At 70.2% G+C, this 113,006-nt stretch carries 106 protein-coding genes, 1 tRNA gene and 1 other RNA gene (1 of these 108 running past the window's edge); 38 read left to right on the plus strand and 70 right to left on the minus strand.

What is annotated here, in order from left to right:
* The 20 genes from ftsZ to AB4112_RS16790 form a co-directional block, all read right to left on the minus strand.
* The coding region (ftsZ, locus tag AB4112_RS16695; RefSeq protein WP_441721153.1) for a cell division protein FtsZ at positions 1-1,352 on the minus strand (1,352 nt) is incomplete at its 3' end.
* A gap of 119 nt (positions 1,353-1,471) precedes the next feature.
* Positions 1,472-2,734 carry a cell division protein FtsA gene (gene ftsA, locus AB4112_RS16700; RefSeq protein ID WP_309791944.1) on the minus strand — a complete coding sequence of 421 codons (1,263 nt, stop codon included), beginning with the start codon at positions 2,732-2,734 and terminating at the stop codon, positions 1,472-1,474.
* A gap of 36 nt (positions 2,735-2,770) precedes the next feature.
* Positions 2,771-3,643: a cell division protein FtsQ/DivIB gene (locus AB4112_RS16705; protein ID WP_309791943.1), complete on the minus strand. Its 873-nt coding sequence runs from the start codon at positions 3,641-3,643 to the stop codon at positions 2,771-2,773.
* On the minus strand, positions 3,631-4,548 hold the full coding sequence (locus AB4112_RS16710; protein WP_441721156.1) for a D-alanine--D-alanine ligase: 918 nt from the start codon (positions 4,546-4,548) through the stop codon (positions 3,631-3,633). The genes AB4112_RS16705 and AB4112_RS16710 overlap by 13 nt, the downstream gene beginning before the upstream one ends.
* The gene (gene murC, locus AB4112_RS16715) at positions 4,545-5,981 is read right to left on the minus strand and encodes a UDP-N-acetylmuramate--L-alanine ligase (RefSeq protein WP_309791940.1); all 1,437 of its coding nucleotides are present in this window, start codon (positions 5,979-5,981) and stop codon (positions 4,545-4,547) included. Before murC ends, AB4112_RS16710 begins: the two co-directional genes overlap by 4 nt.
* A gap of 12 nt (positions 5,982-5,993) precedes the next feature.
* Complete coding sequence (gene murG / locus AB4112_RS16720; RefSeq protein WP_441721159.1) at positions 5,994-7,127, minus strand: undecaprenyldiphospho-muramoylpentapeptide beta-N-acetylglucosaminyltransferase; 1,134 nt, start codon at positions 7,125-7,127, stop codon at positions 5,994-5,996.
* Positions 7,124-8,248 (minus strand): FtsW/RodA/SpoVE family cell cycle protein, encoded by a 1,125-nt coding sequence (locus AB4112_RS16725; protein ID WP_441721162.1) that lies wholly within the window; start codon positions 8,246-8,248, stop codon positions 7,124-7,126. Before AB4112_RS16725 ends, murG begins: the two co-directional genes overlap by 4 nt.
* A 1-nt stretch (position 8,249) precedes the next feature.
* Positions 8,250-9,647, minus strand: a complete 1,398-nt coding sequence (murD, locus tag AB4112_RS16730) for a UDP-N-acetylmuramoyl-L-alanine--D-glutamate ligase (protein WP_441721164.1) — start codon at positions 9,645-9,647, stop codon at positions 8,250-8,252.
* Positions 9,648-9,651: 4 nt separating this feature from the next.
* Complete coding sequence (gene mraY / locus AB4112_RS16735) at positions 9,652-10,737, minus strand: phospho-N-acetylmuramoyl-pentapeptide-transferase (RefSeq protein ID WP_441721167.1); 1,086 nt, start codon at positions 10,735-10,737, stop codon at positions 9,652-9,654.
* 15 nt (positions 10,738-10,752) lie between these two features.
* Positions 10,753-12,219 (minus strand): UDP-N-acetylmuramoylalanyl-D-glutamyl-2,6-diaminopimelate--D-alanyl-D-alanine ligase, encoded by a 1,467-nt coding sequence (locus AB4112_RS16740; RefSeq protein WP_441721169.1) that lies wholly within the window; start codon positions 12,217-12,219, stop codon positions 10,753-10,755.
* Positions 12,216-13,664 (minus strand): UDP-N-acetylmuramoyl-L-alanyl-D-glutamate--2,6-diaminopimelate ligase, encoded by a 1,449-nt coding sequence (locus AB4112_RS16745; protein WP_441721172.1) that lies wholly within the window; start codon positions 13,662-13,664, stop codon positions 12,216-12,218. The genes AB4112_RS16740 and AB4112_RS16745 overlap by 4 nt, the downstream gene beginning before the upstream one ends.
* Positions 13,661-15,406 carry a peptidoglycan D,D-transpeptidase FtsI family protein gene (locus tag AB4112_RS16750; protein ID WP_441721175.1) on the minus strand — a complete coding sequence of 582 codons (1,746 nt, stop codon included), beginning with the start codon at positions 15,404-15,406 and terminating at the stop codon, positions 13,661-13,663. The genes AB4112_RS16745 and AB4112_RS16750 overlap by 4 nt, the downstream gene beginning before the upstream one ends.
* Before the next feature lie 3 nt (positions 15,407-15,409).
* Complete coding sequence (locus AB4112_RS16755) at positions 15,410-17,161, minus strand: peptidoglycan D,D-transpeptidase FtsI family protein (RefSeq protein WP_441721178.1); 1,752 nt, start codon at positions 17,159-17,161, stop codon at positions 15,410-15,412.
* Positions 17,158-17,904: a cell division protein FtsL gene (gene ftsL / locus AB4112_RS16760; protein ID WP_441721180.1), complete on the minus strand. Its 747-nt coding sequence runs from the start codon at positions 17,902-17,904 to the stop codon at positions 17,158-17,160. The genes AB4112_RS16755 and ftsL overlap by 4 nt, the downstream gene beginning before the upstream one ends.
* Complete coding sequence (gene rsmH, locus AB4112_RS16765; RefSeq protein ID WP_441721183.1) at positions 17,901-18,875, minus strand: 16S rRNA (cytosine(1402)-N(4))-methyltransferase RsmH; 975 nt, start codon at positions 18,873-18,875, stop codon at positions 17,901-17,903. The genes ftsL and rsmH overlap by 4 nt, the downstream gene beginning before the upstream one ends.
* A complete protein-coding gene (locus AB4112_RS16770; protein WP_441721185.1) occupies positions 18,872-19,333 on the minus strand; it encodes a division/cell wall cluster transcriptional repressor MraZ in 462 nt (153 codons plus the stop codon). Before AB4112_RS16770 ends, rsmH begins: the two co-directional genes overlap by 4 nt.
* 350 nt (positions 19,334-19,683) lie before the next feature.
* An RNA gene (gene rnpB, locus AB4112_RS16775) (RNase P RNA component class A) lies at positions 19,684-20,109 on the minus strand.
* Between the two features lie 118 nt (positions 20,110-20,227).
* The gene (locus AB4112_RS16780) at positions 20,228-21,172 is read right to left on the minus strand and encodes an IS110 family transposase (RefSeq protein ID WP_441721188.1); all 945 of its coding nucleotides are present in this window, start codon (positions 21,170-21,172) and stop codon (positions 20,228-20,230) included.
* 354 nt (positions 21,173-21,526) lie between these two features.
* Positions 21,527-22,243, minus strand: coding sequence for a GNAT family N-acetyltransferase (locus tag AB4112_RS16785; RefSeq protein ID WP_441721191.1), 717 nt, complete (start codon positions 22,241-22,243; stop codon positions 21,527-21,529).
* 13 nt (positions 22,244-22,256) lie between these two features.
* Entirely contained in the window at positions 22,257-22,976 is a 720-nt protein-coding gene (locus AB4112_RS16790; protein ID WP_441721193.1) for a pyridoxamine 5'-phosphate oxidase family protein, read from the minus strand.
* 158 nt (positions 22,977-23,134) lie between these two features.
* Here AB4112_RS16790 and AB4112_RS16795 point away from each other — a divergent pair, with 158 nt between their 5' ends.
* The 3 genes from AB4112_RS16795 to AB4112_RS16805 are packed head-to-tail and all read left to right on the plus strand — an operon-like array spanning position 23,135 to position 23,939.
* Positions 23,135-23,368: a FitA-like ribbon-helix-helix domain-containing protein gene (locus tag AB4112_RS16795; protein ID WP_441721196.1), complete on the plus strand. Its 234-nt coding sequence runs from the start codon at positions 23,135-23,137 to the stop codon at positions 23,366-23,368.
* Positions 23,365-23,796, plus strand: a complete 432-nt coding sequence (locus AB4112_RS16800; protein WP_441721199.1) for a type II toxin-antitoxin system VapC family toxin — start codon at positions 23,365-23,367, stop codon at positions 23,794-23,796. The genes AB4112_RS16795 and AB4112_RS16800 overlap by 4 nt, the downstream gene beginning before the upstream one ends.
* Positions 23,793-23,939 carry a VOC family protein gene (locus tag AB4112_RS16805; RefSeq protein WP_441721202.1) on the plus strand — a complete coding sequence of 49 codons (147 nt, stop codon included), beginning with the start codon at positions 23,793-23,795 and terminating at the stop codon, positions 23,937-23,939. The genes AB4112_RS16800 and AB4112_RS16805 overlap by 4 nt, the downstream gene beginning before the upstream one ends.
* Here the strand turns inward: AB4112_RS16805 and AB4112_RS16810 are convergent.
* Positions 23,915-24,907 carry a GlxA family transcriptional regulator gene (locus AB4112_RS16810; RefSeq protein ID WP_441721204.1) on the minus strand — a complete coding sequence of 331 codons (993 nt, stop codon included), beginning with the start codon at positions 24,905-24,907 and terminating at the stop codon, positions 23,915-23,917. The two genes, AB4112_RS16805 and AB4112_RS16810, sit on opposite strands and share 25 nt — an antisense overlap.
* A gap of 139 nt (positions 24,908-25,046) precedes the next feature.
* Here AB4112_RS16810 and AB4112_RS16815 point away from each other — a divergent pair, with 139 nt between their 5' ends.
* Positions 25,047-25,436 (plus strand): hypothetical protein, encoded by a 390-nt coding sequence (locus AB4112_RS16815; RefSeq protein ID WP_441721207.1) that lies wholly within the window; start codon positions 25,047-25,049, stop codon positions 25,434-25,436.
* Here the strand turns inward: AB4112_RS16815 and pdxR (AB4112_RS16820) are convergent.
* From pdxR (AB4112_RS16820) to AB4112_RS16875, 12 genes are all read right to left on the minus strand, one after another.
* Positions 25,433-26,905, minus strand: a complete 1,473-nt coding sequence (gene pdxR, locus AB4112_RS16820) for a MocR-like pyridoxine biosynthesis transcription factor PdxR (protein ID WP_441721210.1) — start codon at positions 26,903-26,905, stop codon at positions 25,433-25,435. The two genes, AB4112_RS16815 and pdxR (AB4112_RS16820), sit on opposite strands and share 4 nt — an antisense overlap.
* Positions 26,902-27,198, minus strand: a complete 297-nt coding sequence (locus tag AB4112_RS16825) for a type II toxin-antitoxin system RelE/ParE family toxin (protein ID WP_309791919.1) — start codon at positions 27,196-27,198, stop codon at positions 26,902-26,904. Before AB4112_RS16825 ends, pdxR (AB4112_RS16820) begins: the two co-directional genes overlap by 4 nt.
* Entirely contained in the window at positions 27,195-27,452 is a 258-nt protein-coding gene (locus AB4112_RS16830) for a type II toxin-antitoxin system ParD family antitoxin (protein ID WP_441721213.1), read from the minus strand. Before AB4112_RS16830 ends, AB4112_RS16825 begins: the two co-directional genes overlap by 4 nt.
* Positions 27,453-27,528: 76 nt before the next feature.
* Positions 27,529-27,966 carry a TIGR01244 family sulfur transferase gene (locus AB4112_RS16835; protein WP_309791917.1) on the minus strand — a complete coding sequence of 146 codons (438 nt, stop codon included), beginning with the start codon at positions 27,964-27,966 and terminating at the stop codon, positions 27,529-27,531.
* Between the two features lie 186 nt (positions 27,967-28,152).
* A complete protein-coding gene (locus AB4112_RS16840) occupies positions 28,153-29,031 on the minus strand; it encodes a DMT family transporter (RefSeq protein WP_309791916.1) in 879 nt (292 codons plus the stop codon).
* Positions 29,028-30,824: an ABC-F family ATP-binding cassette domain-containing protein gene (locus tag AB4112_RS16845; RefSeq protein ID WP_441721216.1), complete on the minus strand. Its 1,797-nt coding sequence runs from the start codon at positions 30,822-30,824 to the stop codon at positions 29,028-29,030. The genes AB4112_RS16840 and AB4112_RS16845 overlap by 4 nt, the downstream gene beginning before the upstream one ends.
* A 158-nt stretch (positions 30,825-30,982) precedes the next feature.
* A complete protein-coding gene (tsaA, locus tag AB4112_RS16850) occupies positions 30,983-31,480 on the minus strand; it encodes a tRNA (N6-threonylcarbamoyladenosine(37)-N6)-methyltransferase TrmO (protein WP_309791914.1) in 498 nt (165 codons plus the stop codon).
* Between the two features lie 131 nt (positions 31,481-31,611).
* Complete coding sequence (locus tag AB4112_RS16855; RefSeq protein WP_441721220.1) at positions 31,612-33,432, minus strand: autotransporter outer membrane beta-barrel domain-containing protein; 1,821 nt, start codon at positions 33,430-33,432, stop codon at positions 31,612-31,614.
* A gap of 328 nt (positions 33,433-33,760) precedes the next feature.
* Entirely contained in the window at positions 33,761-34,489 is a 729-nt protein-coding gene (locus AB4112_RS16860; RefSeq protein WP_309791912.1) for a TerB family tellurite resistance protein, read from the minus strand.
* A 102-nt stretch (positions 34,490-34,591) separates the two neighbouring features.
* Positions 34,592-35,548, minus strand: a complete 957-nt coding sequence (locus tag AB4112_RS16865) for a M48 family metallopeptidase (RefSeq protein WP_309791911.1) — start codon at positions 35,546-35,548, stop codon at positions 34,592-34,594.
* Between the two features lie 10 nt (positions 35,549-35,558).
* Positions 35,559-37,637 carry an adenylate/guanylate cyclase domain-containing protein gene (locus AB4112_RS16870; protein WP_441721224.1) on the minus strand — a complete coding sequence of 693 codons (2,079 nt, stop codon included), beginning with the start codon at positions 37,635-37,637 and terminating at the stop codon, positions 35,559-35,561.
* Positions 37,638-37,695: 58 nt separating this feature from the next.
* A complete protein-coding gene (locus AB4112_RS16875; protein ID WP_441721227.1) occupies positions 37,696-38,415 on the minus strand; it encodes a hypothetical protein in 720 nt (239 codons plus the stop codon).
* A gap of 295 nt (positions 38,416-38,710) precedes the next feature.
* On the opposite strand from AB4112_RS16875, the gene AB4112_RS16880 reads away from it, so the two are divergent.
* The gene (locus tag AB4112_RS16880; RefSeq protein WP_309791907.1) at positions 38,711-40,111 is read left to right on the plus strand and encodes an FAD-binding oxidoreductase; all 1,401 of its coding nucleotides are present in this window, start codon (positions 38,711-38,713) and stop codon (positions 40,109-40,111) included.
* Here the strand turns inward: AB4112_RS16880 and AB4112_RS16885 are convergent, their stop codons facing one another.
* A complete protein-coding gene (locus AB4112_RS16885) occupies positions 40,112-40,333 on the minus strand; it encodes a hypothetical protein (RefSeq protein WP_309791906.1) in 222 nt (73 codons plus the stop codon). It lies immediately after the preceding gene.
* 89 nt (positions 40,334-40,422) lie between these two features.
* Here AB4112_RS16885 and AB4112_RS16890 point away from each other — a divergent pair, with 89 nt between their 5' ends.
* Complete coding sequence (locus tag AB4112_RS16890) at positions 40,423-40,806, plus strand: winged helix-turn-helix domain-containing protein (RefSeq protein ID WP_441721231.1); 384 nt, start codon at positions 40,423-40,425, stop codon at positions 40,804-40,806.
* 58 nt (positions 40,807-40,864) lie between these two features.
* Here the strand turns inward: AB4112_RS16890 and AB4112_RS16895 are convergent, their stop codons facing one another.
* The 3 genes from AB4112_RS16895 to AB4112_RS16905 all read right to left on the minus strand — a co-directional run bounded on the left by AB4112_RS16895 (position 40,865) and on the right by AB4112_RS16905 (position 41,614).
* Positions 40,865-41,050 carry a hypothetical protein gene (locus tag AB4112_RS16895; protein ID WP_309791904.1) on the minus strand — a complete coding sequence of 62 codons (186 nt, stop codon included), beginning with the start codon at positions 41,048-41,050 and terminating at the stop codon, positions 40,865-40,867.
* Positions 41,041-41,283 (minus strand): hypothetical protein, encoded by a 243-nt coding sequence (locus tag AB4112_RS16900; RefSeq protein WP_441721233.1) that lies wholly within the window; start codon positions 41,281-41,283, stop codon positions 41,041-41,043. Before AB4112_RS16900 ends, AB4112_RS16895 begins: the two co-directional genes overlap by 10 nt.
* Before the next feature lie 151 nt (positions 41,284-41,434).
* The gene (locus AB4112_RS16905) at positions 41,435-41,614 is read right to left on the minus strand and encodes a hypothetical protein (protein WP_441721236.1); all 180 of its coding nucleotides are present in this window, start codon (positions 41,612-41,614) and stop codon (positions 41,435-41,437) included.
* A gap of 143 nt (positions 41,615-41,757) precedes the next feature.
* Here AB4112_RS16905 and AB4112_RS16910 point away from each other — a divergent pair, with 143 nt between their 5' ends.
* Together AB4112_RS16910 and AB4112_RS16915 are read left to right on the plus strand one after the other, a co-directional pair.
* The gene (locus tag AB4112_RS16910) at positions 41,758-42,624 is read left to right on the plus strand and encodes a DUF6502 family protein (protein ID WP_441721239.1); all 867 of its coding nucleotides are present in this window, start codon (positions 41,758-41,760) and stop codon (positions 42,622-42,624) included.
* Positions 42,624-43,895, plus strand: a complete 1,272-nt coding sequence (locus tag AB4112_RS16915; protein WP_441721242.1) for a DUF5666 domain-containing protein — start codon at positions 42,624-42,626, stop codon at positions 43,893-43,895. Before AB4112_RS16910 ends, AB4112_RS16915 begins: the two co-directional genes overlap by 1 nt.
* Before the next feature lie 26 nt (positions 43,896-43,921).
* Here AB4112_RS16915 and phnE (AB4112_RS16920) read toward each other — a convergent pair whose 3' ends face one another.
* From phnE (AB4112_RS16920) to phnC, 4 genes are all read right to left on the minus strand, one after another.
* Positions 43,922-44,800 carry a phosphonate ABC transporter, permease protein PhnE gene (gene phnE, locus AB4112_RS16920; protein ID WP_441721244.1) on the minus strand — a complete coding sequence of 293 codons (879 nt, stop codon included), beginning with the start codon at positions 44,798-44,800 and terminating at the stop codon, positions 43,922-43,924.
* Complete coding sequence (phnE, locus tag AB4112_RS16925; protein ID WP_441721247.1) at positions 44,800-45,690, minus strand: phosphonate ABC transporter, permease protein PhnE; 891 nt, start codon at positions 45,688-45,690, stop codon at positions 44,800-44,802. The genes phnE (AB4112_RS16920) and phnE (AB4112_RS16925) overlap by 1 nt, the downstream gene beginning before the upstream one ends.
* A 205-nt stretch (positions 45,691-45,895) precedes the next feature.
* A complete protein-coding gene (gene phnD, locus AB4112_RS16930; protein ID WP_441721250.1) occupies positions 45,896-46,834 on the minus strand; it encodes a phosphonate ABC transporter substrate-binding protein in 939 nt (312 codons plus the stop codon).
* A gap of 69 nt (positions 46,835-46,903) precedes the next feature.
* Entirely contained in the window at positions 46,904-47,725 is an 822-nt protein-coding gene (gene phnC, locus AB4112_RS16935) for a phosphonate ABC transporter ATP-binding protein (RefSeq protein ID WP_309791895.1), read from the minus strand.
* Between the two features lie 226 nt (positions 47,726-47,951).
* Between phnC and AB4112_RS16940 the strand changes: the two genes are divergently transcribed.
* Positions 47,952-49,229, plus strand: a complete 1,278-nt coding sequence (locus AB4112_RS16940; RefSeq protein WP_441721254.1) for an MFS transporter — start codon at positions 47,952-47,954, stop codon at positions 49,227-49,229.
* 4 nt (positions 49,230-49,233) lie between these two features.
* On the opposite strand, the gene AB4112_RS16945 is transcribed toward AB4112_RS16940, so the two are convergent.
* On the minus strand, positions 49,234-50,019 hold the full coding sequence (locus tag AB4112_RS16945) for an enoyl-CoA hydratase-related protein (RefSeq protein WP_441721256.1): 786 nt from the start codon (positions 50,017-50,019) through the stop codon (positions 49,234-49,236).
* Positions 50,020-50,288: 269 nt separating this feature from the next.
* On the opposite strand from AB4112_RS16945, the gene AB4112_RS16950 reads away from it, so the two are divergent.
* Positions 50,289-50,897, plus strand: coding sequence for a TetR/AcrR family transcriptional regulator (locus AB4112_RS16950; RefSeq protein WP_441721259.1), 609 nt, complete (start codon positions 50,289-50,291; stop codon positions 50,895-50,897).
* Positions 50,894-52,402 (plus strand): MFS transporter, encoded by a 1,509-nt coding sequence (locus AB4112_RS16955; RefSeq protein WP_441721262.1) that lies wholly within the window; start codon positions 50,894-50,896, stop codon positions 52,400-52,402. The genes AB4112_RS16950 and AB4112_RS16955 overlap by 4 nt, the downstream gene beginning before the upstream one ends.
* A gap of 10 nt (positions 52,403-52,412) precedes the next feature.
* On the opposite strand, the gene AB4112_RS16960 is transcribed toward AB4112_RS16955, so the two are convergent.
* From AB4112_RS16960 to AB4112_RS17035, 16 genes are all read right to left on the minus strand, one after another.
* Complete coding sequence (locus AB4112_RS16960) at positions 52,413-52,787, minus strand: hypothetical protein (protein ID WP_309791890.1); 375 nt, start codon at positions 52,785-52,787, stop codon at positions 52,413-52,415.
* 101 nt (positions 52,788-52,888) lie between these two features.
* Complete coding sequence (locus AB4112_RS16965) at positions 52,889-53,584, minus strand: hypothetical protein (RefSeq protein ID WP_309791889.1); 696 nt, start codon at positions 53,582-53,584, stop codon at positions 52,889-52,891.
* Positions 53,585-53,650: 66 nt separating this feature from the next.
* On the minus strand, positions 53,651-54,391 hold the full coding sequence (locus AB4112_RS16970; protein ID WP_441721265.1) for an SDR family NAD(P)-dependent oxidoreductase: 741 nt from the start codon (positions 54,389-54,391) through the stop codon (positions 53,651-53,653).
* The gene (locus tag AB4112_RS16975) at positions 54,388-55,833 is read right to left on the minus strand and encodes an MATE family efflux transporter (protein WP_441721268.1); all 1,446 of its coding nucleotides are present in this window, start codon (positions 55,831-55,833) and stop codon (positions 54,388-54,390) included. The genes AB4112_RS16970 and AB4112_RS16975 overlap by 4 nt, the downstream gene beginning before the upstream one ends.
* On the minus strand, positions 55,823-57,400 hold the full coding sequence (locus AB4112_RS16980; protein WP_309791886.1) for a DHA2 family efflux MFS transporter permease subunit: 1,578 nt from the start codon (positions 57,398-57,400) through the stop codon (positions 55,823-55,825). The genes AB4112_RS16975 and AB4112_RS16980 overlap by 11 nt, the downstream gene beginning before the upstream one ends.
* Complete coding sequence (locus AB4112_RS16985) at positions 57,397-58,512, minus strand: HlyD family secretion protein (RefSeq protein WP_309791885.1); 1,116 nt, start codon at positions 58,510-58,512, stop codon at positions 57,397-57,399. The genes AB4112_RS16980 and AB4112_RS16985 overlap by 4 nt, the downstream gene beginning before the upstream one ends.
* Positions 58,509-58,991, minus strand: a complete 483-nt coding sequence (locus tag AB4112_RS16990; RefSeq protein WP_309791884.1) for a winged helix-turn-helix transcriptional regulator — start codon at positions 58,989-58,991, stop codon at positions 58,509-58,511. Before AB4112_RS16990 ends, AB4112_RS16985 begins: the two co-directional genes overlap by 4 nt.
* Before the next feature lie 324 nt (positions 58,992-59,315).
* Complete coding sequence (locus AB4112_RS16995) at positions 59,316-60,158, minus strand: c-type cytochrome (RefSeq protein WP_441721273.1); 843 nt, start codon at positions 60,156-60,158, stop codon at positions 59,316-59,318.
* 318 nt (positions 60,159-60,476) lie between these two features.
* The gene (locus tag AB4112_RS17000) at positions 60,477-62,327 is read right to left on the minus strand and encodes a GH39 family glycosyl hydrolase (RefSeq protein ID WP_441721275.1); all 1,851 of its coding nucleotides are present in this window, start codon (positions 62,325-62,327) and stop codon (positions 60,477-60,479) included.
* A 229-nt stretch (positions 62,328-62,556) separates the two neighbouring features.
* Positions 62,557-63,321, minus strand: a complete 765-nt coding sequence (locus AB4112_RS17005) for an SDR family oxidoreductase (RefSeq protein WP_441721277.1) — start codon at positions 63,319-63,321, stop codon at positions 62,557-62,559.
* Entirely contained in the window at positions 63,318-64,178 is an 861-nt protein-coding gene (locus AB4112_RS17010; RefSeq protein WP_441721279.1) for a 5-deoxy-glucuronate isomerase, read from the minus strand. The genes AB4112_RS17005 and AB4112_RS17010 overlap by 4 nt, the downstream gene beginning before the upstream one ends.
* Entirely contained in the window at positions 64,171-65,226 is a 1,056-nt protein-coding gene (locus tag AB4112_RS17015; protein ID WP_441721282.1) for an ABC transporter ATP-binding protein, read from the minus strand. Before AB4112_RS17015 ends, AB4112_RS17010 begins: the two co-directional genes overlap by 8 nt.
* Entirely contained in the window at positions 65,219-66,277 is a 1,059-nt protein-coding gene (locus AB4112_RS17020) for an ABC transporter ATP-binding protein (RefSeq protein ID WP_309791876.1), read from the minus strand. Before AB4112_RS17020 ends, AB4112_RS17015 begins: the two co-directional genes overlap by 8 nt.
* 10 nt (positions 66,278-66,287) lie before the next feature.
* Complete coding sequence (locus AB4112_RS17025; protein ID WP_309791875.1) at positions 66,288-67,415, minus strand: ABC transporter permease; 1,128 nt, start codon at positions 67,413-67,415, stop codon at positions 66,288-66,290.
* A gap of 10 nt (positions 67,416-67,425) precedes the next feature.
* Positions 67,426-68,412: an ABC transporter permease gene (locus tag AB4112_RS17030; RefSeq protein ID WP_309791874.1), complete on the minus strand. Its 987-nt coding sequence runs from the start codon at positions 68,410-68,412 to the stop codon at positions 67,426-67,428.
* A gap of 61 nt (positions 68,413-68,473) precedes the next feature.
* The gene (locus AB4112_RS17035) at positions 68,474-70,390 is read right to left on the minus strand and encodes an ABC transporter substrate-binding protein (protein ID WP_309791873.1); all 1,917 of its coding nucleotides are present in this window, start codon (positions 70,388-70,390) and stop codon (positions 68,474-68,476) included.
* 165 nt (positions 70,391-70,555) lie between these two features.
* Between AB4112_RS17035 and AB4112_RS17040 the strand changes: the two genes are divergently transcribed.
* Together AB4112_RS17040 and AB4112_RS17045 are read left to right on the plus strand one after the other, a co-directional pair.
* Complete coding sequence (locus AB4112_RS17040; protein WP_441721286.1) at positions 70,556-71,569, plus strand: LacI family DNA-binding transcriptional regulator; 1,014 nt, start codon at positions 70,556-70,558, stop codon at positions 71,567-71,569.
* A 121-nt stretch (positions 71,570-71,690) separates the two neighbouring features.
* On the plus strand, positions 71,691-73,013 hold the full coding sequence (locus AB4112_RS17045) for an LLM class flavin-dependent oxidoreductase (protein ID WP_441721289.1): 1,323 nt from the start codon (positions 71,691-71,693) through the stop codon (positions 73,011-73,013).
* Between the two features lie 166 nt (positions 73,014-73,179).
* Here the strand turns inward: AB4112_RS17045 and AB4112_RS17050 are convergent, their stop codons facing one another.
* Together AB4112_RS17050 and AB4112_RS17055 are read right to left on the minus strand one after the other, a co-directional pair.
* A complete protein-coding gene (locus tag AB4112_RS17050) occupies positions 73,180-74,598 on the minus strand; it encodes a HAMP domain-containing sensor histidine kinase (RefSeq protein ID WP_309791870.1) in 1,419 nt (472 codons plus the stop codon).
* Positions 74,595-75,314, minus strand: coding sequence for a response regulator (locus AB4112_RS17055; protein ID WP_309791869.1), 720 nt, complete (start codon positions 75,312-75,314; stop codon positions 74,595-74,597). The genes AB4112_RS17050 and AB4112_RS17055 overlap by 4 nt, the downstream gene beginning before the upstream one ends.
* 197 nt (positions 75,315-75,511) lie before the next feature.
* On the opposite strand from AB4112_RS17055, the gene AB4112_RS17060 reads away from it, so the two are divergent.
* Both AB4112_RS17060 and AB4112_RS17065 read left to right on the plus strand, forming a co-directional pair.
* Positions 75,512-76,156: an adenylate/guanylate cyclase domain-containing protein gene (locus AB4112_RS17060; RefSeq protein WP_441721293.1), complete on the plus strand. Its 645-nt coding sequence runs from the start codon at positions 75,512-75,514 to the stop codon at positions 76,154-76,156.
* A gap of 111 nt (positions 76,157-76,267) precedes the next feature.
* Positions 76,268-76,570 carry a hypothetical protein gene (locus AB4112_RS17065; RefSeq protein WP_441721296.1) on the plus strand — a complete coding sequence of 101 codons (303 nt, stop codon included), beginning with the start codon at positions 76,268-76,270 and terminating at the stop codon, positions 76,568-76,570.
* 27 nt (positions 76,571-76,597) lie between these two features.
* Here the strand turns inward: AB4112_RS17065 and AB4112_RS17070 are convergent, their stop codons facing one another.
* Together AB4112_RS17070 and AB4112_RS17075 are read right to left on the minus strand one after the other, a co-directional pair.
* Positions 76,598-78,031 (minus strand): FAD-binding oxidoreductase, encoded by a 1,434-nt coding sequence (locus tag AB4112_RS17070; RefSeq protein WP_441721299.1) that lies wholly within the window; start codon positions 78,029-78,031, stop codon positions 76,598-76,600.
* 337 nt (positions 78,032-78,368) lie between these two features.
* Entirely contained in the window at positions 78,369-79,073 is a 705-nt protein-coding gene (locus AB4112_RS17075) for a FadR/GntR family transcriptional regulator (protein WP_441721302.1), read from the minus strand.
* A 276-nt stretch (positions 79,074-79,349) separates the two neighbouring features.
* On the opposite strand from AB4112_RS17075, the gene AB4112_RS17080 reads away from it, so the two are divergent.
* The 12 genes from AB4112_RS17080 to AB4112_RS17135 all read left to right on the plus strand — a co-directional run bounded on the left by AB4112_RS17080 (position 79,350) and on the right by AB4112_RS17135 (position 92,809).
* Positions 79,350-80,888, plus strand: coding sequence for an ABC transporter substrate-binding protein (locus AB4112_RS17080; RefSeq protein WP_441721305.1), 1,539 nt, complete (start codon positions 79,350-79,352; stop codon positions 80,886-80,888).
* Positions 80,885-81,838: an ABC transporter permease gene (locus AB4112_RS17085; protein ID WP_441721307.1), complete on the plus strand. Its 954-nt coding sequence runs from the start codon at positions 80,885-80,887 to the stop codon at positions 81,836-81,838. The genes AB4112_RS17080 and AB4112_RS17085 overlap by 4 nt, the downstream gene beginning before the upstream one ends.
* Positions 81,835-83,679, plus strand: a complete 1,845-nt coding sequence (locus AB4112_RS17090; RefSeq protein WP_441721310.1) for a dipeptide/oligopeptide/nickel ABC transporter permease/ATP-binding protein — start codon at positions 81,835-81,837, stop codon at positions 83,677-83,679. The genes AB4112_RS17085 and AB4112_RS17090 overlap by 4 nt, the downstream gene beginning before the upstream one ends.
* On the plus strand, positions 83,676-84,653 hold the full coding sequence (locus tag AB4112_RS17095) for an ABC transporter ATP-binding protein (RefSeq protein WP_441721313.1): 978 nt from the start codon (positions 83,676-83,678) through the stop codon (positions 84,651-84,653). The genes AB4112_RS17090 and AB4112_RS17095 overlap by 4 nt, the downstream gene beginning before the upstream one ends.
* Positions 84,654-84,699: 46 nt before the next feature.
* Positions 84,700-85,524 carry a creatininase family protein gene (locus AB4112_RS17100; RefSeq protein ID WP_441721315.1) on the plus strand — a complete coding sequence of 275 codons (825 nt, stop codon included), beginning with the start codon at positions 84,700-84,702 and terminating at the stop codon, positions 85,522-85,524.
* A gap of 78 nt (positions 85,525-85,602) precedes the next feature.
* Positions 85,603-86,673, plus strand: a complete 1,071-nt coding sequence (locus tag AB4112_RS17105) for an extracellular solute-binding protein (RefSeq protein WP_441721317.1) — start codon at positions 85,603-85,605, stop codon at positions 86,671-86,673.
* A gap of 4 nt (positions 86,674-86,677) precedes the next feature.
* Positions 86,678-87,733 (plus strand): ABC transporter ATP-binding protein, encoded by a 1,056-nt coding sequence (locus AB4112_RS17110; protein WP_441721320.1) that lies wholly within the window; start codon positions 86,678-86,680, stop codon positions 87,731-87,733.
* Positions 87,730-88,620 carry an ABC transporter permease gene (locus AB4112_RS17115; protein WP_441721323.1) on the plus strand — a complete coding sequence of 297 codons (891 nt, stop codon included), beginning with the start codon at positions 87,730-87,732 and terminating at the stop codon, positions 88,618-88,620. The genes AB4112_RS17110 and AB4112_RS17115 overlap by 4 nt, the downstream gene beginning before the upstream one ends.
* Positions 88,617-89,405 (plus strand): ABC transporter permease, encoded by a 789-nt coding sequence (locus tag AB4112_RS17120; RefSeq protein ID WP_441721326.1) that lies wholly within the window; start codon positions 88,617-88,619, stop codon positions 89,403-89,405. Before AB4112_RS17115 ends, AB4112_RS17120 begins: the two co-directional genes overlap by 4 nt.
* A gap of 10 nt (positions 89,406-89,415) precedes the next feature.
* Positions 89,416-90,093 (plus strand): RraA family protein, encoded by a 678-nt coding sequence (locus tag AB4112_RS17125; protein WP_309791850.1) that lies wholly within the window; start codon positions 89,416-89,418, stop codon positions 90,091-90,093.
* A 39-nt stretch (positions 90,094-90,132) separates the two neighbouring features.
* Complete coding sequence (gene ggt / locus AB4112_RS17130; protein WP_309791849.1) at positions 90,133-91,812, plus strand: gamma-glutamyltransferase; 1,680 nt, start codon at positions 90,133-90,135, stop codon at positions 91,810-91,812.
* Positions 91,813-91,840: 28 nt separating this feature from the next.
* A complete protein-coding gene (locus AB4112_RS17135) occupies positions 91,841-92,809 on the plus strand; it encodes a 2-hydroxyacid dehydrogenase (protein ID WP_309791848.1) in 969 nt (322 codons plus the stop codon).
* A gap of 163 nt (positions 92,810-92,972) precedes the next feature.
* On the opposite strand, the gene AB4112_RS17140 is transcribed toward AB4112_RS17135, so the two are convergent.
* Positions 92,973-93,602: a hypothetical protein gene (locus AB4112_RS17140; RefSeq protein ID WP_309791847.1), complete on the minus strand. Its 630-nt coding sequence runs from the start codon at positions 93,600-93,602 to the stop codon at positions 92,973-92,975.
* 30 nt (positions 93,603-93,632) lie between these two features.
* Between AB4112_RS17140 and pdxR (AB4112_RS17145) the strand changes: the two genes are divergently transcribed.
* A complete protein-coding gene (pdxR, locus tag AB4112_RS17145) occupies positions 93,633-95,054 on the plus strand; it encodes a MocR-like pyridoxine biosynthesis transcription factor PdxR (protein ID WP_309791846.1) in 1,422 nt (473 codons plus the stop codon).
* A gap of 207 nt (positions 95,055-95,261) precedes the next feature.
* Here pdxR (AB4112_RS17145) and AB4112_RS17150 read toward each other — a convergent pair.
* Positions 95,262-95,346: transfer RNA gene (locus AB4112_RS17150), tRNA-Leu, on the minus strand.
* Between the two features lie 232 nt (positions 95,347-95,578).
* On the minus strand, positions 95,579-96,343 hold the full coding sequence (locus AB4112_RS17155) for a competence/damage-inducible protein A (RefSeq protein ID WP_309791844.1): 765 nt from the start codon (positions 96,341-96,343) through the stop codon (positions 95,579-95,581).
* 117 nt (positions 96,344-96,460) lie between these two features.
* Between AB4112_RS17155 and map the strand changes: the two genes are divergently transcribed.
* The 3 genes from map (at position 96,461) to AB4112_RS17170 (ending at position 99,467) form a co-directional block, all read left to right on the plus strand.
* On the plus strand, positions 96,461-97,273 hold the full coding sequence (gene map, locus AB4112_RS17160) for a type I methionyl aminopeptidase (RefSeq protein WP_309792243.1): 813 nt from the start codon (positions 96,461-96,463) through the stop codon (positions 97,271-97,273).
* 47 nt (positions 97,274-97,320) lie between these two features.
* On the plus strand, positions 97,321-98,040 hold the full coding sequence (radC, locus tag AB4112_RS17165; RefSeq protein ID WP_309791843.1) for a RadC family protein: 720 nt from the start codon (positions 97,321-97,323) through the stop codon (positions 98,038-98,040).
* Between the two features lie 170 nt (positions 98,041-98,210).
* Positions 98,211-99,467 (plus strand): acyl-CoA dehydrogenase family protein, encoded by a 1,257-nt coding sequence (locus tag AB4112_RS17170; protein WP_309791842.1) that lies wholly within the window; start codon positions 98,211-98,213, stop codon positions 99,465-99,467.
* Between the two features lie 21 nt (positions 99,468-99,488).
* Here the strand turns inward: AB4112_RS17170 and AB4112_RS17175 are convergent, their stop codons facing one another.
* Genes AB4112_RS17175 through AB4112_RS17190 form a run of 4 tightly spaced genes read right to left on the minus strand, consistent with a single transcriptional unit; the run spans position 99,489 to position 103,743 of the window.
* Positions 99,489-100,514: an aldo/keto reductase gene (locus tag AB4112_RS17175; protein ID WP_309791841.1), complete on the minus strand. Its 1,026-nt coding sequence runs from the start codon at positions 100,512-100,514 to the stop codon at positions 99,489-99,491.
* 32 nt (positions 100,515-100,546) lie between these two features.
* Positions 100,547-101,395 (minus strand): amidohydrolase family protein, encoded by an 849-nt coding sequence (locus AB4112_RS17180; RefSeq protein ID WP_441721334.1) that lies wholly within the window; start codon positions 101,393-101,395, stop codon positions 100,547-100,549.
* Between the two features lie 60 nt (positions 101,396-101,455).
* Positions 101,456-102,190, minus strand: coding sequence for an HAD family hydrolase (locus AB4112_RS17185; RefSeq protein ID WP_309791839.1), 735 nt, complete (start codon positions 102,188-102,190; stop codon positions 101,456-101,458).
* On the minus strand, positions 102,187-103,743 hold the full coding sequence (locus AB4112_RS17190) for an alkaline phosphatase family protein (protein ID WP_309791838.1): 1,557 nt from the start codon (positions 103,741-103,743) through the stop codon (positions 102,187-102,189). Before AB4112_RS17190 ends, AB4112_RS17185 begins: the two co-directional genes overlap by 4 nt.
* Before the next feature lie 397 nt (positions 103,744-104,140).
* On the opposite strand from AB4112_RS17190, the gene AB4112_RS17195 reads away from it, so the two are divergent.
* The 5 genes from AB4112_RS17195 to AB4112_RS17215 all read left to right on the plus strand — a co-directional run bounded on the left by AB4112_RS17195 (position 104,141) and on the right by AB4112_RS17215 (position 108,912).
* Positions 104,141-104,647 carry a CHAP domain-containing protein gene (locus AB4112_RS17195; protein WP_309791835.1) on the plus strand — a complete coding sequence of 169 codons (507 nt, stop codon included), beginning with the start codon at positions 104,141-104,143 and terminating at the stop codon, positions 104,645-104,647.
* 86 nt (positions 104,648-104,733) lie between these two features.
* Positions 104,734-105,633, plus strand: a complete 900-nt coding sequence (locus tag AB4112_RS17200) for a class I SAM-dependent DNA methyltransferase (protein WP_441721339.1) — start codon at positions 104,734-104,736, stop codon at positions 105,631-105,633.
* Positions 105,630-106,454 (plus strand): 23S rRNA (adenine(2030)-N(6))-methyltransferase RlmJ, encoded by an 825-nt coding sequence (locus AB4112_RS17205; protein ID WP_309791833.1) that lies wholly within the window; start codon positions 105,630-105,632, stop codon positions 106,452-106,454. Before AB4112_RS17200 ends, AB4112_RS17205 begins: the two co-directional genes overlap by 4 nt.
* Before the next feature lie 139 nt (positions 106,455-106,593).
* On the plus strand, positions 106,594-108,042 hold the full coding sequence (locus tag AB4112_RS17210) for a sugar porter family MFS transporter (protein ID WP_309791832.1): 1,449 nt from the start codon (positions 106,594-106,596) through the stop codon (positions 108,040-108,042).
* 144 nt (positions 108,043-108,186) lie between these two features.
* Positions 108,187-108,912, plus strand: a complete 726-nt coding sequence (locus AB4112_RS17215) for a hypothetical protein (protein WP_441721343.1) — start codon at positions 108,187-108,189, stop codon at positions 108,910-108,912.
* 17 nt (positions 108,913-108,929) lie between these two features.
* Here the strand turns inward: AB4112_RS17215 and typA are convergent, their stop codons facing one another.
* Complete coding sequence (gene typA / locus AB4112_RS17220; RefSeq protein WP_309791830.1) at positions 108,930-110,753, minus strand: translational GTPase TypA; 1,824 nt, start codon at positions 110,751-110,753, stop codon at positions 108,930-108,932.
* A 276-nt stretch (positions 110,754-111,029) separates the two neighbouring features.
* Here typA and AB4112_RS17225 point away from each other — a divergent pair, with 276 nt between their 5' ends.
* Positions 111,030-112,922 carry an autotransporter assembly complex protein TamA gene (locus AB4112_RS17225; RefSeq protein WP_441721346.1) on the plus strand — a complete coding sequence of 631 codons (1,893 nt, stop codon included), beginning with the start codon at positions 111,030-111,032 and terminating at the stop codon, positions 112,920-112,922.
* Positions 112,922-113,006, plus strand: partial view of a translocation/assembly module TamB domain-containing protein gene (locus AB4112_RS17230; RefSeq protein WP_441721349.1) — the beginning only. The gene runs 4,262 nt beyond the window's last position; only the first 85 of its 4,347 coding nucleotides appear in the window; it begins with the start codon at positions 112,922-112,924; the stop codon falls past the right edge of the window. The genes AB4112_RS17225 and AB4112_RS17230 overlap by 1 nt, the downstream gene beginning before the upstream one ends.

Here is a 113,006-nt window from a genome sequence, read left to right on the forward strand (position 1 = left end):
GCCGAGGCCGCCGAGGCCATGGCCGGACGGGGGGCGACAAGGCCGGCGCGCGCGCCGCCCATCATCCCCGGGGCCCGGGCCGCGACCTGCTGCGAAACCGCGACCGGCTCCGGGGCCTCGATCTCGGCTTCCGCCTCGATCTCGGCCTGGTGCTCGTATTCCTCCTCCGGCGCCGACTCGACCGGGGCGGCCGCGGCGGGCTGCTCGACCACCGGCGCCGCCGCCGGCTTCGGGGCGACGAAGCGCTGCGGCATCACCGGCGCCGGACGGGCCGGGGCGGTGGGCTGCTGCGCCGGGGCGGGCTGCTGCCGGGCCCGGTCGCCCGAGGGCAGCGAGGTGGTGCCGTAGGTCTGCGGCCGCGCCGCGCCCGCGCCCTGGCTGTTGATCGCCATGTCGATGCCGGTGGCGACGACCGACACCCGCACACGACCTTCCATGGTCTCGTCGAAGGTCGAGCCGAAGATGATGTTGGCGTCGGGGTCGACCTCGTCGCGGATCCGGTTGGTCGCCTCGTCGACCTCGTACAGGGTCATGTCGAGGCCGCCGGTGATGTTGATCAGGACGCCCTTGGCACCCTTCATCGAGATGTCGTCGAGCAGCGGGTTCGAGATCGCGGCCTCGGCGGCGCTGATCGAGCGGCGCTCGCCCTCGGCCTCGCCGGTGCCCATCATCGCCTTGCCCATCTCGGCCATGACGGTGCGGATGTCGGCGAAGTCGAGATTGATCAGGCCCGGCTGCACCATCAGGTCGGTGACGCCGCGCACGCCCGAATGCAGCACCTCGTCCGCCATCTTGAAGGCGTCCGCGAAGGTCGTCTTCTCGTTGGCGATGCGGAACAGGTTCTGGTTCGGGATGATGATCAGGGTGTCGACATACTGCTGCAGCTCCTGCAGCCCCTGCTCGGCCATGCGCATGCGGTGCGCGCCCTCGAAGTGGAAGGGCTTGGTCACCACGCCGACGGTCAGGATGCCCTGCTCGCGCGCCGCGCGGGCGATCACGGGCGCCGCACCAGTGCCGGTGCCGCCGCCCATGCCGGCGGTGATGAACACCATGTGCGCGCCTTCGAGATGGGCGACGATGAGCTCCATCGCCTCCTCGGCCGAGGCCCGGCCGATGTCGGGCCGCGACCCGGCGCCGAGGCCCTGGGTCAGCCCGGCGCCGAGCTGGATGCGCTTCTCCGACGCGGAGCCGGCGAGCGCCTGCGCATCGGTGTTGGCGACCACGAATTCGACCCCGGCCAGGTTGGCCCGGATCATGTTGTTGACGGCGTTGCCGCCGGCGCCGCCGACCCCGACCACGGTGATCCGCGGCTGGAGGCTGACGTCACCCTGCGGGATGCTGAGATTGATCATGTCGATGCTCCCCTACTCTACCCTACTCACCCTGCGACCGCTTCCATCCGCCCCGATCCGTGATCCCGGCATCGCCCCGGATGGGCAGGCGCGCCGGGTTGAATGGTCTTCGCTCAGAGTCAGAGGTTGTCACGGAACCATCCTCCGATCCGGCTGAAGAAACCGCCGCCGGTGGCGCCGGCATCCTCCAGCCCCGGGCCCGAGCCGACCAGGTCGGCAGGCCCCGAAATGGCGTAGGCCAGCAGGCCCGTCGCCGTCGAAAAGCTCGGCCCCGCCGTGGCCTCGGCCAGGCCGTCGAGGCCCAGCGGCCGGCCCATGCGGACCTGCTTGTCCAGCACCAGCTGCGCCAGCTCGCGCGCGCCCTGCAGCTGCGAGGCGCCGCCGGTCAGCACCACGCGGCGGCCGAAGGCCTTGTCGAAGCCGCTGGCCTCGAGCCGCGAGCGCACCATCTCGAAGATCTCTTCCATGCGCGGCTGGATGATCCCGGTCAGCAGGCTCTTCGGCACATGGGTCGGCTGGCTGTCCTCTTCCTCGCCGACCTGGGGCACGTCGATGACCTCGCGGTCGTCGGCCACCGAGGGCAGGGCCGAGCCGTACAGCGTCTTCATCCGCTCGGCATGGACCACCGGGGTGGTCAGGCCGCGGGCGATGTCGTTGGTGACATGGGCGCCGCCGACCGGCAGGCAGTCGGCGAAGACCAGCCGGCCCTCGATGAACACCGCCAGGGTGGTGGTGCCGCCGCCCATGTCGATCACGGTGCAGCCCAGGTCGCGCTCGTCCGGCACCAGGCAGGCCAGGCCCGAGGCGTAGGGCGACAGCACCATGCCGTCGACCTCGAGATGGGCGCGGTTGACGCAGGCGGTCAGGTTGCGCACGGCGCCGGAATTGGCGGTGATCAGGTGCAGGTCGATGCTGAGGGATTCGCCGACCATGCCGCGCGGGTCGCGCACGCCGCGGACGTCGTCGAGGCCGTAGCTGATCGGCACGGCGTGGATCACCTCGGCATCGGTGCCGACGCTGCCGTGGAAGGCCCGCGCCGCGCGGCGCAGGTCGTTGTCGGAGACCTCGCGGCCGCCGACCGGCACCTCCAGCGACAGGCTCTGCGACGCCGGATGGCCGCCGGAGAGGTTGACGATCACCTCGTTGACGGTCTCGCCCGACATCTGCTCGGCCGCCTGCACCGCAAGCGCGATGGTCTTCTCCGCCGCGTCGAGCTCGACGATGGCGCCGGCGCGGACGCCGCGGCTGGCCTGATGGCCGATGCCGATCACCTGGGCATGCCCCTCGTCGCCGACCCGGGCGATGAAGCACACGACCTTGGTCGTGCCGAGGTCGACGGCAGCGACGATCGAGCCCCGGGCACGGGTGCGGGGGCGACGCATCGCGTTAAACCCCATGAGAGCCATCCGCCCCGCCCATCATGTCTTGTCCTTTGGCTGCGGCCGCTGTGCCGCCGCCGCGGGGGTCAATTGGATCACCATGCGGTCGGCCATGCGCAGGTCGACCACCAGGATGTCGCGGTCCAGCACCGAATCCTTGCGCTGCGCCTCGTCCAGCCGGGCCAGCGCGGCGGTGACGTCGCCATCCGGCAGCTTCACGGTGACGTGGTTGTCGAGCATCAGGTCCCAGCGCCGGCCGCCGACCCGCATCGCCGACTTGATCCGGCGGGCGATGTCCGGCGTCTTCGACAGGCCGTCGATCAGCGTGGACGCGGTTTCGGCCGCATCGCCACCGACCACCATCGGCAGGTCGGGATAATCCGCCAGCGACTGCACCGGCAGCACATGGCCGTCGCGGTCGACCAGGCTGAACTTCTGGTTGTTCTGCCACAGCGCCAGCGGCACCCGCTCCTCGATGCGGACGAAGATGGTGTCCGGCAACCGCCGTTCGACGCTGGCCGAACGGATCCAGGGAATCTCGAGCAGCGCGGCCTGCGCCGCCGCCGGGTCGAGATCGAAGATCGGGTCGCCGCGGCCGACGCCGAGCGCCGCCATGATCACCCCGCCATCGACCGAACGCCGGCCTTCGACCAGCACCTCCTGCACCGAGAAGCCGGCCGCTGCGGTCACATTCATCACCGCGCCATGGATGCCCTGGCCGGCTGCGCTCAGCGTGCCGCTGGTCCACAGCGCCGCCACCAGGCCGAACACAGCGATGCCGCCCAGCGCGATGCCGCCCATGCGCAGCGCCGCGGCCTGGCGGCGCGCCATCGGCTTGCGCCGTACCGAGGTGCCGGTGCTGCCGCCGCTGCGCCGGCGTGCGGCGTCGGGTTCGGCGCTCAGCGATCGCATGCGGCCTCCCCCAACAGCCACTCGCAGAGGTCGGCAAAACCGATGCCGACATGCTTGGCCTGTTCCGGCACCAGCGAGATCGGGGTGAAGCCCGGCTGGGTGTTCAGCTCGAGGAAGACCAGCCCCTCGGCGCCCGGCTTGGTGTCGTCCCAGCGGAAGTCGCTGCGGCTGATGCCGCGGCAGCCCAGGGTGCGATGGGCCAGCAGCGCCTGGCGCATGGCCTCGGTGAAGACCAGGTCGGGCACCCGCGCCGGCAGGGTGTGGACGGCGTGGCCCTCGGTGTATTTGGCCTCGTAGTCGAAGAAGGCGTGGCTGTGCGCGATCTCGGTCACGGTCAGCGCACGGTCGCCCATCACGCCCACGGTCAGCTCGCGGCCGGGGATGTACTCCTCGACCAGCGCGTCGCCGAAATGCCAGGCGCCCAGGTCGATCGCCGGGGCGTTGTCGTTGGCCCGGACGATGCGGACGCCGACGCTCGACCCCTCCTCCGCCGGCTTGACCACATAGGGCGGCTCGAACAGATGGCGCTCGACCACCTGCTGCGGCGTCGCCACCACGCCGCGGGCGGTGCGGATGCCGACGGCGGCGACCACCTGCTTGGTCGCCGGCTTGGACATGGCGATCGCCGAGGGGCGGAGCCCTGAATGGGTGTAGGGCAGGCCCAGCATGTCGAGCACGCCCTGGATGGTGCCGTCCTCGCCGCCCTTGCCGTGCAGGGCGTTGAACACGACCTCGGGCGCCGGGCGCAGCGCGCGCAGCAGCGCCTCGAGGTCGCGCGTGACGTCGATCAGGTCGACCCGGTGGCCGCGGTCACGCAGCGCCGCAGCGACGGCCTTGCCGGAGACGAGGCTGACCTCGCGCTCCGCCGACCAGCCGCCATGCAGGACTGCGACCGTCTTCGTCATCGGCCGGCCCCCGCGACACGCTTGGCACGCAGGTCGTCGAGTTCGCCGGGCAGGGCGTTGGCCCAGGTGGTGATGCTGCCGGCGCCGAGGCAGACCACGAGGTCGCCCGGCTGGGCCAGGTCCTGCACCAACTGCGGCAGCGCCTCGGGCCCCGGCAGCGGGATGACGCGGCGGTGGCCGCTGTCGCGCAGGCCCTCGACCAGGGCCGAGCGGGTGGCGCCTTCGACCGGCGCTTCGCCGGCGGCATAGACATCCGCCACCACGACGACATCGGCGTCGTTGAAGCAGGTGCAGAATTCCTGGAAGAGGCTGGCCAGTCGGGAATAGCGGTGCGGCTGGACCACGGCGATCACCTTGTGCTTCTGGGCTGCGGCACGGGCCGCCTTCAGCACCGCGGCGATCTCGACCGGATGGTGGCCGTAATCGTCGATCACCGTCACCCCGCCGGACTCGCCGGTCTTGGTGAAGCGGCGTTTGACTCCGCTGAAGCGCGCAAGCGATTCGATGATCTGCCCGTCGTCCATTCCCATCTCATGGGCCACGGCGATAGCGGCCAATGAGTTCTGGATATTGTGTTCGCCAAGCATTGGCAACACAATATCGCGTATCATTCGGCTTTTTCCCGACTGCCGATCCTGGAGGACGGCGGTGAAGCGGGAGCCGCGCGATTCGATCGAAAAGTCGATCGCGCGGACATCGGCCTGCGGGCTGAATCCGTAGGTGATGATGCGCCGGTCGGTGACCCGCGAGATCAGCGCCTGCACCTCCGGGTGGTCGATGCACAGGACGGCGAATCCGTAGAACGGCGTGTTGGTGACGAACTGCTCGAACGCCGCCTTCACCGAGTCGAAATCGCCGTAGAAGTCGAGATGCTCGGGATCGATGTTGGTGACCACGACGATGGTCGCCGGCAGCCGGGTGAAGGTGCCGTCGCTCTCATCCGCCTCGACCACCATCCAGTCGCCCTGGCCGAGCCGGGCGTTGGTGCCATAGGCGTTGATGATGCCGCCATTGATCACGGTCGGGTCCATGCCGGCGCCGTCGATCATCGCCGCCACCAGGCTGGTGGTGGTGGTCTTGCCGTGGGTGCCGCCGATCGCGATCGACCATTTCAGCCGCATCAGCTCGGCCAGCATCTCGGCGCGCCGCACCACCGGGATGCTGGCGGCGCGGGCGGCCTTGATCTCGGGGTTGTCGCTCTTCACCGCCGAGGAGGACACGACCACCGCGGCCTCGCCCAGATGCGCCGCGGCATGGCCGATCTTGACGTCGATGCCGGCCTTGCGCAGCCGCAGCACATTGGCGCTCTCGGCCACGTCGGTGCCCTGCACGGCATAGCCCAGATTGTGCAGGATCTCCGCGATCCCGCTCATGCCGATGCCACCGATGCCAACGAAGTGGATCGTGCCAATGTCGAGCGGCATCTGCCTCATCGGGCGGTACTCCTAAGCGGATCCTGCGGTGGTTCCCGCACGGCCGCCGGCCCTGCCTTCCGCGAGGGAAAGGACCAGATCGGCGAGTCGGTCGGCGGCGTCCGGGTGGGCTGCGGCGCGGGCTGCGCCGGCGGCCTCGGCCAGAACGGAGGGGCGGGTGTACAGGTCTTCGAGACGCGATGCCAGCACTTCCGGGGTGAGGTCGGATTGCGGCATCAGCCACCCCGCACCCACCCCCGCGATGGCCCGCGCATTGGCGGTCTGGTGGTCATCCATGGCAAACGGATAGGGCACCAGGATGGCGGGGCGACCGATGGTCGCAAGCTCCGCCGCGGTCGATGCGCCGGACCGGCAGATCACCAGCTGGGCGGCGGCCAGGCGCTCCGGCACATCCTCGAAGAAGGTCGCCAGCGTGGCGTCGACCCCGATCGCGCCATAGAGGGCACGGCAGGCCTCGATGTCTTCGGGCCGGCATTGCTGGACGATCGCCAGCCGGGTGCGCAGGCCCTCGGGCAGCAGGGCGACCGCGGCCGGGATCAGCTCGCTGAACACCCGGGCGCCCTGGCTGCCGCCGAGCACCAGCAGGGTCAGCGGCCCCTGCCCTTCCGGCACCGGGAACGGGGTGTCGCGCTTGGCCGCGACGGCCGGCCGCACAGGGTTGCCGGTGACGACGATGCGGTCGTCACGGCCCTGGGCGCCCTGCAGCGCGAAGCCGGTGGCGATGGTCGCGGCGCGGGCGGCGAGCCAGCGGTTGACCCGGCCGAGCAGCGCGTTCTGTTCGTGCAGCAGCACCGGGATGCCGGCGCGCGACGCCGCCAGCACGGTCGGCGCCGAGGGGTAGCCGCCGAAGCCCACCACCACCGCGGGGCGGTGCCGGCGCAGCACCCGCCGGGCGTCGAGATAGCCGAGGCCGAGCAGCGCCGCGGTCTTGAGCTTGCCGGTGAGCCCCGGCGCGACGGTGGCGGAGCGCACGGCGTCGACCGGCACCTGCGGCAGCCGGTCGCCGAAGGCGCGGCCGCGCGGATCGGTCGCCAGCCGCACCTCATGGCCGCGGGCGATCAGGGTCCGGGCCAGCGCCTCCGCCGGAAAGACATGGCCGCCGGTCCCGCCGGCGGCCAGGAGGATCGGCCCAGACAGTCTGGTCACCGCACGCCCCCGCTTCCGGCATGCCGCCGGGTCAGCGCCAGCACCATGCCCATGCCGTAGCCGAGCGCGATGAGGGAGGAGCCGCCGTAGCTGACGAAGGGCAGGGTCATGCCCTTGGTCGGGATCAGGTGCAGGGTCGAGGCCATGTTGATCGCGGCCTGCAGCCCGAACTGGGTGACCAGCCCGACCACCGCCAGCATGATGAACAGGTTGGTCTCGTTCATCACCCGCGACAGGCCGCGGACCACGATGAAGGCGAACAGCGCCACCAGCAGCAGGCAGAAGAACAGGCCGAACTCCTCGCCGCCGACCGCGAAGATGAAGTCGGCATGGGCGTCCGGCAGGTACAGCTTGACCGTGCCCTCGCCCGGGCCGGTGCCGAACAGCCCGCCATTGGTGAAGGCCTCGATCGCCCGGTCGACCTGGTAGTTGTCGCCGGCCGCGGGGTCGAGGAAGCGGTCGATGCGGCTGCGCACATGGTCGAACAGGAAGTAGGACCCGACCAGGCCGCCGGTGCCCATGCCGATCAGCCCGATCACCAGGAACATCGGCAGGCCGGCGATGAAGAACTGGATGAACCACACCGCGGTGATCACCACGGTCATGCCAAGGTCGGGCTGCGACAGCAGCAGCGCGACGATCATGCAGTACAGCACGGTCGAGGCGACGTAGCCGGGGAAGCCGCGCCGCATCTTCTGCTGCGCGAACAGCCAGGCGGCGACCACGGCGAAGGCCGGCTTGACGAATTCGGATGGCTGCACCGACATGCCGGGCAGTTGGACCCAACGGGTCGCACCCTTGATCTCGACCCCGACGAACAGCGTGGCGAAGACGCCGAGCAGCGACAGCACGAACACGATCGCGGCGGTGCGGCGGATCGCCGGCGGGCTCATCAGCGAGACCAGGAACATCAGCCCCACGGCCGGCACCAGCATCATCAGATGGCGTTCGATGAAGTGGAATTCGCCGAGGTGGATGCGCTGGGCCACGGCCGGGCTGGCGGCCAGGATCAGGATCGCGCCGATGCCCATGATGATGCCGAGCAGCAGCAGCATCCAGCGGTCGACCGTCCACCACCAGCGGCCGATGACGGAACTATCGGCGCGATCCAGGGTCACCATCTCAGAGATCCCCCCTCTCGACCCGGACCTGGAGTCCCTTGACCGAGGCGGCGAAGGCCTCGCCCCGCGCCTCGAAATTGGCGAACTGGTCGAAGGACGCGCAGGCCGGCGACAGCAGCACCACCGCCCCGGTGGCGCCGTCCGCCTTGGCGGCCCGGTAGGCGGCCTCGATCGCGGCGTCGAGGTCGGTGCAGCGCTGATAGGGCGTCCTGCCATCAAGATGCGCGGCGAATTTCGGCGCGCCCTCGCCGATCAGGAAGGCCTGCCGGACATGCGCGAGATAGGGGTCCACCGCTTCCAGCCCGCCCTCCTTCGGCCGGCCACCGGCGATCCAGTAGATCGTGTCGTAGGAGCTCAACGCCTTGGCCGCCGCGTCCGGGTTGGTGCCCTTGCTGTCGTTGACGAAGCGGATGCCGGCGATGGTGCCGACCAGCTGCTGCCGGTGGGCCAGGCCGGGGAAGGTGCGGATGGCGTGGGCCAGGATCTCTTCCGGCACGCCGGCGGCGCTGGCCGCGGCCCAGGCGCAGGCGGCGTTCTGGCCGTTATGGGCGCCCGGCAGGGCCGGCGCCTCGCGCAGGTCCAGCACGGCGCGCGCCGCGCCGTCGATCGCGTCGTACAGCACGAGGTCGCGGACGAAGACGCCGTGTTCGACCGCGTTCTCGACCGAGACCGGGATCGCCCGGACCTCGGGCCGCGCCGCGGTGGCGTCGAACACCGCCCGGGAATAGGCGTCGTCGATGCCGATCACCGCGGTGCCGCCGGCGCGGATGCCGTCGACCAGCCGCTGCTTGGCCGCGACGTAGCCCGCCATGTCGGGGTAGCGGTCGAGATGATCCGGCGTGACGTTGATGAACACGCCGATCGACCACGGCACCTCGGTGATGGTCTCGAGCTGGTAGGACGACACCTCCAGCACGTACCAGCCGCCGGGGCCGATCGGGCGCAGGCCGAGCGCCGCCGGCCCCAGGTTGCCGCCGGCCTCGGAATCGATGCCCGCCGCCTGGAAGATGTGCTGCAGCAGCGCCGTGGTGGTCGACTTGCCATTGGTGCCGGTGACGCCGAGGAAGCCGGTCTCCGGCAGCGCCTCGGCCAGCAGGTCGATGTCGCCGACCAGGCGGCGGCCGGCCTCCAGCGCCCGTGCCACCGCCGGATGCGGGTGCGGATGGGTGCGCGGGATGCCGGGGCTGAGCATCACCAGGTCGACGCCGCCCATGCCCTCGGCGCCGAAATCGCGGATCGGCACGCCCTCGCGCTCGGCAAAGGACCGGCCGGCGACCTTGTCGTCCCAGGCGGCGACATCGACGCCGGCCGCCTTCAGCGTCCGGATCGCGGCGGTGCCGGATTTGCCCAGGCCCAGGACGGCGACCTTGTGTCCCCTAAGATGCGAAAGGTCGATCATCCGGTCACCGCAGCTTCAGGCTGGACAGGCCGATCAGGGCCAGGATCACGGCGATGATCCAGAAGCGGATGACGATGGTCGGCTCCGCCCAGCCCTTCTTCTCGTAATGGTGGTGCAGCGGCGCCATGCGGAACACCCGCTTGCCGGTCAGCTTGAAGCTGGTGACCTGGACGATCACCGACACCGCCTCGAGCACGAACAGCCCGCCGATGATCGCCAGCACCAGCTCGTGCTTGGTGATCATGGCGATGGCGCCCAGCGCCCCGCCCATCGACAGCGACCCGGTGTCGCCCATGAACACCATGGCCGGCGGCGCGTTGAACCAGAGGAAGCCGAGCGCCCCGCCGATCAGGGCGCCGCAGAACACCGCCAGCTCGCCGGCGCCGGGCGCATGGTGGATCTGCAGGTAGCCGGCGAAGACGGCGTTGCCGGCGAGATAGGCGATCAGGCCGAAGCAGGTGGCGGCGATGATCACCGGCATGGTGGCAAGGCCGTCGAGCCCGTCGGTCAGGTTGACCGCGTTCGAGGCGCCGACCATCACCAGCATCGAGAACGGGATGAACAGGATGCCGAACTCGACCATGACATCCTTGAGGAACGGGATCGCCACCGCGGTCTCGCGCGCCTCGGGCGTCACCTGCAGGTACCAGAGCACGGCGACCAGGGCGATGCCGCCCTGCACCACCAGCTTCAGCTTGCCGGACAGGCCCTTGGGGTTGCGCTTGGTCAGCTTCAGATAGTCGTCGCCGAACCCGACCAGGCCGAAGCCGACCGTGACCAGCAGCACGATCCAGACGAAGTTGTTGCGCAGGTCGGCCCACAGCAGGGTCGAGACCACGATCGCGATCAGGATCATCAGCCCGCCCATGGTCGGCGTGCCGCGCTTCTTGAAATGCCCCTCCGGCCCGTCCTCGCGGATCGGCTGCCCCGCCCCCTGCCGCGACTTCAACCACCGGATCATCGCCGGGCCGATGACGAAGGCGATGACCAGCGCCGTCATCACCGCGGCGCCGGTCCGGAAGGTCAGGTACCGGAACAGGTTGAAGACGAGCGACTGATCGGCGAGCGGGGCAAAGAGGGCCGGAAGCACCGGGGCGGTTCCTTTTCAGATGCCGTTGGCGACACGCTTCGGTGAGGCCTGGGATGCCCGGCTCTCACGCGCCACGTGCAAATTTTCCAGCGCCTCGACGATCACCGCCATGCGGCTGCCGAGCGACCCCTTGACCATGACGCAGTCGCCCGGGCGCACCGCCTCGGCCAGGATCGCGGCCAGGGCCGTGCTGTCGGCGGCATGGGCGCCACGCCGGGCTTCCGGCAGGGCGTCGTGCAGCTGCTTCATCTCCGGGCCGCAGGTGAAGACCAGGTCGATGTCGTTGGCCAGCACCGGCTGCTTCAGGCCCGCATGCATCGCCGGCGCGTCGGGCCCCAGCTCCAGCATGTCGCCGAGCACCGCGATGCGGCGGCCGTCCTGGCCGCTGTCGACCCCGCCCAGCACCGCCAGGGCGGCGCCGACCGAGACCGGGCTGGCGTTGTAGCTTTCGTCGATCAGCGTCAGCTTGCCGGCCTGATTGCCGCGCTGCAGCTCGATCGTGATCCGCGCGCCGCGGCCGCGCAGCGGCGTGATCCGGCCCATGGCGCGGGCGGCGCCGGCGATGTTGGCGCCCAGCCCCTTGGCCGCCAGCAGCACCGACAGGCTGTTCAGCACCCAATGCTTGCCCGGCGCCGACAGGGTGTAGCGCACCGGCTCGCCCAGGATCATGGCATCGACCGCGCTGGCCGCGGTGTGCAGCGAGCAGTCGAGCAGCCTGGCGTCGGCCTCGGCATGCTCGCCGAAGCTCCAGATCCGGCCGACGCCCTGGGTGCGGGCATGGGCGACCAGCCGCGCGAAATACGGGCTGTCGCGGTTCAGGATCGCGGTGCTTTCCGGGCCCATGCCGCGGAAGATCTCGGCCTTGGCGTCGGCGATGCCGTCGACCGAGTCGAAATGCGCCGCGTGCACCGCCTCGACATTGGTGATGATGGCGACGTCGGGCTCGACCAGGCGCGACAGCGGCGCGATCTCGCCGGCGTGGTTCATGCCCAGCTCGAACACGCCATAAGCCACCTGCTCCGGCATCCGCGACAGGCTAAGCGGCGCGCCCCACTGGTTGTTGAGGTTGCCCTGCGAGGCGTAGGACGGCGCCGTCGCCGACAGCGCCAGCTTCAGCGCCTCCTTGGTGCTGGTCTTGCCGACCGACCCGGTGACCGCAGCGATCCGCGCCTCGCTGCGCATCCGGGCGTAGCGCGCCAGGTCCGTCAGCCCGTCCAGCGTGTCGTCGACCACCAGCAGCGGCGCGTCATGCGGCACGCCCTGCGGCACCCGGTCGACCATCACCGCCACGGCGCCCTTGGCCAGCGCGTCCTTGACGTAGTCGTGACCGTCGAAGTTGGGGCCGCGCAGCGCCACGAACAGGTCGCCGGACACCACCGACCGGCTGTCGATCGAGATGCCGGTCGCCGCCCATTCCCCGGCCTGCATCCCATTGGTTGCGGCGGCGGCCTCGGCGGCCGGCCAGAGCGCGGGGGTGGTCATGGCGTTCGTCTCCATCGCGGGTCGCTCTTCACATGGGTCACGGCTTGGCGCGCCTGCTCGGCATCGTCGAACGGACGCACCTCATCGCCGATAATCTGGCCGGTCTCGTGGCCCTTTCCGGCCACGACCAGGACATCGCCGGGGCCGAGCCCCTCGATCGCCGCCCGGATCGCCTCGGCGCGGTCGCCGATCTCGGTGGCGCCGGGGCAGCCGGCCATCACCTGGCGGCGGATCTCGGCCGGCTGCTCGCTGCGCGGGTTGTCGTCGGTGACGATCACCCGGTCGGCGAAGCGCGCGGCGATCTCTCCCATCAGGGGCCGCTTGCCCTTGTCGCGGTCGCCGCCGCAGCCGAACACCACCACCAGCGCGCCCGGCGTGTGGGCCCGCAGCGCGGTCAGCACCGTCTCCAGCGCGCCCGGCTTGTGGGAATAGTCGACATAGACCGGGGCGCCGTTCGGATGGCTGGCCACCAGCTCGACCCGGCCGGGGATGCCCTTGAGCCGGGACAGCAGCCCGGCGGCGGTGGCGAGGTCGGCGCCGTCGGCCACCACCAGCGCCAGGGCGCACAGCACGTTGTAGGCCTGGAAGCCGCCGACCAGCGGCAGTTCCGCCCGGAAGGTTTGGCCGCCGGCGGTGAATGCGAGGTCGATGCCGTGCGGCAGCGGCTCGGCCCGGTCCATCCGGAAATCCTGCCCGGCGCGGCCGAAGGTCAGCACCTCACGTCCGGCGCCGCGCGCCCGCGCGACCAGGCCCGGCGCCTCCGGGATGTCGGCGTTGATCACGGCGGTGCCGCCGGGCTGCAGCACCTGGTCGAACAGCCGCGCCTTGGCCGCCAGGTACTCCGCCATCGTCGGGTGGTAGTCGAGATGATCCTGGGTGAAGTTGGTGAAGGCGGCCAGCGTCACCCGCACCCCGTCGAGCCGGAACTGGTCGAGGCCGTGCGACGACGCCTCCATCGCCAGCTTGGTCACCCCGGCGGCGGCCAGGTCGGCCAGCTCGGCATGCAGCGCCACCGGGTCCGGCGTGGTCAGCGACCCGTAGCGTTCGCGCCCCGGCGCCATCACCCCGAGCGTGCCCAGGCTGGCGGCCTGGTGGCCCAGCAGGGTCCACAGCTGGCGGGCGAAGTTGACCGTCGAGGTCTTGCCGCTGGTGCCGGTGACGGCGGCGATGGTGGCGGGCTGCAGGCGGTAGAACCCGGCCGCCATCAGCGCCAGGCGGCGGCGCGGATTGGCGTCGGTGACCAGGGTCGCGGTTGCACCCGGCGGTAGCACCGTGCCCTCCGGCGCCAGGATCGCGGTAGCACCCGCGGCCAGCGCATCGGCGATGAAGCCGCGGCCGTCGGCGCGCGCGCCCGGCAGGGCCGCGAACAGGTAGCCGGGCCGGACCGCGCGGGAATCCGCGGTCAGTCCCTTGAGCCCGGCAGGGAGGGTCGAGGCGTCGCTCATCCCTCTTCCTCCTCGACCGCCACCGCGACCTGCGAGGGGGCGGCGCGGCCGGCCGGGTCCACCGCCAGCTCCCGCAGGATCGCCGGGTCGTTCGGATCCTTCGGCTCGACCCCCATCATCGGCCCCATGCGGGCGATGATCCGGCCGCCCAGCGGCGCCGCGTTCCAGCCTGCGGTGTTGTAGCCGTAGGTGCCTTCGATCGCCTGGGCGTCCTCCAGCATGGTCATGACGATGTATTTCGGATCATAGGCCGGGAAGATGCCGACGAAATCGGTCACGCCGGCCTTGCGGTTGTAGCCGCCGCGCACCGCCTTGTTGGCCGAGCCGGTCTTGGCGCCGACGAAATAGCCCGGCACGTCCGACTTGGTCGCGGTGCCGCTGACGGTCACGACGCGCATCAGCGCCCGCATCGTCCGCGACAGTTCCGGCGACAGCACCCGCGTTCCCCGCACCGGGTGGGCGGCGTCGTGCTTGAACAGCGTCGGCGGATAGAGGATCCCGCCATTGACCACGGCGGCGACGGCGCTGACCAGCTGGACCGGGGTGACCGCCATGCCGTGGCCATAGGCGATGGTCATGCCGCTGACCTGGCTCCAGGGTCGGGGCACCATCGGCGACCCGACCTCCGGCAGCTCGAGCGGCGAGGGCTTGGTCAGGCCGAGCCGGGCCAGGAACTCCTTCTGCCGCTCCAGCCCTGCCGCCTCGAACATGTGCACCGAGCCGGTGTTCATCGACTGCCGGAAGATCTCGTAGACGCTCCACCGCCCGGATTGCGGCTCGGCCCGGAAATTGCGGATGGTGAAGCGGCCGACCCGGATCGGGCTCTGCTCATAGGTCGTCTGCAGGGTCGAGGTGCCGCTTTCCAGCGCCAGGGCGGTGTTAAAGATCTTGAAGGTGGAGCCCATCTCGTACACGCCGAGCGTGTTCCGATTGAACAGGGCGTCGTCGGATGCGGCGGTCGGCTCGTACGGATTGAAGTCCGGCAGCGAAACCATGGACAGGATCTCGCCGGTCTTGGCGTCCATGACCACGACGTTGCCGGCCGTCGCCTTGAACTTGGCGATCGTGGCCTGCAGCTCGTTCCGCACCATCTCCTGCAGCCGCAGGTCGATCGACAGCACCACCGACTCGCCGGCCTGCAGGCGGTCGTCGAGGCTCTTCTCCAACCCGGCGATGCCCTGGGCGTCGATGTTGGTGAAGCCGACGACATGCGATGTCAGCCCGCCCGAGGGATAGTAGCGGCGCGCCTCGTTCTGGAAGGCGAGGCCGGGAATGCCGAGGCGGTTGATCTCATATTGCTGGGCCGGGGTCAGGCCGCGCTTGAGCCAGACGAAGCGGCGGTCCGACGAGAGGTCGGCCAGCAGCTTGTCGGAGTCGAGGCCCGGCAGCGCCTTGGACAGGCGCAGCGATGCCTCGATCGGGTCGATCACCAGCTTCGGGTCGGCGTAGAGCGAGACCGACGGCAGGGTGGTGGCCAGGATCAGGCCGTTGCGGTCGCGTAGGTCGGCCCGGTCGGCGACCGGGTCCACCATCGCGACCGCCTGGCCGTCGGGGTCGCCGTCGGCGCCGAAGCCCATGTGCTTGACCAGCCCCAGCCCGATGCCGCCGAAGGCCACGCCGAACACCAGCGCGGTCATCACCACGCGGCGGCGCCCGGTCTCGATCGCCGTGGCCAGCGTGCGGTCCGGGCGGTCGGCCCGGGGGCCGGTCGGCAGCAGGGCGGGATCGGGGAGGATGGCCATGGCTCAGTCCTCGCTGCCGGCCGAAGCCTGGAGGCTGGCGGCGACGGCGGAGCTGGGCGGCGACAGCGCCTGCAGGATGGCCGGGTCCTTCGGATCGGCGGGCTGGAGCCCCAGCAGCGGGCCCATCCGGGCGATGATCCGGCCGCCCAGCGGCGCCGAATTCCAGCCGGCGCTGGCGAAGCCGTAGGTGCCCTTGATCGGCTGCGGGTCGTCCAGCATCGTCATGACGATGTATTTCGGAGCGTAGATCGGGAACACGCCGACGAAGTCGGTCACGCGCGCCCGGCGGTTGTAGCCGCCCTTCGCCGCCTTGTCCGCCGTGCCGGTCTTGCCGCCGACGAAATAGCCGGGCACCTCGGCCTTGGTCGCGGTGCCGCCGGTGACCACCGCGCGCATCAGCATCCGCATCGTCCGCGACAGTTCGGGCGTGATCACGCGGGTGCCGGGCACCGGCTGCGACGGGTCGCGCTTGAACAGCGTCGGCTGGTGCAGGATGCCGCCATTGACGATGGCGCTGACGGCGGTGACCAGGGACAGCGGCGACACCGCCATGCCGTGGCCATAGGCGATGGTCATGCCGCTGACCTTGCTCCAGGGATGCGGCACCATCGGCGCGCCGACCTCGGGCAGGTCGATCGGGGCGGGCTTGGTCAGGCCGAGCCGGGTCAGGAACTCCTTCTGCCGGTCGACACCCGCCGCCTCTTCCATGTGCACCGAGCCGGTGTTGAGCGACAGCCGGAAGATCTCGTAGACGCTGAGCATCCCCGACTGGGGGTCGCCCCGGAAGTTGTGGATGGTGAAGCGCCCGATGTGGATCGGGCCTTCGTCGTACATCGAGGTCAGGGTCGAGGTGCCGCTTTCCAGCGCCATCGCCGTGTTGAAGATCTTGAAGGTCGATCCCGGCTCGTACACGCCGAGCGTGTTCCGGTTGAACATCGACTCCTCGGACGGGCCGCCCGGCTCATACGGGTTGAAGTCCGGCAGCGAGACCATCGCCAGGACCTCGCCGGTGTTCACGTCCATGACCAGCGCGTTGCCGCCCTGGGCATGGAAGGTGGCGATGGTCGACTGCAGCTCGTCCCGCACCATCTCCTGCAGCCGCAGGTCGAGCGACAACTGCACCGACTCGCCATTCTCCAGCCGGGTGTCCAGGCTCTTCTCCAGGCCGGAGATGCCCTGGGCGTCGATGTTGGTGAAGCCGATGGTGTGCGAGGTCAGAGCGCCGGCCGGGTAGTAGCGGCGGTCTTCGTTCTGAAAGGCCAGGCCGGGGATGCCGAGGCGGTTGACCTCGTATTGCTGCGACGGGGTCAGGCCGCGCTTCAGCCAGACGAAGCGGCGCTCCGACGACAGGTCGGCCAGCAGCTTGTCGGAATCGAGCCCCGGCAGCGTCTTGGCCAGGCGCAGCGATGCCTCGATCGGGTCCAGCACCATCTTGGGGTCGGCGTAGAGCGAGACCGACGGCAGGGTGGTGGCCAGGACCAGGCCGTTGCGGTCGCGCAGGTCGGCCCGGTCGGTGACCGGGGCGGTGGCCGAAAGCGCGTGGGTGGCGAGGGCGCTGTCGGCGTCGCTGCCGAAGGCCATGAGGTCGACCAGGCGGAGGCCGATGCCGGCGAAGGCGACGGTGAAGATCAGGGCGGAGATGACGACACGCTGGCGCCCGGTCTCGATCGCCGCGGAAAGGCGTTGAGCCGGCCGAGAGGCCGGCTCCACCTGCCGCGGTGTCGAGGGGTATGCGTCCAGCGCGTCTGTCGTCATCGAAGGCTCCGGGAGCCGTCGATGCCGGCGAGCAGCGCCCCGATCGGGTCATCCGACGAGGCCGCCCGGGTCGGGGTCAGGGCCTGGGCCACCGCCTCAAGCGGCGCCGGGGGCCGGCGCGGCGCCACGATCGGCCGGATCGGCACGTCGGCGACCACCCGGACCGGGAGCGGGGCCGCAGCGGCGACCGGCGCCGGCGCGGCCACCGGACGGGTCTCGAGTGCCGCGACCTGCACCGGGGCGACGACTGGCGCTGCCGGAACAGCGGCGACGGCCGGCTGCACGGGGGCGCCGGCACCCTGGATGGGGGAGATCTGGACGGGCATCGGCTCGGCCGCGGCAAGAAGGACACCACCCTCGCCGGGCCTGTGGCCCGGCACGGGCACGGGCCCGAAGCTGGGCAGCGCGTCGATCTGGGCGACCAGCGACGCCGAGGGCGCCATCGGCTCGCCGTCGAGCGACGGCTGCGGCATCGGGAGGACCGACGCGCTGGCAATCATCTGCGCCGGCGCGATCGGGCGCAGCTTCGTATACTGGTCGGTCAGCGCCTGCAAGCGCGACGGCTGGTTCAGGAAGGCCCATTCGGCATGCATCACCCGGATCGAATCCTGCTCGCGCAGGATCGAGCGGTTGAGGCCGCGCAACTCGCCCTCCAGGGACTGGACCTCGTAGCTGGTCTTGAACAGAAACGCGCTGGACGCACCGATCAGACCGAGCCAAATCATCGTGCCGACGCGGATCATGCTGCCACCCTCCCCCTGTCCCCACCGCCCTGGCCAACCGGCGGCCAGGCCGGGGCCTCGCTCCGGATCGCCGACCGCAGCCGCGCCGAACGGGCGCGCGGATTGCCGCGGGTCTCCGCCTCGCCCGGCGTGACCGACCGCTTGGCCCCGAGACGGAAGCTCGGGGCTCGGTCGTCACCACTCGGCGCCGCGATGTGGCGCGACACCCCGCCGCCGCCACCGCTGCGCTCCGCCAGGAAGCGCTTGACGCGGCGATCCTCCAGGCTGTGGAAAGTGACCACGGCGAGCCGTCCCCCGGGCCGAAGCAGGCGCTCGGCCCCGCTCAAGCCGTGGTCGAGTTCCGTCAGTTCGTCATTCACCCACAGGCGCAGCGCCTGGAAGGTGCGCGTCGCCGGATCGATGCCGTCCTTCGACCGCGGCACCACGCGGCGCACGATCTCGGCCAGCTGCAGGGTGCGCTCGATCCGGGCATCCTTGCGGGCGGCGACGATGGCGCGGGCGACGCGGCGCGACAGCCGCTCCTCGCCGAAGTCGTAGATCACATTGGCGAGGTCGTCCTCGGCCATGCTGTTGACCAGGTCGGCGGCGGTCGCCCCATCCCGTCCCATGCGCATATCGAGCGGGCCGTCGGCGCGGAACGAGAAGCCGCGCGCCGGGTCGTCGATCTGCGGCGAGGACACGCCGAGGTCGAGCACGATGCCGTCCACCGCCTCGCCGATCAGCTCGTCCATCGCGCCGAAGCGGCCTTCGACGATGCGGAACCGGCCCGGCTGCTCGGCCTCGAGCCGCCGGCCCTCGGCCACCGCCTCGGGGTCGCGGTCGATGCCGACCACCCGGCAGTCGGCGGCCGCCAGCAGGCCGCGGGCATAGCCGCCGCGGCCGAAAGTGCCGTCGACGATCAGGTCGCCGTCGCGCGGCGCCACCGCGGCCACGATCTCGGCCAGGAGGACCGGGAGATGCGTGCCGCTCATGCCACGCCTCCATTGGCCCCGGCGCGGGCCAGGGTCAGGTCGCGCGACGCGGTCAGGCGGGACTGCTGGTGCGCCTTCAGCGCCTCGGGCTCCCAGATCTGGAAGCGGCTGCCCATGCCCATGAAGGCGACGGTCTCGCCGATGCCGGCCATGTCGATCAGCAGCCGCGGCAGGATGATCCGGCCTTCCGGATCCATCTGCAGCTGCTGCGTCTCGGAGAATTCGCGGATTTCCAGCGCCTCGCGCTCCGGCGAGTACAGGTCCATGGCGTCGAGCCGGCGCTGGACCTCGTCCATGTAGGCTTCGGTGACCCCGTCCAGGGCCTGGCGGTCCGGCGTCGGCTTCACGTTCACCAGGGGGGCGCCCAACGCCTCCAAGGTCGCGCGGAAGGGAGCGGGCACGCTGACCCGCCCCTTCTTGTCGACCTTGTTGACGTAAGTGCCCGTGAACCGAGCCATCCATCCCCCTGACGGCGCGCCCGCCGTCTCGTCACCTCTGTCGCCCGGACCCCGAATTCCGGGAGATCGACCCCATCCGATGGGAGTTCATGGGATATCATGGGTAACGGTGGAACACAATGGGATAGGCAGGTCTAGACATGGGAAATCACTGGATTTTCTGGCTTCCGTGGCATTTCGGCCTCTTTGCCTAGACTCTGCAGAATCCTCGGAACAAAAGCCCAAGATGGAGCATGGGTCTCGACTCCGAACTCGCCTTCGTTTTTCTTTTGTTCTCACGTTCAGACACAGAAAACCGCCCCGGCCCCTTGCGGGCGGGACGGTGCGCAGCGGCGCCACGGGGGCGGAAAAGCAGCAGATGGCCTGTAAGCCGGGTTCTGTCTCCGGCCCCGCATCCCGCCCGGGCCCGAGGGCCTGGGGAGACGCAAGCCGAAGGATGGCCATTCCTCTGGGACGACGGTTGCCCGTCGCCTCGCGCGACCAACCCGGACGGCAGGCGGAAACGCCTGTCGGCCCATGGTGACCCATGGACCGCCCCGCCCCTATTCGGTCTTGCTCCCGGTGGGGTTTACCGTGCCACGACCGTTGCCGGCCGCGCGGTGCGCTCTTACCGCACCCTTTCACCCTTACCCGGCCGGAGCCGGGCGGTTTGCTTTCTGTGGCACTTTCCCTAGGGTCGCCCCCGCCGGGCGTTACCCGGCACCGTGTTTCCGTGGAGCCCGGACTTTCCTCCCCGCCAGGCCGAAGCCCGGCAGAGCGGCCATCCGGCCATCTGCTGCGGTGTGTATAGGAACCCGGGCGCCGGACCGCAAGGCGATCCCATGCCGTCCCATGACAAAGATGTGACGGCGAGCCTTATCGGCGTGAATGCGTCGCCCCGCCTCTCCACCGTCATCAACTCAGTTGATGTTCCTGTCTGAGTTTTGCGTTGGCGATGATGATGAGCTTGCGCATGAGGGCGGTGAGGGCGACGAGCTTCTTTTTGCCGTTGGCGAGGAGTTTGAGGAAGAAGGGCCTGAGTGTGGGGTGATGGTTGCTGGCGGCCATTGCGGCCATGAAGAGCGCGCGTTTGATTTCGGGTCTGCCGCCTTTGGTGCGGCGGTAGGCGTTGGCGTTTCCGCTTTGTCGGGGGTGAGGAGCGAGGCTGGCGAGGGCTGCGGCCTGTCGTCGGTCGAGGGAGCCGAGCTCAGGCATGAGGGCGAGGAGGTCGGCGGCGGTCTTGAAGCCGATGCCGGGGATGGAGGTGAGGATGTCGGCGTCGCGTTTGAGGGGCTTTGAGGCCTTGAGGATGGCGGCGATCCTGAGCTCGATGGCCTTGATCTGTCGTGCGATGCAGGCGAGGAAGTCGTCGAGGTGAACGCGGACGGGTTCGGCGCCTGGAGCCTGGCGTCGGTTCGAGAAGGCGGTCTGCTGGCGGACGAGATCGTGACGGGTGAGGACGAGGGCCTGGAGGGTGGCGCGGTCAGGATCGGGAGGCTGCCAGCGCGTGAGCTCGGAGCCGCGTTCCCTGGCATAGCGGGCGATRGCCTTGGCATCGAGGGTGTCGGTTTTGCCCAGCGTGCCGAAGGAGCGGATGAAGGCCTTGATCTTGCGGGCATCGGCACGGTGGGCGGGGACGTTGGCGGCGAGGAGAGCGTCGAGCAGGGCGRCTTCATAGCCGCCGGTGGCTTCGCAGACGACCAGGCAGGAAGGGTCCAGTCCGGCGGCGAAGCGGGCCAGGCTCYCGGGCTGGTTGGCGAYGGTGCGGGTCCGTCCGGTGGTGTCGTCGAAGACGACGATRKYGGACTTGCTGACATCGCAGCCGATGAAGCGGGACGCCGGRGTGGAGACASAGGTCATGAGRGGGTATCCTCCAGCAGCTTGTGATTGTCTGCGGGCGTTCGCCGGTKGGACGAAGAGGCCCCTTCAACTCATCAAGCGTKGCMAGGGAAGCGGAAAGACGACCCGGATGACGACGGGCGTCGAGCCCGATTGCGAGGCGGTCTGTCTTTCCGCGCYCCGGTCCGGGTGGCCACCCGGACCGGRGCATCCCGCTCTCGCGGAATGATCCTTTCTACCCTCTTTCCAACAGACAATTGCGAGGAGGCGAAGCCGACGAAGCAATCCATGCTTCCGCTCTCACGGCCCGATGGATTGCTTCGCTACGCTCGCAATGACGGTGTTTGGGGTTCTGAACAGGTGCCGGGCGAAGGGCTACGCCGGCGCCTTGGTCAGCGTCGACAGGCTCTCGCGCTGGCGGCCTTCAGCGTCGAAATTCGCGGGGCTCAGCCAGTGTTCGAAGGCGGCGCGCAGCCGCAGCCATTCGCCGTCGATGATCGAGTACCAGGTGGTGTCGCGGTTGCGGCCCTTGTAGACCAGGGCTTGGCGGAACAGCCCCTCATACTGGAAGCCGAGCCGGGCCGCGGCGGCGCGCGACGGCGCGTTGCGGCTGTCGCACTTCCATTCGTAGCGGCGGTAGCCCAGTTCGTCGAACACCCGGCGCATCATCAGGAACATCGCCTCGGTCGCCATCGGCGTTCGCTGCAGCAGCGGCGAGAAGTGGATGTGGCCCACCTCGATCGTCCCGTTCGCCGGATCGATGCGGAGATAGGAGGCGACGCCGACCGCCCGGCCGGTGGCGCGGTCGATCACGGTGTGGAACATCGGGTCGCTGCCCGCCGCCATCTTCTCCAGCCAGGCGCGGAAGCCCTCGAACTCGGCGAAGGGCCCGATCGGGAGATAGGTCCAGTTGCGGCCCTCCGTGTCCCGGCCCATGGCGTCGTACAGTTCCCCGGCATGGCCGGCGACGTCGAGCGGAACCAGCCGGCAGGTGCGGCCCTCCATCGGCGTCCGCGGCGGCAGCGGCCGCTTCTCCCAGCCGGGGACTGGGGCGCCGATCGGCTGGCCCAGGGCGTTGGTGTGGTCAGTCATGGTCGCACTCCCCTCACTCGCCGGCATCGGCCGGGGCGACGCCGCCCCCGACATTGGCCCGCAGGATATCGTCGAAATGCCGGCCCGGCGCGTAGGGATCGGTGGTGGCGCCCGGGGCGATGCCGGCCGGCAGCAGCGGGCAGGGCTGCAGCGCGCCGATGGTTTCGGTGATCGGGATCACCCCGGCCCAGATGCCGGCATCGAGGTCGTCGTCGTCATCGTGCGGCGGGCCGCTGCGGATCTTGGCGCTGGCCTCCTCGATCTCCATCGAGATCAGGGTGGTGGCCCGCACCTCCTTCACCGACGGGCGCCGCATCTCGGCCACCCGGCCGGGGAACAGCCGTTCGACATAGGCGTCGAGCGCCTCCAGCTTATGGGCCTCGTCCTCGACCTTCGCCGCGGTGCCGAACACCATCACCGAGCGGTAGTTCATCGAACAGTTGAAGCCGGAGCGGGCGAGCACCAGCCCATCGATATGGGTGGCGGTCAGGCAGACCGGGATGCCGGCCCCCTGCCCCTGCAGCATCCGGCTGATCGAGGAGCCGTGCCAGTACAGCCGGTCGCCGTCGCGCCAATAAGCGGTCGGGGTGCAGTAGGGCTGGCCGTCGAGGACATAGGCGATGTGGCAGGTCACGCTGGCGTCGAGCACGGCATGCACCGTCTCGCGGTCATAGGCGCCGCGCTTGGCCAGGCGCTTCAGCCGAGCACGGGCGGAGGGGACGATCTGGTTCATGGCGATTCTCGGAACGGCATTGGCCTTCTCGATGAGGCCATCCAGCCTAGTTGGAAAGGTCCAATTCTGCATGGTCGAGCCGACCAATCGCCGGGATCATTGATATCATTCACTAAAAATGATATCAATGATATCAATCAGGAAGGGATCGATATCAGATGGCTGCCGTTACCATTCGCAATCTGCCGGAGGAAACGCATCGGGCCTTGAAGTTGCTGGCCGCCCGGCACGGCCGCAGCACCGAAGCCGAGATCCGCCGGATCCTGGAGGATGCGGTTCGCCCGAAATCCGGGATCGGCTCCGAACTGGCCGCCTTCGGTCGCCGGTTCGGCGGCCTCGATCTGGACATCACGCGCGATCCGAAGCCGACTGAGCCGGCCGATTTCGAATGATCATTCTCGATACGAACGTCGTTTCGGAGCCGATGCGGTCCACAGGCGACCCGCGCGTGGTCCAATGGCTGAACCGGCAATCTCCCGACACGTTGTTCCTGACCGCCACCAGCCTTGCCGAGCTGTTGGTGGGCATCGCGCGTCTGCCCCCGGGGAGACGCCGGGCGGGGCTGGACATCGCGCTCGGCGATCTGCTCGACGCCTTGTTCGGCGATCGGATCCTGGCATTCGATCGGCCGGCAGCAACGGCCTACGCCCATCTCATCGAACGCGCTCGCGGGGCCGGCCATGCGATATCGGTCGCCGACGGCCAGATCGCGGCCATCGCCACGGTTCACGGCTTTACGGTCGCGACACGGGACACGTCTCCCTTTATTGCGGCCGGTGTGCCGGTGATCGATCCCTGGACCACGGGAGATTTCCCATGATCGACCACGTCACGATCAACGTCAGCGATCTCCAGAAGAGCAAGCGCTTCTACGAGGCCGCCTTCGCCCCGCTGGAACATCGAGGCCATGATCAACCCGGCGGGATGAGCGGGCAGGCTCAAGCGCCGAACCGGGCCCGGTAATCCTGCGGTGTCGCCGCCAGCAGGCGCAGGAAGCTGCGGCGCATCGTTTCCTCGGAACCGAAGCCGCATTGCCGTGAGATCCGCTTGACCGGCAGGCGTGACTCCGACAGCAGGCGCCGCGCCGCTTCCACCCGCAGCCGCTCGACCGCCCGGGTCGGCGTCAGCCCGGTGGCCGCCGCGTAGTGCCGGTTGAAACTGCGCTCGCTCATCCCCGCCCGGCTGGCCAGAATCGGGAGCGAAAGATCGTCGGCCAGATGCTCGCCGATCCAATTGTGGAGCGCCCCGAATTTGTCCTCGGCCGCCTGCAGGGACAGGGTGGCGCTGAACTGTGCCTGGCCGCCCGGACGCTTGAGGAAGACGACGAGGTAGCGGGCCACGGCCAACGCCACGGTGCGCCCCAGATCCTGCTCCACCAGCGCCAGCGCCAGATCGATGCCGGCGGTCACCCCGGCCGAGGTCCAGACCGGACCGTCCCGCACGAAGATCGGGTCGCCCTCGACCCGTATGGCGGGGAAGCGCCGGGCGAGATCGGCACAGAACGACCAATGGGTCACCGCCCGCCGCCCGTCCAACACGCCGGAAGCCGCCAGCAGGAATGCCCCGGTGCAGACGGAGGCGACCCGCCGCGCCTGCCCCGCCCGCCCCCGCAGCCAATCGACCAGCACCGGGTCGGCGGCCGCCGCTTCGACGCCCTGGCCCCCTGCGACCATCAGCGTGTCCAGTGCCGTGCCGAGGGGTGGTAGCGGCCCCGCAGCAAGTTGCAGCCCGGCCGAAGCCGTGACGCCCAGCCCGCCTTTCGCCACGAGCCGGATGGCATAGGGCGGCGTTCCGCCCGCCTCGGCGACGAGATCATTGGCGGATGCGAACACCTGGAGCGGCCCCGTGACATCGAGCAGCTGCACCGACGGGAAGGCGAGCACCTCGATGACGCGGACCGCGTCTGGCGGGGAGCGAGGGGGCTTTGACATTTCCGCCAAGCATGCCCGGGCGGGAGATCGGCTTCAACAGCGCGCGGCCGATTTGGCGGGAAACGAGGGGCTATTGGCGCTTCCGCCGAAGCCTGCCGCCCTACATAGGTTTGACGATGCGTGACACCCAGGAGATGACATGACCACGATCACTTTTACCAAGACCGCAGCGCCGGAATGGCTGCTGGCGATGTGGCGGGAGATCGACGACAAGACCTTCGGCCGGGGCTTCGACTGTTTTGCGGAGAATGCGGTGTGCAACCTCGGCGTCGCCGACTGGCAAGGCCGCGAAGCGATCCGTCGGAACCTGCGCGACTTCATCGACAAGGGCTTCACCGCCCATCATGACGTTGTCGAATATTGGGACAGCCCGCTGCTCAAGATCTTCCACGGCAAGGTCACGATGAGCTTCGATGACCCGAAGCTGGAGACCGTACGGCCGACGATGACCCATTTCTTTTACATGGACGAGGCGAACCCCGCCAAAGTCCGCCGATGGGTCGGATCAGTCGGTCCCACCGGCTTCTAGCGGAACCCCCGCAGCACCGCGCCCAGGGTCCGGGCGGCCTCGTCCAGCGCCTGGGGGGAGAAGCCGGTGAAGCCGAGGATCAGCGCCGAGCGCGGCGGCGCCGCAATGTGCATCGGCGACAGCGGCCGCACCACCACGCCGCGCCGCCGCGCCGCCTCGGCCACCGCGCAATCGTCCAGCCCCGGCCGCAGGTCGGCGACCAGATACATGCCGCGGTCGATCGGGGCGACCGTCAGGTGGCCGCCCGCCTCGGCCTGCAGCGCCGCGATCAGCCGTTCCCGCCGCTCGCCATATTCCTGGCGCATGCGGCGGATGTGGCGGGTGAAGTGGCCTTCGTTGATGAAGTCGACCAGCACGTCGTCGAGCACCGAGGACGGGAAGCGGTCGGCGGCGTTGCGCACCGCGGCGAAACCGTCGACCAGCTGCGGCGGCAGCACCACGTAGCCGATGCGCAGGCCCGGGAACAGCACCTTGCTGAGGGTGCCGAGATAGACCACGCGGTCATGCCGGTCCAACCCCTGCAGCGCCGAGAGCGGCCGGCCGGAGAAGCGGAACTCGCTGTCGTAATCGTCCTCGATCACCCAGCGCCCGTCGCGCGCCCAGTCGAGCAGCTGCAGCCGCCGCGCCAGGCTCATGGCCACGCCGAGCGGATAGTGGTGCGTCGGGGTGCAGTAGACCAGCCGGGCGTCCGGCCGCAGCGCCAGGCCGGCGGCGACGTCCAGCCCCTGGTCGTCGACCGGCACCGGCAGAATGTCGAGCCGATGCTGCCGCATCGCCGCCAGGGCGGCGGGGTAGCAGGGATCCTCGATCCAGGCGGGGTCGCCGGCCCGGGCCAGGACGCGCAGGATCAGGTCGAGCCCCTGCTGGCTGCCCGAGACCAGGGCGATGCGATCGGCGTCGCACACCACCGAGCGCGCCACCCGGAGATATTCGGCAATGGCTTCGCGCAGCGGCCGATCGCCGAGCGGGTCGCCATAGGTGCGCTGGCGGATGCCGATGCCGCGCAGGTGGCGCTGCACCAGCCGGCCCCAGGCGCGTTCGGTCACCGCATGCATGCCGCAGAAGCCGGTGGCGAAGGGCAGCGTCTCCGCCCGCCACGCCGCGGGCGCCGGCCGGTCCCGGCCCGGAGGCTCGGCCACGGCCGCGCCCGGCCGCTCGTCCCGGGCTTCGATCTCGGAAGCGACATAGGTGCCGGCGCCGACCCGGCCGGCGACCACGCCTTCGGCCTGCAGCTGGTCATAGGCGGCGACCACGGTGGTGCGCGACACGCCCAGCCGGTCGGCCAGGATCCGCGTCGCCGGCAGCCGGGTGCCGGCCGGCACCACCCGGCGCGCGATCAGGTCGCGCAGCGCCAGGTGGAGTTGCTGGAACAGCGGGCGGCGGTCGTCCGGGTCGAGCCCGAGATCGATCAGGTCGACCCAGGAGACCGGGCGGTCCCGCACCGCCGCGCCGGGAGGGCGGCCGGTCACGACGGGAACAGGATCGGGGCGAAGTCGACGGCCCCATGCAGGATATGCAGCACCGTCACGGTGTCGGCCTCGAGCCGATAGAAGATCAGATAGTTGCCGTATACGCGCCAGCGAACCCCCCGACCCTCATACCGCGGCACGAGGGGAAAGGCCCGGGGAATGTCGGCCAGCCCCAGGCACAGGCCCCGCAACTCGCGGATAAAGCTGAGGGCGCGGACGGGGTTGTCCTTGGCGATGTGGTCGCCGATTGCCTCGAGATCGGCCTCGGCCGTAGCCGAGACGACGACGATCATGACGATCGCTTCGCCAGCCCCCTGTACTTGTCCTCAAGCCGGTCGAAGACATCGGCCGCGGGCTTGATCCGCCCCGCCTCGGCATCGGCCAGCCCGCGGGCCAGCGACGCATCCAGGACCGACAGGCGGGCCTCGCGCTCCTGCAGCAGCCGGACGCCTTCGCGCAGCACTTCGCTTTTGGAGTTGTAGCGGCCGGATTCGACCAGCTTCGCCACGACGCTTTCGAGCTGTGCTCCCAGATCGGCACTGATCATCGGCAATCCCTCCCGGGCGAACCGTCCAGCGAATTCATAATAGTTATCAAATTCGCTGGACTGCCGCCATCAGGACTTATTCGTCTTCGCGCAGCCGCACCACCAGACCCGGCAGGGAGGGGATCTGGAAGCCCTTGGCCCCGGCATCGGCCACCAGGGTGGCTGTGTCGGCGCGGCCGGCCCGCACTTCGCCGGCGGCCCACAGCAGGGTCGATCGGGTGCCGGTGCGGCAATGCATCACCACCGGCTTCGGCGCGGTCGCCAGGGCCTGCTGCATCGCCTCGACATCGCCCAGGGCGATCGAGGACGCGGTGACCGGGATATGGATGTAGGTCAGGCCCAGCCGCTCGGCCTCGGCCTGCGCTTCGGCGGCCGACAGCTGCCCCGGCTCCTCGCCGTCCGGGCGGTTGTTGATCAGGGTCCGCGCGCCGGAGGCGGCGATCTCCGCGATCGCGGCACGGTCGACCTGCGCCGCCGCGAAAAGGTCCGGAGCGATCTCCGTCAGCTTGCTCATCAAGGTCCTCTCAGGATCATACAAAGTTCAACACAGACACCGGCACGAACCCCCTGCTTCCGATCTTGTCATTGTGCGGCTTCACCCGGCAATCCGGGGGCCACGGAGAGCCGCCATGGCCGCCCCCACGGTCGAGCCGTGGCATGACATAGCGGGAAATCGAGCAGAAGACACCACCGCTGCCTGTCACGTGACCTGCGCCTGGGCTTCGACCACCTTGGGCCGGCGCAGGATGATGATGCCGACACCGATCAGCGTGGCAATGCCGCCGAGCAGGAGGTTCCAGCTCGCCGGTTCCTCCAGGAAGACCACGCCCGACAGCACCCCGAACACCGGCACCAGCAGGGTATAGGGCATGGTCTGGTTGACGGAATAGGTCCGCAGCAGCCGGTACCACACCGCATAGGACAGGATGACGACGACCACCGCCTGGAACGCCACCGCGATCCAGGCCCGGGTGCTGGCCTGGGTCACCGCCTGCCACTGGCCGTCCTCGACCAGCAGCGACACGCCGAGCAGCATCGGCGCCGCGAACAGCGACATCCAGCCGTTGATGGTGGAGGGGTCGAGGTCGACCATCCGCTTCATCTGGATGTTGGCGCCGGCCCAGACCACAGCCGCCAGCATGATCAGCCCGATCGCCCACAGCGCCGAGCTTTGCCGTGGCTCGCCGGCCAGGATGCCCACGCCGCCAATCGCGATCGCCATGCCCAGCGCCCGGCGCCAGCCGATCCGGTCCTTGAAGAAGATCATGGCCAGCAGGGCCGAGGCCGGCACCTGGACCTGGATGACGATCGCCCCGACCGCGGCGTCGACATGCTTCAGCCCGGTGAACATCAGCGAGAAGTGGGTCAGGCCCAGCATCACCGCCAGGATCAGCACGTCGCGCCAGCGCCCGCGCGGCAGGCGCACGAAGGGCACCAGCAGCACCGCGACCACGCCGAAGCGCAGCGCCATGAACAGCAGCGGCGGCAGTTCCGCCAGGCCGTATTTGGCGATGACGAAGTTGTAGCCCCAGATCGCCATCACGCCGATGGTCAGCAGCAGGTCGACCGGCCGCATCATCCGCCGCCGAGCTCCTCCGCCAGCGATGCCAGCTCGAGCCAGCGCTCCTCCGCCGCTTCGCGCTCGGCCTCCGCGGCCGTCAGCCGGGCGCTCTTCCTGGCGAAGCCGTCGGGGTCGCGGGTGTAGAGGGCGGGGTCGTGCAGCGCGTCGCCGAGCTGCGCGATCTCCGCCGTCAGCGCCTCGATCCGGCCGGGCAGCAGGTCGAGCTCGCGCTGGTCCTTGAAGCTGAGCTTGGTGCGGGTTTTCGGCGCCGCCGGCCTGGCCGCCGCTGTCGATCGTGCGGCGGGCGCCGCGGCCTGGGCCGCCGGCCGCTGCCTGAGATAGTCGGTGTAGCCGCCGACATACTCCGTCACCCGCCCCTGGCCCTCGACCGCGATCACCGAGGTCACCAGACGGTCGAGGAAGTCGCGGTCGTGGCTGACCAGGATCAGCGTGCCCTGGAAGTCGGCCAGCACCTCCTCCAGCAGATCCAGCGTCTCCAGGTCCAGGTCGTTGGTCGGCTCGTCCAGGATCAAGAGGTTGCTGGGCCGGGCGAACAGCTTGGCCAGCAGCAACCGGCCGCGCTCGCCGCCCGACAGGCTCTTCACCGGGCTGTACATCCGCGAGGAATCGAACAGGAAGTCGGCGAGGTAGGAGGCGATGTGCCGCTTCTGGTCGCCGACCTGGACATGGTCGCCGCCATGCGGCAGCAGCACGTCGCGCAGCGTGGTCTCGGGGTCGAGCGCGACGCGGGTCTGGTCGTAATAGGCGGGCTCCACCCCCGGCCCCAGCCGCACCGTCCCGGAATCGGGCCGCTCGGCCCCGGTCAGCACCTTGACCAGGGACGACTTTCCGGCACCGTTCGGGCCGATCACGCCGATGCGGTCGCCCCGCGCCACCCGGGTGGAGAAGTCGCTGACGATGACGGTGTCGCCAAAGGCCTTGGACACATGCTCGGCCTCGATCACCCGGACAGCCCCCCGGCCGGCCTCGGCGATGCCCAGCGCGGCGACGCCCTGGCGGTCGATCTGGGACCGGCGTTCGGCCCGCATCGCATACAGGCTGCGCAGCCGGCCCTGGTTGCGCTTGCGCCGGGCGCTGATGCCCTGGCGCGACCAGGTGGTCTCGGACGCGATGCGCTTGTCCAGCCGTGCCCGCTCCGCCTCCTCCTGCGCCAGGATGGTCTCGCTCCACTCGTCGAACTGGGCGAAGGGCTTGTCCATCTGCCGCAGCACGCCGCGGTCGATCCACCAGCTGCGCTGGGCCAGGGCGTTCAGGAAGGTGCGGTCGTGGCTGATGATCAGCAGCGCGCCGCGCCAGGTCTTCAGCTCGTTCTCCAGCCACTCGATGGTCGGCAGGTCGAGATGGTTGGTCGGCTCGTCCAGCAGCAGCACGTCGGGTTCGCCGATCACGGCGCGGGCGATGGCGGCGCGGCGCCCCTCCCCGCCCGACAGCGAGCCGGTCGGCCGGTTGCCGTCCAGCTTGATCGCGGACAGCGCCGCCTCGACCCGCCAATGGTCATGGGCGCGGTCGGCCGGCAGGCCGGCGATGACATAGTCCTCGACCGTGGCGTGGCCGGACAGGTCGGGCTCCTGCGCCAGATAGGCGATGCGGATGCCCGGCTGGATGAAGCGTTCGCCGGCGTCGAGGTCGATGGTTCCGGCCAGGGCCTTGAGGATGGTCGATTTGCCGCTGCCGTTGCGGCCGACCAGGCACGCCTTGTCGCCGGCCGAAAGCGCCAGGTCGACGCCGGTCCAGAGGGGAGTGCCGCCGAAGGTGACGGCCGCGTTGCGAAGGGCAAGCAGGAGGGTCATGCGCGGGAGGGTCCGAAGGAAGGCCGCCCTTGTCGCAGCAATGGCCGGACTTGACCAGCCCCGGATTGGTCGCAGCCGGGCCGATCGGCTTGCCGCTCAGCCTGGTGTGACCACCCTCCCATGAAGGCGGCGCCGGGCAGGATGGTGGCGGAACAGGGTCACGGATCCCCCACATCTGAGTCACCGGGCGTCGGTGGCGCCAGCGGCGTGAACGCACAGCGGTCGGGCTTGAGGTCGATCAGCGGCGTGCCGTCGAGGCAGTCGAGCCCGCGCACCAGCAGGGTCGACCCCTCGATGCCGACCAGCGCCACCATCGAGGTGCCGATCGGGTTGGGCCGCACCGGCGACCGCAGCGAGAAGGTGCCGCGGGTGGCGCCGTCGCTCTTCGGGCTCTGCAGCACCAGGTCGCGGCGCGAGCGGTGCAGCCAGTACAGCACCTCCAGCCGCTCGAATTCCGCGATGCCGGCCAGCGCCTGGTCCCAGGGCTGGAACACCTCGATGCGGCAGGTCGGCCCGTCCAGCCGCCCCTGGCGCGGGCAATCCAAGCGTGAGGTCCAGGGGGTGTGGATGCGGCCGATATAGACCAGCCCGGCATCGACGGCCTCGGGCCATTCGACGGCCCGTTCGGCCGCCCGGAGTTCATCTTCGCGGACCATGGACGCCAGCGTCTCCAGCCTTCCCAACCGTCCCGTTATATAGGCCGATATACACCCGATCGGCGAGGGGTTTGACGCGGGACGAAAGGCATAGCCACCCCGGGGCAGGCCCCGAGGCGGCTGTCGGCGGCTTAGAAGCTGAAGCGCAACCCCCCGGTCGCAGCCTGGCTGCGGTAGTCGCCGGCGAAGCTGCCGTCATAGCGCAGGAACAGGTTCACCGCCTGCGCCTGGAGGCTGATACCGACGCCGATCCTGGCCTGGTCGCGCGGCGCGCGGGCGCCGTCCACCGTGAACGCCGCATCCGAGCCCTCGAACCGGCCGTCGAAGGACCGGTCGGTGTCGCCGACATCATGGCTCCAGGCCGCCCGCAGCGACAGGCCGAGCGGCGCGTCCAGCCCGATGTCGACGCGCTCAGCCAGCTCGGCGCCCAACTGGCCCTGGGCCGAGGTCACGGTGCGGCCGCCGATCTCGAGGTCGATGGCGCCGGCCCCGCTCTCGGTGATCTTGTCCTGGCCGATGACGATGGTCTGGAACGCCGCGAAGGGCGTGAGGTCGGTGCTGTCGCCCAGCGCCAGGCGGTAGCCGGCCTCGATGTTCGACAGGAACTGGTTCGAATCCGTGTCGGCGGCGGCGAAGCGGTCGATGCCCGGGAAGGAGATCGCCCGGCTCACCGCGCCCCAGCCATGGGCGTAGCCCAGCGCGCCGTCGACATACCAGGCAGCGGGGGAATAGCTGGCGTAGAGGCCGAGGGAGACGGTGGTGAGGTCGCCGTCGCCCGACAGCCCCCGGGTGTTGAAGCTGCTGGTCGACAGGGCCAGCGCCCCGCCGACGGCCAGGGCCTCGTCCAGGCGATGGTCGAAGCCGATGGCGACGCCGGCGGTGTCGAAGTCGACATCATGCGTGTCGGCCTGGCCCGATAGCCGGCCGAAATTGCCCAGGCCAGCGATCCAGGCGTTCGGCGTCCCGGTCCCGCCCGATCCCGTGGCCACCCCGCCGGCCGGCCCGGTTCCGCCGGTGCGGGACTGGCGCATCTGCTGCTGCAGCGTGTTCAGGAAGGCCTGGGCGCCGGCGATCTCGACCGACGGCAGGTCGGCATAGACCTCGCCGTCCAGCTGCTGCAGCGCCGACCGCAGCGGGTCCTGGTCGCCGATGTTCAGCAGGTCGAGGCTGTTGTAGACGTGATCCATGTCGCCGAAGAGCTGCGGCGGCGTGGCCCGGTCCAGGGCCTGGGCGACCGCGCCGGCATTGCCGCCGCCGGCGCGCGGCGCATAGGCCAGGGCCTTGGCGCCGATCAGCTGCTGGTTGGCATAGGCGTCGGCCGGCAGGAATTGCGGGTTGGCGCAGTTCGGGTCGTCGGAGCGCCCGATCAGCAGGGATTGCGCCGTGCCGCCGCCGCCCCAGGGGCCGCCGACCGGAATCGACGGCGGGTTGGCCGGGAAGTTGCCCAGGATCGGGGCGCCGGTCCCGGTCAGGATGCAGGTGCCGGCCGGCACCCGGACGATGGTGATGGAATCCGGCAGATACGGCAGGGCCAGCCGGTCCTTGATCTGTGCCGCCGTCAGCCCGCGCACCGTGTCGGAGCCGGCGATGAAGCCGCCGACCGCCCGGGTGGTGCCCTGGGTGTAGACGCGGACATACTGGGTGTCGGCGGTGGTCCGCACCACCGCCGCCTGGGCCGTGTTCACGAAGGATTCGGTCGGCGCGGTGCTGAAGATGTAGCTGTTGGCGTCGGCCCCGGTCCGGACGAAGGGCACCGTCGACCCGTCCCGGCGGAAGACCGGGCCGGTCACCACCACGCCCGGCGGCAGCGGCAGCATCTGCGCCAGTGCCGGAGCCGCATATCCCAGCGCCAGCAGGCCCGACAGGATCAGAACGCTGCGCCGTCCGGCACGTGGGGCCCGGGTCGGGCGCGAGGCGCCTCGCGCGCCTGAGAACAATGGGGTTCCGGTCAAATGCGCCTCCTGAGCCGACACGCCGGCGGCCCGCCCGACCGTCCCGACCATTCAGGCCGCCCAGGTCTTCAGGACCAACATGCTTTGATCAATTCTTCTTTGATAATCGATTTTTCTGCAGAGATGCAGGAAAAAAATCATAGCAATTTATGCTTAATTTCAGTATTTGAATAAATTAATTCTTCAGTTCGCCCGCCCCTCCCCCGTCATTGCGAGGAGGCGCAGCCGACGAAGCAATCCATGCCAGGCGGCGCCATGGATTGCTTCGCTGCGCTCGCAATGACGATGATGGGTGCGAAGAGCCCGCCCACACGGCCAGCCGGCGCGGTCAGGCCAGCTTGCGCTCGCGCCGGATGATGTCGTAGGCGGCGTTGATCCGCGCCATCTTGTCGGTGGCCACGCTGAGGAAGTCCGCCGGCACGCCGCGGGCAATCAGCCGGTCCGGATGGTGCTCGCGGATCAGCCGGCGATAGGCCGCCTTCAGGCTCTCGTCGTCGATCTGCGGCTCGACCCCCAGCACGCCGTAGGGATCGACGTCGCAGCCCGAGCATTCCTCGGCGCACAGCCGGTGGAAATCCGCCGCGGTCAGGCCGAACAACCGGGAGACGGCGCGCAGATACTCCAGCTCCGCCGGCTTCACGTCGCCATCGGCCTTGGCGATGTGGAACAGGCACTGCAGCAGTTCCTCCAGCACCTCCGGCCGGTCGTGGAACATGCCGGCCAGCTGCCGGGCATAGGGCTCGAACCCCGCGGAATCGCGGCGCGCCAGGTTGAACAGGCGCTCGACATTCGGCTCCTCGGCCTCGGGCACGCGGAAGACCTCGCGGAAGGCCGTGACCTCCTCCGCCGTCACCGTGCCGTCGGCCTTCGCCATCTTGGCGCCCAGCGCGATCACGCCGACCGTGAAGGCGATGTGCTGCGTCGCGTCGCCATCGGGCGCCGGCTGGCCGCGATACCAGTCGACGGCATGGCCGGCCACGGCCCCGATCAGGCCGCCGATCGGGCCGCCCATGGCGAGCCCCGCAGCCGCGCCGACGATCTTTCCCCAGACACTCATTCCACCGATCCGCTCGTCGAGACGCCGCCCTCGCCGCCATCATAGCAGCGTCGGGGGCCGGCGCAGAGAGGGCGCGGCGACGCGGGGGCCGGGGACCGCCGCTCAGCTCGCCTCGGCCGGGTTGCGCAGGTAGTAGCGCCGGGTCGGGAACACCGCCTTGATCTGCTCGAACTCCGCGCCCCCGCCGCCACCGCCGCCGGCCGGCTGCTTGGCGGCCGCCGCGTCCAGCAGCTCGATCCGCTCGCGCGTGTCGGGATGCGACGAGAACAGCGAGGTGGTCTTGTCCTCGCCCGGCGGCACCAGCGAATCCAGGGTCTTGAACACCGCCGAGGCCTGGCGCGGGTCGTAGCCGGTGGTGCGGAACACGGCCAGGATATAGGCGTCGGCCTGGCGCTCGTGGTCCCGGGAGTAGCCGGAGGTGATGAGATCCGTGATCGGGCCCTGGAGTTCATCCAGAGCCGCCTTGCTCAGGGGCTCGACCACCCCGCTCAGCGATCCGGCGCTGGCACTGATCTCGGTCTGGGCCACGCCCTTGCCGAACGAGAGAATCTTATCGAGCCGCCCCTTGTCGTCCAGCTCCTGGATCTGGTGGCTCAGTTCGGCATGCCCCATCTCATGCGAGATCACCGCCGCCAGCTCCGTCTCGGTGGCGACGTAGCGCAGCATGCCTTTGTTGATGCCGAGCTTGCCGCCCGGCAGCGACCAGGCGTTGGGGGTGTTGTCGTCCAGCACCGTGATCTCCCAGCGGAACTGGCGCTTGGAGGTCCGGAAGATGGGCTCGGCGAAGCGTCGCACCGCCGACTGGACCCGGGCGTTCGAATAGGACCCGCCGGACGCCGCGATCAGGCGCGGGTAGAGGCCGTCGCCCATGCCCAGTTCCTCGCCCGGCGAGATCTTCTTCGACGTGAACAGCTCATTGGCCGTGTTCATCGCCGAGAGGGGATCGTTGGCATAGTTCTGCAGGGTCTGGCAGCCGCTCAGGGCGAGCGCCGCGAGGCTGGTCCCGGCGCCGGCGAGAAAACCGCGCCGGCGCAGGATCGGATTCCATGAGTCGATCAATGATGCCCCCTCATTTCGTGGTCAGAATATAACTTCGATCCCAATCCGCCGGCGGCGGCGTCTCGGCATAGCCGGCGGCGCGGTCGCGGTAGAGCGCGGCGGCGGGATCCTTGTCCGCCAGCGCTGCGAAGAGGTCGGCCGCCTCGGCGAAGCGGCGGCGGTAGTAGAGGGCGAGCGCGGCGTGAAACCGTCGCACGCCATCGGCCCGCTCGGGGGCAACGTCCCCGGCCAGGCCGATCGCCTCATAGACCTTGACCGGCCGCGCCTTGCCCTTGACCACGAGGTGGTCCAGCCGGCGCATCAGGTAGCGGCGCGGCAGCTGGCGGTAGGTCGCCTCGCCGATCATCAGCTGGCTGCCGTAGAGCTTGTTGGCGCCCTCCAGCCGCGAGGCCAGGTTCACCGCATCGCCCAGCACCGTGTAGTTCAGGCGGGTCGGCGACCCGACATTGCCGACAACCGCGTCGCCGGAATTGATGCCGGCGCGCAGCCCGAGCGGCGGCAGCCCCTGCTCACGCATGAAGCTGTCATTGTAAGCGTCGAGCGCGGCGAAGGCGTCGAGCCCGGCGGCGACGGCGTGTTCGGCGGCATAGGGGTCGGGCAGCGGCGCGCCCCAGATCGCCATCACCGAATCGCCGATGAACTTGTCGACATAGCCGCCATGGCGTTCGACCGAATCCGCGACCCGGGCCAGCAGCCCGTTCACCACCGCGACCAGCCGCTCCGGCTCCTTCTCCAGCCGCTCGCCCAGGCTGGTGAAGCCGACGATGTCGTAGAAGGCGATGGTCACCGGCCGGGTTTCGCCGACCAGGGTCAGCCCGTCGGGGTTCTCGGCCAGCCGGTCGACCAGCGACGGCGCCAGATAGTGCCGGAAGGCGTTGACCACGCGCCGCCGGGTCCGGTCCTCGACCACGAAGCGGTAGACATAGATCGCGGTGAAGGTCAGCGCCCAGGCCAGCAGGATCGGCACCAGCGGCGGGACGATGCCGCTGCCCAGCGCGTGCAGCGACGCGAGCACGGCGACCAGCACGGCCGCGAGCAGCGCCAGCAGGCCCCGGCCTGGCGCCAGCAGGAACAGCAGCGCGCCGAGCACGGTCGACAGCATCCCCACCAGCACGGCCGCGGCGGCAGGGTGCAGCATCAGCGGCGCCCGGCCGAGGGCGAAGGTCGTCGCCGCGATGGCATGCACCAGCGTGCCGGCCATGGTCGTCCGCCCCCCGGCGCCGACGCCCGGGCTCAGGGCCGGGCCGCAGCGCGCCGCCGGCTCATGGTCCGACCGTTCCGCCAGCAGCCGGCGCGCGGTGATATGCCGGTCTTCCGTGTCGAGGATCAGACCGACGATGACGATGTGGCCGGCGAATTCGCGGCGGAAGAAGTCGATCTGCTGGCTCTTGGCACAGGCGGCGATATCGGCGAATTCATAGATCGGCAGCTCGCGCGGGGCGATGGTGAAGTCGATCACCGAATCGCCGGCGGGCACGGCATAGCCGGCCCGGGTCGCCAGCTCCGCCGCGAAGCTGCGCACTGTCCCGCCCTGCGTGAGCGGTTGCGTGTCCGGATAGGTCCGCACCACGTTGTCCGGATCGGTCACCAGGTTGATCGGACTCAGATTCTTATCGCCCTCACCGCCCTCCCCGCCGAGCGCGATGACCAGGCCCTGGTCGGGACCCACGATCTGGTCGCCGTAGGGCGCATAGCCCAGCACCACCTTGCCCGCCGGCCCGATGGCGCCCAGCACCTGCCGCAACCTGCGGTCGTATCGGGGCAGGAGGTCGGGGTGGTCCAGCGTGGTCGGGAAGATCTCGTCCATCCCGATCACTGCGACGCCGCCGGCGGCCAGCCCGGCCAGAACGTCGCCGAACTGGGGTGTCCACGCCACTTTGGGCCGGTCCTTGAGCGGCGCGGTGCGATAGGTCTCCTCGCGGACCGCCACCACCGCGACGGGCGGGTGAGCCGGCAGCGGCCGGTGGGTCAGGCCGAGGGGCTGGTCGATCCACAGCAGCGGATCGATCCCCAGGCGCTGAAGGAAATCGGCGTTGGGCAGCAGCATGCTGCTGCCCAGGACGGTGCCGATGCCAAGGGCCACGACCATGCGGCGGAACCTGCGCATCCCGTTGTTTCACTGAATCGGGGGCTGGGAGCCCTGCGCCTCAGCGCAGCACGACCATGCTGCCCGCGCCCTTGGCGCCCGGATCGACCGAGAACACCGCCGACAGGCCCGCCGCCTCGATCCTGTAGGGCACGCCGGTCTGCAGCTTCGGCGCGTCGCCGGGATAGCGGAAGCCGCTGCCGCCCTGGCCTTCCCACACCGTCTGCGGCGAGGGCGCGTCCAGCATCACGATGCGGACCGAGCCGCCGGCACCGGAAAACTGCGGCCGGGCGGAAGAGACGGTGGTCTCGTCCCAGAGCTTCGCACTGAACGGAGTTTCGCCCAGCCGGTTGACCCCCGCGCCGGCCTCGGCCGAACGCGCGTTGACCGCGACCCGGTTGACCCCCGCGCCGGCTTCGGACGACCCGGCGTTGAGCGCGACCTGGCTGCGGCTGCAGGACGTGTTGCTGGTCGACACCTGGCCGCCGGCCACGCGGCTGGCCCCGGCACCGATGGTGACGACGCCGCCGCGAATGGTCTCGATGCTGCAGCCCCCGGCATAGGCCAGGGTCAGGCGTCCGCTGCTGCCGAGATTGATGGTCTGGCCGGGATAGACGCTGTCGCCGGTCTCGACATCCGCCCCCGGCGCCCCGCTGATCGCCGTGACCTGCGCCGCAGCGTCACCGCTGGACGCCGGGCTGCCGGAATCGGAATTCGTGACCCCCGGCAAGATGTTGTTCAGAAGTCCCTCGAACTGCGCCGAGGCGCTGGTCGGAACCATGACGGCCGCCAGAGCGGCGGCGACAAGCCACGCTGAAATACGCCTGTTCATATGCATACCCCCCAAACAGAACGTCGACGACGGCAGGTCGCCGGATCGCTTCAATCCAAATCTTGCCCCGACCCCTTGATGGGCACGGGGCATGGCTTTTTCATGACGATTGTAACAAACCTTATGGCAGAACGCCGTTCCGGATTGGAAATGACCCTTTGAGCCCGGCAGCGCTGGCCGCTTGTCGGCTGCCGGATGCCGGCATAAGGTCGACGTCCGTTATGTCTGATAATTGAGCCGGATCATGGCCGTCACGCTGTCCCCCCGCCCCGCCCTCGACGACCGTGCCGCCGCCGCCCTGCGCGCCTTGCTGGGCGACCGCTTCTCCACCGCCGCGGCGGTGCGGGAGCAGCATGGCCGGGAAGAGACCTACCACCCCACCATGCCGCCGGACGGCGTCGCCTTCCCGCAATCGACCGAGGAGGTGGCGGCGGTGATGCGAATCTGCGCGCAATATGAGATCCCGGTCATCCCCTACGGCACCGGCACCTCGCTGGAGGGCGGCATCGCGGCGCTGCGCGGCGGCGTCACCATCGACCTCCAGCAGATGAACCGGGTGGTGCGGGTCTCGGCCGAAGACCTCGACTGCACGGTCGAGGCCGGGGTGACGCGCAAGCAGTTGAACGAATATCTGCGCGACACCGGCCTGTTCTTCCCGATCGATCCCGGTGCCGATGCCAGCCTGGGCGGCATGGCCGCGACCCGCGCCTCGGGCACCAATGCGGTGCGCTACGGCACCATGCGCGACAATGTGCTGGGCCTGACCGTGGTGCTGGCCGATGGCCGCATCATCCGCACCGGCGGCCGGGCGCGGAAATCCTCGGCCGGCTACGACCTGACCCGGATGTTCGTCGGTTCGGAGGGCACGCTCGGCATCATCACCGAGGTGACGCTGAAGCTGTACGGCATCCCGGAGGCGATCTCGTCGGCGGTCTGCGCCTTCCCGACCATCGCCGATGCCGTGAACACCGTGATCGCCACCATCCAGCTCGGCGTCCCGGTCGCCCGGATCGAACTGCTTGACGAGGTCCAGATCCGCGCCTCGAACGCCTATTCCAAGCTCGACCTCGAGGTCGCTCCGACCCTATTCTTCGAGTTCCATGGCACCGAGGCCGGGGTGGCGGAGCAGGCGGAGACGGTCAAGGCGCTGGCCCAGGACCACAATGGCGGCGAGTTCCACTGGGCCACCAAGGCCGAGGACCGCACCCGGCTGTGGGAGGCCCGGCACAAGGCCTACTACGCCGGCATCGCCCTGCGCCCGGGCTGCAGCGGCATGCCGACCGATGTCTGCGTGCCGATCAGCCGCCTCGCCGATTGCCTGGTCGAGACCAAGGCCGACATCGAGGCCAGCGGCATGGTGGCGCCGATCGTCGGCCATGTCGGCGACGGCAACTTCCACACCTGCATGATCCTGAACCCGGACGACCCGGCGGAGATCGCGACCGCCCAGGCCTTCCACGACCGGCTGGTGATGCGGGCGCTGGCGATGGGCGGCACCTGCACCGGCGAGCACGGCATCGGCTACGGCAAGATCCGCTATCTCTCGCACGAGCACGGCGACGCCGTGGCGGTGATGCGGTCGCTGAAACAGGCCCTCGACCCGGCCGGCATCCTCAACCCCGGCAAGGTCCTGCCGGGGAACTGACTACCCGAAGACGGCCCAGAGCAGGACAAGCACCGCGGCCACGGCGATCAGCGCGATCACCGGGGTGTTGCGTCTCAGCTGGTCGGCGTCATGGTCGGGCGCGCCGCTGGTCACGGCGGCCTGGGTGGCCGGGGGGTCGCTGGCCGGGAACGATTCGTCGATGGCCTCGTCGACCTTGTCGTCCAGCGCCGGCTCGGCCGGACGCGGCTCGGCAGCAGACATCATGGCCTCCCATTGTTGTGTTCTGTCATAACGAACGCTCCGGAGCCGAGTTCCCCCCGGCCCCGTCCCGCCCCTATGATCGCACAATCATGCCCAGGCTGCGCATCCGCATCGACTTCGACCCCTCCGGCACCGACCGCCAGCTCGGCCCCGGCAAGATCGGCCTGCTCGAACATGTCGCCGAGACCGGCTCGATCTCCGCCGCCGGCCGGGCCATGGGCATGTCCTACCGCCGCGCCTGGCTGCTGATCGACAGCCTGAACCGCTGCTTCCGCGAAAAGGTGATCGAGACCCGGCACGGCGGCACCCAGGGTGGCGGGGCCGCCCTCACGCCCTTCGGCGAGGCCCTGGTCGAGGAGTTCCGCGCCATCGAGCAGGAGGCGGCGGCGTCCGTCGCCCGGCGGCTCGCGGCGCTGGAGGCGGCGACGGCGCCGCCGGGCGAGCGCAACCAGCCTGCGGACGCCCCGGGCTAGGCTGCGGCGCGGCAGTGCGCTCGATCGGGCCGCGCCGCCTGCTTTTCATGTGCTCTTTTCATGCATCGAGGCGGACCCTCTCGCCCGGCGCCTGCGGGTATGCGCCGTGCCGGGGCAGGCCGACATCCTCGGCCTCCGAATCCCATTCGTCGTCACGATGCCGCGACGCGAACGCCGCGCCCACCGCGACCCCGATCGAAGGGCCGATGGCGGCCCAGAGGATGAGGGCGGTGATCACGGCCATTGCCCCTTCGATCCGCATCGCCCGCCCGGCCGCGCCGCGGCCGGGAGAGGCTGTTCGACGGCCCGGCCGGGCGGCTGTCGCCAGGATTCGGCATAGGGATAGGCCGGAATGGGCCACCCGCATTCGGGCGCCGGCAGCGGCGTCTCGTCGTCATCCTGCGATCCGACAAGGATGCCCACCATGAACGCCAGAAGCGGTCCGATGGCGGCCCAGATCATCAAGGCGACCGTCACGGCCGCCCATCCTTTCTGTCCGAGGCCGGCGATCTGAAAAGCGGCCTGCCACGGCGAACGGCCGGTCCGTCGGCGGCAGGAAGACGCGACCGCAGGTAGAGTTCGAGCCACGGCAGGATGGCCAGGATCGGTTGAAGCATCGCCTCCCTCCTCAAGGAAATTGCGACAGCAGGCTGATGGGAACCTGCGACAGCAGGCGGATGACCGTGTCCATGAGCACCAGTCCAAGGGCGGTCATGAAGACGACCGCGATGACGGCCGTCGTGGCGCGCCGGCGCGGCGAGGTGGCCCTTGGCGGCTTGCGTAGGGCGATCGGTTCCGACGACGGCATGAGCCGCGCTCCTCAGTTGTGGGAATTTATCCCACATAATTGAGTGGGTGTTTTTCCCACGTCAAATGAAAATCCATCCATGTGGGTGTTTTTCCCACGAAACATCATGCTAAGATCGCGCCCGAACCGCCACTTGCGACCAGATGCTCCCCTCCTCGCCGCCACCCGCCCCGGATGCCCTGCTCAAGCCGCTCGCGCGGCTGCTGCGGCCGTTGATCCGCCTGCTGATCCGCAGCGGCGTGACCTTTCCCGTGCTGGCCGACCTGTTGCGCAGCCTCTATGTCGAGGTCGCCGCCCGCGATCTCCTGACCGAACCGAAGGCACAGACCGACAGCCGCATCAGCCTCCTGACCGGCGTGCATCGAAAGGAGATCCGCCGGCTTCGGACGCAGCAGACCGCGCCGGACGAAGGCACGCCGCCGGTGGTGACCCTCAGCAGCCAGATCATCGCCCGCTGGCTCGGCGGATCGCCCTATGCCGATGAGCAGGGCCGGGCGCTGCCCCTGCCGCGGATTGCCCGCTCAACCGGCGAAGCGTCCTTCGAGGGGCTGGTCGAATCGGTGACGCGGGACGTCCGTCCCAGAACCGTGCTCGACGACTGGATCGGCCAGCACATCGTCTTCCTGGACGGCGAGGGCCGCGTCTGCCTTGACGCCGCCGCCTTCATCCCGCGGCCGGGCGGGGAGGAGCAGCTCTTCTACTTCGCCCGGAATCTGCATGATCACATCGCCGCCGCGACCGAGAATGTGGCGGCGGCCGGACCGGCGCCATTCCTCGATCGCAGCATGCACTACGATCGACTGCGTCCAGAAACGGCCGCGCAGCTGGAGACCACGGCCCGCGAAGCGGCGCAGCACCTGCTGACGGATGTCAACCGCATCGCGCTGGAGATGGCCGACGCGGATGACAAGGCGATGCCGCCTGCCTCGGGGGCGCCGCTGCGCCGGATCAACCTCGGTGTCTACGTGTATGTCGAAGACGATCCCAACGACGAGGAGAAGGCGCAGTGATGCGTCGCGTGCACATCCTGGCCCTCGTCCTGCTGGCGTCCTGCACGTCGGCCGGTTCCGGCGGCCGCCCGACCGGCCCTGGGGCTGCCGGCGGACCGGTGACCAATGCGCCGGGATCGACGCAGGCCATCGCCGAACGGGGCGTGGGCGGGACCGGCATCGCGCCGCAGGATGCGGTGGCGGATCGCGGCATGGGGGGCACCGGCATCGTCGGCGTGGTCACCGGCTTCGGCAGCATCTGGGTGAACGGCATCGAGGTGGAGTTCGATCCGAACACGCCGGTGCAGGTCGACGGGCGACCGGCGCGGAGCCATGCGCTGCAGGTCGGGCAGGTCGCGGTGATCACCGCCACGGGCAGCGGTGCGCATCTGAAGGCCAGCGCCATCGCCATCCGCCACGAGGTCGCCGGCCCGGTGGAGGCCGTCGACGCGACCGGCACCGTCCTCCGTGTCGCCGGGCAGCGCGTGCGCCTGACCGGCGCCGTCTGGGGCGACAGCGCCCCGCAGCCGGGTGACTGGGTGGCGGTGAGCGGCTTCGCCGAGCCCGACGGCGGAATCGTCGCGACCCGGATCGACAAGCGTGATCCCGGCCGCATCGTCGTGCACGGATCGCTGTCCGGCAGCGCCGCCGCGCCGCACATCGGCACCCTCGCATTGCGGCCGACGACGCGCCTGTCCACCCATCTGGGGAAGGACGTGACGGTATCGGGACGATACGTGGATGGCATGCTCGTGGCCGACGACGTATCGCAGGATGCCCTGGCGACCGACCCCGCGGGCTGGTTCGACCGATCGGTGAGCCGGCTCGTCATCGAATCCTACGCCGATGCCGGCCGCCGCGAATTCGGCTGGGGCCACGGCCTGGATGCCGCCGCTGCGGGAATTCTCGGATCGCTGGGCACCCAGCCGCAGCGCGTGATCATCGAATTCCAGCGACGACCCGGCGGCGGCCTGGATGCGGTCGGACTGCGCAGCACCATCGGCCGCACCGGAACGGCACCCGAACCCCCGCGCGGTATCGGCGACGAGCGGCAGGGCTTCCCCGGCTCGACCGGACCGGGCGGCAGGCAGACTCCCCCCGGGAGCCGCGATCAGAGCAGCGCGGCACCGGCGGGGCCGACCGCCGGGCGGCCGCCCGGCGGTTCAGATCTGGCCTACAGGCGGTCGGATCCGATGTTCGGATCCGGTTGCGGCGGCGGAGGCATGCCGGGCGGCGGATGCGCGCCGGCCGGGTCGTTCGGCCACGGCCGCCATGGCGGGCCCGGCGGGTGAGCGTCCAGGCTCTCCGGACGAATCCCTCAGCCCCGCGCCGCCTCGCGGCCGATCAGCTTCAGCCGCAGCCATTTCGACAGGGTGTCGATCACGGCGACGGTGATCAGCACCAGCACCAGGATGAAGGCGACCTGGTCCCAGGCCAGGATCTTGATGCGTTCCGAGATCTGCAGCCCGATGCCGCCGGCGCCGACGATGCCGAGGATGGTGGCCGAGCGGGTGTTGGATTCGAAGAAGTACAACGCCTGCGACAGGAACAGCGGCATCGCCTGCGGCAGCACGCCGAAGCGCAGCACCGCCAGGTTCGACGCGCCGGTCGAGCGCACGCCGTCGATCTGCTTCTTCTCCGCCGTCTCGATCGCCTCGGCGTAGAGCTTGGACAGCGAGCCGATGTCGGAGACGCAGATGGCCAGGATGCCGGCCAGCGGGCCCAGCCCGACCGCGCGCACGAACACCAGGGCCCAGATCAGCTGGTCGACGCCGCGCAGACCGTCGAACAGCCGGCGGAAGCCGAAGCGCAGGACGCCGAACGGCATGATGTTGCGGGCGCCGAGGAAGCCGAGCGGGATCGCGATCACCGAGGCGATCAGGGTGCCGATGAAGGCCATGGCGATGGTCTGGCCCAGCGCGGCGAAGATCTCGCCGTACTCCCAATCGGCCATGCCGTGCCAGGAGACCATCTGGCCGATGATGACGAACAGCCCGTTGGGGCTGACCAGCCCGCCATAGAGCCGCGCCGGCGAGACATTGAAATACCAGAAGAGGTAGCCGAGATAGCCCAGCGCCAGCAGGAGCAGCGCGGCACGGACCAGCCGCTCGCCCACCGGGCGGCCGAAGGCGCGCGGCAGGGCGGCGCGGGCATGGTCGACATCGATCGGACGAATCCGAGCCAGACGGGTGCCCATCAATGCGCCTCCCGCGAGATGACGACCGAGCGCAGCCGTTCGGAGCCGAGATCGATCAGCGTCACCGCCGCCACGATCATCAGCACCAGGGCGCTCAGCTCCTCGTAATAGTTGAAGCTGACGATGTAGTAGAGCTCCTGCCCGACGCCACCGGCGCCGACGAAGCCGAGCACCGAGGCCGAGCGGATGTTGATCTCCAGCCGCAGCAGCACATAGGACAGGAAGTTCGGCAGCACCTGCGGCAGCACGCCGAAGCGCATGATCTGGACCCAGGTGCCGCCGGCGGCGCGGATGCCCTCCAGCGGCTTGTCGTCGACCGCCTCGTTGACCTCGGAGAACAGCTTGCCCAGCGCGCCGGTGGTGTGCACCGCCATGGCCAGGATGCCGGCCAGCGGCCCGACGCCGTACGCCCAGACGAAGCACAGCGCGTAGACGATGTCCGGCACGCTGCGGCAGATCTCGAGGAAGCGGCGGCTGAGATGGTAGATCCAGTGGCTGCGCACCAGGTTGCGCGAGGCCGGGAAGCTGAGCAGCAGCGCGGCCACTGCCCCCAGCACCGTGCCCATGATCGCCATCTGGGCGGTCTCGAACAGCAGCACGGCGTAGCTGCCGGCACGGTAGTACCAATAGGCGACCGAGCCCTGGGTCTTGCTGTCGGACAGCAGGTCGGCCCAATGCAGCGTCGGCAGGGTGCGCTGGAAGTATTCGCCGATCCGCGGCAGGCCGGCGGCCAGCTTGGACGGGAAGAACTGCCCGACATATCCCCCGACCAGCACGGCGGCGAGGAACAGTGCCAGCCCGACCAGGGTGGCACGGCGACGCTGGCGCGCCAGGGCCCGGCGCCCGGCCTCGAAGGCCGCGACCGGGTCGCGGGGGCGGTCGTCGGTCATGGATGTCATCAGGGGCAGCCGTACAAACGAATGATCTGGCGGAACGATGTCGGGTTCGCCCGAAGGCGAACCCGACCTACGCAGCTCTCGACACCGTCATTGCGAGCGCAGCGAAGCAATCCAGGGCCGCAACAACGGAGGCATGGATTGCTTCGTCGGCTGCGCCTCCTCGCAATGACGGACGAGGAAGCAGGCCGCAGCCCGATCAGCTACGGCGCGCGCTGGCCTCGGTCTCACGCATCTTGATGATGGCCGAGAAGAAGTCGTTGGTGACGGGAGCGAAGCCGGAGCCCGTGCCCTTCTCCACCGCCTCGTAGATGTCCGGATGGTCGACCGGCAGCTTGGTCAGGAACTCCAGCATGTCCTTGCGGAAGGCTTCCGGCAGGGCGGTGCGGGTGGCCCAGGGGCCGTTCGGGATCAGCGTCGACTGCCACAGGATGCGGAGATCCTTCATGTCGAGCATCTTCTTGTCGACCATGCTGCGCAGCGCGCCGCGGCTATAGCCCACCGCCGGGTCGCCCTGGCCGGAGATCCAGGTTACGCCGGCGTCGTACTGGCCCTTCATCACCGCGACCACGCCCTGCTCATGCCCGCCGGCAAAGTTGGTCGAGCCGAAGAACTTGGCCGGGTCGAAGCCCTGGTCCTTGAGCTGGAAGTTCGGGATCAGGTAGCCCGAGGTCGAGTTCGGGTCGGCGAAGGCCAGGGTCTTGCCCTTGAGGTCCTCGATCTTCTGGTAGGGGCTGTCGGACTTGACGTAGAGCACCGAGAAATAGCCGGTCGACCCGTCGTCTTCCTTGGTCACCACCAGCGGCTCGACGCATTTGCAGTCCAACCACAGGCCGGCATAGCCCGAGGCGCCGAATTCGGCGAGGTCGAGCTGGCCCGCCGCCATGCCCTGCATGACGCCGGCATAGTCGGAGGCCGGGTAGAGTTCGACCTTCACGTTGAAGGTGCTCTCCAGCAGCTTCTCGAAGCCGTCGTAGCGCGCCAGCCGGTCGGCGTCGGCCTCGCCGCCGAGGATGCCGACGCGGATGACCGGAACGTCCTTCTTCCAGCTCGGATCGGCCGCCGAGGCGGTGCCGGCCAGGCCGGCGAGAGCGATGGCGGCCGTGGCCGCTGCGAGGATCGTGCGCCGCATGAACATGGGTCTACCCCTTTCCAGTGCATTGTGATTGGACGCCCGGCGCCGCGCCGGGCGCCGTCCGGCTGGAGCTCAGGCCGGGACCAGCTCGCGCTCGCCGGTCCTGGGCTCGATCGCGGTCGAGGTGATGCGCTCGTCGAAGGCCTCGCGCATTCCGTCGACCCCGTAGATCTGCTCGACCACATCCATGGTCAGCGCCTCGGGGGCGCCGTCGAACACCACGCGGCCCCTGGCCATGCCGACCACCCGGTCGCAGTAGTGCCGGGCGGTGTCGAGGGTGTGCAGGTTGACCAGGACGGTGATGCCGTCCTCGCGGTTGATGGCGCGCAGCGCGTCCATCACGATCTTGGCGTTGCGCGGGTCGAGCGAGGCGATCGGCTCGTCCGCCAGCAGCACCTCGGGCTCCTGCAGCAGGGCGCGGGCGATGGCGACGCGCTGCTGCTGGCCGCCCGACAGGGTGTCGGCCCGCTGCAGCGCCGCCGGCGCCATGTCCAGCCGGTCGAGCGCCTGGATGGCGAAGGCCCGCTCGCGCTCGCCGAACTGCTTCAGCAGCGACGGCAGCGTCCAGTGATAGGCGATGCGGCCGAGCAGCACGTTGGTCAGCACGTCGAGCCGGCTGACCAGGTTGAACTGCTGGAAGATCATGGCGCAGCGCGCCCGCCATTCGCGCAGCGCCCGCCCCTTCAGCCGGGTGACGTCGACGCCGTCGAACAGGATGCGCCCGCCGCTGGGGTCGGCCAGGCGGTTGACCAGCCGCAGCAGGGTCGACTTGCCGGCGCCGGAGCGGCCGATCACGCCGACCATCTGCCCCGGGGCGATCGTCAGGCTGACGTCGTCGACCGCGTTCACCGCGCGATAGCTCTTGGTCAGTCCTTCGATCACAAGCTCGGCCATATGGCACACTCCGGTCCGGTCACGGGCAGCGCCGGCCTCGGGAGGCGGACCGGCGACCGTCATCGGCGTGTGTGGCCTAGCAAGGGGAGGTTACAGTCGCGTGATCCCCCTGTGTCGATTCCGTGAATGCAGCCAAGCCTCTGCCCGGGTTGACCTTTTGTCGCAAACGGGCTTGGGTGGCCGCCAAGACGTCCAATCATCAGACGATTCGTGGGAGCCAAACGCCTTGCCCGAGTCCCGTCCGCAGACGATCGCCAAGATCACTTGGCGGCTGATGCCGTTCCTCGGCCTCCTGTACCTGATCGCCTATATCGACCGGCAGAATGTCGGCTACGCCAAGCTGCAGATGGTCGGCGACCTCGGCATCAGCGAGACCGCCTATGGCCTGGGCGCGTCGCTGTTCTTCATCGGCTACTTCCTGTTCGAGGTGCCGTCGAACGTCATCCTGGCCCGGGTCGGCGCCCGGCGCTGGCTGGCGCGGATCATCTTCACCTGGGGCCTGGTCACCCTGGCGCTGGCCTTCACCCAGAACGCCACGATGTTCTACGTCCTGCGCTTCCTGCTGGGCGTCGCCGAGGCCGGCTTCTTCCCCGGCGTGCTGTTCACCCTGACCCTGTGGTTCCCGCAACAGTTCCGCGGCCGCATGATCGGGCTGTTCATGGCCTGGAGCGCGGTCGCCAACGCGGTCGGTTCCACTGTCGGCGGCGCGCTGCTGGACCTCGACGGCGCGTTGGGCCTCAAGGGCTGGGAATGGGTGTTCATCGCCACCGGCATCCCGGCCGTGGTGATGGGCGTGGTCACCTATTTCTTCCTGCCCGACAGCCCGGAGAAGGCAACCTTCCTGGACAGTTCGGAGAAGACCTGGCTGCGCGACGTGCTGGCGCGCGAGAACGCGGAAGGCAAGGTGCAGCACGGCAACCCGTTCGCCGCCCTGCTCGACGGAAGGGTGCTGCTGCTGGCGGTGTTCTACGTCGCCTTCCCGCTCGGGGCCTATGGCCTGAGCTACTGGCTGCCGACCGTGGTGCAGGGCTTCGGCGTGTCGAACACCGTCAACGGCCTGCTGAACATCATCCCCTGGGTCTGCGTCGCCGCCGCGCTGTGGTGGGTGCCGCGCAACGCCGCCCGCACCGGCGACCAGACCTGGCACATCGTGATCCCGGCGCTGGTCGCCGCGGCCTGCCTGGCGCTGAGCGTGGTGGTGCCGGGCAATGCCGCCAAATTCGCCCTGCTCTGCGTCGCAGCGGCCGGCATCTTCGCGCCGCAGCCGGTGTTCTGGTCGCTGCCGCCGACCTTCCTGACCGGCGCCACCGCGGCGGCCGGCATCGCCGCGATCAATTCGGTCGGCAATCTCGGCGGCTTCATCGCCCAGAACGCGGTGCCCTGGATCGGCGACGCCACCGGCAGCAAGCTGGCGCCGATGTGGTTCCTGGCCGCCAGCCTGGTGGTCGGCGCGCTGATGACCTTCGTCGTCCAGGCCGCGCTGCGGCGGCCGAGGGCGGGGTAGCCGCTCAGGCCCCCCGGAACCGCGGCGGGCGGCGTTCGGCGAAGGCGGCCTGGCCTTCGCGGATATCGGCGCTGCGGTAGGCGCCGTCATACAGCGCCGCGGTCTCGGCCGTGTCGGCATCGGCGCCGGCCATCATCGCCTCGACCATCCGCTTGGTCGCCCGCAGGCTCAGCGGCGCCCGCTCGGCCAGGGTGCGGGCGTAGTCCAGCGCCGCGGCCTCGATCGCGTCGTCGGGCAGCACCCGGTCGACCAGGCCGATCGCCAGCGCCTCGGCGGCGTCGAGCAGCCGGCCGGAGAACAGCATGTCCTTGGCCCGGGCCGGCCCCACCGTCGCCACCAGCCGGCGGGTGTCGGCGAAGCTGTAGGCGAGGCCGAGCCGCGACGGGGTGATGCCGAGCCGCGCGGGGACACCGGCGAAGCGCAGGTCGCAGGCCAGGGCCAGGCCGCAGCCGCCGCCGACGCACAGGCCGCGAACCAGGGCGATGCTCGGCCGGTCGAGGCTTTCGACCGCGTGCAGCGCCGCCCGCACCGCCGCGTTGTAGGCCTGGGTCGAGGCCTCGTCGGCAAACACCGTGCCGAATTCATGGATGTCGGCGCCGGCGGAGAAGGCCTGGCCGCCCGCGCCTTCGACGATCACCGCCGCGACCTCGGGGTCGGCATCGATCTCGGCGCACAGCCCGGGCAGCGCGCGCCACATCGCGGCGCTGATCGCGTTGTGGCGCGCCGGCCGGTCCAGCACCAGCCGCGCCAGCCTTCCGTCGCGAAACCATCGGATCGGGGTGTCGGTCATCGGGTCCTCGCCACAGGGCCGGCGAGTGTGTCACCGCGCGACCGCGCCGGGCAATCCCGGGCGGCGCTGAAGTGACACGCCGCCCCCTCCCCCGTCATTGCGGGCGCAGCGAATCCATCCATCGGGCAGCCCATAACGGCGCCATGGATTGCTTCGTCGGCTTCGCCTCCTGGCAATGACGAAGGGGGGCCACCGCATCCGCGCCTCATCGCTTGACTCTTCGTCGTCCACAAATGAGAATGAACGTTCATTCTTATCGAGATCGATCCATGCCCGACGCCCCCCCCCTGTCCCGCCGCGAGGAGAAGCAGCAGCGCATCCTGGAGGCCGCCGCCGACTGCTTCGCCCGGCGCGGCTTCCACGGCACCGGCATGGCCGAGATCTGCGAGGCGGCGGGGATGAGCGCCGGCAACCTCTACCGCTACTTCCCGAGCAAGGAGGCGATGATCTGCGCCCTGGTCGACGTCGAGCGGGAGGAGACGGCGGCGCTGTTCCGGGCGGTGGAGGACACCGACGATCCGCTGGCCGCCATCACCACCCTGCTGGTGCGGTTCCTGACCCTGACCGCCGATGCCTCGGGCCACCGGCTGTGGCTGGAGATCCTGTCGGAGGCGGTGCGCAACCCGCGGGTCCAGGCGGTGCTGGACCGCGGCGACCGCGAGATCCGCGCCGCGCTGGCCCATCTGATCGGCCGCGCCGCCGCCTGCGGCCAGGCCGACCCGGCGCTGGACGGCGACGCCGCCGCGGTCTGGCTGCTGGCCCTGACCGACGGCTTCAGCGTCCGGATCGCCACCGACCCGGCCTATGACATCGCCGCCGGCCTCGCCGCCCTGCCCCAGCTGATCCGCCGCTGCCTTGCCCCAGGTGTGACCCCATGACTGCCCATCCTAATCGCTGGGCCATCCTGCCCGTCGTCTCCGTCGCCCTGCTGCTGGTCGCGATCGACGCCACGGTGCTGCACATCGCGGTGCCGACCCTGACCCTGGCCCTGGGGCCGAGCGCGACCCAGCTGCTGTGGATCATCGACATCTATCCGCTGCTGATGGCCGGGCTGCTGCTGGCCGCCGGCACGCTGGGCGACCGCTTCGGGCACAAGCGGATGCTGCTGCTGGGGCTGGGGCTGTTCGCCCTGGCCTCGGCCGCCTGCGCCTTCGCCCCCGGCCCGGCCTGGCTGATCGCCGGCCGCGCCTTCCTGGCCTTCGGCGGCGCGATGATGATGCCGGCGACGCTGTCGATCATCCGGCTGGTGTTCGACGACCCGCGCGAACGGGCGACGGCGATCGGGGTGTGGGGCGCCGTCGCTTCGGGCGGCGCCGCCTTCGGGCCGGTGGTCGGCGGCGCGCTGCTGGAGCATTTCTCCTGGGGCGCGGTGTTCCTGATCAACGTGCCGATCATCCTGGTCGCCCTGCCCTTCGCCGCCTGGCTGGTGCCGGGCCGGCGCGACGACCGCGGCGGCCATCCCTGGGACCTGCCCGGCCTGGCCATGGCCATGGTCGGGGTGATGGCCTTGGTCTATGCGGTGAAGCAGAGCACGCATGAAGGCGCCGACCCGTGGCTGGCGGCCGCGATCGCGGTGGTGGGCGCGGTGCTGGTGGCCGGCTTCCTGCGCCGCCAGGCCCGGGCCGCGGCGCCGATGATCGACCTCAGCCTGTTCCGCAACCCGGCCATCGCCATAGCCCTCACCTCGGCCATGGTGGCGATGATCGCGGTGGTCGGCTTCGAGCTGCTGCTGAGCCAGCAGCTGCAGCTGGTGCTGGGCCTGTCGCCGCTGCAGGCCGGGCTGCGGCTGGCGCCGGTGCCGCTGGCGTCGTTCCTGGCCTCACCCTTCGCCGGCCGGCTGGCCCACCGCTTCGGCTTCCGCGTCACCGCCACCGCCAGCTTGGGCCTGTCCGCCGCCGGCTTCGCCGCGGTCGGGCTGCTGCCGCCGGGCGAGGTCTCGGCGGCCACGGTCGCCGCCTTCATCGCCATCGGCGCCGGGCTGGGCGCTGCCATGACCGCGGCCTCGACCACGGTGATGAACAGCGCCCCGGCGCACCAGGCCGGCGCCGTCGCCTCGGTCGAGGAGGTGGCCTATGAGCTGGGCGGCGGCCTCGGCGTCGCCCTGTTCGGCAGCCTGATGACGGTGCTGTACCAGCGGCTGATCGCCCTGCCGCCGATGCTGGAGGCCGCGGTGCCGGCGGCGCGCCGGTCGATCGGCGAGGCGCTGATATCGGCGGAATCCCTGGCGGCGCCGGAGTCCGGCCTGGTCGCGGCGGCGGCGCGGGGCGCCTTCTCCGCTGCCTATCAGGGGGCCGCCCTGGCCGCGGCGGCGCTGCTGGCCGCCACCGCCCTGGCCGCGCTGGTCGTCCTGGCCCGGCGGCGGGCGGCGCCGCAACCGGGGTGAGCCGGCCCGGCTATGCCGGCTTGTTGGCGAAGGCCTCGGAGCAGTAGACCGTGTTGCCGCCGGCGAAGACGAAGAACACCACGTCGCGGTCGTTGGTCAGGGCCGTCACGGTGCAGGTGACCGGCACGGCTTCGGCGTCCTTCACCGTCTTGCTGTCATGGCGCTCCCAGACCAGCTTGCGCCCGCCCTCGGGCGTGGCGGTCTCGTGGTCGGGCGGCCCGAGCCCGGCGATCATCTCGGCCGAGGGGTGGTCCTGGTAGGGCGCGATCTGCTGGCCGAAGACCTCGCGGGCGGCGGAGGTCACGCCCTCCACCGTCTGCGGCTCGGCGCAGGCGGCCAGGGCCAGCATCAAGACGACGGCGGAAGCTGTTCTGAGGGACGGCACGCATATCCTCCGGCGACCATGGATCACGACGGTCGCATCGCGATGCCTGTTCCAGCGTGTACACGCTGCTGGGCCGGATGGTCCAGGGGGTCGCCGCCTGCCTACAGCCGTTCCAGCCCGAAGCCATCCAGGTCGCGGTCGGGCATGGCGGAGCGCGACAGCACGTAGATCACGTGGAACGGCCCGTCATCCGGCGCCCTGGCCACCGGCCGGCGGGTGACGGCGAAGCCGGCGGCGCGGGCGCGGTCGACGAAGCCCGGATCCTCGAAGGCCGACCACAACAGCAGGACCCCGTCCGGTTTCAGCCGGGCCGCGAAGGCCGCCAGCCCGGCGGAAGAGTACAGCGCCGAATTCCCCGCCGCCGACAGCGGCTGGGGCCCGTTGTCGACATCGAGGACGATGGCGTCCCAGGCGCCCTCCCCCGCCAAGGCGAGGACGTCGCCGTGGCGGATCCGGACATGGTCGGGCAGCGCATCGAACAGCCGCCGGCCGGTGTGGCGGTCGAACCAGCGGATCACCGCCGCCGACAGCTCGGCCACGGTCACCCGCCCGGCCCCGCCGAGGTGCCGGACCAGGCTGGCCAGGGTGAAGCCGAGGCCGAGGCCGCCGACCAGGATGTCGGGATCGGGGCTGCGCGCCAGCCGGGCGGCGAGTTCGCCCAGGATGTCCTCCGACTGATGGAACGCGCCGTTCATCAGCTCCCAGCCGTCCACCCGGATCATGTGGATGCCGTCGCGCTCATACAGGTCGAACACCGTGCCGTCCTGCGTCGCGCTGTCGAGATGAATCCAGGCCATCGCACCCTCTCCTCCGATCGGAGAGTTGTCGCCGATTCCGGCGGCCGGCGCATCCATCCAGATGCGTCAGAACCCTTCGCGGTACGGCCGCAGATCGACCTCCTGGGTCCAGGCTGAGCGGGGCTGGCGGTGGATCTGCCAATAGGTCTCGGCGATGGCGTCGAGGCCCAGCAGCCCGTCCTCGCCGCGCTCCTCCACCACCCCGGGCCGCGCCCGGCGCAGGCGGTCGCCGTCGATGCCGCCATCGATCACGACATGGGCGACATGGAGACCCAGCGACCCGTATTCCCGCGCCATGCTCTGGCCGAGCATGCGCAGGCCCGCCTTGGCCGCGGAGAAATGGGCATAGCCCGGCTTGCCGCGCAGGCTGGCCGAGGCGCCGGTGAACAGAACCGTGCCGCGGCCGAGCGGCACCATCCGCCGCGCCGCCTCGCGCCCGACCAGGAAGCCGGCGAAGCAGGCCACCCGCCAGAACTGCTCGAACTGGTCGGCCGAGATCTCGCGGAAGTCGACGCGCTGGTTGTTGCCGGCGTTGAACACCACCAAATCGGCCGGGTCGCGCCCCTCGCCCGACGCCATAGCGCGGTCGAACAGGCGGACCACCAAATCCTCGCGGGTCAGCTCGACCAGCGCGGCCTCGGCGCTGCCACCGGTCAGCCGGATCGCCTCGGCCACCCGCTCGATCCGTTCCGGCGACCGGCCGGCGACCAGCACGTGGTAGCCCTCGGCGGCGAAGCGGCGGCACAGCGCGGCGCCGAGGCCGAGTTCGGCCCCGACACCGGCGACGACGGCGGTCGGGCGGCTCATGGCTGGCCTCCCCGTCCCCGGAACCAGGCGCCGGAGCCGATCGCCGCCAGCAGCAGCACGCCATAGGCGACCAGGCCGAGCGACAGCGCCGCGAACAGCCCGTCCAGCGACCCGGTCAGGCGCAGCGCCAGCCAGCCGCCGACCAGCACGATGGCGATGCGCAGGCAGCCGCCCAGCAGCGGCCAGAACAGCCGGCCCGCGCCCTGCGAGGCGAAGTAGAGCGACAGGCCCATGCCGAAGAAGCCATAGGCCGGGCCGACGATGCGGAGATAGGCGCTGCCGGTCTCGAGCATGCGGGGGTCGGCGCTGAACAGCGACAGCCAGGCCTGCGGCCAGATCGCGGCGGCCAGTCCGATGGCCTCGGTCACCGCGAAGGCCATGGCCGCGCCGGTCAGGGCGATGCGCAGCGCCCGGTCGCGCTGGCCGGCGCCGATATTGGTGCCGACCAGCGCCAGCACCGGCGCGCCGAGGCCGAAGACCAGCGGGATCAGCAGGTACTCCAGCCGCGCCCCGGTGCCGAAGCCGGCGACGGCGTCGACCCCCGCGGTCGCCGCCACCAGCGAGGTGGCGAAGACGATAGCGATGTTGGTCTGCACCGAGGTGATGGCGCCGACCGTGCCGATCCCCAGGATGCCGCGGAACAGCGGCCAGCGCAGGCGCGACCGGCGCAGCCGCGCCAGGTTCCGCCCCGACAGGATGTACCAGCCCAGCACCGCGGTGCCGGCGAGGTAGTAGATCACCACCGCGACGCCGCCGCCGGCGATGCCCAGGGCGGGGAACGGCCCGATGCCGAAGATCAGCAGCGGCGACAGCGGCACCAGGAACACGACGCCGCCGCAGGTCACCAGGGCCGGCACCAGCATGTTGCCGGTGCCGCGGATCACGCTGGCCAGCCCGTTCATCAGCCACAGCAGGACGCAGCCGGCGAAGACGACGTTGGAGTAGAGCAGCGCGGCCTCGAGCTCGCCCCCGCCGCCGCCGAGCAGGCGATAGATCGGCCGGCCGAACACCAGCATCACCGTCGCGAACACCAGGCCGAGCACGATGTTGATCACCACCGCGTGCAGCACCAGCGCGTCGGCCTCGTCGCGGCGGCCGCCGCCGATCGCCCGGGCGATCAGCGAGGCGATGCCGCCGCCGATGGAGCCGGCCGACAGCATCTGCATCAGCATGACCGGGGGGAACACCAGGGCCATGCCGGCCAGGGCGTCGGTGCCGAGATGCGACACCCACCAGGTCTCGATCAGCCCGGTCGAGGCCTGGGCCAGCATCACCAGCACGTTCGGCCAGGCCAGCCGCAGGATGGTCGGCACGATCCGCCCCTGCAGCAGCATCAGCGTGCGGGCGCTGTGGACGACCGGGGGCGGGGGCCCAGCCGGCGCCGCGACCGCTGTCGCGGCGCCGCTGGCGGCGTCGACCGTCACGGAAGCATCAATGCGCATCGGCCGAGGGTCCTTTGGGGGGCGCAACCTTGCGCATCAGGGGCACGGTGACGGTGGCGATCGCCAGGCAGGCGAACAGCACCATGAAGGCGTCGGAATAGGTCAGGGTCTGGGCTTCGCGCATGGTCAGCGACCACAGCAGCTGCAGCGCCGCCTGGTGGCCGCGCTGGGCGTCGCCACCCAGCGCCGCGGTCTGGGCCACGGTGACCTGCTGCAGCAGTTGGGTCATCGCCGGGTTGGCCGGGGTCAGGTTTTCGGCCAGGCGCAGGAAGTGCAGGTTGGTGCGGTCGTTCAGGATGGTGGCGCAGCCGGCGATGCCGATGGCGCCGCCCAAATTGCGCATCAGGTTGAACAGGCCGGAGGCCAGCTTCAGCCGGTCCGGCGCCAGCCCGCCCAGGGTCAGCGTCACCGTCGGCGCCACCGCGAATTGCTGGGAGAAGCCGCGCAGAGCCTGGGGCAGCAGCAGCTCGCGCCAGCCCCAGTCATGGGTGATCGGGGTGAAGTTCCACATCGACACGGTGAAGCAGGCCAGGCCGAACATCAGCAGCCAGCGCAGGTCGATGCGGCGGGCGCACCAAGTGTAGACCGGGATCGCCATCACCTGGAACACGCCGGTCGAGAACACGGCCAGGCCGATCTCGAGCGCGCTGAAGCCGCGGACCCGGCCGAGGAACAAGGGCGTCAGGTAGATGGTCGAGAACAGGCCGATGCCGGTGACGAAGGAGAAGAAGCAGCCCAGCGCGAAGTTGCGGCTCTTCAATGCCCGCAGGTCGACCACCGGCCGTTCGAAGGTCAGGCTGCGCCAGATGAAGAGGATCCCGCTGATGCCTGCGATCCAGGCGGTGGCGCGGATGGTGTCGTCGCCGAACCAGTCCCAGCGCGGCCCCTCCTCCAGCGTGTATTCGAGGCAGCCGAGGAACAGCGCCATCAGCACCATGCCGGGATAGTCGGCGCCGCGCAGCAGCGACAGGTCGGGCTTGTCGATCCGCACCAGCAGCGGCACCGCCACGGTGATGAAGATGCCGGGCACCAGGTTGACGAAGAACAGCCAGTGCCAGGAGTAGTTGTCGGTGATCCAGCCGCCGATGGTCGGCCCCAGCGTGGGCGCCAGCGACGACAGCGCGCCGATGGTGGCGGCGGCCACCACCACCTTGGGGCCCTTGAAGAAGGCGAAGGCCGCGGTGAACACGGTCGGGATCATCGAGCCGCCGAGGAAGCCCTGCAGCGCCCGGAACGCGATCATGCTGTTGATGTCCCAGGCCCAGCCGCACATCAGGCTGGTGACGGTGAAGCCGGCGGCCGAGACGCTGAACAGCCAGCGCGTCGACATCACCCGCGACAGCCAGCCCGACAGCGGGATGACGATGATCTCGGCTATGAGGTAGCTGGTCTGGACCCAGGCGGTCTCGTCCGAACCGGCGGACAGGCCGCCGCCGATGTCGCGCAGCGAGGCCGAGACGATCTGGATGTCGAGCAGGGCGATGAAGAAGCCGATGCACATCACGCCGAAGGCGAAGATCTTACGGCCCGGCGACAGCTCGTCGATCGGCGTGGTGGCGGCGCTCATTGCCCGGCGCTTCCCGTGCGCTCGTCGACATCGGCCGTCACCGACAGGCCGGGGCGCAGGCGGCCGAGCACCGAGGCGTCGCCGTCCAAGAGGATGCGGACCGGCACGCGCTGGACGATCTTGGTGAAGTTGCCGGTGGCGTTCTCCGGCGGCAGCACGCTGAACTGGGCGCCCGTCGCCGGCGCCAGGCTGGCGACATGGCCGCGGAAGGTCTCGCCCGGCAGGACGTCCGCGACCACCGTCGCCGCCATGCCCGGGCGCATCGCCGCCAGCTGGTTCTCCTTGAAGTTGGCGTCGACCCACAGCCCGGTGGCCGGCACGATCGCCAGCAGCTGCGACCCGACCGTGGCATAGGCGCCGGTCTGGGTGCTGCGGTTGCCGATGGTGCCGTCGATCGGCGCCCGGATCTCGGTGTAGCCGAGGTTCAACTGCGCCGTGTCGCGGTCGGCGACGGCCGCGGCCAGCGCCGCCCGGGCCTGCTGCTTCTGGGTGTCGATGACGTCGAGCTGGCGCTGCGCCGCCTCGAGCGTCGCCTGCACCCGCAGGCCGTCGGCCACCGCCTGCTTGTAGTCGGCATCGGCCTTCTGGAAGGTCTGCACCGAAGCAAACGACTTGGCCGACAGCAGCTGGTAGCGGGCCTGGTCGTCGCGGGTGCGGACGATCTCGGCATCGGAGGCCGCGATGCCGGCCTGGGCCTGGGCGATCACCGCCTGCTGCAGCCGGTAGGTGGCGTCGAGATTGGCCAGGGTCGCGTTCTGCTGCGCCACCGCGGCATCGGCCTTGGCCAGGGCGGCGCGGTAGTCGCGGTCGTCCAGCTTGACCAGCAGGTCGCCGGCATGCACCGCCTGGTTGTCGGTGACCGCGAGCTGGGCGACGAAGCCCGCCACCTTGGGCGCGATCACCGTGACGTCGCCGCCGACATAGGCGTCGTCGGTGCTCTGGATGAAGCGGCCGACCGTCCACCAGTCATAGCCATACCAGCCGCCGCCCAGCACGATCGCCACGGCCAGCGCCGACAGCGCCAGGCGCTTCTTCGTCAGCTTCGGGCGCGGCCTGGCCTGCACCTGGGCCGGCGGGGCGGTGATGTCGCGGTCGAGGACGATGGCGTTCATGACGCCGTCTCCACCCGGGGGGCGTCGACGCGGGCCAGCCGGCCCCGCGTCCGCTCATTGGCGGCGGGGCCGGCCGCGGGCTTGAAGTCGCGCGGGCCGATCGGCCGGCCGCTGATGCGGTCGACCAGGACCGGGTCGGCCACGGCGCCGGTCTCGCGGTCGACCAGCTGCACGCTGGTGCCTTCCGGGGCGAAATGCCGGTTGCCCCAGGCCACCAGCGACCACACCACCGGGCGGAAATCCCGGCCGATCGCGGTCAGCACATATTCGTCGCGCGGGGGCTTCTCACTGTAGCGGCGGCGTTCCAGCAGGCCCGATTCGACCAGCGCGTTCAGGCGCCGGGTCAGCATGCTGGGGGCGATGTCCAGGCTCTTCTGGAACTCGTCGAACCGGGTCATGCCGTAGAAGGCGTCCCGCAGGATCAGGATGCTCCACCACTCGCCGACCCGTTCCAGGCTGCGGGCGATGGGGCACTGCATGTTGCCAAAGCTCTTGTGCTGCATGGCGCTGCCGTGGCGTTATCGTTGAATGATGATCGTCATATAGACCAGTTACTATCATTATGCAAGTCACTTCCGCAGGCGGACGGAATCGAAACGGCCGGGGCTGGAGCCCCGGCCGTGCACCGGTCCGGTCGCTGGAAGGACGGCCTGCAGCCGCCGCCCTCCCTGTTGCGAGACTTTTCAGAACGGCCTTCCCCCTTCCGCTGTCATTCCCGCGAAAGCGGGAATCTCTCGCGGATCAATAGGCTGCGAGATCCCGCTTTCGCGGGGATGACGAGTCGGGGGTTTCTGAAAGGGTCTCTATTGCGCGATGGGCTTGAGGGTCCGGAGATAGGCGGTGATTGCGCCGATATCCTGGTCGCTCATCGTCGCCAGATAGGGCCAGGGCATCGGCGGCGCGAGATGCGAGCCGTCGGGCCGCACGCCCTTGGTCAGGGCGTCCGCGATCTGCCCGTCGGTCCACGCCCCGATGCCGAATTTCGGGTCGGGCGTGATGTTCGGGGTGATGATCCCCGCGTCGCCCACCGGCACGCCGCCGGCGCCCAGGAGGCTGGTGTCGATCCGGCCGTTCGCGTCGCGCGGGGTGTGGCACAGCATGCAATGCCCCATCTGCGCGAGGTAATGGCCATAGGCGACCTTGTCCGACGGATCGGGGTCGGGGATCGCCCCGACCGGGCCGCCATATCCCGGCGGCGTCGGCTGCCGGTACGACGAGGCCGGGACCTGGTTGCGCACCGGCGCGAGGGACTGGAGATAGGCGGCGATGGCATAGGCGTCGCGATCCGACATCCCGCGGTAGAACGCCACCGGCATCGGCGGCCGCAGCACCTTGCCGTCGGGGGTCACGCCCTCGCGGATGGCGGTGACGATCTGATCGGCCGTCCAGCTGCCGAGCCCGGTGTCGCGATCCGGCGTGAGGTTGGGCGGATAGGCCGTGAAGGCCGGCGAGGCTATGGCGTTGCCGCCGGAGAGCGGCGGCCCGGACACCGTGCCCTCGGGCTGCTGCGGCGAATGGCAGTTGCCGCAACTGGCGATGCCGTTGACGAGATAGCGCCCCCGCTCCACCGGGGTCTCCGCCGCGGAGGGCTGGATCAGGGCAGCGGCAGCGGCGAACAGCGCTGCAAAAACGACGGTCCTGGGCACGGTTTGTCCTCGGCTGAAGGTCGGGTCGTCAGCCGATTTCTTGGCGCCAAGCGCGTCTGTCCGAGCTTCGCGCCGGATGGGAAGGTGGTGATCCGCGAAACCGGCCCGACATTGCGAGGCGATCGGCCGTGGGCGGACGATATGGAGGGATTGTCACCGCACGATGACAATAAAGGCGCGAAGCGTTACGAATAAAATGTGGCCTTTATGCAATCGATAATGCCGATACTGTAGGTTGGGTTCGTTCTTGCGAACCCAACACCGGCCCCGGCGGCGCGATGTTGGGTTCGCGATGGCGAACCCAACCTACATCCGTGATCAGCCCCGCACCGCCGCCGAAGCCGGCCCTTCGCGGCCGGACAGGTCGCGGGCGCGGACCCGGTACCAGCCGCCGGGCGACGGCACCGCATGCAGGTACATGGTCGACAGCAGGCCGGCCGGGTTGACCACCTGGAACGGCCCGTCCTCGGCCTCGCCCCACAGCACGTCGAACAGCTGGACCTGGCCGCCCGCCGGCGCGTCCCAGAACAGCACCTGGTTGGTGCTGCCGTTCAGCCCGCGATAGGCCTGCCGCCGCAGGTTGGCTGGCGCCTCCGACGGCGGCTTCGCTTCCCGCGCCACCACCACCAGCGCCACCGAGGGCAGCAGCAGGGTCAGGTCCAGCGCCAGCCGGCCGTCGGCCCGGACCTCGACCCGGCGCACCGTCAGCGCCGGCTCCTGCGCCTGGCGCAGCGCCGCCAGCTGCTCGGCATTCGGCAGGTTCAGCGCCGCCAGCTGGTCCGCATTCGACTCGTTGGCGAGGGCCTGGGCTTCCCAGACCGAGAACGGGTCGCCCTTGTCCTGCGCGATCTCGAAGATGCCGACGCTATGCCGGCCGGGCTCGAGGCCGGCGATCTCCAGCGTCACGGCGCTGGCGCCGGAGCGCCAGATGCGGTCGACGCTGTTGTACAGCAGCACGGCGCCGCCCTCGGCCGAGGGCGTGGCGATGACGCCGAGGCCGGTGCGGTCGGGGTCCAGCGCGCCCGGCGCATCGACCCGGCTGTCGCCCAGCAGAGCCAGCAGCTCCATCACCGTCAGCCCCGGCTTCTTGACGTAATCGAAGGGTTCGGGGTTGGCGCGCCGGGCGGCCAGCGCCGCGAGGTCGGTGACCCAGTCGCGCTGGGCCGCGTCGAACTGCCGGGCGCCGAAATAGGCCAGGTGGGTGCGCTGGCCCCAGCGGCCGAGGAAGCCGTTGTCGTTGCTGAGGATGTCGTAGTCGACGCCCTCGGCCTCGACCAGCAGCCGCTGGTGCTGGTCGATCACCTTGGCGATCAGCCCGGCGAAATACGGCATGGCGTGCCAGGTGTGGTAGATCTCCCAGCCGATCTGCGGGTCGCATTCATTGTTGATGAAGGGCAGCCCGGCGAAGCGCGGATGGTGCTCGCGGACGTAATTCACCGCCTCCATCTCGTGTCGGCAGATGCCGACCGTGTCCGGCGTCAGGTCCTCGGCATGCTTGACCGCCCCCTTCTCGTGCACCGAGATGAAGTCGAGCCGCACCCCGGTCTCGCCGGTGAAGTAATTAGTGCCGGTGTCGCAATGGGCCAGGAAGCTGCGGAAGATCGGCGGCACCCGCCGCGCCACGCCAGGCCCGCCCAGGCGCAGCGCCGGATCGACCGCCTTCAGCCCTTCCGAGCAGGCGTCGTAATAGTTGTTGAACGCGACCTCGCCGCCGAGCTTCCACCAGATGTCCGGCTCGTTCCAGGTCTCGAAATACCAGGTCCGCACCTCCTCAGCGCCGTAGCGCTCGATGCAGCGCCGGGCCAGGGCCTCGACCAGGTCGCGCCAGTGGCGCACCTGCGCATCTTCGTTGAAGTCGGTGTACAGCTTGCCGGGGTTGCCCATCAGCTCGAAGAACGGCCGCAGCCGGTGTTCGACGATCGTGTCCAGCGCCTGGTCCAGCAGCGACCAGTCATAGGCGCCGAGCCGGTCGGCCTTCACCAGGTCGAGCATGTAGTGGACGCGGAGGTATTCGATGCCGCGGTTGGGCACGGCGCCGAGCTGGGCCAGAGCCTGCCGCATCTCCGGCTCCAGCAGCAGCTCCGCCGGCGAGAAGCCGGTGCTGCGCCAGAAGCGCTTCCACGGGCGGGCGGGGCCGTTCAGGTCGACCCGGATCGGGGTGGCGGTCACAAGCGTCTCCTTGGTCTCCGCTCTCGGGAGCGGCTTATTCACACGAGCGCAATCGGATTGCCTCTCCCGCTTGCGGGAGAGGTCGGAGACGCGAAGCGGCTCCGGGTGAGGGCTCTTTGTCGAGGCCTGGGCCCGCCCTCACCCGGCCGTCCTGCGGACGTCCGACCTCTCCCGCCAGGCGGGAGAGGCAACGCAAAATCAACCGCCCGATCCCTTTGCGGCCGGGCGGCTAGACGGAGGCGAGAAGGCCGCCATCGACATAGATGATCTGGCCGTTGACGAAGTCGGAGGCGGCGGAGGCGAGGAACACCGCGGCGCCGCCCAGCTCGTCGGGATGGCCCCAGCGGGCCGCGGGGGTGCGGCGTTTGACGAAGGCGTCGAACTCCGGGTCGTCCATCAGCGCGCGGTTCAGCTCGGTGGCGAAATAGCCCGGACCGATGCCGTTGACCTGGATGTTGTGGCGGGCGAATTCGACCGCGAGGTTGCGGGTCAGCATCCTGAGCGCGCCCTTGGCCGAGGCATAGGGCGCGATGCTGGCGCGACCCAGCTCGCTCATCAGCGAGCAGATGTTGATGATCTTGCCGGCCTGGCGCTCGACCATGCCGGGCAGCACCGCCTTGGCGGCGACGACGCTGCCGATCAGGTGCACGTCCAGGATCATCCGCCAATCCTCGATCGCGAAGTCGAGGAACGGCTTGCGCAGCTGGACGCCGGCATTGTTGACCAGGATGTCGATCGCCCCGAAGGCCTGCGCCGCCGCAGCGATCGCGGCACCCGCGGCCTCGGCGTCGGTCAGGTCGAAGCGGGCGGAATGGACGTCGATGCCCTCGCCCTTCAGCTTGGCGACGGCCGCGGTCAGCCCGGCCTCGTCCCGGCCGTTCAGGATCACGGTGGCGCCATGGCGGCCGAGGGCGGCGGCGACCGCCAGGCCGAGGCCGCGGGAGGAGCCGGTGACCAGCGCCCGCTTGCCGGTGAGGTCGAACAGAGGGGTCATCGGAACTTCTCCCGCATCGCCTGGATGCCGGGGATCCGGTCCATCAGATGGGCGTGCGCGGGATCGAAATACTGCACCAGGCCGCGCTCCGTCTTCCCCACCATCACCGTGAAGATGTAGGCGCGGTGGCCGGGCGAGGTCACGGTGGGGTGGTAGCCGCGGTCGACCGTGAAGGTGTCGCCGTCGCGGGTCAGGAAGGCCTGGGGCTCGCCGCTGTCCTCATAGATCAGCTGCGCCCCGAAGCCGGTCGGCGGGTCGTAGCGGAAATGGTACAGCTCGTCATGCGCGGTCTGCTGCACGCCGCCCGGGCCCGACACGTCGGTGTCGTGCCTGTGCGGGGGATAGCCGTTCCAGCAGCCATCGTCGGCGTAGAGCTCGCTGACCAGCAGCCGCCCGGTCCGCCCCTGCCCGTTCTGGCCGAGGATGTGGAAGATGCGGCGGTGGCTGTGGGTGCCCAGCGAGCCGACATCGACGATCGCCACCTCCTCCGGCGGGATGCGGAAGGCGGCGTGGCGCTCGGTGCTGACGCCGCCGCCGATCGCGACCTCGGCCGGGGCTGCGCCCGCCCCCGCCTTGGCGACGATGCGGATGGCGCTGCCGACCGGGGCGTAGACCGAATCCGCCGGGCCCGACCAGATGTCGGCGCGGCGGCCCACGGCGGCGAAGCTTTCGCCGTCGACCGTGATGTCGACGGTGCCGGACAGCACCGCGACAATGCTCTCATGCCGCGGCAGCGCGGTCTCGAACACCTCGCCGGGCGCCAGCCGCACCAGGTTGAAATGCACGCTGGCCATGCGCGGGTCGTGGTTCAGGATCGGCCGGTTGCCATTGTCGTGGCGGCGGATGATGTCAGGCATGTGCGACCTGTGGGTTCGGATCGGAGAGGACGCCGCGGAGATCGAGGTCGGCGGCGTAGTGGCAGGCGGCGACATGGCCGCCGAACTCCTGCAGCGGCGGCGCGGTGGTGCGGCACAGCTCGGTGGCGAAGCGGCAACGGGGATGGAAGGCGCAGCCCGAGGGCCGGTTGGCGGGGTCCGCCACCTCGCCCTTGAGATGGATGCGCTGGCGCTGCCGCTGGCGCCGCGGATCGGGCACCGGCAGCGCCGACAGCAGCGCCTCGGTGTAGGGGTGGCGCGGCCGGGCGTAGAGCGCATCGATCGGCGCGCTCTCGACGATCTGGCCGACATACATCACCACCACGCGGTCGCAGATGTACTGGATGACGCTGAGGTCGTGGCTGACGAACAGGTAGGTCAGCCCGAACTCCTCCTGCAGGTCCTTCAAGAGGTTCAGGGTCTGGGCCCGGACGCTGACGTCCAGCGCCGACACCGCCTCGTCCAGGATCACCAGCCGCGGCCTTGTGGCCAGCGCCCGGGCGATGCCGATGCGCTGGCGCTGGCCGCCGGAGAAGGCGTGCGGGTAGCGGCCGGCGGATTCGGGCTGGAGGCCGACCCGCTCGAGCAGGCCGGCGACGATGCCGGGAATCTCGCGCCCGGTCGCCAGGCCGTTGACCCGCAGCACCTCGCTGATGATGTCGACCACGGTCATGCGCGGGTCGAGCGAGGCCTGCGGGTCCTGGAACACGAAGCGCAGATCGGTGCAGTAGGGCCGCCGCTGCCGCTCGCTCAGGGCCGCCAGGTCGACCGCCCGGCCCTGCGGGTCGCGATAGGCGATGGTGCCGGCGCTGGGCTTGTGGGCGCCCAGGATGCAGCGGGTCACGGTCGACTTGCCGCAGCCGGATTCGCCGACCACGCCCAGGGTCTCGCCCTGACGGATGTCGAAGGACACGCCGGCGACGGCGCGGACCGGCCGGGCCTTGCCGGACCCGAACAGCTTCGCCCGGGGCGCGAACACCATCTCGAGGTCGCGCACCTCGACCAGGTTGCCGGGGGCGAGGTCAACCATGCACGGCACTCCTGGAGGCGGCGCTCCTGGCCGGGGCGGGCTTGGCCTGTTCCAGCAGCACGCAGCTCGCGGTGCGGCCGGCCCCCAGCGCGATGTCCGGCGGCTCGCGCTGGTCGCAGACGCCCGGGATGGCGTGGTCGCAGCGCGGATGGAAGGGGCAGCCGGTGGGGCGGGCGAAGGCCGAGGGCACCATGCCGCGGATCGCCGCCAGCCGGTGCACCCGCTGCCGCGACAGGGTCGGCACCGATTTCAGCAGTGCCTGGGTGTAGGGGTGGCGCGGGTCGTGGAAGATGTCGTCGACCGGCCCGCGCTCGACCACCTTGCCGAGATACATCACCGCCACCTGGTCGGCGACATCGGCCACCACGCCGAGGTCATGGGTGATGAACAGGATCGACAGGCCGTGTTCCGCCTGCAGCTTCTTGAACAGGTCGAGGATGTTGGCCTGGGTGGTGACGTCGAGCGCCGTGGTCGGCTCGTCGGCGATGATCAGCCGGGGGCCGCAGGCCAGCGCCAGGGCGATGCAGACCCGCTGGCGCATGCCGCCGGAGAACTCGAAGGGGTAGCTGTCCAGCCGTTCCGCCGGGCGCGGGATGCCGACATCGTTCAGGCACTCCAGCGCCCGGGCCCGCGCCGCCTTGCGGTTCAGCCCGAGATGCTGGCGGATCACGATTTCGATCTGCTGGCCGATGGTGTGCACCGGCGACAGCGCCGCCATCGGCTCCTGCGACACCAGCGAGATCTCGGCCCCGCGGATGGCGCGGATCGCCGGCCCGCGCGGCGGCAGCGCGCCGATGTCGACCTGCTGCCCGGCGGCGTTGCGGTAGAGGACGCGGCCGCGGGTGATCTTCATCCGGTCGGGCAGCAGGTTCATCAGCGCCCGGCCGGTCAGGCTCTTGCCCGATCCGGATTCGCCGACGATGCACAGGGTCTTGCCGGCCGGCATCTCGAAGCTGATGCCGTCGACCGGGCGGATGATCCCGTCATCGGTGCCGATCTGCACCTGCAGGTCCTCGACCCGCAGCAGGATCCCGTCGTCCGGCGCCGCCACAGGGCGGGGATCAGTTGTAGGGGTCGGCGGCATCACGGATCCCATCACCCAGGAAGTTGAGGGCCAGCACGGCGATCACGACGGCGATGCCGGGGATGAACAGCCAGGGCGCGGTGGTGACGGCCAGCAGGTTCTGCGCGTCCTTCAGCAGCACGCCCCAGCTGATCACCGGCGGCTTGAGGCCGATGCCGAGGAAGCTGAGCGAGGTTTCGGCCAGGATCATGGCCGGGATCGCCAGCGTCACCGAGGCGATGATGTGGCTGGTGAAGGACGGCACCATGTGGCGCCAGATCACCCGCTGCTGCGAACAGCCGTCCAGCCGGGCGGCCAGCACGAAATCCTCGGTCCTGAGCGCCAGGAAGCGGCCGCGCACCACCCGCGCCAAATCGGTCCAGCCGATCAGCGACAGGATCACCGTGATCCAGAAATAGACCATCAGCGGCGCGATGTTGGTCGGGATCGCAGCGGCCAGCCCCATCCACAGCGGGATGGTCGGGATCGACTTGAGGAGGTCGATGGTCCGCTGCACCACCTCGTCGACCCAGCCGCCGCAATAGCCGGACAGGCCGCCCAGCAGGATGCCGAGGAACAGGCTGATGCCGACCCCGACCAGCCCGATCGACATCGAGATCCGGGCGCCGTGGATGGTCAGGGACAGCACGTCGCGGCCCAGCCGGTCGGCACCCCAGAGGTAGAAGGGCTGCTTCGGGTCGACCGGGCCGATCAGGTGCCGGTCCCACGGGATCAGGCCCAAGAGGTAATAGGGCTCGCCCTTCACGAACAGCCCGACCGGGATCACCGCCTTGGGGTCGCTGACATAGACACGCTGCACCGTCAGCGGGTCGACCGTGCTCTTGATGCCGTTGACATAGGCCAGCACGAAGTTGCCCTGGGCGTCGTGGCCGCCGAATTTCAACAGCTGCGGCGGCGCGTAGGTGTAGCGCGAATTGTAGGTCTCGGGCCCGGTCGGCGCGATGATCTCGGCGAAGGCCGCGACCAGGTAGATCGCGATCACCACCAGCCCGCTCCACCACGCCAGGCGGTGGCGGCGGAAGCGGCGGTAGATCAGCGCCCACTGGCCCTTCTCGGCGGTGGACCGGCGGCGCGGGACGGCGCCGGGTTCGGCGGCAATGGTCATGGCGTCCCCCTCAGCCGTGCCGCACGCGCGGGTCGAGCCACGCCAGCAGCAGGTCGGAGATGAAGCTGCCGAGCACGGTCAGCGCGCTGAGCATCAGGATGAAGGACCCGGCGAGGTACATGTCCTGGGTCAGCAGGGCGCCCAGCAGCAGCGGCCCTGCCGTCGGCAGGCTGAGCACGACCCCGACGATGACGGTGCCGGAGACCAGGTTGGGCAGGATCCAGCCGATGGTCGAGACGAAGGGGTTGAGCGCGACCCGGACGGGATAGCGCAGCAGCACCGTCATCTCCGGCAGCCCCGCCGCCCGGGCGGTGGTGACATAGGGCTTGTTCAACTCGTCCAGCAGGTTGGCCCGCATGATCCGGACCAGGGAGGCGGTGCCGTGCACCGCCAGCACCAGAACCGGCAGGTACAGGTGCAGCATCAGGTCGCCCAGCTTGCCCCAGCTCCACGGCGCGTTGATGTATTCGGCCGAGAAGAAGCCGCCGGTGTCGGCGCCGAGATAGCGCGACATCACGAACATCAGCACCAGCGCCAGCAGGAAGCTGGGGATCGCCAGGCCGAGGAAGCTGAGGAAGGTGACGATGTAGTCGAGCGCCGAGTAGCGCCGCACCGCGCTGTAGATGCCGACCGGCAGCGACAGCCCCCAGGTCACGATCAGGGTGATGAAGGACAAGAGTAGGGTCATGCCCAGCCGGTCCCACAGCAGCGAGGAGACCGGGCGGTTCCATTCGAAGGACTGGCCGAAATCGCCTGAGGTGACGATGTTCGAGATCCAGCGCCAGTACTGCACGTACCAGGGCTGGCCCAGCCCGTACTGGGCCCGCAGCGATTCCAGCATCGAGGCGTCGACCGACCCGCCCTGTTCGGAGTAACGGGCGATGTAGCTGGTCAGGAAGTCGCCCGGCGGCAGCTGGATGACGATGAAGACGATGACCGACACCGCGGCCAGTGTCACCGCCATGTAGACCAGTCGGCGCAGCAGGAAACGGAGCATCACAGCCTCGGATGTTCGCAGGCGGCCCGGGCTGTCCCGGGCCGCGCCCGCAAGACCTGTCTCACTCGTAGAAGTAGGTTTCCGGATTGGTCGGCCCCGGCGTCAGGTAGAACACGGTGTCCGGCATCTCGTCGGGCACGTTCTTCATGTTGGTCTTCACCACGCCGACATTGTCCGGCTGCATCACCGTGCCGATCACCCAGAACTGGTCGCGGGTGATGGCCAGGATCTTCTTCATCACGTCGAGCTGGCGGGCGGTGGTCGGCTGGGCCTTCAGCTCCTCATACAGCTCCTGCTGCTCGCGGGCGGGGCCGGTCGGCTCGATCGCGTTGGGGTCGTTCGGGTTCTGGAACCAGATGCCCCAGGCCGAGCCGAAGGCCGACTGGTTCTCGGCCGGGAAGTACCATTTCGGGTCGAGCAGCCCGAGGAAGTCGTAGCCGCCGCCGCCGAGCCAGACCAGGCCCTGCTGGTCGTTGGCCAGCTGGCGGGCGAAGATGAAGGACTGCTCGATCGCCTTCACCTGCATGTCGATGCCGACATCGCGCCAGTACTTGCGGATCAGCTCCAGCGCGTCGACATGGTATTTGCGCGAGGCCAGGGCATCGATGGCGAAGGAGATGCGCTTGCCGTCGGGGCCGAGGCGGAAGCCGTCCGAATCCTTCTTGTCGAAGCCGGCGGCGTCGAGCAGCTGGTTGGCCTTGGCCGGATCGTATTCGGTGTACTGGGTGGCCATGGTCTCGTCGTACAGCGCCATGTCCGGCCGCGGCGCCGCCTGGTAGGGCCGCGACAGCCCGGCATAGATCAGCTCGTTCAGCTCGTCGCGGTTGATCGCCAGCGATAGGGCGACGCGGAAGTCGCGGTTCTGGAACACCTTCTGCAGGTTCTCGTCCTTCACCGTCTGGTTCAGGCAGATCAGCATCGAGTTGGAATAGGCCGGCCGCGCCCGGAACAGGCGGTAGCCGCCCTGCTCGCGGTGCTGGGCCAGCACCGCCTGGGTCTCGATGCCGTCGAGGCCGAGCGACTGCATGTCGAGGTCGCCATTGATCGCCTTCAGCACCAGGCCCTGGGTGTCGCCGACCACGTCATAGGTGACGCGGTCGATATAGGGCAGCTGGTTGCCCTCGGGGTCGACCTCGAAGAAGTAGGGGTTGCGCTCGGCCACCACCTGGGTGGTGCCGCTGTAGGGCACCGTCAGCATCCAGGGGTCCAGCACCGGGCGCCCGAGGTCGCGCCAGCGGCTGGCGTTCTGTTGCTGCGTCTTGTTCTGGAACAGGGTCACCCAGTTCGGCACGCCGGCGGCCTTGACCAGGGCGTCGATGCCGTCCGGGTTGTACTTCTTGTGGAAGGTCTCGAGGTAATGGCGCGGCGAGGCGGCCAGGATGTCCGACCCCAGCTGCGCCGCCATGGTCGGCAGGAACATGCCGTTGGGCTTGCTGAAGGTGAAGCGCACGGTCTCGGCGTCGAGCTTCTCGACTGTCACCGGCTTGCCGCCGGTCTGCAGCCAGCGCGGCACCGCCGGCGTCAGCTCCTTGTTCATCAGCACGTCCTGGTACCAGAACAGGATGTCGTCGGCGGTGAACGGCGCCCCGTCCGACCACTTCATGCCGCGGCGCAGGTGGAAGGTGAAGGCGGTGCTGTCGTCGTTGGTGTCGACCGATTCGGCGACGTCGGGCACCACGGCGGTCCAGGCCGGGTTCCAGCGCACCAGCCTTGTGTAGCCGATGCCCCGCTCCAGCGCGCCGTCGGACCCGCCGACCACGCCCTGCCGCCAGGTGCCGCCATATTTGCCCACCGCCTGCAGCGGCGTCACCACCAGCGGATGCTCCGGCAGCCGCTGCGCCACCGGCGGCAGCTTGCCGGCCGCGACCTGGGCCGCCAGCATCGGCGCCTCGCGGTAGTCGGCGGCCGAGGCCGCCGTGGCCAGCAGGAGCATCGAGGTCAAGGCCGCGCCCCACAGCGCGGATTTTCCGTCGCCCATCTGGAATCCTCCCATCTGCATCGGTTCTCGATCTTATGCCCGACTTGATACCGTTAACGTTAACGTACGTCAACAAGGCTTGCGACCAATAGAAATTCTACGTATTCAATTGCACAAATGAATTCCTAATCGGTTCATCCTGCCAGAGAACCCGTTAACGCTAACATGCAGCGCACACTCAAGCCCCCGCCCCCTCGCGGCGCCACCCTGTCGGATGTGGCGGCGGCCGCCGGCGTCTCGACCATGACGGCGTCGCGGGTGATGAACGGCCGTGGCGGCGCGAGCGAGGAGACCAAGGCGCGGGTGCTGGCGGCGGCGAGCACGCTGAGCTATCGCCCCAACAGCTTCGCCCGCGGGCTGAAGGGCGACCGGTCCTTCACCGTCGGCATCGTGGTGCCTGATATCGGCAACCCGTTCTTCCCCGAGATCATCAAGGGCGCCGAGCTGGCGGCCCGCGCCCGCGGCTTCACCCTGCTGACCTGCAACGTGGTCGAGGACCCCGAGCGCGAGGCCGAGGTGCTGGCGACGCTGCTGGACCGCCGGGTCGACGGCGTCATCGTCTGCAGCGCCCGGCTGGAGGACAAGCGGCTGCAGGAGGCGATCGAGCCGCACCGCGCCGCGGTGCTGATCAACCGGCCGATGTCGCGGCGCATCGCCGGCACCATCGAGATCGACTTCCGCACCGGCCTGGCCGCCGCCACCCGCCTGCTGATCGAGCGCGGCCGCCGCCGCATCGCCTATATCGGCGGCCTGGCGACCTCGCACAGCGGCCGCATGCGCCGCGCCGGCATCATCGACGCGCTGACCGAGCACGGGCTGGAATTGGCGCTGGAGGAGGCGACGACGCCCAACCTGGAGGGCGGCGTCGACGCGGCCCGCCGCCTGCTGGAGCGCGGGATCGGGATCGACACGGTGATCTGCTACAACGACCTGGTGGCGATCGGCGCGATGTCGGTGATCCACGAGCGGGGCTTCGTCATCCCGCGCGACATCGCCGTGCTGGGCTGCGACGACATCCTGCCCGCCCGGCTGGTCAACCCGCCTTTGTCGACCATGCATGTGGCCAAGCAGGACCTCGGCGACGCCGCCATGCGCATGCTGATCGACCGGATCGAGGGCCGCAACCTGCAGCAGTCGATCACCATCGAACCCGAGCTGATCGAGCGCGGGACGACCTGAGGCGCGGCGGATTGCCCCCTCCCCTCACCCCGGTTGCGCTGTCCGGCCCATCCCGTCCAGAATGCGGGGCGCCGCCGACGATAGAGACCCGCAACGCGCCCGCCTGGGCGAGAGGTGATCCTTGAGTCGTGACCGCCAGCTGCATCTCGGCGCCTTCATGCGCCCCGCCAGCATCCACACCGGCGCCTGGCGCTATCCCGGCGCCTACCCCGACGCCAACTTCAACTTCGCCCACCTGAAGCGCTTCGCCCAGACGCTGGAGCGCGGGCGGTTCGACGCCTTCTTCATGGCCGACCACCTGGCCGTGCTGAACATGCCGATCGAGGCGCTGAAGCGCAGCCACACCGTGACCTCGTTCGAGCCCTTCACCCTGCTGTCGGCCCTGGCCGGCGCCACCGAGCATATCGGCCTGGTGGCCACCGCCTCGACCACCTTCGACGCGCCCTACCACATCGCCCGGCGCTTCGCCTCGCTGGACCACATCAGCGGCGGCCGCGCCGGCTGGAACATCGTCACCACCTCGAACCCCGACGCAGCACTGAACTTCGGCCTCGACGAGCACATGGAGCATGGCGAGCGCTACGACCGCGCCCGCGAATTCTACGACGTCGTCACCGGGCTGTGGGACAGCTGGGCCGACGACGCCTTCATCCGCGACGTCGACAGCGGCCTCTACTTCGACCCCGCCAAGCTGCATGTGCTGAACCACAAGGGCCCGCATCTCTCGGTGCGCGGACCGCTGAACATCGCCCGCCCGCCCCAGGGCTGGCCGGTGATCGTGCAGGCCGGCGCCTCCGAGTCCGGGCGGCAGCTGGCGGCCGAGACGGCGGAGATGGTGTTCGCCGCCGGGTCGAATCTCGCCGCCGGCCAGCGCTTCTACGCCGATGTGAAGGGCCGGATGGAGGCCATCGGCCGCGACCGCGACCATCTGAAGATCCTGCCCGGCGCCTTCGTCGTGGTCGGCGACACGGTGGAGGAGGCCCGGGCCAAGCGGGCCAAACTGGACAGCCTGGTGCATTACGAGAGCGCCATCGCCTCGCTGTCGATCGCGCTCGGCGTCGACGCCTCCGGCTTCGACCCGGACGGCCTGCTGCCGCCGATCCCGGAAACCAATGCCAGCAAGAGCGGGCAGCAGCGGGTGCTGGAGCTGGCCGAGCGCGAGGGCCTGACCGTGCGCCAGCTGGCCCAGCGCCTGGGCGGCTATGCCGGCCTCGCCTTCGTCGGCACCCCGGCGACCATCGCCGATGAGATGGAGGAATGGCTGAGGACCGAGGGGTCGGACGGGTTCAATGTGATGTTCCCCTACCTGCCCGGCGGCCTCGACGACTTCGTCGACCGGGTGGTGCCGGAGCTGCAGCGCCGCGGCCTGTTCCGGCGGGAATACGAGGGCACCACCCTGCGCGAGAATCTCGGCCTGCCGCGGCCGGCCAACCGGTTCTTCTGAGGTCAGGAGTGCATAGGGCGGCGCTGCGACGCCGAGTTCTTTGCCTGTCATTGCCCGCTTGACCGGGCAATCCAGGGGCCACCAAGAGCCGCTCTGGCCGCCCCTGGATGCCACGGTCAAGCCGTGGCATGACAGCAAAAGGGGGACGATGGAGCCGGCGCCGCCCCTACCCCAGCAAGGGCAGGCTGATCGTCGCGCGCAGGCCGTGCGGCAGGTTGCGCAGGATGATGTCGCCGCCATGGTGGCGGGCGATGGTGCGGGCGATCGACAGGCCGAGGCCGACGCCGCCGGTCTCGGCATTGCGCGAATCCTCGAGGCGGTAGAACGGCGCGAACACCTGTTCGCGCGCCGCATCGGGGATGCCCGGCCCGTCATCCTCGACCACGATGTCGATGCCCTCGGCGGTGCGGGCCAGGCTGACCCGCGCCCGCTCGCCGTAGCGCACCGCGTTCTCGACCAGGTTGCGCACCACCCGCCGCAGCGCATCCGCCCGGCAGCGGTAGCCGATCCGCGGCCCTTCGACGAAGGTGACGTCCTGGCCCAGCTCCGCGAGGTCGTCGCACAGGCTCTCGACCAGGGCGGAGAGGTCGACCGCCCGAGTGGTCTCCACCGTCGCCTCGGCCCGGGCGAAGGCCAGCGTCGCCTCGGTCATCTTCTGGACCTCGGCGATGGTCGCCAGCATCTTCTCCCGCTCCTCGGCATCGGCGACGAACTCGGCGCGCAGGCGCAGCGAGGTCAGCGGCGTGCGCAGGTCGTGGCCGATGGCGGCGAGCATGCGCGTGCGATCCTCGACGAAGCGCTGCAGCCGCTCCTGCATGCGGTTGAAGGCCTCGGCGGTGTTGCGGATGTCGTCCGGCCCGGCCTCGGGCAGCGGCGTCACCGCCTCGCCGCGGCCCAGCGCCTCGGCCGCCACGGCCAGGCGCCGCATCGGCTTGGTGATGCCGCGGGCGACGAAGACGCCGATCACCGACAGCACGATCGCGGTGATCGCCAGCGTCACCGCCGTCTGGCTGGTCCACATCGCCCCGCCCATCTGCTTGGCATAGGCGATGTTGAGCCAGGAGCCGCCATCGAGCTGGGCGGACAGCCCCAGGCCGTTGGCATCGTCGAGATACAGCATCCGGGCCGGGCGCGGCAGCGGCCACACCCCCGCCGGCAGGTCCCACCAGGACGCGGTCGGGGCGGCGGACGCGGCCATCGGGCCGGGGTCGTGCAGCGGCTCCTCACGCGGCGCGGACGGCTTCTTGCCGGGGAAGGCCAGGCTGGGCAGCGGCGTCACCAGCTTGCTCCAGGCGGTCTGGCGCCACGCCGCCGCGTCGCCGGGGTCGTCGCCCGACACCCAGTACCGGGTGTAGGCGGTGGAGATGCCGCGCAGGATGTCGTCGCGCAGCTCCGGCGGCATCGTCTCCAAGAGCTGGGCCAGCGAGGCGGCGCGGCTCATGAAGTCGCTCTTGGCGGCGGCCTTCAGCGCCTGGCCGCGCTCGTCCCACGACACCAGGAAGCCGATGCCCTGCGACAGGGCCAGCGCCAGCAGCATGAAGCCGATGAACTGGGCCGCCAGGCTGCGGGTCCACAGCCGCATCATGCCTGCTCGACCTCCGCCGCGAAGCTGTACCCGCCGCCCCAATGGGTCTTGATCAGCGACGGGGTCCGGGGGTCGGCCTCGATCTTCTTGCGCAGCCGGCTGACCTGGTTGTCGATGCTGCGGTCGAAGCTGTCGGCGGCGCGGCCGACGGTCAGGTCCATCAGCTGGTCGCGGCTGAGCACCAGCCCGGCATGGTCGAGGAAGGCGTTCAGCAGCCGGAACTCCGCGGTGCTCAGCGCCACCGCGACGCCGTCGCGGCCGACCAGCTCGCGCCGGCCGACGTCGAGCAGCCAGCGGTCGAAGCGCAGCGCCTTCGCCTGCATCCGGCCACGCTGCGGCGGCAGGCTGTTGACCCGGCGCAGCACCGCCTTGATCCGGGCCAGGAGCTCACGCGGGTTGAACGGCTTGGTCAGGTAGTCGTCGGCGCCGATCTCCAGCCCGATGATGCGGTCGGTGTCCTCCGCCATCGCGGTCAAGAGGATGATCGGCAGGTTGCTGGTGCCGCGCAGCTGCCGGCACACCGACAGCCCATCCTCGCCCGGCATCATGACGTCGAGCACGATGAGGTCCGGCGCGCTGCGCTCGAGCAGCCGGCGCAAGGCCGCGGCGCTCTCGGCGACGCTGATGCGGTAGCCGTGCTGGGAGAGGTACTTGCCGACGAGGTCGCGGATGTCGCGATGGTCGTCGACGACGGCGATGTGAGGGACGGATTCCATGGGCGCGCTCCAACCGGCCCCAGAATACCGAAGCGAAAAGCGAAACCCTCGGGAAAAATTGTATCAGACTGTGCCGGATCGCCGGTTTGCGACACTCCGCGACCCGAAAGCCGGTGCGGCGACAGATCTCTGCGACAGGCACCGCGCAGGATGCCCCCATCGACGAACGATCGGGATGGGCAAGCGATGACCGGGCCATGATGCCGCGAACCGAGGACGCCGGGCGCCCCGGACCTGCGCCGTGGGACCACCCGCGGGACCGGCCCCGCGCCGCCTTCGCCGCGGTGCTGTTCGCCGACATCGTCGGCTTCACCCGGCTGTGCGAGGCGATGGACCCCGCCGCCGCCTTCACCCTGCTGGACGGCTTCCACCGCCGCATGGCGGGCGCGATCGCGGCCCACGCCGCCGCCATGGACGACTACATCGGCGACGGGGTGATGGCGGCGTGGAGCGGCGCCGGCGCGGCCTCGGCCCGCAGCGCCCTGTGCTGCGGCTTCGCCATGCTGGAGGCGGTGGAGGGCTGGAACCGCGAGCGCATCCGGCGCGGTGCCCCGGCCCTGCGGGTCGGCATCGGGCTGCATGCCGGCGCGGTGATGATCGGTCGCACCGGGGGTGCGCTCCGCACCAAGCTGGGCGTCTATGGCGACACGGTGAACGTCGCCAACCGGCTGGAGCGGATGACCCGCGCCTACCAGGCCCGGCTGATCGTCTCGGAGGATCTGTACCAGGCGGTGGCCGTGGCTGCCCCATCCGAGGCCCGGCTGGCCCGCTTCCCCCTGGCGGTGCGGGCCCGCATCCCGGGCCGCAGCCAGCCGCTGTCGATCCGCGTCGCCGCCGCCTGACCCGGCCCGGCGCCCGGCGCGACATCTCGCGACAAACCAGCCCCATGTCCGGCACAGTTCTGCGACAGCCGGACGCCATGCTGCAGGGGCATCAGCGAAAGGGACGATCCCATGCATGACGCACTGACGCCCCATCCGGACACCATCGAGCACAGCCACGCCGCCCCCGGCTGGAGCCCGCCGGTCGAGCGCCTGACCCTGGGCTGGGGCGAGGTGGCGACCAGCTGGCTCGGCGCCGGCGGGCTGCTGGCCATCCTGGCCGTCGCCGCCCTGATCAACCGCGCGCCGGGCGGCGATGTGATCTATCTCTCCCGGGCCCAGGCTGCGGTCCCGCTGCTGATCGCGGAGAAGGCCGGCGCCACTGGCTGCGGGCCGACCGCGCCCTTCACGCCACGGCCCCAGGGGCAGGCATGATGGGGCAGGCGTCACGCGGCGCCGTCGTCACGGCGCCGGCGCCGACTCCCGGAAGTCGACGGCGCCGAGGCGGCCCGGGGCCAGCAGGTCCTGGATCGCGCCCGCGATCCCGCGCTGCCGGGGATCGATGAAGCGCTCGTAGAAGGCCTGGTTGGCCCGGCCGATGGCGTGTTCGGCGCTGAAGCTGCCGCCGAAGCGTTCGACCGCCTCGCCGAACACCAGGTCGCGCACCGGCGACGGGTCGAGCGCCAGGGCGGAGTCGCGCGGCACCACCAGGTTGAAGTGCACGCCGCCATCGCCGACATGGCCGAAATCGCAGACCCGGACCTCCGGATGCTCTCGCGCCAGGATCTCAGCCATGGCCCGGCGGAACGGCATCACCGCCGCCCGGGCGAAGCCGAGATCGAAGGCGATCACCCGGCCCTCGGCCGCCAGGCTCTCGGTCAGCACATGGCGCAACGCCCAGAAGTCCGACCCGCGCCCCGGCACGGCATCGGCCAGCGGTTCGCCGGCCAAGGCCCAGACCTCGGCCAGCACCTGCTCCATCAGGGCGTCGATCGACGGCTCCTGCTCCCGCGCGGCCCAGGACCGCTCGATCTCGACCAGGATGCAGAAGGGCGGCGGCGGATGCGGCGCGAAGGGGTTGCGCAGGCGGTCGTGGTGCTTGAGCGCCAGGGCAACCGCGGCGCCGGACATGCCCTCGAACGCCGCGAGATGGTCGCCGACCCGCTCCTCGAAAGCGACCAGCAGCTCCATCACCGCCGCATCGTCGCGCGGCACCAGGATGGCGGTGGCCGATTGCTGCGGCAGGCGGCGCAGCTCCAGCACCGCCCGGGTGACCAGGCCATAGGCGCCGCCGGTGCCGATGAACAGCTGCTTGAGGTCGAGCCCGGTGTTGTTCTTGCGCAGCGGCCGGGTGAGGTCGAGCACCGTGCCGGCCTCGTCCGGCAGCACGATCTCGAGCCCGAGCACATGGCGGCGCATGTCGCCATAGCGCAGGAAGCGCGCGCCGCCGGTGTTGGTCGCGACCATGCCGCCGATCATCGGGTCGGCCCCGAGATCGATCGGCAGGGTCAGGCCATGCGGCGCCAGGCGCTCGTTCAGGCTGGACAGGCGCGTGCCGGCTCCGACGGTGACGCTGCGGTTGGCGAGGTCGATCTCGAAGGGCGCGGCCAGCCGGTCGAGGCTGAGCACGCCCTGGCCGCCGCTGCCGTCGGGCGTCGACCCGGCGACCAGGCCGGTGTTGCCCGATTGCGGCACCAGGCCGATGCCGTGGCGGACGCAGTGGGCCATGACGGCGGAAGCCTCGGCCGTCGTCGCCGGCCGCACCACGAACGCCGCCCGGCCGCGATCGTAGCGGGCGCCGGTCTCGTAGGCGGACAGGTCGTCGGGCGCCGCGAGCAGGCCGCGCGCCCCGACCAGCGCGCGCAGGGCATCGAGATGGCTGGCCGTATCGTTCACTTCCGCAGACTCTCCCGATACAGGCACGGGCCCGGTGCGGGCGATGACCTGCCCCGCATGACGGATTCAGCCGGCCGTTTCACGGACCATTGGCCTTCAAATCTGCGTTGTCGTCGAACAACATGTCAACTTATGCTTTTTTCAGAGCCGGATGGCGCCGCTTTCCGACGGTGCCTCGCCTCAGTTTAAAATCTAAAATTATTTAAATATCAACGAATTATTCGAAAATCACTGCCCTCGAAAGCAGGCGAGAGAAAATGTGACAACTGGTGATGCGGCCGGCACCAAGCGACCAACTTATAATATAACCATACATCCCGGGCGCCTCTTGCACGCCCTAGAGATGGATGCCGTCGAACACCCGTTCCTGCGCGTTGCGGATATGGGCCTGCATCGCCTCGCGCGCCTTGACCGCGTCGCCGTCGCGGATCGCCTCATAGACCGCGGCATGCTCGCGCTGGACCATCGCCAGATGCTCGCCCGAATGCAGCATCGAGAAGCTGCGTGCCAGGTCGATGACATAGTCGAGATGCGGCCGCACCGCGGCCAGCGCGGCCTGGAAATACTGGTTCTGCGTGGCCCGCGCGACCGCGGCGTGGAAGTCGCTGTCCTGCTGCACCCCGATCTTGCCGGTCTGGATCGCCTGGTCGATGGCATCCAGCTCCTTCTTGATCGCGGCGGCGAGCGCCTCGCTGCGGTTCAGGGCGGCGGCATAGGCGACCTCGCCCTCCAGCGCGATGCGGAACTCATAGACGCGCCGCACATCCGAAATCGTCTGGATCTCCTGCGCGCCATTCGCCGGCCGGGCCGGCGGCGACGCCGGCGCCGCGGTGACGAAGCTGCCGGCCCCCTGGCGCGACTGGATCAGCCCGTCCTCTCGCAGGCGGCGCAGGGCGTCGCGCACGATCGGCCGGGAGACGCCGAAATTCTGGCTGAGTTCCTTCTCGGACGGCAGCTTGCCGTCCCCCGGGAACTGGCCGCGCTGGATGCGCCCCAGCATGTCGCCATAGAGGATGTCGCTCAGTCTTGGGCGTTGAGACACCGGAACCCTTTGCCGCCAGCGGGCCTGATTGTTTGCAGGCAAGATTACACGTTATGCCGAGAAGCTCAAAGCCTGCCTGTCCCGGAAAATGGCACTGCAGCGGGGCTTCCGATGCTCTCTATCGCCGCAGCCGGACTGCACCGCCTCGTCCACATGTCAGTTGACATGTAATTTTTAGCCAGATAGATGTCAAACAAGCCCGGACCACATCGGGCAAAAATCGACATCTCGGCCGCGGGCCATGCCGTCCGCGCGCCAGAAACAGGGGATGGCACCATGGTCGAGGGTAGCCGCTGCATCACCACGACGCGCCGTACGCTGCTTCGGGCGGGGCTGGCCCTGCCCTTCCTGTCGCTGCCCGCCCGGGCCCAATCGGCCGACGGCATCCTGCGGTTCGGCCTGTCGGCCTTCCCGCCCAACCTGCAGCCCTGGGTCAGCACCGGCGCCGCCGCCGGCACCGTGAAGCTGATGCTGCACCGCAGCCTGGTCACCTATGACAGCAAGGGCCAGCTGCGCGGCGAGCTGGCGGAATCCTGGTCGGTCGACGACGAGGGCGCCTGGGTGTTCAAGCTGCGCCCCGGCTGCGTGTTCCAAAATGGCGAGCCGGTCACCGCCGACGACGTGAAATGGTCGATCGAGCAGATCGCCGGCGAGAAATCCACCGCCTATATGCGCACCCAGTTCCAGGGCATCGAGCGCATCGATATCCCCGACCCGCAGACCGTCCGCCTGGTGACCAAGACCCCGACGGCGACGCTGCCGACCTGGTTCGCCAACTACAACACCTTCATTCTGTGGCGGAATTCGACGCCGAACGAGCCGGTCGGCGCCGGCCCCTTCCGCCTGGCCGGGCAGGAGCGCGGCACCTCGCTCGACCTCGTCGCCTTCGACAAGTTCTACAAGCCGGGCCTGCCCCGGCTGAAGGGCATCAAATTCACCGTCTATGCCGACGAGAACCTGCGCGTCGCGGCGCTGCAGACCGGCGATGTCGACATGATCGAATACGTGCCCTGGCAGTCGATGGCGACGGTCGAAGCCGACCCGCGGCTGAAGCTGGACGCCGTCGAGGGGCCGTTCATGTGCGTGCTGTTCAACGCCACCAAGCCGCCCTTCGACGATCCCCGGGTGCGCCGGGCCGTGGCCCATGCGGTGAAGCGCGAGGACATCGTCAAGGCCGCCTTCTACGGCCGCGGCAAGCCGCTCGCGGGCGTGCCGATCACCGCCGGCACGCCCTGGTACGATGACGAGCTGGCCAATGGCTGGGCCTATGACCCGGCCCGCGCCAAGGCGCTGCTGGCCGAGGCCGGATATTCCGACGGGTTCCAGACCACGCTGATGGCCACAGCCCAGTACGGCATGCACAAGGACACCGCCGAGGTGGTGCAGCAGCATCTCGCCGCCATCGGCATCCAGTGCGAGCTGCAGCTGCCCGACTGGTCGACCCGGGTCGCCCGCGGCACCAAGGGCCAGTACGACATCTGCATCCACGGCCTGGCCGCCGACAACAACGACCCCGACGGGCTGACCGGGGTGATCGACACCTCGCTGGCGCCGACCCATGGCCGGTCCTTCGGCCTGAAGGCACCGAAGACCGTCGACGCCCTGGCCCGCGGCCGGGCCGAGTTCGACCCGGCCAAGCGGGTCGAGATCTACAAGGAGATGCAGCGCGCCGCGCTGGAGGAAGTGCCGCTGGCCGGCCTGGCCTGGCGGTCGCAGGGCTACGGCATGGATCGCGGCGTGACCGGCTTCACCAACCTGCCGGGCGCGCTGACCACCTCCTCCGGCGCCACGCTCGAAGAGACTTCGTTCGGATGATCGCCGCCCTGCTCCGCCGCATCGGGATATCGATCGGGCTCGCCTGGATCGTGGTCACGATCGTGTTCCTGGCGCTGCACATGGTGCCCGGGGATCCGGCGGAGCTGCTGCTGTCCTCGGGCGGCGTCGCGCCCGACCCCGCCACCGTCGCCGAGCTGCGCGAGAAGCTCGGGCTGGACCGGCCGCTGGCCGAGCAGTATGTCGACTTCCTCGCTGGCCTGACGCGCGGCGATCTCGGCACGTCCCTGGTCGACGACTATCCGGTGGCGCAGGAGATCGCGCTGCGCCTGCCCCGCACGCTGGAGCTGATCGCCGCCGGCGCGCTGATCGCGATCGTCATCGGCATCCCGGCCGGCACCTGCGCCGCGGTCTATCGCGGCGGGGCGTTCGACCGCGTCGCCTCCGGCCTCGCCGCGCTGCTGCTGGCCATTCCGGTGTTCGTGGTCGGCACGCTGCTGATCCTGCTGCTGGCCCAGACCCTGCGGCTGATGCCGGCCGGCGGCTTCGTGCCGCTGGCACAGAACCCGGCGCAGCACCTGACCCTGCTGGCCCTGCCCGCCATCGCCATCGGCAAGGGCCTGACCGCGGTGGTGTTCCGGATGACCCGGTCCTCGGTGCTGGACGCCCTGTCGCGCGACTATGTCCGCACCGCCCGGGCCAAGGGCCTATCCCCCGCCCGGGTGCTGGTCCACCACGTCGTGCGCAACGCGCTGACCCCGGTGCTGACCGTGCTGGGCCTGCAGATGGGCACCATGCTGGGCGGCACGGTGCTGGTGGAATACGTCTTCAACTGGCCCGGCCTGTCGACGCCGCTGCTGCACGCGGTCGAGGCCCGCGACTACCCGATGGTGGTCGGCATCGTCCTCACCGTCTCCGGCCTGTTCCTGCTGATCAACCTGGCGATGGACCTGCTCTACGCCATCCTAGACCCGCGGATCCGCGCGGCATGAGGCGCCTGTGGCTCCCCGGCGCCCTGGTCGCCCTCGTCATCCTGCTCGCGCTGCTGGCGCCATGGCTGGGGCTGGCGGATCCGGTCAGGCAGGACATCGCCCAGCGCCTGGCCGGGCCGGGGCCGGGCTCGCCCCTGGGCCATGACGAATTCGGCCGCGACGTGCTGTCCCGCCTGATCTGGGGCGCGCGCACCAGCCTGGGCGTCGCCTTCGCCTCGGCCCTGATCGCCGGCATCCTGGGCACCACGCTCGGTCTGATCGGCGGCTGGTTCCGCGGCCTGGGCGAGCTGTTGGCGGTGCGCAGCATGGACGTCATCCTGTGCTTCCCGCCGGTGCTGCTGGCGTTGCTGGTCGTCACCCTGCTGGGCCCCGGCGCCGGCACGCTGATCCTGGTGCTGTCGGTGCTGTACCTGCCGGGCTTCGCCCGCGTCGCCTATGCCGAGGTGCTGTCGGCCCGCAGCCACGACTATGTCGAGGCGGTGCGCGCGCTGGGCGCCCCGACCGGCCGCATCCTGCTGCGCACGCTGCTGCCCAACATCGCCGGCCCGGTGCTGGTGCAGCTGTCGCTCGCCGTCGCCGCCGCGGTGGTGCTGGAGAGCGGCCTGTCCTTCCTCGGCCTCGGCGTGGTGCCGCCCGCCCCGTCCTGGGGCCTGATGATCCGCGGCGCCCGCGCCACCATGGAGCAGTCGCCGCTGCTGCTGCTGTGGCCCTGCGCGGCGCTGAGCCTGACCATCCTGGCGATGAACCTGCTGTGCGACGCGCTGCGCGACCTGGCCGACCCGCGCACGCCGGCCGCGCGCCCCCGCCTGCGCCTGGTCGACCGGATGCTGCCCGGGCTGCTGCCGCCGGCCGGGCGCAGCGACGCGGTGCTGGACCTGCAGGGCCTGACCGTCGAGATCGCCACCCCGCGCGGAAAAATCCGGCCGGTCGAGGACGTCTCGTTCTCGGTCCGCCCCGGCGAGACCATGGCGATCGTCGGCGAAAGCGGCTCGGGCAAATCCGTCACCGCCACCGCGCTGATGGGGCTGCTGCCGCCGGCGGCGCGGCCGGTCGCCGGTGCCGCCTGGCTGGGCGACCGCGACCTGCTGCGGCTGGACGAGCCGGCGCTGCGGGCCCTGCGCGGCGGCGCCATGGCCATGGTGTTCCAGGACCCGATGAGCAGCCTGAACCCGGTGCACCGCGTCGGCGACCAGGTGGCCGAGGCGATCCGCGCCCATCGCGCCATGACCGCCAAGGCGGCGCGGGCCGAGGCGCTGGCGCTGTTCCGGCGGGTCGGCATCGCCGATCCGGAGCGGCGGCTGGATGCCTGGCCGCACGAGCTGTCGGGCGGCATGCGCCAGCGTGTGATGATCGCCATGGCGCTGGCCAACCGGCCGAGCCTGCTGATCGCCGACGAGCCGACCACGGCGCTGGATGTCACCGTCCAGGCCCAGATCCTGGACCTGCTGGCCGAGCTGCAGCGCGAGACCGGCACGGCGATGATCTTCATCACCCACAGCCTGGGCGTGGTGGCCGAGATCGCCGACCGGGTCACGGTGATGTATGCCGGGCAGGTGGTCGAACAGGGCGATGCCGCCACGGTGTTCGCCGCCCCGCTGCACCCCTACACCCGCGCCCTGCTGGCTGCGACGCCGGATGGCGACGGCCAGCCCCTGGGCATCCCCGGCGTCGTGCCCCAGCCCCATGCTTTCCCGCAGGGCTGCCGCTTCGCCCCGCGCTGCGGCCATGCCGTCGCGGCCTGCACGGCGGCGCCGGTCGCACTCGACGAGGTGCGTGCGGGGCACCGCACCCGCTGCATCCGCTGGCCCGCCCTGGCCAACGGCAAGGAGGCCGCGGCATGACCAACGCCCCTCCCCTGGTCGAGGCCACGGCCCTGTCCAAGGTCTTCCACACCGGCGGGCTGTTCCGGCGCGGCCGGCCGGTGCAGGCGGTGCGGTCGGTCGATGCCGCCGTCGCCCGCGGCGAGGCGCTGGGCGTGGTCGGCGAATCCGGGTCGGGCAAGAGCACGCTCGGCCGGCTGATGCTGGGGCTGATGCCGGCCAGCGGCGGCACGGTCCGCTTCGACGGCCAGAAGCTGGGCCGTCCCTCCGGCCGCGAGTGGCGGGCGCTGCGCCGGCGCATGCAGATCGTGTTCCAGGACCCCTATGGCAGCCTGGACCCGCGCCGCCGGGTCGGCGCCCAGATCGCCGACGGCCTGGCCATCCATCATGTCGGGGATGCCGGGGACCGGGCCGACCGCGTCGCCGCGATGCTCCACCGCGTCGGCCTCGACCCCAGCCACGCCCAGCGCTATCCGCACGAGTTCTCCGGCGGCCAGCGCCAGCGCATCGGCCTGGCCCGCGCTTTGGCCAGCGGGCCGGACTTCCTGGTGGCCGACGAGCCGGTCTCGGCACTGGACGTCTCGATCCAGGCCCAGATCGTGCAGCTGCTGGGCGACCTGCGCCGCGACCTGGGCCTCGCCTTGCTGTTCATCAGCCACGACCTGCCGGTGGTGCGCCATCTGTGCGACCGGGTGGTGGTGATGTATCTCGGCCGGGTCATGGAGGAAGGCCCGGCCGAGGCCGTGTTCGCCGCCCCGTCCCACCCCTACACCCGCGCGCTGATCTCGGCGACGCCGCAGCTGCGCCAGGACCGGCGCACCGGCCGCATCCTGCTGGCCGGCGACCCGCCGAGCCCGTCCAACCCGCCCTCCGGCTGCGTCTTCCGCACGCGCTGCGCCCATGCGCGGCCCGCCTGCGCCGAGGCGGTGCCGGAGCTGCGCCCCTTCGGAGAGGGGCGCCGTGTCGCCTGCCTTCGCGCCGAGGAGATCGCCTGATGGCGCCCCGGCCGGATCACCGAATTGCCGACGAGGAGTGACGAGAGTGGCCGCAAAGACCGAACCGAACGTGCATATGGGCACGATTACCGGGGGCGAGGCGCGCGAGATCCTGGCGAAGAACCCGGTGATCCTGCTGCCGATGGGCAGCCATGAGGACCAGGGCCCGCACGCGCCGATGGGCGACTATCTGCTGGCCGAGAAGATCGCCGAGCTGGCCGCCATCCGCGCCAGCCAGCGCGGCATCCGCACCCTGGTCGCCCCGGTGCTGCCCTTTGGCGGCGCCGACTGGTTCGGCCCGATGATCGGCGGCATCGCCCTGAGCCAGGCGACGCTGACCAGCGTGATCAGCGAGATGGTCGCCAACCTGCACCAGCACGGCCTGACCCGCATCGTCGTGATCAACGGCCATGGCGGCAATGTCGGGCCGATCGCCGAGGTGGCGCGCAGCCTGTATCTGCGCGACGGCACCGTGCTGCCCAGCCTGTATCTGTGGCGCATCGCCTATGGCCTGCTGCCCGGCATCGTCGGGGCCGAGGCGGCGGCCAAGGTCTCCGGCCACGGCGCCGACCCGCTGACCAGCATCGGCCTGCACCTGTTCCCCGAGCTGATGCGCCCGGCCCTGATGCCCGGGGACCGGCCGGCGAAGCGCGATCCGGTGCTGGACCTGCCCTTCACCGGGCTGGGCACCGCCAGCTTCGAGGGCGCCGAGGTCGGCGTGCCGAACCAGTATGACGAGGTCTACACGCTCGGCGTCGGCAAGGGCGACCCCAAGCTGTCCTCGGCCGAGACCGGCGCGGCGCTGACCGAGAAGCTGACCGAGATCTGCGCCCGCTTCGTCGCCCATTTCGCCGAGAAGATCCACGCCTGATACGGCCGGGCCGGCAGGGTCATGCCGGCCCGGAAACAATGCCGCCCCGGATGCGGCCAAACAGTGGGGGTGTTCCAGATGCTGACGCGTCGTGTCGTTCTCAAGGCCGGGCTCCAGGCCGGTATCGCAACCCTCGCCATGCCGGCGATCCTGCGGGCGCAGTCGATCAGCGGCGAGATCCGGCTGATGTCCTATGCCGACGGCACCTTCCAGGACAACTACGTCAAGACCGTCATCGAGCCGTTCCAGCAGGCCTTCCCGGGCGTCAAGGTCAACTACGCGCCCGGCGGCACCTCGGCCGAGATGCTGGGCAACATCCGCGCCCAGAAGGCGGACCCGCAGATCGACGTCACCATCATGGACGTCACCGCCTCGAACATCGGCAATGCCGAGGGCCTGTTCGACAAGCTGAGCCCGGCCGAGGTGCCGTCGCTGGAGGAGCTGGTCCCCGAGGCCCGCGCCGCCGGCGGCGAGTTCGGCCCGGCCGTGACCTTCGACCATCTGGTGCTGGTCACCGACGCGGTGAACCTGCAGCCGCCGCTGGCCAGCCTGGCCGAGCTGTGGCGCCCGGACCTCAAGGGGCTGCTGGGGATCAGCGCCCCGCCCAACATCCAGGGCCTGGCCCTGACCGTGATGGTCGAGAAGATGCTGGGCGGCGACTACCGGCAGTCGATCGACCAGGCGATCAAGAAGCTGGCCGAGCTGGCGCCGTCGGTGAACACCTGGAACCCCAATCCCGACGGCTATTCCCTGATCCAGAACGGCATCGTCCGCGTCGCCACTGGCTGGAACGCGCGGTCGCAGCGCAAGATCGACGAGACCCAGGGCAAACTGGGCGCGCTGCTGCCGCCGGAGGGTTCGGTGTTCCAGATCAACACCATCAACCTGACCGCCGGGTCGAAGAACCGCGCCACGGCCGTCGCCTTCATCAACCACGCCCTGTCGCACCAGTCGCAGAAGGCCTTCACCGAGCGGGTGTTCTACGCGCCGACCAACGGCAAGGCGCAGATCGACCCCAAGGTGCTGGCCCGCACCGCCATCGCGCCGGAGAACCGCAGTCGCATGATCGACGTCGACTGGACCGAGATCGTCAAGGTGCGCGACAAGTGGAACAACCGCTGGCGCCGCGAAGTGATCTCGGCCGGCTGATCCGATGAGCTATCTCCAGCTCCAGGGCCTGGCCAAGCGCTATGGCGGCTTCGTCGCGGTCGACGACGTCTCGCTGTCGGTCGGCCGGGGCGAGGCGGTGGCGCTGCTCGGCCCGTCCGGCTGCGGCAAGACCACGACGCTGCGGATGCTGGCCGGGCTGATCGCGCCGGATGGCGGCACCATCCGGGTCGACGGCGCCGACATCACCCGCGAGCCGGCGCACCGCCGCAACATGGGCTATGTCTTCCAGTCCTACGCCCTGTTCCCGCATCTCAGCGTGGCCCGCAATGTCGGCTTCGGGCTGGAGGAGCGGCGGGTGCCGCGCGCCGAAGCCGCGGCCCGGGTCGAGGAGGCGCTTTCCATGGTGCGCCTCGGCGCGCTGGGCGGGCGCCGGCCGCGCGAGCTGTCCGGCGGCCAGCAGCAGCGCGTGGCCCTGGCGCGGGCCCTGGTGGTCCGCCCCTCGGTGCTGCTGCTCGACGAATCCCTGTCCAACCTCGACGCCAAGCTGCGCGACGCGATGCGGCACGAGATCCGCGACATCCAACGGTCGCTCGGCATCACCACCCTGTTCGTCACCCATGACCAGGTCGAGGCGCTGACCATGTGCGACCGGATCGCGGTGATGAATCGCGGCCGGGTCGAGCAGGTCGGGTCGCCGGAGGACATCTATGAGCGGCCGGCGACGCGCTTCGTCGCCGATTTCGTCGGCCGCGCCAACATCCTGCCGGCCAGCCGCGGCGCCGATGGCCGCGTCGGCCTGTGGGGTTCGCCGCTGCCGGTCCAGGCCCCGCCTTCGGGGGAGTTCGACGTCTTCGTCCGGCCGCAGCGCATCCGCCTGGCCCCCGTCTCCGAGCCCACGGCCGAGGGCGTGGCCCGCATCCGCGGCCAGGTCTCGCACAGCGTCTTCATCGGCGACCGGATCGAGGTCGTGGTCGAGGGCGCCGGCGGCCAGCTGAGCGTCGAGATGCCGTCCGGCCAGCGCCCGCCGGCCGAGGGCCTGGAGGTCGCGGCGATCTGGCCGGCCGAGGACACGCTGCTGTTCCCGCGTGAGGCGCCATGACCGACGCCCTGCATCCCCTCGCCGCCGAGCGCCCTGCCCTGCCCCGCGGCCGGCGCCTGCCGTTGCCCCTGCTGGTGCTGCCGGCGGCGCTGTTCGTGCTGGCCGTCTATGTCTGGCCGACGCTGGGCCTGTTCCGCACCGCCTTCAACGAGGTCGGGCCGACCGGCGCCATGGTCGAGACCTGGTCGCTGCAGACCGCGCGCGAGGTCTTCGCCGACAGCTTCACCGCCGAGCTGACCCTGAACTCGCTATGGCTGTCGCTGGTGGCGACCGCCCTGGCGCTGGCGCTGTCCTACCCGGTGGCGCTGTTCCTGTTCCGCACCCGGTCGCGCTTCCGCGGCCTCTTGGCCGTGGTCGCGATCATGCCGATGCTGGTGTCCGGCGTGGTGCGCATCTTCGGCTGGCTCGCCATCCTCGGCGACCGCGGCCTGGTCAACGGCATCGCCCAATGGCTCGGGCTGATCAGCACGCCGATGCGGCTGGTGTTCAACTGGACCGGCGTCACCATCGGCCTGGCCGAGAGCATCATGCCCTACATGATCCTGGCGCTGCTGGCCGGGTTCGGCCGGCTGGACCGCACGCTGGAGGAGGCGGCGCGCAGCCTGGGGGCGACGCCGCTGCGCTGCTTCCTGCGCGTCACCCTGCCGCTGAGCCTGCCCGCCATCGCCCTGGCCGCAGGCCTCGGCTTCGTGCTGTCGATGTCGTCCTACATCACGCCGAGGCTGATGGGCGGCGGCCGCATCTTCGTGCTGGCGACCGAGATCTACGAGCAGGCGACCACCAACACCAACTGGCCGGTGGCCGCGGTGCTGGCGATCTACACCCTGGTGCTGCTGCTGGCGCTGGCCGTCGTCGCCCGGCTGGTGGCGCGGAGGCTGCAGCGATGAACGGCGCCGGCCGCGCCCTCTCCACCCTCGCCGGCATCGTCTACGCCATGATCCTGGCGCCCATCGTCGTGGTGGTGGCGCTGGCCTTCTCGGCCGACGATTTCATCGTCTTCCCACCCTCGGGCTATTCGCTGCGCTGGTTCCAGGCGCTGGCCGGCAACGCGCCGCTGCTGGACGCGCTGCTGCTGAGCGCGCAGATCGCCTGCGTGGTCATGGCGCTGTCCCTGCTGCTGGGCGTGCCGGCGGCGCTGGCGCTGAACAAGGGCAGCTTCCCCGGGCGCGAGGCGCTGCAGGGCTTCTTCCTGGCGCCGCTGCTGCTGCCGACGCTGATCATCGGCCTGGCGCTGCTGCTGTTCTTCACGCCGCTGCACCTGACCGCCACCCTGCCCGGCCTGGTGCTGGGCCACATGATCGTGACCCTGCCCTTCGTCATCCGGATGATGACGACCGCCTTCTCGACCCTGCCCGACGACATCGAGGCGGCGGCCGCCACGCTGGGCGCCACGCCGTGGCGGGTGGTGCGCCGGGTCACCCTGCCTCTGGCCGCGCCCGGCCTGGTCGCCTGCGGGGCGCTGTCCTTCCTGCTGTCCTTCGACGAGACCGTGATCTCGCTGTTCATCGCCGGGCCGCGCGCCTCGACCCTGCCGGTCGAGATGGTGCGCTACGTCGAAGGCCGCACCGACCCGATGGTCGCGGCCCTGTCGGTCGTGCTGATCGCCGCGACCCTTCTCGTCGTCATTCTGGTCGAACGTCTCGTCGGCGTCGCGCGCGCCGTCGGCAACTAGGGAAAGCCACATGCCAGACTATCGCATCGCCGCCATGCCGCCGCAGATCCCCGCCGCCCTGGTGGAGAAGCTGCGCCGGGTCGAGACCGCGACCATCGGCCATTCCCAGCATTGGGGCTTCATGGACCGGGGCATCCAGCCGCTGCTGCGCGGCAAGCGCATCGCCGGCGCGGCCGTCACCCTCGCCATCCCGGGCCAGGATTCGACCCTGCTGCACCACGCGCTGGGCCTGCTGCGGCCGGGCGACATCCTGGTGGTCGACCGGCTGGGCGACGACAAGCACGCCTGCTGGGGCGGCGGCGTCACCATCGCGGCCAAGGCGGCCGGCGCGGTCGGCGGCATCGTCGACGGACCCTGCACCGACCTGGCTGAGATCGAGGATTCGGACTTCCCGATGTGGTGCCGCGGCATGTCGCCGATCACCACCCGGCTATACAATCTCGGCGGCACGCTGAACCTGCCGATCTCCTGCGGCAATGTGCCGGTACGGGCCGGCGACGTCATCCTGGCGGATGAATCCGGCGTGCTGGTGCTGCCGGCCGGCGAGGCGGAGGCGATCGCCGACGCCGCGCTGGTGCGGCAGGAGCGCGGCGAGCGCAGCCAGGAGCGGGTCAAGGCCGGCGAGAAGCTGGGCGACATCTCCGGCGCCACCAGGATGGTGCTGGAGGCGCTGGGGCAGAATGGCTGACACTGCGATGGCCGAGACTGAATCGCCGAGGACAGCATCGTGACCAACATCCCGCCGAGAGCCGCCCGCATCACCGACTTCTCCTGCGAGAAACGGCCGGCCACCGGGTCGCGCGGGATGGTCGTCACCAACCACCCGTTGGCCTCCGCCGCCGGGTCGGAGATGCTGCTGTCTGGCGGCAACGCCATCGATGCGGCCGTCGCCGCCCTGTTCACCCTGACCGTGGTCGAGCCGATGATGGTCGGCGTGCTCGGCGGTGGCGTCGCCCATCTCCGCCTCGCCGACGGCCGGCACCTGGTGCTCGACGGGCTGTCGACCGCGCCGGGCCGGGGCAGCGCCACCATGTACGAGGCGCTGTCCGACGAGGTCGGCAAGTCCCGCGACGTGCGTGACCGCGAGAACCAGGTCGGGCCCAAGGCGGTGGCCGTTCCCGGCGCGCTGGCCGGCTGGTGCGAGGCGCTGGCGCGCTTCGGCACCCTGGCGCTGGCCGATGTGCTGGCCCCCGCCATCCGGCTGGCCGAGCGCGGCTTCATCGTCAGCCCCTATCTGTCGGACTGCGTCACCGACTGCGCCGCCGACCTGGCCCGCGACCCCGGCCTGTCCGCCCTGTTCCTGCCGGGCGGCCAGCCGCTGCGGCCGGGCGCGCGGCTGGTCCAGGGCGACTATGCCGGCAGCCTGCGGCTGATCGCCGAGCGCGGTCCGGCCGCGCTGTATGACGGGCCGCTCGGCACCGCGCTGACCGATTTCATGGCGTCTCATGGCGGGCTGATCGACCAGGCCGATCTCGACGCCTTCCGGGTGATCGAGCGCGAACCGGTGCGCGGCACCTATCGCGGCTTTGAGATCCTGGGCCCGCCGCCGCCCTCCTCCTCCGGCGTGCACATCGTGCAGATGCTGAACATCCTGGAGGGCTACGACATCGGCGGGCTGGGCTTCGGTTCGGCCGACGCGGTGCACCTGCTGGCCGAGGCGCTGAAGATCGCCTTCGCCGACCGCGCCGTCGCCACCGCCGACCCGGCCTTCGTCGCTGTGCCGGTCGACCGCCTGATCGCCAAATCCTATGCCGAAGAGCGCCGGTCCCGCATCGACCTGCGGCGGACCCAGGCCTGGACCGCCGGGCTGGCGGGCGGGGAATCGGCCAACACCACCCATGTCACCGTGGCCGACGCTGCCGGCAACGTCGTCGCCACCACCCAGACCATCAACGGCCTGTTCGGCGCCTGCACCCAGATCCCCGGCACCGGCATGCTGACCAACAACTACATGTACAATTTCGACCCGCATCCCGGCCGCGCCTTGTCGATCGCGCCGGGCAAGCGGGTCTTCACCTCGATGGCGCCGATGATGGCGCTGCGCGACGGCAAGCTCGCCTTCGCCCTGGGCCTGCCCGGGGGCTTGCGCATCTTCCCGTCGGCGCTGCAGGCCATCGTCAACCTGATCGACCACGGCATGAGCCTGCAGGAGGCGGTCGAGGCCCCGCGGGTGTGGACCGAAGGCGGCGTGCTGGAGCTGGAGCAGGCCTTCCCCGAGGCGGTGGCCGAGGACCTGGCCGCCCGCGGCCACAACATCGTGCGCATGCCACGCATCGCCGGCGGCATGAACGCGATCGGCTTCGACCCGGACGGTACCCTGACCGGCGCCGCCTGCTGGCGCGCCGACGGCACGCCGGTCGCCATCTCCGGCGGCCTGGCCCGCGCCGGCGTCCGCTTCACCATCTGACCCGTTACCCGACTGGAGTGTGCCTGCCGTGACCGAAACCGTCGTCGTCCTGGATCCGATCAGCGAAGACAGCGCCGCCAGGCTGCGGTCCCTGCTGCCGCCCGGCCTTGTCCTCACCCATGGCACCGCGCGTGGCGATGAGCATCTCAAGGAGATCATCGCCGGGGCCGAATACGCCATCGCCGGCCAGGTCGGCGTCAACGGCGACGTGCTGCGCGCCGCGCCCAAGCTGAAGCTGCTGCACAAATGGGGCGTCGGCGTCGACAACCTCGATGTCGACACGGCGCGCCAGCTCGGCATCAAGGTGGCGCGCACCACCGGCAGCAACGCCGTGCCGGTCGCCGAATTCACGCTGGGCCTGACCCTGGCGGCGCTGCGCTGCATCGCCTTCGGCCATGCCGAGCTGAAGAAGGGCCACTGGCGCACCGCCACCGCCATGCCGATGCAGACCTACATGCTGTCGGGCAAGACCGTCGGCATCATCGGCTTCGGCGCCATCGGCCAGACCGTCGCCAAGCTGCTGAAAGGCTTCGGCTGCACCATCCTCTATTCCAAGCGCACGAAGCTGCCGGCGGTTGAGGAGGCCGCGCTGGGCGCCCGCTTCGCCACGGTACCGGAGATCCTGGCCCAGTCCGACGTGATCACGCTGAACTGCCCGCTGACGCCGGAGACATCAGGGCTGATCGACCGGGCGGCGATCCGGGCGATGAAGAAAACCGCCGTGCTGGTCAATGTCGCGCGCGGCGGCGTCGTGGTGGAATCCGACCTGATCGAGGCGCTGAAGGCGCGGGAGATCCATGCCGCCGCCATGGATGTGTTCGAGATCGAGCCCCTGCCGTCGGACAGCCCGCTGCTGGGCCTGGACAATCTGGTGGTCACCCCGCATCTGGCGGCGATCGCGGCCGACAATTTCGAGAAGGCCGTCAACCAGATGTTCGGCAACATCGCCCATGTCGCGCGCGGCGAGCCGGTGCCGGAACGCGACTCCGTGGTCTGACCCCCAAGCTTCACGCGGAGACGAGCCCGGGATTCGGACCGAAGTCCGCCCGGGCGCGCCTCCACTCGATCCCCCTCGGCCCGTCCTGGCCGAGGCCGGGGGGAAGCACCTGGCCCCCGCGGATGGACGCCGGCCGGCGGGGACCAGGCGGCGTGGCGCCTCTTCAGCTCGATATCCGCGTGTCGGTCGCGATCCAGTTCTCTTCCCAGGTCTTGCCGCCATCCGCGGAGAAGGACTGCACGAAACGGTACACATCGGGCGCCTGGGGCAGGATCTCGAAGCGCACCAGCACGGCGCGACCGTCGTCGAGGAAATCCTGGCCTTGGAACAGGCCGTGGCCATTCGTGACCCGGCCGTACACCGGCGGCGTCAGCGTGCCGACCCGCGCATTGGAGAAGTGAACGCTCCATTGCCGCGCTTTCGGGTTGTACACGCGCAGGCTGAGGCCCTCGATGTGGTGTCCGGCGGCGCTGTCGGCTTCCAGCTCCAGCAGGTTCGCGCGGCCGTCCCACACCTTGCGGACCGTCGACGTGCCGTTGAATGCGAGCCACTGGTCCGGAGTCTCGCTGAGGGGCTCCGCCAGCACCTTCATCTCGGTCTTCCAGGTGCCGATCTCGAAGTCGAAATCATGCTGGCCGTCGGATGACGGCGCCGCCGTCTGCGCCACCGCCGGCGGCGGGAACAGGAACGCGCAGGCCAGCAGGCCTGCGAAAATCGGGCGATACGTCGGATCTGCCGGCATGGGGCTCTCCCGGATCTGGATGGTGAGCCAATCTAGGTGCAGGGTGGTCATGGTGAAATTACCACTTGGCGCCTGAATGCCATGACCACTCTGCACCTGCCCCTCGACCGGTCGGGCGGCCTGCCGCTGCACCGGCAGATCTATGACGGCATCCGCGGGGCGATCCTTGCCGGCGCGTTGCGGCCGGGCCAGCGCATCCCGTCCACGCGCGCCTTGGCCCTCGACCTGGCCGTGTCGCGCCTGCCGGTGCTGGCCGCCTATGAGCAGCTTCTGCACGAATGCTATCTCGAGGGGCGGGCGGGGTCCGGCACCTATGTCAGCCAGGCGCTGCCCGACGAGCTGCTGCAATCGAAGCCGGTGCCGGATGGGGCGCGGCCGGCGCCCCGGGTCCCGCCGGAAAGCGACTATGGCGGGCTTGGTCCGTTCCGCACCAGCCTGCCAGCGCTGGACCGGTTTCCGCATGTCGCCTGGGCGCGGCTGGTGGCGCGGCATGCGCAGCGGCTGCCGCCGGCGCACATGGCCTATGGCGATCCGGCGGGGCTGCCGGCGTTGCGCGCGGCGATCGCCGACCATCTGCGCGCCGCCCGCGGGGTCCGCTGCAGCGCCGAGCAGGTCCTGATCGTCTCCGGCTCGCAGGCGGCGCTGCGCATCGCCGCCGCGGCGATCCTTGCCCCCGGCGACGCCGTGGCGGTGGAGGAGCCGGGCTATCCCGGCGCCCGCGCCGCGCTGGCGGCCGGCGGGGCGCGGCTGCTGCCGATCCCGGTCGACGAGGGCGGCATCGACGTGGACGCGCTGCGGCGCGCCGGCGGGGCGCGCGCCGCCTATGTCACGCCCTCGCATCAATATCCGCTCGGCATGTCGATGACCGCAGCGCGGCGGCTGACGCTGCTGGACTGGGCGCGGCGCCAAGGCGCCTGGGTGCTGGAGGACGACTACGACAGCGAGTACCGCTACGTCAGCCGGCCGCTCGGCGCGCTGCAGGGCATGGATGCGCATGGACGGGTGATCTATGTCGGCACCTTCAGCAAGGTGATGTTTCCCGCATTGCGGGTCGGTTATCTCGTGGTGCCGCCGCCGCTGCTGCAGGATGTCTTGCGGGCGCGCCTGGCCTTCGATCTGTTCCCGCCCACGCTCTACCAGTCGGCGCTCGCCGAGTTCCTGGACGGCGGGCATTTCGTGCGGCATCTGCGCCGCATGCGTGGCGTGTACCAGGCGCGGCGCGCGGCGCTGCTCGACGGTCTGGCGCGGCATTGCGGCGACCGCCTGGTCGTCCACAATGCCGACGCCGGGCTGCATGTCGCGGTGCTGCTGCCTGATGGATTCGATGACACCGATCTCGTTCGGCGCATGGGCGATCGCGGCCTGACGGCAACCGCGCTGTCCACCTGCTACGCGAGCACGGTGCCCCGCTGCGGGCTGCTGCTCGGCTTCGGCGGTTCGGACGAGCGCAGGTTGCAGGACGCCACGCGGATGCTGGGCGAACTCCTGCGCGCGTACCCGTAGGCATGCGCCGGCCAGGGCGGGTGAGAGGAGCGATCAGGAGGCATTCCGCCCGCCTCCCCGTAAGCGGACATCCGCACACGGGTGATCCCGAGCCGCTGCGCTTCGTTGGTGTAACGGCCCAGCGGCCGGCCGGCCTCGAAGAAGGGGTCGCGTTCGACCGACAGGCCAACTGGGCCGCCAAGGGCCGTGGCACGGTTGGGGGAAAATTGGTGCGGACGGCGGGACTCGAACCCGCACTCCCGAGGGATGCAGATTTTAAGTCTGCTGTGTCTACCGGTTTCACCACGTCCGCACGGGTTCCGTCTATCGCCTGAGACCGGGCGGCGCGCAAGCGCAATGCGCCTTGCAACCGGCCCGCCGATCTCTCATCTCGGAGAGATGCACGACCTCGACTGGATCCGACTCGCCTGGCTGGCCGCCGCCATCATCCTGGTGGCCCCGGCCGCGTTCCGGCGCGGATGGGGCGGTCATGGCCTGGCCTATGCCGCCGCTTGGCTCGGCATCGCGCTGCTGATCGGGCTGGCCTATTCGGTCTTCGCCACATCCAGGCCGGCGGTGCCGCCGAGCGAGACCACCAGGGCGCGCACAGCCTCGGTCGCCACCGACAGCCGGTCGGCGTCGGTGCCGCGCAGCACCAGGCTGGTGCCGAACTTGCCGGCCCGGAAATACGGGTAGCTGCCGATCGACAGGTCCGGGTACTCGGCGGCAATGGCGCCGAGGCCGGCCGCGATCACCCCTTCGCCGAGGTCGCAGGTCACGGTGCGGCTGAGCACCCGGTCGCCGCCGGTCAAAGTGGGGGCGATGCCGTCGAACATCGCCTGCATGATCCGTGGCACCCCGGCCATGACATGGACGTTGCCGATGCGGAAGCCGGGCGCGGCGCTGACCGGGTTGTCGATCAGCGTGCCGCCCTCCGGCACATTGGTCATGCGCAGCCGGGCCTCGTTCAACTGGCCAGCCTCGTAATGCGCCTCCAGCCGCCGCACCGCCTCGGGGTGGCGCAGCAGCGGCACGCCGAAGGCGCGGGCGATGCATTCGGCGGTGATGTCGTCATGGGTCGGGCCGATGCCGCCGGTGGTGAAGACGTAGTCGTAGCGGCTGCGCAGCGCGTTGACCGCGGCCACGATCTCGTCGGGGACATCCGGCACCACCCGCGCCTCGCGCAGGCGGATGCCCAGTTCGGTCAGCCGTTCCGCCAGGAACCCCATGTTGGCGTCCTTGGTGCGGCCGGAGAGAATCTCATCGCCGATCACCAGAACGGCGGCGGTGACGATGCGCGTATCGGTCATGCGGTCCTGCCCATCGGATTCCGGTCGCTCCGCCCCATATCGGGTCGGATGACGACCGGCCGACAGCGATGCTATAGCCTAGAGGCGATGCGAGACAGGATAGAAAGCGTGACCGAGGTGGAACCCCAGACCCGCGAGGAAGGCCACATCCCCCTGCACGGCGAGGCCGGCTTCGCGGCGATGCGCCGTGCCGGCCGATTGGCCGCAGAGACCCTCGACTTCATCACCCCGCATGTGCAGCCGGGCATCACCACCGACGAGCTCGACAAGCTGTGCGACGGCTTCATGCGCGACCATGGCGCGGTGCCGGCGACGCTGGGCTATCGCGGCTATCCCAAATCGAGCTGCATTTCGCTGAACCATGTCGTCTGCCACGGCATCCCGGGCGACCGGAAGCTGGAGAACGGCGACGTCCTGAACATCGACGTCACCCCGATCCTGGACGGCTGGTACGGTGATTCCAGCCGCATGTACATTGCGGGCGACAAGGTCACGGTGAAGGCCAAGCGGCTGATCGAGGTGACCTATGAGGCGATGATGCGCGGCATCGCCGTGGTCAAGCCTGGCGCCACGCTGGGCGACATCGGCCACGCCATCCAGGCCTATGCCGAGGGCCACCGCTTCTCGGTGGTGCGCGACTTCTGCGGTCATGGCGTCGGCAAGGTGTTCCACGCCCCGCCCAGCATCCTGCATTACGGCCGCCGCGGCGACGGGCTGGCCCTGCGCGAAGGCATGATGTTCACCATCGAGCCGATGATCAACGCCGGCCACTGGGCGGTGAAGATCCTGTCGGACGGCTGGACCGCGGTGACCCGCGACCGCAGCCTGTCGGCCCAGTTCGAGCACACGGTCGGCGTGACGGCCGATGGGGTGGAGATCTTCACCCTGTCCCCCGCCGGCCTGACCCAGCCGCCCTACCTCATCCCGTGATCGGGCCGGTCTCGTGATGGGCCCCGCCTGATGATCGGACTGCTGCCGTGACCGCGCCGCCGGATGCGACGGACACCGTCCCGTCCTCCGGTGGTGAGCCCCACCACAGCGGTCATCGCGACCGGCTGCGGCAGCGCCTGCTGACCGCCGGCGCCCCGGCGCTGGCCGATTACGAGATCATCGAGCTGCTGCTGTTCGCCGCCATCCCGCGGCGCGACGTCAAGCCGCTGGCCAAGCAGCTGATCGCCACCTTCGGCAGCCTGGGCGCGGTGCTGTCCGCCACCCCGACCCAGCTGACCCAGCGCGGGGGCCTGGGCGACGGCAGCGTCGCCCTGCTCAAGGTGGTGCAGGCGGCGGCCGAGCGCATGCTGAAGGAGCAGGTGGCCGACCGTCCGGTGATCGGATCGTGGCAGTCGCTGCTGGATTATCTCGGCGTCGCCATGAAGTTCGGCGCCACCGAGCAGGTGCGGCTCTTGTTCCTGGACCGCAAGAACGCCTTGCTGGCCGACGAGATCCCGGCCCAGGGCACGGTCGACCAGGCGCCGATCTATCCGCGCGAGGTGGCCCGCCGGGCGCTGGAGCTGGGCGCCAGCGCGTTGATTCTGGTCCACAACCATCCCTCCGGCGACCCGACACCGTCGCGCGCGGACATCGAGATGACCAAGGCGGTGGCGCGGGCGGTCGAGGCGGTCGGCGTGACCCTGCACGACCACGTCATCATCGGCCGCAAGGGCCATTCCAGCTTCAAGAGCCTGGGCCTGCTCTGAGCCCTCCTGAATTGCGTCCGTAGCCCGACCCCCGCGCAACCGCAATCGGGCTGCAATGCCGTGGCCTTAGCGTTCCGCCATTGCCACGGGCACCTCGCCGGCTCCGGCACGACGGTCGCGACCAGCCGGACCGCGCGATGGGCGCCCACAAACGCGGACTGGGAAGCGCCATGCGCGAGGCTTTCGAACACATCACCGGCCTGTCATTCGGCAGCCGCGGCGGGGGTGACGGCGGCGCGCCCGCCTCACCGACAGCCGGGACGCTGCGGGCCGACCTCGTGGACCGCGCCCGGGCGCTGGTGCCGCTGCTCACGCGCAACGCGACCCGCACCGAGGCCGACCGGCGGGTCCCGGACGACAGCATCCGCGCCATCCAGGACGCCGGCCTGTTCCGGATCATGGTGCCCCGGCGCTTCGGCGGATCGGAGACCGACATCCGCACCTCGATCGCGGTGGCCCGCGAGCTGGCGATGGGCTGCGGGTCGACCGCTTGGGTGCTGTCGCTGATCAATGCCTGCGCCTGGATCACGGGGATCGGCACCGATCGGCTGCAGCAGGATGTGTGGGCGGAGAATCCCGATGCCCGCGTGGCCGGCGCCCTCGCCGGCGAGGCGCAGAGCCGCCGGGTCGATGGCGGGCTGGTGGTCAGCGGCCGATGGCCCTGGTCCAGCGGCTGCCAGCACGCGGATTGGGGCCTGGTCGGCGTGCCGATCGTCGATGCGGCCGGCACGGTCGTCGATCGCGGCCTCGCCCTGATCCCGATGCCGGAGCTGGGCATCGAGGACACCTGGTTCGTGGCCGGGATGAAGGGCACCGGCAGCAACACGCTGGTGGCCCGGGACGTGACGGTGCCCGACCACCGCATCCTGCCCCTGTCCCGCCTGCTCGCCGGCGACCACCCGACGCCGCACAAAAGCGAGGCGCTGTACCGCACCGCCTTCGTGCCCGTCGCGGCCCTGATCCTGATCGGGCCGCAGCTCGGCCTCGCCACCAGCGCCCTCGAATTCGTGATGGAGAAGGCCGGCCGGCGCGGCATCGCCTACACCAGCTACGACACCCAGGCGGCGGCCCCCACGGTGCAACTGGCCATCGCCAGGGCGGCCATGCTGATCGAGACGGCGCATCTGCATGCCGACCGCGCCGCCGCCGACATCGACGCGGCGGCCCGGGCCGGCCGGACGCTGAGCCTTGTCGAACGCGCGCGGATCCGGATGGAGACCGGCTATATCGCCGAGACCGCGCGCGAGGCCATCCGCATCCTGTGCTCGGCCCATGGCGCCTCGGCCTTTGCCGAAACCTGCCCGTTGCAGCGGATCTGGCGCGATTCCGAGGTCGCCAGCCGCCACGCCATGGTCAACCCGGAGATCAACAGCGAGATCTACGGGCGGGCGCTGCTGGGCGCCGACCCCATCACCAACCTGGTCTGAGCCGCGGGGGTTCGGCCCGTCTCAGCCCGGCACCGGAGCGTCCTCGCGGACTAGGCCTTCGCGCTTCAGCTCGACCCAGAACTCGGCCGGGATCGGGGTGGCGATCAGCGCGTGGTTGCGCTCGACCTCCTCCGGCTTCACCGCGCCCGGGATCATCGACGCCACCACCGGATGCGCCAGCGGGAACTGGATCGCCGCCGCCGGCAGGGCCACGCCATGGCGCTTGCACACTGCCTCGATCCGGGCCACGCGCTCCAGGATCTCCTTCGGCGCGTCGGCGTAGTTGTACTTGGCGCCCGGCACGGCGCCGGTGGCCAGGATGCCGGAATTGTACGGCCCGCCCAGCATGATGCCGATGTCGCGGCGCTGGCACAGCGGCAGGAACTCGTCGAGCGCGGTCTGCTCCAGCAGGGTGTAGCGCCCGGCCAGCAGGAAGCAGTCGAAGTCGCCGCCCTCGGCGAAGCGCATGCAGGATTCGACCTCGTTGACGCCGACGCCGATCGCCTTGACCACGCCCTCCTCGCGCAGCCTGAGCAGCGCCTTGTAGGCGCCGGCCAGGGCCTCCTTCAGCCGCTGCTCATAGGCGTCGCGAGAGCCGTGGGTCCAGATGTCGACGTCGTGGATCAGCAGGATGTCGACATGGGGGATGCCAAGGCGCATCAGGCTCTGCTCGAAGGCGCGCATGGCGCCGTCGTAGCTGTAGTCGTACACCGGATTGAACTCGAGCCCGCCGGCCCAGCCGCCATGGTCCACCGCCGCGCCGCGCTTCGGCGGCTCGAACACCCGGCCGACCTTGGTCGACAGCACATAGCTGTCGCGCGGCCGCTGCCGCAGCACCTGGCCGAAGCGGTGCTCGGACAGGCCGAAGCCGTAAAGCGGCGAGGTGTCGACCAGGGTGACGCCGAGCTCCAGCGCCCGGGCCATGGTCTGGGTCGCCTGCCCGTCCGGCAGCTTCTGGTAGAAGTCGCCGAGCGGCGCCCCGCCGAAGCCGAGCTGGGTGACGGGTACGCCGCTCTTGCCGAGCGGACGGGTCGCGATCGGGTCCATGGACGGGCGGTCCTCTCTCAAGCGTCTTGGGCTCAGCCGAGCCGGTAGAAGGCGGTGGCGGTGTCGCGATAGAGCTGCCGCAGCTGCGCCTCCGACGCGTCCGAGAGGATGGCGTCCAACGTGTCGACCCAGCGGCGATAGCTGGAGGCCAACTCACAGACGGGCCAGTCGCTGCCGAACATGGTGCGGTCGAAGCCGAAGCAGTCAATCGTATGACATATGTACGGCTCGATCTGGGCCCGGGTCCAGCCCCCATGATCGGCTTCGGTGACCACGCCCGAGACCTTGCACCAGACATTCGGCAGTGCCGCCAGGGCGCGCATCTGGTCGCGCCACGGCTGGTCGATCCCGTCCTTGATCCCCGGCTTGCCGATATGGTCGAGGACGAAGCGGATCTCCGGGCAGCGCCGCACCAGTTCCAGCGCGCTGTCGAATTGCGGGTGGAAGATGCACAGGTCGAAGGACAGGTCGTATTCCGACAGAAGCCGCACGCCTTCGACGAAGCCCGGGCGGATGCAGAAATCCACCGCCTCGCCCTGGATCAGCCGGCGGATGCCGCGCAGCTTCGGGGTGGCGGCCTGCAGCGCGTCGAGCTCGGTGCGCACCGCCTGGCCGTCCTCGACCGCGGCCGAGGCGACGATGGCGCCCAGGCGGGGGTCTTCCAGCGCGCCGACCCAGCGCGCCTCCTCCACCCTCTGGGCGGTGGCGATGGCGACCTCGACGAAGACATAGCGGTCGATCGCCACCCCGTCGCGCTGCCGGTCGTAGTCGGCCGGCAGGTGCGGCGACTTCAGGACCGGCACCCCGTCCATCCAGGGATACGGCATCGCTGCGGGGTCATAGATGTGCACATGGCTGTCGACGATCGGAAAACCGGGCACGTTACCCTCCTCGGCCGACTCGATTTTGCGGGACTTTAATCGAAAATCCGACCGGCGCCATCAGGCCTGTAGTGGACGCCCGCCCCGCTCGAGCAGCGCCTCGAGCCCACCGATGTCGGGCAGGCTGAGATCGGCCAGGCCGGCCAGGGTCTCGATGGTGCCGGTGCCGGTCAGCACTCCGACGCACAGGCCGACCCCGGCCGCGCGCCCCATCGCCATGTCGTGCCGGTTGTCGCCGACCATGGCGACGGCGCCGGGCGGCAGGCCGGTGGCGTCGCAGAAGCCATAGACCATGCCCGGGTTCGGCTTGTGGCCGTGGCCGCTGTCGTAGCCGGCGACGAAGTCGACGAGGTCGTCCAGCCCGAACATCGCCAGGGTGTTGCGGATCGCCACCTCGCCGTCGCTGGAGGCCACGCCGAGCTTGAGGCCGCGGTCGCGCAGCCGCCGGAACAGCCCGGCCGGATCGGCCACGGTCGGCACGATCGCGGTCGAGGTGGCGCCCTGGAAGATGCGGTCCATCTCCGGCACCAGCAGGTCGAGATCATAGGGGCTGCCGGCGGCGATCCACGCGGCCGCGATCTCCGGAGTGGCGCCGGCGGCGAACAGCGTGTCGGCGCGGACCACACCGGTATCAGGGTCGGCGCCGCCGACCGCCAGCAGCCGCCGCGCCAGCTCCGGATCGCCGGCCGCGGCGAACAGCGCCGCCTCGCGGTTCAGCGGCGTCCAAGTCGAGGCATAGTCGATCAGCGTGCCGTCCTTGTCGAACAGGATGCCCTGGATACCGGCCGTGTTCATGACGGCTCCTCTTCGAAATAGCCGCCTTCGAGGGTGATGTGGCTCAGCGTCCGGTCCTCGTGCCGCATGCGCCAGGACAGCAGTTTCTGGGCATAGGCCAGCACCTCGCCGGCATAGGCCGGGTCGCGGCTGCGGTCCTCGAACTCGCCGGGGTCGCGCTCCAGGTCGAAGAACAGCGGCGGCAGGCCGGTGCAGTGCACATATTTGCGCCTGGCGTCGCGGATCACCTGGACACCGCATTCGTTGCCCTGCAGCCGGCCGTGCTCGCTCTCGATCCGCTCGCGCACATTGCCGAAATCATAGAACCAATGCGCCGCGTCGCGCCAATCCCCCGGCGTCTCGCCGTGGCAGAACGGCAGCAGCGCCCGGCCGTCGCACTGCCGCGGCACGGGCAGGCCCAGCCAGCCGAGGATGGTCGGCAGGATGTCGACCGATTCGGTGAAGCCGTCGACCTGCCGGCCGCGCCCGGCATCGGCGGCGGCGCGGGGGTCGCGCACGATCAGGGGGATGTGCGCCGACTGGTCGAAATAGCCGAGCTTGCCGAACAGGTGGTGGTCGCCGAGCTGTTCGCCATGGTCGGAGGTGAAGACGATCAGCGTGTCGTCCCACTGGCCGCTCTGCCGCAGGAAGTCGAAGACCCGGCCGAGATGGTGGTCGACCTCCGAGGCCAGGCCGTAATAGGCGGCGCGGACCGCCGCCACCCCGGCCGCGTCGAGGGCGGAGGCCGGGCCTTCGGCATGGTTCAGGAACTTGGACAGCGGCACCGCCCGGTGCAGCCCGGCCAGCAGCGGATGCTGCTCGCCCTCCGCCGCCGCCGAGGGACCGCGCAGCGGCGCCGGCACCGCTGCCGGATCATAGGCCATGTGCCAGGGCGCCGGCGCGGCGAAGGGCGGATGAGGGCAGACATAGGTCAGATGCACGAACCAGGGCTGGCCCTGCCGCACCGCGAGGTGCCGCAGCACCTGGTCGGTGAGGAAGGCGGTCTCGCTGTCCTCGGCCCGGATCCGGGTCGGGCCGAAGCCGCCAGGCGCGGTCTCGCCGGCCGGGTCGGGATCGTAGAGCGGCTCGCGCCCCTGCCCCGGCTCGGCGATGTCGTAGCCCTTGGCCAGGAGGTCGGCAATCCAGCCACGGCTGAGCTCCGACAGGTTCATCACCGGGGTGAAGCCGGGCGCCACGCTTTCATAGGTGTCGCGCGCCGGGTCGCCAGGCGGACGGCCGCGCGGGTCCAGCGAGGTGTCGGTGTAGCCGAACAGCAGCGGTTCCCACCCGCCGCGCCGGACCTCCTGTGCCAGGTTGCCGTGGCGGGCATCGAGCGGCATGCCGTTGCGGACGCTGCGATGGGTGTGGGGGTACAGGCCGGTCAGCAGCGTGGCGCGCGACGGGCCGCAGGGATAGGCGTTGGTGTAGTGGCGCCGGAATAGCGTGGCATCGGCCGCCAGCGCGTCGAGCGCCGGGGTGCGGATGCACGGGTGCCCCACCGCCGACAGTGTGTCGCCGCGCCACTGGTCGGCGGTGATGAACAGCACATTGGCCACGCCTGCGACCTCCCGCATCCCAACGCTCCGCGACTGCTGATACAGCAAGCGCAGGCGTCGCGACACGGGAAAGCGGGCCGGCGCGGCGCAGCGTCACGCGGTGCTGCCCGGCCCGGAATTCAAGCCAATGCGATCAGGTCAGGCCGACGCTCCTAAGACAGCGGCGGCACCCGCAGCACCTGGCCGGGATAGATCTTGTCGGGGTCCTTGAGCGTCGGCTTGTTGGCTCGAAAGGTGGCTGATCCCGGAGCTTGACGGCGAGACAGAGATGATGTTCCCAATCAATCTGAGAATCCGGCACCTTTCCTACTCGCGAGGGTTGCATCGCCTCAACTCAGACTTGATTGGCATCCCAAAACACCCTATCTTCCAGTGCATTGAGGGGCTTTTCTGACTAATTGGTTGAGAGCAAGCGATGCCACGACGCATCTGGGTGCTGTCGATCGCCCTGGTCCTGGCCGCTTGCGGCGGCGGGCCCGACATCGTGCGCAACCCCGCCAGCACCGGCGTCGCCCGCTACGTCACCGCCAATGCGCCCGAGGAATGCGTGCCCTATGCCCGCTCGGTCTCCGGCATCCAGCTCAGCGGCGATGCCTGGACCTGGTGGGACCATGCCGACGGCGTCTACGCCAAGGGCAGCACGCCGAGCTCCGGCGCCGTGCTGGTGCTCGGTCAGTCCGACCGGCTGAGCAGCGGCCACATCTCGGTGGTGGTCACGGTGCGCAACTCGCGCGAGATCACGGTGTCGCACACCAACTGGGGCAACAACGGCCCGACCCGGCGGCGGATCTACCGCGAGCAGTCGGTGGTCGACGTCTCCTCCGGCAACGACTGGACCGCGGTGCGGTTCTGGAACCCCGACACCAACGCCTATGGCGGAGTCTACGAGGCCGACGGCTTCATCTATCCGGTCGGGGCCTGAGCACACCTATCGACGATCCGGGGTCGTATCGACTATAAGCCCGGCGCGATCACGGCACCGCCGCGACGCTTCGGATCCTGCGCCCCATGACCCTTCCCCTCGTCCTTCCGGATCCACGGGCGCGCCGGCGCCTGGAGATCGGCCTCGCCTTGCTGGCGGACGGGCAGCCGGCCGAGGCCGCCGAAGCCATCCGCGCCGCCATCGAGATCGACCCCGCCGACGCCGAGACCTGGCACGCGCTCGGCCAGGCGCTGGAAGCGGCGGGCGAGCCCGCTGAGGCGGCTTACCGCACAGCCCTGCAACTGGATCCGGACGACCGCATGGGCGCCGCGGTGCGGCTGGCGCTGATCGGCGCCGCGCCGGCCCCGGCGCAGCTGCCCGAGGCGCATGTCCGCACCCTGTTCGACCAGTATGCCCGGCGCTTCGACACCGCGCTGGTCGACGCCTTGGGCTATCGCGGGCCGGAACTGCTGCGCCGTGCCGTCGACCGGGTGATGTCGGAGGGGTGGCTGGACATCCTCGACCTCGGCTGCGGGACCGGCCTGGCCGGCGCCGCCTTCGCCGACCGCCGCCGCCGGCTGGACGGCATCGACCTGTCGCCCGCCATGATCCTGCAGGCGATGGCGCGCGGGATCTACGACCGGCTGGAGCCGGGCGAGATCGCGGCCGTGCTGGCGGACTGGCCGGAGCGCTACGACCTGGTGCTGGCCGCCGACGTCGCGGTCTATATCGGCGATCTCGGCCCCCTCTTCGCCGCCGCCCGCGACGTGCTGCGACCGGGCGGCCTGTTCGCCCTGACCGCCGAGGCGCATGACGCGGATGGCTGGCGCCTGGGCGACCATCACCGCTACCTCCATTCCTCCGGCTATCTCGCGGCGACCGCAGCGGCGGCCGGCTTCGCCGTGGTTGAGGTCGAAGGCGCCTGGGCCCGGCGCGAGAACGGGACGCCGCTGCCCGGCTGGGTCGCGGTGCTGCGGGCGTCATGAACTACCGCCACGCCTTCCATGCCGGCAACCAGGCCGATGTCGTCAAGCATGTGGTGCTGGTCGCGCTGGTCGAGGCGCTGCGCGGCAAGGCCAAGCCGTTCTTCGCACTCGACCTGCATGCCGGGATCGGCCGCTACGCGCTGGCGGCCGAGGCGGCGAGGACCGGCGAATACATCGACGGGATCGGCCGGATCGACAGTGCGACCGACGCCCCGCCCGTGGTCGCCCGCTATCTCGACCTGGTCCGCGGCTTCAACCCGTCCGGCAGGCTGGAGATCTATCCGGGATCGCCGCGGCTGATCCGGGCCCTGATGCGGCCGGAGGACCGGCTGGCGCTGGTCGAGCTGCATCCCGAGGACCACGCCCGGCTGCAGGCCGAGTTCCGCGGCGACAGCCAGGTTGCGATCCATCACCGCGACGCCTGGGAGGCGCTGCGCGGGCTGCTGCCGCCGCAGCCCCGGCGCGGGCTGCTGCTGATCGACCCGCCCTTCGAGGTCCAGGGCGAGCAGCTGCGCATGGCGCAGGCCATCGGCGCGGCCCATCGGCGCTGGCCGGAGGGCATCATCGCCGCCTGGTACCCGATCAAGGACCGGCCGCCGGTCGACGCCATGCTGGCGGCGCTGCCGCCCCTGCCCCGCGCCTGGACCGCCGAGCTGACCCTGTTCGACAGCCTGTTCCCGGCCCGGCTGAACGGGTCCGGCCTGATCCTGGCCAACCTGCCCTGGGGGGTGGAGGAGCCGCTGCGCGAGGCCCTGGCCTGGCTGCAGCCGCGCCTGGCCCGCCAGGGCGGCAGCTGGCGATTGGATCCGCTGCCGAGCTGACGCCACGCCGGGATCGCTGGCCGCCACAGCACCGCCCCACGGTTCCATGCCGAACCCGCCATGCAGACGTCCCGATTTCGCGGATAGGAATAGGCCGCCGACAGGTTCAACGTCCTCATGGATATGACGGAGGTCGGACATGTCGACGGCAGGCAACGCGCCCAGGGGCAGCGCTGCAACCTCTTCCAGCGGCGATGATTTCGTCATCGGCAAGACCTTCCTGATCGCGCTGTCGGCGGCGATGGGCGGGTTCCTGTTCGGCTACGACACCTCGGTCATCAACGGCGCCGTCGCGGCCATCCGCACCTGGTCCGGGGCCGGCGAGGTGCTGCTCGGCTTCTCCGTGGCCAGCGCCCTGCTCGGCTCGGCGGTCGGCGCCTGGTTCGCCGGACCGGTCGCGGACCGCTACGGCCGGATCGCGGTGATGCAGATCGCGGCGGTCATCTTCCTGATCGGCTCGGTCGGGTCCGGCCTGGCCTGGAGCATCTGGTCGCTGACGGCGCTGCGGTTCCTCGGCGGGCTGGCGGTCGGCGCCGCCAGCGTCATCGCCCCGGCCTATATCGCCGAGGTCTCGCCGGCCCATATCCGCGGCCGGCTCGGCTCGCTGCAGCAGCTGGCCATCGTCGTCGGCATCTTCGTCGCCCTGCTGTGCGACTATGCCCTGGTCGCGGCGGCCGGCGGCGCCGAGAAGATCCTGTGGTTCGGGCTCGAGGCCTGGCGCTGGATGTTCATTTCGATGGCGGTGCCGTCGGTCATCTACGGGGTGCTGGCCGGGATCATCCCGGAATCGCCGCGCTTCCTGGTCAGCAAGAAGCGCCTGGCCGAGGCGGCGGACGTGCTGCGGCGCTTCGTCGGCAACAAGCCGCCGCCCCAGGTCAAGATCGCCGAGATCGAGCACAGCATCGACCGGGAGAACAAGCAGTCGCTGCGCGATCTGCTGGGCCCTGCGGCCGGCCTGCTGCCGATCGTGTGGACCGGCATCCTGCTGTCGGTGTTCCAGCAGTTCGTCGGCATCAACGTGATCTTCTACTACTCCTCGGTGCTGTGGCAGGCGGTCGGCTTCACCGAGGCCGACTCGCTGATCATCACCGTCGCCACCTCGGTCACCAACATCCTGACGACCCTGGTGGCCATCGCACTGATCGACCGCGTCGGGCGCAAGCCGCTGCTGCTGATCGGGTCCGCCGGCATGACCCTGGCGCTGGGGACGATGGCCTATATCTTCGGCACCGCCCCCACCGAGATGGTCAATGGCGCCCTGGTCCCGGTGCTGCCCGGCCAGGCCGGCGTCGTCGCGGTGGTCGCCGCCAACCTCTACGTCGTGTTCTTCGGGGTCAGCTGGGGGCCCGTCGTCTGGGTGCTGCTGGGCGAGATGTTCAGCAACCGCATCCGGGCCTATGCCCTGGCCGTGGCCGCGGCGGCGCAATGGGTGGCCAATTTCTTCGTCTCGGAGACCTTCCCGTCCCTGGCCTCCGCCGGGCTGGGCATCGCCTACGGCATCTATGCCCTGATGGCCGTGCTGTCCTTCATCTTCGTCGCCCGCGCGGTGCGCGAGACCCGCGGGCGCGAGCTGGAGGACATGGAGTAACCGGGGTCGCTCCGCACACATCCAGGGCTTCGGCGCAAAGGCCCGGCCCCGGCGAAATCCGGTTCGCGGCACGAGGCCGGTCGCGCTAGAGTTCCCGCAACGAGGGGGGACTTCATGACGCGATGGGCTGGGCTAGGCGCCCTGTTGGTGTTGCTGTCGGCCTGCGTCTCGCAGCCGCCGAAACCGCTTGTCCCGCAACCGGGCACGCCGCCCTTCCAGGCGATCGCGCCTGCCGGCTATTGCCTGTCGGATGAATCGGATCCTTTGGCGCCGAGGGTCTATAGAACGATCGGCCAAGTCGCCCAGCCGGGCTCGCAGATCCTGGCGACCTTCCGTCCCTGCGCCGAGATCGGGCCGGAGCCAGGCTCCGCCAAGCCCTGGCATAAGGTTCGGCTCGTCTTTGAGACCAGGCTGATGACTTCTGCCGGCGACCGGCAGGTCTATCTCGCAATCATGGCGAATCCGAAGCTCACCGACCTGTTGAATCAGCGGGTGGTTCCAGGACTGCGGGACCAGATCCCGGATGCCTTGAAGAAGAGCACGACCGTCAGCGACCTCCGCTACCTCGGGTCGGATCAGGATGCCGTCTACGACGGATTCGAGATGACCTCGCGCGGGCTTCCCCCCGCCATGACCGTGACGACACGCTCCGTCTCCGGCCAGACGGTGATCGGCCGCTACACGCTAGCGGTGACGGCCTTCAGCCTGACCGGCAACAACGCGCCCGAGGATTGGGACTTTCTTCAGAAGCTCGTGGTCCAGGCGGTCCACGCCACGATCATCGCGACGGAGCGTCCGGGCACGGCATTGCCGCCGGTGCCTCCCCGGGTGCTGCCGGCAGCGCCCGGAGCGTCAGGCCTGACGACCTGACCGCGTCCTGAGTCGCCTCAGACCGCGGCCTTGTTCTGGCGGTCGAGGCGCTTGCGCTCGTTCGGGTCGAGGAGGCGCTTGCGCAGGCGCACCGTCTTCGGCGTGACCTCGACCAGCTCGTCGTCGTTGATGTAGGTCAGCGCCCGCTCCAGCGTCATCTGGATCGGCGGCGTCAGGCGCACCGCCTCATCCTTGCTGGTGGTGCGGATGTTGGTCAGCTGCTTGCCCTTCAGCACATTGACCTCGAGGTCGTTGCCGCGGGTGTGCTCGCCGATGATCATGCCCTGGTAGACCCGGACCTGCGGCTCGATCAGCATCGGGCCGCGATCCTCCAGGTTCCACAGCGCGTAGGCCACGGCCTCGCCCTGGGCGTTGGAGATCAAGACGCCGGTGTGGCGCGAGGCGATGGCGCCCTTGTGCGGGGCGTAGTCGTGGAAGATCCGGTTCATCACGCCGGTGCCGCGCGTGTCGGTCATGAACTCGCCCTGGTAGCCGATCAGGCCACGGGTCGGCACCAGCATGACCAGGCGCTGCTTGTCGCCGCCCGAGGGCCGCATCTCCAGCAGCTCGCCCTTGCGCTCGGACAGCTTCTGCACGACGACGCCGGAATGCTCCTCGTCGACGTCGATCGTGACCTCTTCGATCGGCTCGAGCTGGTTGCCCGACTCGTCGGACTGGTAGACCACGCGCGGCCGGCTGATCGACAGCTCGAAGCCCTCGCGGCGCATGGTCTCGATCAGGATGCCCAGCTGCAGCTCGCCGCGGCCGGCGACCTCGAAGGCGTCCTTCTCGGCGGTCTCGGTGATCTTCAGCGCGACATTGCCCTCGGCCTCGCGCAGCAGGCGGGCGCGGATGACGCGGCTGGTGACCTTGTCGCCCTCGGTGCCGGCCAGCGGGCTGTCATTGACCGAGAAGGTCATGGCGATGGTCGGCGGGTCGATCGGCTGGGCCGCGAAGGCCTCGGTCACGTTCAGGTCGCAGATGGTGTCGGCGACGGTCGCGGTCACCAGCCCGGCGATGGCGACGATGTCGCCGGCCTCGCCGCTGTCGATCGGCTGGCGCTCGATGCCGCGGAAGGCCAGCACCCGGCTGATGCGGCCGGTCTCGATCGTCGTGCCGTCGCGCGACAGCGCCTTGACCGTCATGTTCGGGCGGACAGAGCCGGAGCGGATGCGGCCGGTCAGCACCCGGCCGAGATAGGGGTTGGCCTCGACCGTGGTGGCCAGCATGCGGAAGGACTGGTCCTCCTCGATCTTCGGCGCCGGCACGTGGCTCAGCACCAGGTCGAACAGCGGCGACATGTCGGTCCGCTCGGCCTCAAGGCTCTCCGCCGCCCAGCCCTGCTTGGCCGAGGAGAACAGCGTCGGGAAGTCGAGCTGGTCGTCATTGGCGTCGAGCGCCGCGAACAGGTCGAACACCTCGTCATGCACCTGGTGGGCGCGGGCGTCCGGCCGGTCGCATTTGTTGACCAGCACGATCGGCCGCAGGCCCAGCTTCAGCGCCTTGCCGGTGACGAACTTGGTCTGCGGCAGCGGCCCTTCGGCCGCATCCACCAGCACGACCACGCCGTCGACCATGTTCAGGATGCGCTCGACCTCGCCGCCGAAATCGGCGTGGCCCGGCGTGTCGACGATGTTGATGCGGACGTCCTTCCACACCAGCGACGTGCACTTGGCCAGGATGGTGATGCCGCGTTCCCGTTCGAGGTCGTTCGAATCCATGATTCGTTCGGCCACGACCTGATTGTCGCGGAAGGCCCCCGACTGGCGCAACAGGACGTCGATCAGGGTCGTCTTGCCATGATCGACATGGGCGATGATGGCGATGTTCCGGATTTCCATGGTCGGTCCGAGGCGAGCGCAAGGTGCGGGCAAAACGAAGGACGGCGGACAGGGCGCCTTGCGAACGCCCCAACCGCCGTCGACGCGGAATATAGGGAGATCTGCGGCAAGTGCAAGCCGACTCCAGCAACACATTGACAAGTCGAAGGAAAATTTGCGGCAACGAAACCCTTATTCCAGGTGTTGCGATAGGGGTGGCAACCGAAGCGCGGACCGTGGACGATGCCGCGGGGCGTCGGGCTAGGGGGGATGGGCTTGCGACTGAGATGGCACGGATTGACATGGCTCGGCGTCCTCGCCGCCCTGGTGCCCCCTGCGGCGGTCCTGGCGCAGAGCGATCCGGCCGAGCCCGCGGCCGACGCGGCCGCTGCGGCGACTCCGCTGCCGGACGCCATTGCCTATGTCGCCACGCTGGAGCCGGTGTCCGACGACAGCGCGACCGCGGCGCTGACCGGCGCCTCGAACCTGATCACGCTGCAGTCCAGCCCACCCGCCGGCCCGGTCGGGCTGATCCGCCGGGCGCTGGCGGACCAGGACCGGCTGTACGGCGCGCTGGGCGCCCTGTCCTATTACGGCGCCACGGTCGGCATCACCATCGACGGCAAGCCGTTGAACGATCCCGGGCTGATCGACCAGCTCACGGCGCGGCAGAGCAGGGACCCGGTCAAGGTCTCGATCAAGATCGACCTCGGCCCCGGCTACAAGTTCAAGACCGTCCGCCTGACCGACACCAAGGGGTCGGACCAGCTGCCGCTGGTGATCGACCGCACGCCGCTGGGTCTCGACCCGGGCCAGCCGGCGCTGTCGGGCACCATCCTCAGCGCCGAGGGTGCGATGGTGTCCCAGATGAACAACCAGGGCTATCCGCTGGCCAAGGTGCCGTCGCGCGACGCCGTGGTCGACCATAGTAACAACACCATGGACCTGACCGAGGTGCTGGATCCCGGCCCCAAGGCCGGATTCGGCGCGGTGTCGGTCGAGGGCGAGAAGACGGTCGACGAGAGCTTCATCCTGAGCCGGGTGCCCTTCGTGCCCGGCCAGGTCTATTCCCCGTCCCAGATCCAGGACCTGCGCAAGGACCTGGCCGACCTTGGGGTGTTCAGCAATGTGCGGGTCACCACCGCGACGGCGCTGGACCCCCAGGGCAATGTGCCGGTGGCGATCACGGTGCAGGAGCGGCCGCTGCGCTTCTTCGGCTTCGGTGCCAAATACGAGACCAATTACGGCGCCGGCATCAACGCCTATTGGGGCCATCGCAACCTGTGGGGCGGGGCCGAGCAGTTGCGGGTCGACGGTGAACTCAGCGGGGTGGGCGGCGGCCAGGGCAGCGGGACCGAACCGAACTACAAGTTCGGCGTCACCCTGACGGTGCCGGGCTTCCTGGACCGCAAGACCACGCTGGATGCCAAGGCCGAGGCGGTACACGAGGTGCTGGATGCCTACACCAGCACGCGCGGCCTGGTGCAGGGCATCGCGACCTACCACTACACCAAGCAGATCGACCTGCTGGCCGGCCTTAGCTTCGAGAAGGGCCATGTCGAGAACGACGAGGGCACCTGGGACTACACCTTCGTCGGCATCCCGCTCGGCGCCAAGATCGACACCACCGACAACCTGCTGAACCCATCCAAGGGTTACCGGGCGCAGCTGTCGCTGACCCCCTACCCGACCTTCCTCGGATCCTCGGTCGACATGGTGGTGGCCAAGGCGCTGGCGTCGACCTATCTCGACCTGTCGGATGATGGCAGCATCATCATCGCCGGGCAGCTCGGCATCAGCAGCATCGCCGGCCCCGACATCGCCGACGTGCCGCCCGACAAGCGGCTCTATGCCGGCGGCGGCGGCAGCGTGCGCGGCTACAAGTACCAGAGCATCGGCCCGCAGGATAAGGACCACAACCCGACCGGCGGCCTGAGTTCCCTGATCGGCAGCCTCGAGCTGCGCTACAAGATCACCGACAGCATCGGCATCGTGCCGTTCTTCGACGCCGGCGGCGTCTATGAGAAGAGCGTCCCCGACTTCGGCAGCGACCTGCAATACGCGGCCGGCATCGGCGCCCGCTACTACACCGGCATCGGGCCGATCCGGGCGGACATCGCGGTGCCGCTGAACAAGCGCAAGGACGACGACGCCTTCCAGCTCTACATCAGCATCGGGCAGGCCTTCTGATGCGCGCGATCCGGATCCTCCTCATCGTCCTCGCGGTGGTGATCGGCCTGCCGATCACGCTGCTGCTGATCGGCTTCGGCCTGG

The organism is Inquilinus sp. 2KB_23 (genome assembly GCF_052115705.1).
GTDB lineage: Bacteria > Pseudomonadota > Alphaproteobacteria > DSM-16000 > Inquilinaceae > Inquilinus > Inquilinus ginsengisoli_A.

Excerpts from the sequence above, each read along its gene's own strand:
- ftsA (WP_309791944.1), bottom strand. The coding sequence starts at position 2,734 with ATGCGTCGCCCCCGCACCCGTGCCCGGGGCTCGATCGTCGCTGCCGTC.
- AB4112_RS16705 (WP_309791943.1), bottom strand. The coding sequence starts at position 3,643 with ATGCGATCGCTGAGCGCCGAACCCGACGCCGCACGCCGGCGCAGCGGC.
- AB4112_RS16710 (WP_441721156.1), bottom strand. The coding sequence starts at position 4,548 with ATGACGAAGACGGTCGCAGTCCTGCATGGCGGCTGGTCGGCGGAGCGC.
- murC (WP_309791940.1), bottom strand. The coding sequence starts at position 5,981 with ATGAGGCAGATGCCGCTCGACATTGGCACGATCCACTTCGTTGGCATC.
- AB4112_RS16725 (WP_441721162.1), bottom strand. The coding sequence starts at position 8,248 with ATGGTGACCCTGGATCGCGCCGATAGTTCCGTCATCGGCCGCTGGTGG.
- murD (WP_441721164.1), bottom strand. The coding sequence starts at position 9,647 with ATGATCGACCTTTCGCATCTTAGGGGACACAAGGTCGCCGTCCTGGGC.
- AB4112_RS16740 (WP_441721169.1), bottom strand. The coding sequence starts at position 12,219 with ATGACCACCCCCGCGCTCTGGCCGGCCGCCGAGGCCGCCGCCGCAACC.
- AB4112_RS16745 (WP_441721172.1), bottom strand. The coding sequence starts at position 13,664 with ATGAGCGACGCCTCGACCCTCCCTGCCGGGCTCAAGGGACTGACCGCG.
- AB4112_RS16750 (WP_441721175.1), bottom strand. The coding sequence starts at position 15,406 with ATGGCCATCCTCCCCGATCCCGCCCTGCTGCCGACCGGCCCCCGGGCC.
- AB4112_RS16755 (WP_441721178.1), bottom strand. The coding sequence starts at position 17,161 with ATGACGACAGACGCGCTGGACGCATACCCCTCGACACCGCGGCAGGTG.
- ftsL (WP_441721180.1), bottom strand. The coding sequence starts at position 17,904 with ATGATCCGCGTCGGCACGATGATTTGGCTCGGTCTGATCGGTGCGTCC.
- rsmH (WP_441721183.1), bottom strand. The coding sequence starts at position 18,875 with ATGAGCGGCACGCATCTCCCGGTCCTCCTGGCCGAGATCGTGGCCGCG.
- AB4112_RS16770 (WP_441721185.1), bottom strand. The coding sequence starts at position 19,333 with ATGGCTCGGTTCACGGGCACTTACGTCAACAAGGTCGACAAGAAGGGG.
- AB4112_RS16785 (WP_441721191.1), bottom strand. The coding sequence starts at position 22,243 with ATGACTGACCACACCAACGCCCTGGGCCAGCCGATCGGCGCCCCAGTC.
- AB4112_RS16790 (WP_441721193.1), bottom strand. The coding sequence starts at position 22,976 with ATGAACCAGATCGTCCCCTCCGCCCGTGCTCGGCTGAAGCGCCTGGCC.
- AB4112_RS16795 (WP_441721196.1), top strand. The coding sequence starts at position 23,135 with ATGGCTGCCGTTACCATTCGCAATCTGCCGGAGGAAACGCATCGGGCC.
- AB4112_RS16800 (WP_441721199.1), top strand. The coding sequence starts at position 23,365 with ATGATCATTCTCGATACGAACGTCGTTTCGGAGCCGATGCGGTCCACA.
- AB4112_RS16805 (WP_441721202.1), top strand. The coding sequence starts at position 23,793 with ATGATCGACCACGTCACGATCAACGTCAGCGATCTCCAGAAGAGCAAG.
- AB4112_RS16810 (WP_441721204.1), bottom strand. The coding sequence starts at position 24,907 with ATGTCAAAGCCCCCTCGCTCCCCGCCAGACGCGGTCCGCGTCATCGAG.
- AB4112_RS16815 (WP_441721207.1), top strand. The coding sequence starts at position 25,047 with ATGACCACGATCACTTTTACCAAGACCGCAGCGCCGGAATGGCTGCTG.
- AB4112_RS16825 (WP_309791919.1), bottom strand. The coding sequence starts at position 27,198 with ATGATCGTCGTCGTCTCGGCTACGGCCGAGGCCGATCTCGAGGCAATC.
- AB4112_RS16830 (WP_441721213.1), bottom strand. The coding sequence starts at position 27,452 with ATGATCAGTGCCGATCTGGGAGCACAGCTCGAAAGCGTCGTGGCGAAG.
- AB4112_RS16835 (WP_309791917.1), bottom strand. The coding sequence starts at position 27,966 with ATGAGCAAGCTGACGGAGATCGCTCCGGACCTTTTCGCGGCGGCGCAG.
- AB4112_RS16840 (WP_309791916.1), bottom strand. The coding sequence starts at position 29,031 with ATGATGCGGCCGGTCGACCTGCTGCTGACCATCGGCGTGATGGCGATC.
- AB4112_RS16845 (WP_441721216.1), bottom strand. The coding sequence starts at position 30,824 with ATGACCCTCCTGCTTGCCCTTCGCAACGCGGCCGTCACCTTCGGCGGC.
- tsaA (WP_309791914.1), bottom strand. The coding sequence starts at position 31,480 with ATGGTCCGCGAAGATGAACTCCGGGCGGCCGAACGGGCCGTCGAATGG.
- AB4112_RS16860 (WP_309791912.1), bottom strand. The coding sequence starts at position 34,489 with ATGAGTGTCTGGGGAAAGATCGTCGGCGCGGCTGCGGGGCTCGCCATG.
- AB4112_RS16870 (WP_441721224.1), bottom strand. The coding sequence starts at position 37,637 with ATGGTCGTGGCCCTTGGCATCGGCACCGTCCTGGGCAGCAGCATGCTG.
- AB4112_RS16875 (WP_441721227.1), bottom strand. The coding sequence starts at position 38,415 with ATGGTTCCGACCAGCGCCTCGGCGCAGTTCGAGGGACTTCTGAACAAC.
- AB4112_RS16880 (WP_309791907.1), top strand. The coding sequence starts at position 38,711 with ATGGCCGTCACGCTGTCCCCCCGCCCCGCCCTCGACGACCGTGCCGCC.
- AB4112_RS16885 (WP_309791906.1), bottom strand. The coding sequence starts at position 40,333 with ATGTCTGCTGCCGAGCCGCGTCCGGCCGAGCCGGCGCTGGACGACAAG.
- AB4112_RS16890 (WP_441721231.1), top strand. The coding sequence starts at position 40,423 with ATGCCCAGGCTGCGCATCCGCATCGACTTCGACCCCTCCGGCACCGAC.
- AB4112_RS16895 (WP_309791904.1), bottom strand. The coding sequence starts at position 41,050 with ATGGCCGTGATCACCGCCCTCATCCTCTGGGCCGCCATCGGCCCTTCG.
- AB4112_RS16905 (WP_441721236.1), bottom strand. The coding sequence starts at position 41,614 with ATGCCGTCGTCGGAACCGATCGCCCTACGCAAGCCGCCAAGGGCCACC.
- AB4112_RS16910 (WP_441721239.1), top strand. The coding sequence starts at position 41,758 with ATGCTCCCCTCCTCGCCGCCACCCGCCCCGGATGCCCTGCTCAAGCCG.
- AB4112_RS16915 (WP_441721242.1), top strand. The coding sequence starts at position 42,624 with ATGCGTCGCGTGCACATCCTGGCCCTCGTCCTGCTGGCGTCCTGCACG.
- phnE (WP_441721244.1), bottom strand. The coding sequence starts at position 44,800 with ATGGGCACCCGTCTGGCTCGGATTCGTCCGATCGATGTCGACCATGCC.
- phnE (WP_441721247.1), bottom strand. The coding sequence starts at position 45,690 with ATGACCGACGACCGCCCCCGCGACCCGGTCGCGGCCTTCGAGGCCGGG.
- phnD (WP_441721250.1), bottom strand. The coding sequence starts at position 46,834 with ATGTTCATGCGGCGCACGATCCTCGCAGCGGCCACGGCCGCCATCGCT.
- phnC (WP_309791895.1), bottom strand. The coding sequence starts at position 47,725 with ATGGCCGAGCTTGTGATCGAAGGACTGACCAAGAGCTATCGCGCGGTG.
- AB4112_RS16945 (WP_441721256.1), bottom strand. The coding sequence starts at position 50,019 with ATGACCGACACCCCGATCCGATGGTTTCGCGACGGAAGGCTGGCGCGG.
- AB4112_RS16950 (WP_441721259.1), top strand. The coding sequence starts at position 50,289 with ATGCCCGACGCCCCCCCCCTGTCCCGCCGCGAGGAGAAGCAGCAGCGC.
- AB4112_RS16955 (WP_441721262.1), top strand. The coding sequence starts at position 50,894 with ATGACTGCCCATCCTAATCGCTGGGCCATCCTGCCCGTCGTCTCCGTC.
- AB4112_RS16965 (WP_309791889.1), bottom strand. The coding sequence starts at position 53,584 with ATGGCCTGGATTCATCTCGACAGCGCGACGCAGGACGGCACGGTGTTC.
- AB4112_RS16970 (WP_441721265.1), bottom strand. The coding sequence starts at position 54,391 with ATGAGCCGCCCGACCGCCGTCGTCGCCGGTGTCGGGGCCGAACTCGGC.
- AB4112_RS16975 (WP_441721268.1), bottom strand. The coding sequence starts at position 55,833 with ATGCGCATTGATGCTTCCGTGACGGTCGACGCCGCCAGCGGCGCCGCG.
- AB4112_RS16980 (WP_309791886.1), bottom strand. The coding sequence starts at position 57,400 with ATGAGCGCCGCCACCACGCCGATCGACGAGCTGTCGCCGGGCCGTAAG.
- AB4112_RS16985 (WP_309791885.1), bottom strand. The coding sequence starts at position 58,512 with ATGAACGCCATCGTCCTCGACCGCGACATCACCGCCCCGCCGGCCCAG.
- AB4112_RS16990 (WP_309791884.1), bottom strand. The coding sequence starts at position 58,991 with ATGCAGTGCCCCATCGCCCGCAGCCTGGAACGGGTCGGCGAGTGGTGG.
- AB4112_RS17005 (WP_441721277.1), bottom strand. The coding sequence starts at position 63,321 with ATGACCCCTCTGTTCGACCTCACCGGCAAGCGGGCGCTGGTCACCGGC.
- AB4112_RS17010 (WP_441721279.1), bottom strand. The coding sequence starts at position 64,178 with ATGCCTGACATCATCCGCCGCCACGACAATGGCAACCGGCCGATCCTG.
- AB4112_RS17015 (WP_441721282.1), bottom strand. The coding sequence starts at position 65,226 with ATGGTTGACCTCGCCCCCGGCAACCTGGTCGAGGTGCGCGACCTCGAG.
- AB4112_RS17025 (WP_309791875.1), bottom strand. The coding sequence starts at position 67,415 with ATGACCATTGCCGCCGAACCCGGCGCCGTCCCGCGCCGCCGGTCCACC.
- AB4112_RS17030 (WP_309791874.1), bottom strand. The coding sequence starts at position 68,412 with ATGCTCCGTTTCCTGCTGCGCCGACTGGTCTACATGGCGGTGACACTG.
- AB4112_RS17035 (WP_309791873.1), bottom strand. The coding sequence starts at position 70,390 with ATGGGCGACGGAAAATCCGCGCTGTGGGGCGCGGCCTTGACCTCGATG.
- AB4112_RS17040 (WP_441721286.1), top strand. The coding sequence starts at position 70,556 with ATGCAGCGCACACTCAAGCCCCCGCCCCCTCGCGGCGCCACCCTGTCG.
- AB4112_RS17050 (WP_309791870.1), bottom strand. The coding sequence starts at position 74,598 with ATGATGCGGCTGTGGACCCGCAGCCTGGCGGCCCAGTTCATCGGCTTC.
- AB4112_RS17055 (WP_309791869.1), bottom strand. The coding sequence starts at position 75,314 with ATGGAATCCGTCCCTCACATCGCCGTCGTCGACGACCATCGCGACATC.
- AB4112_RS17060 (WP_441721293.1), top strand. The coding sequence starts at position 75,512 with ATGATGCCGCGAACCGAGGACGCCGGGCGCCCCGGACCTGCGCCGTGG.
- AB4112_RS17065 (WP_441721296.1), top strand. The coding sequence starts at position 76,268 with ATGCATGACGCACTGACGCCCCATCCGGACACCATCGAGCACAGCCAC.
- AB4112_RS17080 (WP_441721305.1), top strand. The coding sequence starts at position 79,350 with ATGGTCGAGGGTAGCCGCTGCATCACCACGACGCGCCGTACGCTGCTT.
- AB4112_RS17085 (WP_441721307.1), top strand. The coding sequence starts at position 80,885 with ATGATCGCCGCCCTGCTCCGCCGCATCGGGATATCGATCGGGCTCGCC.
- AB4112_RS17090 (WP_441721310.1), top strand. The coding sequence starts at position 81,835 with ATGAGGCGCCTGTGGCTCCCCGGCGCCCTGGTCGCCCTCGTCATCCTG.
- AB4112_RS17095 (WP_441721313.1), top strand. The coding sequence starts at position 83,676 with ATGACCAACGCCCCTCCCCTGGTCGAGGCCACGGCCCTGTCCAAGGTC.
- AB4112_RS17105 (WP_441721317.1), top strand. The coding sequence starts at position 85,603 with ATGCTGACGCGTCGTGTCGTTCTCAAGGCCGGGCTCCAGGCCGGTATC.
- AB4112_RS17110 (WP_441721320.1), top strand. The coding sequence starts at position 86,678 with ATGAGCTATCTCCAGCTCCAGGGCCTGGCCAAGCGCTATGGCGGCTTC.
- AB4112_RS17115 (WP_441721323.1), top strand. The coding sequence starts at position 87,730 with ATGACCGACGCCCTGCATCCCCTCGCCGCCGAGCGCCCTGCCCTGCCC.
- AB4112_RS17120 (WP_441721326.1), top strand. The coding sequence starts at position 88,617 with ATGAACGGCGCCGGCCGCGCCCTCTCCACCCTCGCCGGCATCGTCTAC.
- AB4112_RS17125 (WP_309791850.1), top strand. The coding sequence starts at position 89,416 with ATGCCAGACTATCGCATCGCCGCCATGCCGCCGCAGATCCCCGCCGCC.
- AB4112_RS17140 (WP_309791847.1), bottom strand. The coding sequence starts at position 93,602 with ATGACCACCCTGCACCTAGATTGGCTCACCATCCAGATCCGGGAGAGC.
- pdxR (WP_309791846.1), top strand. The coding sequence starts at position 93,633 with ATGACCACTCTGCACCTGCCCCTCGACCGGTCGGGCGGCCTGCCGCTG.
- AB4112_RS17155 (WP_309791844.1), bottom strand. The coding sequence starts at position 96,343 with ATGACCGATACGCGCATCGTCACCGCCGCCGTTCTGGTGATCGGCGAT.
- AB4112_RS17170 (WP_309791842.1), top strand. The coding sequence starts at position 98,211 with ATGCGCGAGGCTTTCGAACACATCACCGGCCTGTCATTCGGCAGCCGC.
- AB4112_RS17175 (WP_309791841.1), bottom strand. The coding sequence starts at position 100,514 with ATGGACCCGATCGCGACCCGTCCGCTCGGCAAGAGCGGCGTACCCGTC.
- AB4112_RS17185 (WP_309791839.1), bottom strand. The coding sequence starts at position 102,190 with ATGAACACGGCCGGTATCCAGGGCATCCTGTTCGACAAGGACGGCACG.
- AB4112_RS17190 (WP_309791838.1), bottom strand. The coding sequence starts at position 103,743 with ATGCGGGAGGTCGCAGGCGTGGCCAATGTGCTGTTCATCACCGCCGAC.
- AB4112_RS17195 (WP_309791835.1), top strand. The coding sequence starts at position 104,141 with ATGCCACGACGCATCTGGGTGCTGTCGATCGCCCTGGTCCTGGCCGCT.
- AB4112_RS17200 (WP_441721339.1), top strand. The coding sequence starts at position 104,734 with ATGACCCTTCCCCTCGTCCTTCCGGATCCACGGGCGCGCCGGCGCCTG.
- AB4112_RS17205 (WP_309791833.1), top strand. The coding sequence starts at position 105,630 with ATGAACTACCGCCACGCCTTCCATGCCGGCAACCAGGCCGATGTCGTC.
- AB4112_RS17210 (WP_309791832.1), top strand. The coding sequence starts at position 106,594 with ATGTCGACGGCAGGCAACGCGCCCAGGGGCAGCGCTGCAACCTCTTCC.
- typA (WP_309791830.1), bottom strand. The coding sequence starts at position 110,753 with ATGGAAATCCGGAACATCGCCATCATCGCCCATGTCGATCATGGCAAG.